The sequence below is a fragment of the Methylophilus sp. 'Pure River' genome, assembly GCF_046765995.1.
GTDB lineage: Bacteria > Pseudomonadota > Gammaproteobacteria > Burkholderiales > Methylophilaceae > Methylophilus.
This window is the reverse complement of record NZ_JBKOUE010000004.1, coordinates 170,987-286,329: the sequence shown is the minus strand read 5'-3', so window position 1 is coordinate 286,329 and position 115,343 is coordinate 170,987. Positions and strand designations below refer to the sequence as shown.

At 51.5% G+C, this 115,343-nt stretch carries 106 protein-coding genes (1 of these 106 cut by a window edge); 28 read left to right on the top strand and 78 right to left on the bottom strand.

Features of this window, described 5'->3' with window-relative positions; translation table 11 throughout:
* Positions 1 to 47 precede the first annotated feature (47 nt).
* The 3 genes from ACIDE9_RS06735 to ACIDE9_RS06725 are packed head-to-tail and all read right to left on the bottom strand — an operon-like array spanning position 48 to position 1,628.
* Positions 48 to 374, bottom strand: coding sequence for a hypothetical protein (locus ACIDE9_RS06735; RefSeq protein ID WP_411993695.1), 327 nt, complete (start codon positions 372 to 374; stop codon positions 48 to 50).
* Positions 375 to 396: 22 nt separating this feature from the next.
* On the bottom strand, positions 397 to 1,260 hold the full coding sequence (locus tag ACIDE9_RS06730; RefSeq protein ID WP_411993694.1) for an SDR family oxidoreductase: 864 nt from the start codon (positions 1,258 to 1,260) through the stop codon (positions 397 to 399).
* A 41-nt stretch (positions 1,261 to 1,301) separates the two neighbouring features.
* On the bottom strand, positions 1,302 to 1,628 hold the full coding sequence (locus tag ACIDE9_RS06725; protein ID WP_411993692.1) for a hypothetical protein: 327 nt from the start codon (positions 1,626 to 1,628) through the stop codon (positions 1,302 to 1,304).
* A gap of 324 nt (positions 1,629 to 1,952) precedes the next feature.
* Between ACIDE9_RS06725 and ACIDE9_RS06720 the strand changes: the two genes are divergently transcribed.
* The 4 genes from ACIDE9_RS06720 (at position 1,953) to ACIDE9_RS06705 (ending at position 6,411) form a co-directional block, all read left to right on the top strand.
* Complete coding sequence (locus ACIDE9_RS06720; RefSeq protein WP_411993690.1) at positions 1,953 to 3,254, top strand: class I SAM-dependent methyltransferase; 1,302 nt, start codon at positions 1,953 to 1,955, stop codon at positions 3,252 to 3,254.
* 23 nt (positions 3,255 to 3,277) lie between these two features.
* Positions 3,278 to 4,678, top strand: a complete 1,401-nt coding sequence (locus ACIDE9_RS06715) for a PQQ-dependent sugar dehydrogenase (RefSeq protein WP_411993688.1) — start codon at positions 3,278 to 3,280, stop codon at positions 4,676 to 4,678.
* A gap of 1 nt (position 4,679) precedes the next feature.
* On the top strand, positions 4,680 to 5,687 hold the full coding sequence (locus tag ACIDE9_RS06710) for a DNA topoisomerase IB (RefSeq protein WP_411993687.1): 1,008 nt from the start codon (positions 4,680 to 4,682) through the stop codon (positions 5,685 to 5,687).
* Positions 5,688 to 5,754: 67 nt separating this feature from the next.
* Positions 5,755 to 6,411 (top strand): LuxR C-terminal-related transcriptional regulator, encoded by a 657-nt coding sequence (locus ACIDE9_RS06705; protein WP_411993685.1) that lies wholly within the window; start codon positions 5,755 to 5,757, stop codon positions 6,409 to 6,411.
* An 11-nt stretch (positions 6,412 to 6,422) separates the two neighbouring features.
* Here the strand turns inward: ACIDE9_RS06705 and ACIDE9_RS06700 are convergent, their stop codons facing one another.
* Positions 6,423 to 7,028 (bottom strand): YIP1 family protein, encoded by a 606-nt coding sequence (locus ACIDE9_RS06700; protein WP_411993684.1) that lies wholly within the window; start codon positions 7,026 to 7,028, stop codon positions 6,423 to 6,425.
* 242 nt (positions 7,029 to 7,270) lie between these two features.
* On the opposite strand from ACIDE9_RS06700, the gene ACIDE9_RS06695 reads away from it, so the two are divergent.
* Positions 7,271 to 7,735: a PA2169 family four-helix-bundle protein gene (locus ACIDE9_RS06695; protein ID WP_411993682.1), complete on the top strand. Its 465-nt coding sequence runs from the start codon at positions 7,271 to 7,273 to the stop codon at positions 7,733 to 7,735.
* 122 nt (positions 7,736 to 7,857) lie between these two features.
* Positions 7,858 to 8,112 (top strand): hypothetical protein, encoded by a 255-nt coding sequence (locus tag ACIDE9_RS06690; RefSeq protein ID WP_411993680.1) that lies wholly within the window; start codon positions 7,858 to 7,860, stop codon positions 8,110 to 8,112.
* A gap of 15 nt (positions 8,113 to 8,127) precedes the next feature.
* On the opposite strand, the gene ACIDE9_RS06685 is transcribed toward ACIDE9_RS06690, so the two are convergent.
* Entirely contained in the window at positions 8,128 to 8,355 is a 228-nt protein-coding gene (locus ACIDE9_RS06685) for a DUF2171 domain-containing protein (RefSeq protein WP_411993678.1), read from the bottom strand.
* A 251-nt stretch (positions 8,356 to 8,606) separates the two neighbouring features.
* Here ACIDE9_RS06685 and ACIDE9_RS06680 point away from each other — a divergent pair, with 251 nt between their 5' ends.
* A complete protein-coding gene (locus ACIDE9_RS06680) occupies positions 8,607 to 8,810 on the top strand; it encodes a hypothetical protein (RefSeq protein WP_411993676.1) in 204 nt (67 codons plus the stop codon).
* Between the two features lie 96 nt (positions 8,811 to 8,906).
* On the opposite strand, the gene pqqA is transcribed toward ACIDE9_RS06680, so the two are convergent.
* The 5 genes from pqqA to ACIDE9_RS06655 form a co-directional block, all read right to left on the bottom strand.
* Complete coding sequence (gene pqqA, locus ACIDE9_RS06675; protein WP_081624291.1) at positions 8,907 to 8,978, bottom strand: pyrroloquinoline quinone precursor peptide PqqA; 72 nt, start codon at positions 8,976 to 8,978, stop codon at positions 8,907 to 8,909.
* A 100-nt stretch (positions 8,979 to 9,078) separates the two neighbouring features.
* Positions 9,079 to 10,254 (bottom strand): Na+/H+ antiporter NhaA, encoded by a 1,176-nt coding sequence (nhaA, locus tag ACIDE9_RS06670; RefSeq protein WP_411993673.1) that lies wholly within the window; start codon positions 10,252 to 10,254, stop codon positions 9,079 to 9,081.
* Between the two features lie 30 nt (positions 10,255 to 10,284).
* On the bottom strand, positions 10,285 to 11,382 hold the full coding sequence (locus ACIDE9_RS06665; protein ID WP_411993671.1) for a phospholipase A: 1,098 nt from the start codon (positions 11,380 to 11,382) through the stop codon (positions 10,285 to 10,287).
* A 31-nt stretch (positions 11,383 to 11,413) separates the two neighbouring features.
* The gene (locus tag ACIDE9_RS06660; RefSeq protein WP_411993669.1) at positions 11,414 to 12,472 is read right to left on the bottom strand and encodes an aldo/keto reductase; all 1,059 of its coding nucleotides are present in this window, start codon (positions 12,470 to 12,472) and stop codon (positions 11,414 to 11,416) included.
* A complete protein-coding gene (locus ACIDE9_RS06655) occupies positions 12,472 to 13,047 on the bottom strand; it encodes a hypothetical protein (RefSeq protein ID WP_411993667.1) in 576 nt (191 codons plus the stop codon). The genes ACIDE9_RS06660 and ACIDE9_RS06655 overlap by 1 nt, the downstream gene beginning before the upstream one ends.
* Before the next feature lie 188 nt (positions 13,048 to 13,235).
* On the opposite strand from ACIDE9_RS06655, the gene ACIDE9_RS06650 reads away from it, so the two are divergent.
* Positions 13,236 to 13,679, top strand: a complete 444-nt coding sequence (locus ACIDE9_RS06650) for a hypothetical protein (protein WP_411993665.1) — start codon at positions 13,236 to 13,238, stop codon at positions 13,677 to 13,679.
* Positions 13,680 to 13,689: 10 nt separating this feature from the next.
* Positions 13,690 to 14,211, top strand: coding sequence for a YMGG-like glycine zipper-containing protein (locus ACIDE9_RS06645; RefSeq protein ID WP_411993663.1), 522 nt, complete (start codon positions 13,690 to 13,692; stop codon positions 14,209 to 14,211).
* Positions 14,212 to 14,264: 53 nt separating this feature from the next.
* On the opposite strand, the gene ACIDE9_RS06640 is transcribed toward ACIDE9_RS06645, so the two are convergent.
* Positions 14,265 to 15,023, bottom strand: a complete 759-nt coding sequence (locus ACIDE9_RS06640) for an SDR family NAD(P)-dependent oxidoreductase (RefSeq protein ID WP_411993662.1) — start codon at positions 15,021 to 15,023, stop codon at positions 14,265 to 14,267.
* Between the two features lie 112 nt (positions 15,024 to 15,135).
* Here ACIDE9_RS06640 and ACIDE9_RS06635 point away from each other — a divergent pair, with 112 nt between their 5' ends.
* The gene (locus ACIDE9_RS06635) at positions 15,136 to 16,044 is read left to right on the top strand and encodes a LysR family transcriptional regulator (protein WP_411993661.1); all 909 of its coding nucleotides are present in this window, start codon (positions 15,136 to 15,138) and stop codon (positions 16,042 to 16,044) included.
* 150 nt (positions 16,045 to 16,194) lie between these two features.
* On the opposite strand, the gene ACIDE9_RS06630 is transcribed toward ACIDE9_RS06635, so the two are convergent.
* The 28 genes from ACIDE9_RS06630 to ACIDE9_RS06495 form a co-directional block, all read right to left on the bottom strand.
* The gene (locus ACIDE9_RS06630; RefSeq protein ID WP_411993659.1) at positions 16,195 to 16,995 is read right to left on the bottom strand and encodes a TonB family protein; all 801 of its coding nucleotides are present in this window, start codon (positions 16,993 to 16,995) and stop codon (positions 16,195 to 16,197) included.
* A 4-nt stretch (positions 16,996 to 16,999) separates the two neighbouring features.
* Entirely contained in the window at positions 17,000 to 17,413 is a 414-nt protein-coding gene (locus ACIDE9_RS06625; RefSeq protein ID WP_194752960.1) for an ExbD/TolR family protein, read from the bottom strand.
* Between the two features lie 4 nt (positions 17,414 to 17,417).
* Positions 17,418 to 18,056: a MotA/TolQ/ExbB proton channel family protein gene (locus ACIDE9_RS06620; protein ID WP_411993656.1), complete on the bottom strand. Its 639-nt coding sequence runs from the start codon at positions 18,054 to 18,056 to the stop codon at positions 17,418 to 17,420.
* Between the two features lie 203 nt (positions 18,057 to 18,259).
* The gene (locus ACIDE9_RS06615; protein WP_411993654.1) at positions 18,260 to 18,754 is read right to left on the bottom strand and encodes a type II secretion system protein; all 495 of its coding nucleotides are present in this window, start codon (positions 18,752 to 18,754) and stop codon (positions 18,260 to 18,262) included.
* The gene (locus tag ACIDE9_RS06610) at positions 18,741 to 19,112 is read right to left on the bottom strand and encodes a type II secretion system protein (protein ID WP_411993652.1); all 372 of its coding nucleotides are present in this window, start codon (positions 19,110 to 19,112) and stop codon (positions 18,741 to 18,743) included. Before ACIDE9_RS06610 ends, ACIDE9_RS06615 begins: the two co-directional genes overlap by 14 nt.
* 4 nt (positions 19,113 to 19,116) lie before the next feature.
* Complete coding sequence (locus tag ACIDE9_RS06605; protein ID WP_411993650.1) at positions 19,117 to 19,599, bottom strand: prepilin-type N-terminal cleavage/methylation domain-containing protein; 483 nt, start codon at positions 19,597 to 19,599, stop codon at positions 19,117 to 19,119.
* A 13-nt stretch (positions 19,600 to 19,612) separates the two neighbouring features.
* Positions 19,613 to 21,562, bottom strand: coding sequence for a type II and III secretion system protein (locus ACIDE9_RS06600; RefSeq protein ID WP_411993648.1), 1,950 nt, complete (start codon positions 21,560 to 21,562; stop codon positions 19,613 to 19,615).
* An 8-nt stretch (positions 21,563 to 21,570) separates the two neighbouring features.
* Positions 21,571 to 22,065, bottom strand: a complete 495-nt coding sequence (locus ACIDE9_RS06595) for a hypothetical protein (RefSeq protein ID WP_411993646.1) — start codon at positions 22,063 to 22,065, stop codon at positions 21,571 to 21,573.
* Positions 22,062 to 22,610, bottom strand: coding sequence for a hypothetical protein (locus tag ACIDE9_RS06590; protein ID WP_411993644.1), 549 nt, complete (start codon positions 22,608 to 22,610; stop codon positions 22,062 to 22,064). Before ACIDE9_RS06590 ends, ACIDE9_RS06595 begins: the two co-directional genes overlap by 4 nt.
* Complete coding sequence (locus tag ACIDE9_RS06585; protein ID WP_411993643.1) at positions 22,598 to 23,110, bottom strand: hypothetical protein; 513 nt, start codon at positions 23,108 to 23,110, stop codon at positions 22,598 to 22,600. Before ACIDE9_RS06585 ends, ACIDE9_RS06590 begins: the two co-directional genes overlap by 13 nt.
* A complete protein-coding gene (locus tag ACIDE9_RS06580; protein ID WP_411993641.1) occupies positions 23,110 to 24,006 on the bottom strand; it encodes a hypothetical protein in 897 nt (298 codons plus the stop codon). Before ACIDE9_RS06580 ends, ACIDE9_RS06585 begins: the two co-directional genes overlap by 1 nt.
* A complete protein-coding gene (locus tag ACIDE9_RS06575; protein ID WP_411993639.1) occupies positions 23,987 to 25,705 on the bottom strand; it encodes a GspE/PulE family protein in 1,719 nt (572 codons plus the stop codon). The genes ACIDE9_RS06580 and ACIDE9_RS06575 overlap by 20 nt, the downstream gene beginning before the upstream one ends.
* 13 nt (positions 25,706 to 25,718) lie before the next feature.
* The gene (locus ACIDE9_RS06570) at positions 25,719 to 26,909 is read right to left on the bottom strand and encodes a type II secretion system F family protein (protein ID WP_411993638.1); all 1,191 of its coding nucleotides are present in this window, start codon (positions 26,907 to 26,909) and stop codon (positions 25,719 to 25,721) included.
* 19 nt (positions 26,910 to 26,928) lie between these two features.
* Positions 26,929 to 27,351: a type II secretion system major pseudopilin GspG gene (gene gspG / locus ACIDE9_RS06565; RefSeq protein ID WP_411993636.1), complete on the bottom strand. Its 423-nt coding sequence runs from the start codon at positions 27,349 to 27,351 to the stop codon at positions 26,929 to 26,931.
* A gap of 9 nt (positions 27,352 to 27,360) precedes the next feature.
* Positions 27,361 to 28,722, bottom strand: a complete 1,362-nt coding sequence (locus ACIDE9_RS06560) for a TolC family outer membrane protein (RefSeq protein ID WP_411993634.1) — start codon at positions 28,720 to 28,722, stop codon at positions 27,361 to 27,363.
* Entirely contained in the window at positions 28,722 to 30,065 is a 1,344-nt protein-coding gene (locus tag ACIDE9_RS06555; RefSeq protein WP_411993632.1) for an HlyD family type I secretion periplasmic adaptor subunit, read from the bottom strand. The genes ACIDE9_RS06560 and ACIDE9_RS06555 overlap by 1 nt, the downstream gene beginning before the upstream one ends.
* A complete protein-coding gene (locus tag ACIDE9_RS06550) occupies positions 30,062 to 31,786 on the bottom strand; it encodes a type I secretion system permease/ATPase (RefSeq protein ID WP_411993630.1) in 1,725 nt (574 codons plus the stop codon). Before ACIDE9_RS06550 ends, ACIDE9_RS06555 begins: the two co-directional genes overlap by 4 nt.
* Positions 31,783 to 33,477 (bottom strand): type I secretion system permease/ATPase, encoded by a 1,695-nt coding sequence (locus ACIDE9_RS06545; RefSeq protein ID WP_411993628.1) that lies wholly within the window; start codon positions 33,475 to 33,477, stop codon positions 31,783 to 31,785. The genes ACIDE9_RS06550 and ACIDE9_RS06545 overlap by 4 nt, the downstream gene beginning before the upstream one ends.
* Positions 33,478 to 33,575: 98 nt before the next feature.
* On the bottom strand, positions 33,576 to 35,798 hold the full coding sequence (locus tag ACIDE9_RS06540; protein ID WP_411993626.1) for a calcium-binding protein: 2,223 nt from the start codon (positions 35,796 to 35,798) through the stop codon (positions 33,576 to 33,578).
* A gap of 77 nt (positions 35,799 to 35,875) precedes the next feature.
* Complete coding sequence (locus ACIDE9_RS06535; RefSeq protein ID WP_411993624.1) at positions 35,876 to 36,793, bottom strand: hypothetical protein; 918 nt, start codon at positions 36,791 to 36,793, stop codon at positions 35,876 to 35,878.
* A gap of 147 nt (positions 36,794 to 36,940) precedes the next feature.
* Entirely contained in the window at positions 36,941 to 37,855 is a 915-nt protein-coding gene (locus ACIDE9_RS06530) for a hypothetical protein (protein ID WP_411993622.1), read from the bottom strand.
* A 200-nt stretch (positions 37,856 to 38,055) separates the two neighbouring features.
* Positions 38,056 to 41,616: a TonB-dependent receptor domain-containing protein gene (locus tag ACIDE9_RS06525; RefSeq protein ID WP_411993727.1), complete on the bottom strand. Its 3,561-nt coding sequence runs from the start codon at positions 41,614 to 41,616 to the stop codon at positions 38,056 to 38,058.
* 604 nt (positions 41,617 to 42,220) lie between these two features.
* A complete protein-coding gene (locus ACIDE9_RS06520) occupies positions 42,221 to 43,225 on the bottom strand; it encodes a hypothetical protein (RefSeq protein WP_411993620.1) in 1,005 nt (334 codons plus the stop codon).
* A gap of 65 nt (positions 43,226 to 43,290) precedes the next feature.
* Positions 43,291 to 46,938 (bottom strand): TonB-dependent receptor domain-containing protein, encoded by a 3,648-nt coding sequence (locus ACIDE9_RS06515; protein ID WP_411993619.1) that lies wholly within the window; start codon positions 46,936 to 46,938, stop codon positions 43,291 to 43,293.
* 71 nt (positions 46,939 to 47,009) lie between these two features.
* The gene (locus tag ACIDE9_RS06510; RefSeq protein WP_411993617.1) at positions 47,010 to 48,017 is read right to left on the bottom strand and encodes a FecR family protein; all 1,008 of its coding nucleotides are present in this window, start codon (positions 48,015 to 48,017) and stop codon (positions 47,010 to 47,012) included.
* Complete coding sequence (locus ACIDE9_RS06505) at positions 48,014 to 48,538, bottom strand: RNA polymerase sigma factor (RefSeq protein ID WP_024929528.1); 525 nt, start codon at positions 48,536 to 48,538, stop codon at positions 48,014 to 48,016. The genes ACIDE9_RS06510 and ACIDE9_RS06505 overlap by 4 nt, the downstream gene beginning before the upstream one ends.
* A gap of 96 nt (positions 48,539 to 48,634) precedes the next feature.
* On the bottom strand, positions 48,635 to 49,675 hold the full coding sequence (locus tag ACIDE9_RS06500) for a FecR family protein (RefSeq protein WP_411993615.1): 1,041 nt from the start codon (positions 49,673 to 49,675) through the stop codon (positions 48,635 to 48,637).
* 11 nt (positions 49,676 to 49,686) lie between these two features.
* On the bottom strand, positions 49,687 to 50,232 hold the full coding sequence (locus ACIDE9_RS06495) for an RNA polymerase sigma factor (protein ID WP_411993614.1): 546 nt from the start codon (positions 50,230 to 50,232) through the stop codon (positions 49,687 to 49,689).
* A 323-nt stretch (positions 50,233 to 50,555) separates the two neighbouring features.
* Between ACIDE9_RS06495 and ACIDE9_RS06490 the strand changes: the two genes are divergently transcribed.
* The gene (locus ACIDE9_RS06490) at positions 50,556 to 52,466 is read left to right on the top strand and encodes a putative bifunctional diguanylate cyclase/phosphodiesterase (RefSeq protein ID WP_411993612.1); all 1,911 of its coding nucleotides are present in this window, start codon (positions 50,556 to 50,558) and stop codon (positions 52,464 to 52,466) included.
* 240 nt (positions 52,467 to 52,706) lie between these two features.
* Positions 52,707 to 53,891 (top strand): EAL domain-containing protein, encoded by a 1,185-nt coding sequence (locus ACIDE9_RS06485; protein ID WP_411993610.1) that lies wholly within the window; start codon positions 52,707 to 52,709, stop codon positions 53,889 to 53,891.
* 10 nt (positions 53,892 to 53,901) lie between these two features.
* Here the strand turns inward: ACIDE9_RS06485 and ada are convergent, their stop codons facing one another.
* From ada to ACIDE9_RS06465, 4 genes are all read right to left on the bottom strand, one after another.
* The gene (gene ada, locus ACIDE9_RS06480) at positions 53,902 to 55,008 is read right to left on the bottom strand and encodes a bifunctional DNA-binding transcriptional regulator/O6-methylguanine-DNA methyltransferase Ada (RefSeq protein WP_411993608.1); all 1,107 of its coding nucleotides are present in this window, start codon (positions 55,006 to 55,008) and stop codon (positions 53,902 to 53,904) included.
* Between the two features lie 101 nt (positions 55,009 to 55,109).
* Complete coding sequence (locus ACIDE9_RS06475) at positions 55,110 to 56,537, bottom strand: PLP-dependent aminotransferase family protein (protein WP_411993606.1); 1,428 nt, start codon at positions 56,535 to 56,537, stop codon at positions 55,110 to 55,112.
* 69 nt (positions 56,538 to 56,606) lie between these two features.
* Positions 56,607 to 56,948: a hypothetical protein gene (locus tag ACIDE9_RS06470; protein ID WP_411993605.1), complete on the bottom strand. Its 342-nt coding sequence runs from the start codon at positions 56,946 to 56,948 to the stop codon at positions 56,607 to 56,609.
* On the bottom strand, positions 56,938 to 59,262 hold the full coding sequence (locus ACIDE9_RS06465) for an FdhF/YdeP family oxidoreductase (RefSeq protein WP_411993603.1): 2,325 nt from the start codon (positions 59,260 to 59,262) through the stop codon (positions 56,938 to 56,940). Before ACIDE9_RS06465 ends, ACIDE9_RS06470 begins: the two co-directional genes overlap by 11 nt.
* A 598-nt stretch (positions 59,263 to 59,860) precedes the next feature.
* Between ACIDE9_RS06465 and ACIDE9_RS06460 the strand changes: the two genes are divergently transcribed.
* From ACIDE9_RS06460 to ACIDE9_RS06435, 6 genes are all read left to right on the top strand, one after another.
* Positions 59,861 to 60,703 carry a substrate-binding domain-containing protein gene (locus ACIDE9_RS06460; protein WP_411993601.1) on the top strand — a complete coding sequence of 281 codons (843 nt, stop codon included), beginning with the start codon at positions 59,861 to 59,863 and terminating at the stop codon, positions 60,701 to 60,703.
* Between the two features lie 164 nt (positions 60,704 to 60,867).
* Positions 60,868 to 62,862 (top strand): TonB-dependent receptor, encoded by a 1,995-nt coding sequence (locus ACIDE9_RS06455; RefSeq protein ID WP_411993600.1) that lies wholly within the window; start codon positions 60,868 to 60,870, stop codon positions 62,860 to 62,862.
* 190 nt (positions 62,863 to 63,052) lie between these two features.
* Positions 63,053 to 63,910, top strand: coding sequence for a PEP-CTERM sorting domain-containing protein (locus tag ACIDE9_RS06450; protein ID WP_411993599.1), 858 nt, complete (start codon positions 63,053 to 63,055; stop codon positions 63,908 to 63,910).
* 393 nt (positions 63,911 to 64,303) lie between these two features.
* Positions 64,304 to 64,591: a co-chaperone GroES gene (locus ACIDE9_RS06445; RefSeq protein ID WP_194740539.1), complete on the top strand. Its 288-nt coding sequence runs from the start codon at positions 64,304 to 64,306 to the stop codon at positions 64,589 to 64,591.
* 45 nt (positions 64,592 to 64,636) lie between these two features.
* Positions 64,637 to 66,274 (top strand): chaperonin GroEL, encoded by a 1,638-nt coding sequence (gene groL / locus ACIDE9_RS06440; protein ID WP_194752934.1) that lies wholly within the window; start codon positions 64,637 to 64,639, stop codon positions 66,272 to 66,274.
* A gap of 238 nt (positions 66,275 to 66,512) precedes the next feature.
* The gene (locus ACIDE9_RS06435; protein WP_411993597.1) at positions 66,513 to 67,127 is read left to right on the top strand and encodes an FKBP-type peptidyl-prolyl cis-trans isomerase; all 615 of its coding nucleotides are present in this window, start codon (positions 66,513 to 66,515) and stop codon (positions 67,125 to 67,127) included.
* Positions 67,128 to 67,177: 50 nt separating this feature from the next.
* On the opposite strand, the gene ACIDE9_RS06430 is transcribed toward ACIDE9_RS06435, so the two are convergent.
* The 5 genes from ACIDE9_RS06430 to ACIDE9_RS06410 all read right to left on the bottom strand — a co-directional run bounded on the left by ACIDE9_RS06430 (position 67,178) and on the right by ACIDE9_RS06410 (position 70,538).
* Positions 67,178 to 68,047, bottom strand: a complete 870-nt coding sequence (locus ACIDE9_RS06430; protein ID WP_411993595.1) for an SdiA-regulated domain-containing protein — start codon at positions 68,045 to 68,047, stop codon at positions 67,178 to 67,180.
* A 162-nt stretch (positions 68,048 to 68,209) separates the two neighbouring features.
* Positions 68,210 to 69,202: an NAD(P)H-dependent glycerol-3-phosphate dehydrogenase gene (locus ACIDE9_RS06425; RefSeq protein ID WP_411993593.1), complete on the bottom strand. Its 993-nt coding sequence runs from the start codon at positions 69,200 to 69,202 to the stop codon at positions 68,210 to 68,212.
* A gap of 58 nt (positions 69,203 to 69,260) precedes the next feature.
* Positions 69,261 to 69,737 carry a protein-export chaperone SecB gene (gene secB, locus ACIDE9_RS06420; RefSeq protein ID WP_194740535.1) on the bottom strand — a complete coding sequence of 159 codons (477 nt, stop codon included), beginning with the start codon at positions 69,735 to 69,737 and terminating at the stop codon, positions 69,261 to 69,263.
* Positions 69,738 to 69,833: 96 nt separating this feature from the next.
* On the bottom strand, positions 69,834 to 70,091 hold the full coding sequence (gene grxC, locus ACIDE9_RS06415; protein ID WP_019881487.1) for a glutaredoxin 3: 258 nt from the start codon (positions 70,089 to 70,091) through the stop codon (positions 69,834 to 69,836).
* A gap of 36 nt (positions 70,092 to 70,127) precedes the next feature.
* Positions 70,128 to 70,538 (bottom strand): rhodanese-like domain-containing protein, encoded by a 411-nt coding sequence (locus ACIDE9_RS06410; protein WP_194753834.1) that lies wholly within the window; start codon positions 70,536 to 70,538, stop codon positions 70,128 to 70,130.
* A 133-nt stretch (positions 70,539 to 70,671) separates the two neighbouring features.
* Between ACIDE9_RS06410 and gpmI the strand changes: the two genes are divergently transcribed.
* Together gpmI and ACIDE9_RS06400 are read left to right on the top strand one after the other, a co-directional pair.
* On the top strand, positions 70,672 to 72,222 hold the full coding sequence (gene gpmI / locus ACIDE9_RS06405) for a 2,3-bisphosphoglycerate-independent phosphoglycerate mutase (protein WP_411993590.1): 1,551 nt from the start codon (positions 70,672 to 70,674) through the stop codon (positions 72,220 to 72,222).
* Positions 72,223 to 72,239: 17 nt separating this feature from the next.
* Positions 72,240 to 73,622 carry a murein hydrolase activator EnvC family protein gene (locus ACIDE9_RS06400; protein ID WP_411993589.1) on the top strand — a complete coding sequence of 461 codons (1,383 nt, stop codon included), beginning with the start codon at positions 72,240 to 72,242 and terminating at the stop codon, positions 73,620 to 73,622.
* A 21-nt stretch (positions 73,623 to 73,643) separates the two neighbouring features.
* Here the strand turns inward: ACIDE9_RS06400 and ACIDE9_RS06395 are convergent, their stop codons facing one another.
* The 5 genes from ACIDE9_RS06395 to ACIDE9_RS06375 all read right to left on the bottom strand — a co-directional run bounded on the left by ACIDE9_RS06395 (position 73,644) and on the right by ACIDE9_RS06375 (position 78,957).
* Positions 73,644 to 73,886, bottom strand: a complete 243-nt coding sequence (locus ACIDE9_RS06395) for a hypothetical protein (RefSeq protein WP_411993588.1) — start codon at positions 73,884 to 73,886, stop codon at positions 73,644 to 73,646.
* An 85-nt stretch (positions 73,887 to 73,971) separates the two neighbouring features.
* A complete protein-coding gene (locus ACIDE9_RS06390; RefSeq protein ID WP_194740530.1) occupies positions 73,972 to 74,391 on the bottom strand; it encodes a secondary thiamine-phosphate synthase enzyme YjbQ in 420 nt (139 codons plus the stop codon).
* A gap of 51 nt (positions 74,392 to 74,442) precedes the next feature.
* A complete protein-coding gene (locus ACIDE9_RS06385; RefSeq protein ID WP_411993586.1) occupies positions 74,443 to 74,964 on the bottom strand; it encodes a hypothetical protein in 522 nt (173 codons plus the stop codon).
* 91 nt (positions 74,965 to 75,055) lie between these two features.
* A complete protein-coding gene (gene clpB, locus ACIDE9_RS06380; protein ID WP_411993585.1) occupies positions 75,056 to 77,638 on the bottom strand; it encodes an ATP-dependent chaperone ClpB in 2,583 nt (860 codons plus the stop codon).
* A gap of 131 nt (positions 77,639 to 77,769) precedes the next feature.
* Entirely contained in the window at positions 77,770 to 78,957 is a 1,188-nt protein-coding gene (locus ACIDE9_RS06375) for a sialidase family protein (RefSeq protein WP_411993583.1), read from the bottom strand.
* Positions 78,958 to 79,102: 145 nt separating this feature from the next.
* On the opposite strand from ACIDE9_RS06375, the gene ACIDE9_RS06370 reads away from it, so the two are divergent.
* Together ACIDE9_RS06370 and ACIDE9_RS06365 are read left to right on the top strand one after the other, a co-directional pair.
* Positions 79,103 to 82,045 carry an EAL domain-containing protein gene (locus tag ACIDE9_RS06370; RefSeq protein WP_411993581.1) on the top strand — a complete coding sequence of 981 codons (2,943 nt, stop codon included), beginning with the start codon at positions 79,103 to 79,105 and terminating at the stop codon, positions 82,043 to 82,045.
* The gene (locus ACIDE9_RS06365; RefSeq protein WP_194752923.1) at positions 82,038 to 83,321 is read left to right on the top strand and encodes an HD-GYP domain-containing protein; all 1,284 of its coding nucleotides are present in this window, start codon (positions 82,038 to 82,040) and stop codon (positions 83,319 to 83,321) included. Before ACIDE9_RS06370 ends, ACIDE9_RS06365 begins: the two co-directional genes overlap by 8 nt.
* A 47-nt stretch (positions 83,322 to 83,368) precedes the next feature.
* On the opposite strand, the gene ACIDE9_RS06360 is transcribed toward ACIDE9_RS06365, so the two are convergent.
* The 5 genes from ACIDE9_RS06360 to ACIDE9_RS06340 form a co-directional block, all read right to left on the bottom strand.
* A complete protein-coding gene (locus ACIDE9_RS06360) occupies positions 83,369 to 84,847 on the bottom strand; it encodes a PepSY domain-containing protein (RefSeq protein ID WP_411993579.1) in 1,479 nt (492 codons plus the stop codon).
* The gene (locus ACIDE9_RS06355; protein ID WP_411993577.1) at positions 84,837 to 85,316 is read right to left on the bottom strand and encodes a copper uptake system-associated protein; all 480 of its coding nucleotides are present in this window, start codon (positions 85,314 to 85,316) and stop codon (positions 84,837 to 84,839) included. The genes ACIDE9_RS06360 and ACIDE9_RS06355 overlap by 11 nt, the downstream gene beginning before the upstream one ends.
* A gap of 65 nt (positions 85,317 to 85,381) precedes the next feature.
* Positions 85,382 to 87,454: a TonB-dependent receptor family protein gene (locus tag ACIDE9_RS06350; protein ID WP_411993574.1), complete on the bottom strand. Its 2,073-nt coding sequence runs from the start codon at positions 87,452 to 87,454 to the stop codon at positions 85,382 to 85,384.
* 73 nt (positions 87,455 to 87,527) lie between these two features.
* Positions 87,528 to 87,776, bottom strand: a complete 249-nt coding sequence (locus ACIDE9_RS06345; RefSeq protein WP_411993572.1) for a helix-turn-helix domain-containing protein — start codon at positions 87,774 to 87,776, stop codon at positions 87,528 to 87,530.
* Between the two features lie 63 nt (positions 87,777 to 87,839).
* A complete protein-coding gene (locus ACIDE9_RS06340; RefSeq protein ID WP_411993570.1) occupies positions 87,840 to 88,274 on the bottom strand; it encodes a DUF2946 domain-containing protein in 435 nt (144 codons plus the stop codon).
* Between the two features lie 62 nt (positions 88,275 to 88,336).
* On the opposite strand from ACIDE9_RS06340, the gene ACIDE9_RS06335 reads away from it, so the two are divergent.
* Both ACIDE9_RS06335 and ACIDE9_RS06330 read left to right on the top strand, forming a co-directional pair.
* Complete coding sequence (locus tag ACIDE9_RS06335; RefSeq protein ID WP_411993568.1) at positions 88,337 to 89,233, top strand: DUF808 domain-containing protein; 897 nt, start codon at positions 88,337 to 88,339, stop codon at positions 89,231 to 89,233.
* Positions 89,234 to 89,280: 47 nt separating this feature from the next.
* Positions 89,281 to 91,614, top strand: a complete 2,334-nt coding sequence (locus ACIDE9_RS06330; protein WP_411993566.1) for a putative bifunctional diguanylate cyclase/phosphodiesterase — start codon at positions 89,281 to 89,283, stop codon at positions 91,612 to 91,614.
* Here ACIDE9_RS06330 and ACIDE9_RS06325 read toward each other — a convergent pair.
* The 5 genes from ACIDE9_RS06325 to murJ are packed head-to-tail and all read right to left on the bottom strand — an operon-like array spanning position 91,586 to position 97,743.
* Positions 91,586 to 91,903, bottom strand: coding sequence for a DUF1905 domain-containing protein (locus tag ACIDE9_RS06325; protein ID WP_411993564.1), 318 nt, complete (start codon positions 91,901 to 91,903; stop codon positions 91,586 to 91,588). The two genes, ACIDE9_RS06330 and ACIDE9_RS06325, sit on opposite strands and share 29 nt — an antisense overlap.
* Positions 91,904 to 91,917: 14 nt before the next feature.
* A complete protein-coding gene (gene lspA, locus ACIDE9_RS06320; RefSeq protein ID WP_411993562.1) occupies positions 91,918 to 92,403 on the bottom strand; it encodes a signal peptidase II in 486 nt (161 codons plus the stop codon).
* Positions 92,396 to 95,254, bottom strand: coding sequence for an isoleucine--tRNA ligase (ileS, locus tag ACIDE9_RS06315; RefSeq protein ID WP_411993560.1), 2,859 nt, complete (start codon positions 95,252 to 95,254; stop codon positions 92,396 to 92,398). Before ileS ends, lspA begins: the two co-directional genes overlap by 8 nt.
* A gap of 51 nt (positions 95,255 to 95,305) precedes the next feature.
* Positions 95,306 to 96,199: a bifunctional riboflavin kinase/FAD synthetase gene (locus ACIDE9_RS06310; RefSeq protein WP_411993558.1), complete on the bottom strand. Its 894-nt coding sequence runs from the start codon at positions 96,197 to 96,199 to the stop codon at positions 95,306 to 95,308.
* Positions 96,199 to 97,743, bottom strand: coding sequence for a murein biosynthesis integral membrane protein MurJ (gene murJ, locus ACIDE9_RS06305; protein ID WP_411993725.1), 1,545 nt, complete (start codon positions 97,741 to 97,743; stop codon positions 96,199 to 96,201). The genes ACIDE9_RS06310 and murJ overlap by 1 nt, the downstream gene beginning before the upstream one ends.
* Before the next feature lie 207 nt (positions 97,744 to 97,950).
* Between murJ and rpsT the strand changes: the two genes are divergently transcribed.
* Positions 97,951 to 98,322 (top strand): 30S ribosomal protein S20, encoded by a 372-nt coding sequence (rpsT, locus tag ACIDE9_RS06300; RefSeq protein ID WP_019881458.1) that lies wholly within the window; start codon positions 97,951 to 97,953, stop codon positions 98,320 to 98,322.
* Positions 98,323 to 98,450: 128 nt separating this feature from the next.
* Here rpsT and ACIDE9_RS06295 read toward each other — a convergent pair whose 3' ends face one another.
* The 7 genes from ACIDE9_RS06295 to ACIDE9_RS06265 all read right to left on the bottom strand — a co-directional run bounded on the left by ACIDE9_RS06295 (position 98,451) and on the right by ACIDE9_RS06265 (position 103,524).
* Positions 98,451 to 99,599, bottom strand: coding sequence for a 5-(carboxyamino)imidazole ribonucleotide synthase (locus ACIDE9_RS06295; protein WP_411993555.1), 1,149 nt, complete (start codon positions 99,597 to 99,599; stop codon positions 98,451 to 98,453).
* A complete protein-coding gene (gene purE / locus ACIDE9_RS06290; protein WP_194752912.1) occupies positions 99,596 to 100,090 on the bottom strand; it encodes a 5-(carboxyamino)imidazole ribonucleotide mutase in 495 nt (164 codons plus the stop codon). Before purE ends, ACIDE9_RS06295 begins: the two co-directional genes overlap by 4 nt.
* A 36-nt stretch (positions 100,091 to 100,126) precedes the next feature.
* Complete coding sequence (gene proB, locus ACIDE9_RS06285; protein WP_194752911.1) at positions 100,127 to 101,248, bottom strand: glutamate 5-kinase; 1,122 nt, start codon at positions 101,246 to 101,248, stop codon at positions 100,127 to 100,129.
* Positions 101,249 to 101,253: 5 nt separating this feature from the next.
* Positions 101,254 to 102,306: an Obg family GTPase CgtA gene (cgtA, locus tag ACIDE9_RS06280; RefSeq protein WP_194752910.1), complete on the bottom strand. Its 1,053-nt coding sequence runs from the start codon at positions 102,304 to 102,306 to the stop codon at positions 101,254 to 101,256.
* Positions 102,307 to 102,424: 118 nt separating this feature from the next.
* The gene (rpmA, locus tag ACIDE9_RS06275; RefSeq protein WP_019881453.1) at positions 102,425 to 102,682 is read right to left on the bottom strand and encodes a 50S ribosomal protein L27; all 258 of its coding nucleotides are present in this window, start codon (positions 102,680 to 102,682) and stop codon (positions 102,425 to 102,427) included.
* Positions 102,683 to 102,729: 47 nt separating this feature from the next.
* The gene (gene rplU, locus ACIDE9_RS06270; RefSeq protein WP_019881452.1) at positions 102,730 to 103,044 is read right to left on the bottom strand and encodes a 50S ribosomal protein L21; all 315 of its coding nucleotides are present in this window, start codon (positions 103,042 to 103,044) and stop codon (positions 102,730 to 102,732) included.
* Positions 103,045 to 103,179: 135 nt separating this feature from the next.
* Complete coding sequence (locus ACIDE9_RS06265; RefSeq protein ID WP_194752909.1) at positions 103,180 to 103,524, bottom strand: hypothetical protein; 345 nt, start codon at positions 103,522 to 103,524, stop codon at positions 103,180 to 103,182.
* Between the two features lie 115 nt (positions 103,525 to 103,639).
* Here ACIDE9_RS06265 and ACIDE9_RS06260 point away from each other — a divergent pair, with 115 nt between their 5' ends.
* Positions 103,640 to 105,049 carry a PLP-dependent aminotransferase family protein gene (locus tag ACIDE9_RS06260; RefSeq protein ID WP_194752908.1) on the top strand — a complete coding sequence of 470 codons (1,410 nt, stop codon included), beginning with the start codon at positions 103,640 to 103,642 and terminating at the stop codon, positions 105,047 to 105,049.
* Positions 105,050 to 105,150: 101 nt separating this feature from the next.
* The gene (gene ccoG, locus ACIDE9_RS06255; RefSeq protein WP_411993551.1) at positions 105,151 to 106,560 is read left to right on the top strand and encodes a cytochrome c oxidase accessory protein CcoG; all 1,410 of its coding nucleotides are present in this window, start codon (positions 105,151 to 105,153) and stop codon (positions 106,558 to 106,560) included.
* 46 nt (positions 106,561 to 106,606) lie between these two features.
* Here ccoG and ACIDE9_RS06250 read toward each other — a convergent pair whose 3' ends face one another.
* The gene (locus ACIDE9_RS06250) at positions 106,607 to 107,998 is read right to left on the bottom strand and encodes an exonuclease domain-containing protein (protein WP_411993549.1); all 1,392 of its coding nucleotides are present in this window, start codon (positions 107,996 to 107,998) and stop codon (positions 106,607 to 106,609) included.
* 280 nt (positions 107,999 to 108,278) lie between these two features.
* On the opposite strand from ACIDE9_RS06250, the gene ACIDE9_RS06245 reads away from it, so the two are divergent.
* Positions 108,279 to 108,716, top strand: coding sequence for a MarR family winged helix-turn-helix transcriptional regulator (locus ACIDE9_RS06245; protein ID WP_411993547.1), 438 nt, complete (start codon positions 108,279 to 108,281; stop codon positions 108,714 to 108,716).
* 245 nt (positions 108,717 to 108,961) lie between these two features.
* On the opposite strand, the gene ACIDE9_RS06240 is transcribed toward ACIDE9_RS06245, so the two are convergent.
* The 7 genes from ACIDE9_RS06240 to ACIDE9_RS06210 all read right to left on the bottom strand — a co-directional run.
* Positions 108,962 to 109,189, bottom strand: coding sequence for a hypothetical protein (locus tag ACIDE9_RS06240; protein WP_228519697.1), 228 nt, complete (start codon positions 109,187 to 109,189; stop codon positions 108,962 to 108,964).
* Positions 109,190 to 109,229: 40 nt separating this feature from the next.
* Positions 109,230 to 109,499: a hypothetical protein gene (locus tag ACIDE9_RS06235; protein ID WP_194740502.1), complete on the bottom strand. Its 270-nt coding sequence runs from the start codon at positions 109,497 to 109,499 to the stop codon at positions 109,230 to 109,232.
* Between the two features lie 13 nt (positions 109,500 to 109,512).
* Positions 109,513 to 109,725 carry a hypothetical protein gene (locus tag ACIDE9_RS06230; RefSeq protein WP_228519696.1) on the bottom strand — a complete coding sequence of 71 codons (213 nt, stop codon included), beginning with the start codon at positions 109,723 to 109,725 and terminating at the stop codon, positions 109,513 to 109,515.
* A gap of 166 nt (positions 109,726 to 109,891) precedes the next feature.
* Entirely contained in the window at positions 109,892 to 111,154 is a 1,263-nt protein-coding gene (locus ACIDE9_RS06225) for a nidogen-like domain-containing protein (protein ID WP_411993544.1), read from the bottom strand.
* A 187-nt stretch (positions 111,155 to 111,341) separates the two neighbouring features.
* The gene (locus ACIDE9_RS06220; RefSeq protein ID WP_411993542.1) at positions 111,342 to 113,972 is read right to left on the bottom strand and encodes a putative bifunctional diguanylate cyclase/phosphodiesterase; all 2,631 of its coding nucleotides are present in this window, start codon (positions 113,970 to 113,972) and stop codon (positions 111,342 to 111,344) included.
* A 145-nt stretch (positions 113,973 to 114,117) separates the two neighbouring features.
* Entirely contained in the window at positions 114,118 to 114,933 is an 816-nt protein-coding gene (locus tag ACIDE9_RS06215; protein WP_411993540.1) for an HD-GYP domain-containing protein, read from the bottom strand.
* Between the two features lie 120 nt (positions 114,934 to 115,053).
* Positions 115,054 to 115,343: the final stretch of a diguanylate cyclase domain-containing protein gene (locus ACIDE9_RS06210; protein ID WP_411993537.1), read on the bottom strand. It continues 856 nt past the right edge of the window; only the last 290 of its 1,146 coding nucleotides appear in the window; the start codon falls outside the window, past its right edge — the gene reads right to left on this strand; it ends in the stop codon at positions 115,054 to 115,056.

The window sequence follows — 115,343 nt, the reverse complement described above, 5'->3', positions numbered from 1 at the left end:
ACAAAAAAGCCTGAGTCACCCCAGGCTGTTTAATACCAACTCGCACATCACATATTGTCTATCAATGTGTCTATCCCCTGCTGTTGCTTGACATGATTGCGTGGCGCGCTACCCGGGGCCTGATGCTGCTGATGGCCCGGAAACTGTGGGTTTTTATGCACCCGGCTGGCTTCATCTGTTGCAGGATGTTGCTCCAGGCTCAGTTGGTCTTTATTTTGCTGTGCCGGACTGGCGTGGGTGGGTGCCAGGCCTGGTACCGCTTGTACCTGGCTATCACGTGGTCTTTCCTGGGGATCAAGTTTGGACACCTCCAGGGGAACCTCTCGCAAATCCCCTTCATCCAGTGGTGCGGGCTTGTTGAGTGTATTCGCCATACATTTCTCCTTAAATGGTGTGCTAGCCATTAATGATTTCCCCACCATTCGGGTGTATCACCTGCCCAGTCATATATGACGATGCCTGGCTGGCCAGAAACACATATGCAGGGGCAATTTCGCTTGGTTGTGCGGGGCGTTTCAGCGGCACCTGGTGACCAAACTCGCTGACTTTTTGCTCATCAAAACTGGCAGGAATCAGCGGCGTCCATACTGGCCCCGGCGCCACTGCATTGACGTAAATATCCTTATGCACCAGCTGTCGCGACAACGAACGTGTAAATGACACGACCGCGCCTTTGGTGGCCGAATAATCCAGCAACTCGGGGCTACCCCGGTAAGCCGTCACCGACGCCGTATTGATAATATGGCTTTTTTTCGGCAAATGCGGCAAGGCTGCCTTCACCATATAAAACATAGAGAAAATATTGGTGCGGAAAGTATGCTCGAGCTGGCGCTGGCTGATTTCCACAATGCTGGTTTGCGGAAATTGCTGGGCAGCATTATTGATGACAATATCCAGCTTGCCAAATTGTTGCAGCGTATCATGCACAGCCTGCTCGCAGACCCCCTCATCTGACACATCGCCCGCAATCAGCAGGCAGTGGCCACCATACAACTCCACCAAGTGCTTGGTCTTTGCCGCATCCTCGTGCTCATCCAGGTAGATAATGGCAATGTCGGCACCTTCAGCAGCAAAATGAACCGCCACGGCACGGCCAATCCCGCTATCCCCGCCAGTAATAATGGCGACCTTGCCCTTGAGCTTATCGCTGCCGGCATACGCCTCTTCAATATATTGGGGCTGTGGATGCATATCCGCTTCCAGGCCTGGTTGCACATATTGATGCTGCGGCGGATTAATTCTGTCTTCAACAACTTCCATTGCGTTCTCCTTGGTCGTAGCCAAATGTGGCACTGGCGACTTTAATTTTTCAAATGATTATCAGGGGCCGGAGCCACAGGTTCCCGTGGATCCTGTCGCGGCTGCTGACTGTTCTGTCGCCGCTTATCCTGGTTGGGCAAGCCTTCGGCAGGCACCTCTGGCGGCACAATCACACCCCGCTCATGCGGCATTTTTGGCGGCACATTCACACTGTCAGAGTCGTTATTGCAGGAAGGCTTATTTGAAATAGCAGCGTCTTCGCAAGGCGGCACCGTATTATCGACGGGAGGCGCAGACCATGCGCTCGTTGACCACAGGCCAACACATAATGAGACAGGCAATAACTTCAGGAATAATGTTTTTTGCATACCGTCTTCTCCTTAGAAATATGAGAGAAATACCACTGCATGATGCATTGTAGGACGGTAAAAACAGGGTTGCCGTCAGCAGAAAACTGATTCGGCTGTAGGACTTGTTGTGCATGGAAAATCAGCGTGGCTAAATGCTCTTCCCATCTGTCAGATGGCTCTGACAGCACTATCAGCCCCTGCCCGATAGTTGATCACGGTCTTCATTTCTACACTTCATGCAAAGAACAGTGAGTTGTCGGATGACGCATGAGTGTCAGGGAAACCTATACACCTGTGCGTCTGCATCCATTAAAAATTGAATGAGTTGAGTAGGAGTACACCATGAGCAGTTATCCCGTAAATGCTTTGTTAATGCCATTATCACTGGACCAGTCCTGGTCATGGGATACCTCTGGTCAACAAACGGAAAGTAGCGATAGCACGCAGGCCCGTTATATTCTGAACCGTTTATTTCAGGACTATCCAACTGCCTTTGCCGTACGATTATGGAATGGCAGCATGCTAACAATAGGTGAAGGTGCACCGGCGTTTACTTTTTGCCTGGAGCAAGCCTCAGTATTGCGCGACATGGTGTGGTTTAGCGACCCCAGGCGCCTGGCCGAAGCCTACTGCGCGGGAGAAGTGCAAATCCAGGGCGACTTTCATGCGGCAATGCAATTACGCGAGCATTTTGAATCGCTATCGCTGCCACTGCATGAAAAACTAGGCCTGCTGTTCCGGGCGCTCACCCTGGCAAATAATCCACATGAGCAGCCTGAACAACGCACTGCAAACTCCCCTCAAGTGTCGACTTCCACCCCAACACTCCCTTCAATTGCACTCAGTTACGACGCGCCTGACGATTTTTATCAGTGCTGGCTGGATGAGCATATGCTGCATTCATGTGCCTACTTTGCGGGCAGCACCGAAGACCTCACGCAAGCACAGCAAAAGCAACTTGACCTGATCTGCCTCAAATTACATTTGCAGCATGGCGATTCGTTATTGGATATTGCCTGCGGCTGGGGTGGGCTCGCATGCTGGGCAGCCAAACATTACGGCGTCTTCGTCCATGGCATCACCCAAAACCCGGCGCAATATGCTTATGCCGTGAAGCAGGTACAAAGACAGGGCCTGGGCCACCTGGTCACCATAGAGTTGCGCGACTACCGCGACCTGCCAGAACTCGGCCAATATGACAAAGCCGCCTGCATAGGCATCGCCGAACATGCAGGCGCACATCAATTACCCCATGATTTGAAAAAAGTGCACGGCTTACTCAAGGCTGGCGGCCTGTTTTTGAGCCATGGCATTACCACGGAGAATCCGGCCTGGCAGCAACAGGCCTCTAACGAAGTCATCAACCGCCACCTTTATCCACAAGGCACATTAGCCACCTTCCCTGAACTGTTGCAGCACATGGATGCCGCCAAATTTGATGTATTTAACGTCGAAGGCTTGCGTCGGCACTACGTCATGACCTTGCAGCGATGGCTGGCACGCCTTGAAGCACAACACGCAGCGGTCTCGGCAATGGTAGGCGAACGTACCTACCGTCTATGGCGACTGTATATGACCGCCAGCGTCATCCAGTTTGAACAAGGCGTGACAGGTATGCATCAGATTCTCGCCACCCGCAGATAAAAAAGACCCATGAGGAGCGACCGATGCAACAGACCCTGCCCCACCCTCCCCAAATGATACTGGCTGCCTCAGTGTGCATGCTGGCGTTGAGTGGTTGCTCACAACCGGCAAAATTACCGGAGTCGGCAGGATTTGGGCCTGATCCTGATTTATCCTCATACCAGGCCGCCTGGTTCCCGACCATCCACGTGGCCAAGGCGGTCGGCTGGCCTGAGGGCAAAAAGCCCAGTTCGCCGCCTGGGACCAATGTGACCGCCTTTGCCAGTGACTTGCATCATCCGCGCTGGCTGTATGAATTACCGAATGGCGACATTCTGGTGGCAGAAACCAACCATCATCAAAAGAATGAAGAGTTCAGCCTCAAAAACTGGATTGCCAGCAAGTTCATGAAAGATGGTGGCGCATCAGCAGAAAGCCTGAACCAGATTACCCTGCTGCGTGACAACGATGGCGACGGCATCGCCGATGAGCGGCATGTGTTTCTTAAGGACCTGCATTCGCCGTTTGGCATGGCACTCATTGGCGATACTTTTTATGTGGCAAATGCAGATGCGCTGGTCAAGTTCCCCTACCAAACCGGACAGACCGTCATTACGGCAACCCCGACCACCGTCACCAGCCTCCCCGCGGAGCGTAACCATCACTGGACCAAGAATATCCTGCCCAAACAAGATGGCAGCAAAATTTATGTCACCGTTGGTTCAAACAGTAATGTCGGTGAAAACGGGATGGAGATTGAAAAAGAACGTGCCGCGATCTGGGAGGTCGACCCTGGCTCTGGCCAGCACAGCATTTATGCCTCCGGGTTGCGTAACCCCAACGGTATGGCCTGGGAGCCTGACAGTGGCGACTTGTGGGTGGTGGTCAATGAGCGAGATGAACTCGGCAGCGACCTGGTACCGGACTATATGACGTCAGTCTCACAAAACGCATTTTATGGCTGGCCTTACAGCTATTTTGGCCAGCACGTGGATGACCGCATCCAGCCACAAAACCCTGAACTGGTTTCCAAGGCCGTGAAGCCAGACTATGCACTGGGTTCGCACACAGCCTCTTTGGGACTGGCACCCGCCCGAGGCAACCAACTGCCAGAACAATTTAAAAACGGTATGTTTGTTGGCCAGCATGGCTCCTGGAACCGGCGTCCCTATAGCGGTTACAAAGTGATTTTTGTGCCGTTTGAGCAAGGTAAACCAGCGGGACAGCCAATTGATGTCTTAACCGAATTCTTGGATGCTGATGGCCAAGCGCAAGGGCGCCCGGTTGGCGTGTTAGTGGATAAACAGGGGCATTTGCTGGTTGCTGATGACGTCGGCAATGTCATCTGGAATGTAAAAGGCAATGGTAAAACTGTGAAGCGCGATATTGATTCACCAGCCAGCAGGCCATCCCAGCGGAGTGAAGTAGAGGTTGCAGAAAACTAAGTTGACGTCTGCAAGCAGCCCGGCAAAGCTGCACTATATCCAGGATGATGTGCCTGGCTTTAGCCGGCAACAGAGGCGTGGAAAGTTCAGGTATCTGGACGAACAAGGGCAATGCCTGCAATGTGAACAGCAGTTGGCACGCATTGCGGCGCTCAGCATTCCGCCCGCCTGGCAGGACGTATGGATATGTCCGCATGCGCAGGGCCATTTGCAGGCCACCGGCCGCGATCATAAAGGCCGCAAGCAATATCTTTATCATGCCGGATGGCGCACATTGCGCGAGACAAGGAAATACGCGCATATGATTGCTTTCGGCCAGCAACTACCCGTGATCCGCCAACAGGTGGATCACGATTTGAACACCGCAAGGCTGGGCAAGCCAAAAGTGCTGGCTATGATGATCTGGTTGCTGGAAAACACACTGATCCGCATTGGCAATGATGAATATGCAAAAAACAACCGGTCGTTCGGGCTCACGACCTTGCGTCATCGACATGTTGCCATTGAGGCGGCTCAGATACAGTTTCACTTTCGTGGCAAAAGCGGCGTGATACATGATGTGAGTTTGCATGATCGCCGACTGGCCCGCATGCTGCGGCACCTGCGTGAGTTACCTGGTCAGTCCTTGTTTCAATATCAAGATGACCAAGGCCAGCGGCATGCAATCGGTTCTGCGGATGTAAACGAATATTTGCGGCAGATCACCGGCGATGATGTGACGGCAAAGGATTTCCGCACATGGTTTGGTAGTTTGCATACTCTGCTGGCATTGAGCGCACTCCCGCCCTTTAGTCATGAAGCAGAGGCGCAAAGAAACATCGTGGCCGCAATCAAGTTTGCGGCTGAAAAATTAGGCAATACGCCTGCGATCTGCCGGCGCAGCTATGTCCACCCCAAGATTATCGACTGCTATTTGTCCGGTCATATACACATCGCAGACACTGGAAATACCGGATCAGGCTTAAGTACAGCCGAACAACATATGCTGGAATTATTGGAACGGAGATGAGCTGAAGGCAAATTTTTTGCCCTGTATATATTCACTGATTTTTTAATTGATTCGAGACAATATCGCCATGAAAAACATATTATTAGTCTACGGTCATGCGCTCAGCCATTGTGCCTTGCGAGAGTTGGTTAAGGCTGACCGGGACCTGCATTTGGCAGATGAAGTAGGCAGCGCCCCTGAGGCCATTGAGAAAATCCGCCAGCGTGTTTTTGACGTAGTGGTTTTAGATGTGTCTGCGCCAGAAACCAACGGCCTGGAAATATTCTGCGACCTCAAGCAAGCCTTCCCGGACCTGCCTATTCTCATTATCAATGGCAGTGAACGGGTTAACCGCCTGGTGCATTTTGTCCGATTGGGTTGTGCGGGCTACCTGTCTTACACCACAGACAGCACGCAAGTAATTCCGGCGATCAAAACCATCGCACGCGGGCAACGTTATGTCTTGCCTCAACACCAGCAAATGGCCGCCAACAGTGAGTCCATGTTACATGAGCGGTTGTCACTGCGTGAACTGCAAGTGTTTTTCAAGTTGATCAAAGGCCAGGCTGTGAATGCGATCGCAGTCGAGCTGGATATTGCACCCGGCTCTGTCAGTGTGTTCCGTGCCAAGATCCTCAAAAAAATGCATGTGCAGAATAATGCAGCGCTGATTTACTACGCCCTGAAATACCACTTGACCCCCGTGGCGGGGGCAACCAGCAAATCAGCCAGGGAAGTAGCCTGATTACAGCAAGCCTATAGCTTCTTCACGGCAAACTGCAATTGCTCGATGGCTTCCCATGAAATCAGCGAACCAATCAGGATCACCGCAAACCCCAACCCGGCGGTACACACAATCGCCATGCTGAGTGTGACCAGCGCCCCGCGTTCGCGGATGCCAAAAATATAACGGACACCCCGATACACCAGTAATACCGACGCCAATACCGCGACGCCATGCACAACGACGTTGAAGCTCAGGCTGGGCACAATGTAAAAAAGAGACGTCAGCCACATCGGTGTTGTCGCAATCGTCATGATGAGCAGGGAGTCACGAAAGCCAGGCTTGATATTGACCATCTCGGCCAGGTTCTGCGTAATCCAGGCCATCACCAGCAACACCCCAAGCTGCAGGAATAACAACTCTGCGCTCACCATCAACAGGCGGTTACCGGGCAAATTATCAAAGAACAACTTAGGATAGTTGTGATACAGCCGCAAATACATCATCACGCAGGGAATCAACGATAAGGGCAAGACATAGAACAGCATGAGTTGAGACACACTGGGCTTAGCAGCGGTCAGCAATTTTGCCTCACTCTGCTTGGGTGACACGTAATTAAACAGATGGATGGGGTTCATCAGAGGCTCCTTGAAATGAATAGAGGGATGCCTGCTATTAAAAAACAGACCATCACCCTACGCCACAAGGCCTACACTGATTTGGCTGTAGGAAGATGTAATGCCATTAGGTCCACTATGGATAAAGTAATTCCTACAGATATTTGCGGATTCATCCGATGCAGCCAGCAGGCAGCCATGGGCATACTAAAGTTTCTGAATGCATTTACCTCTATACATTTACCCGAATTTGGAGACGTATCATGGCAGACAATGACGATGTGATTTCTATATTGAATGATTTGATCGAAGTATCGAAAGATGGCGAAGAAGGGTTTCGTTCTTCAGCAGAGCACGTAGATGAGCCACAACTCAAGACATTCTTTCTTCGCCGCTCACATGAGGTCGCAACCAGCGTACAAGAGTTGCAGGACCTGGTGCGCTCTTTAGGTGGCGAACCCGCTTCATCCACCAGTCTCGGTGGTGCCTTGCACAGACGCTGGATTGCCATTAAAACCGCTTTGACCAGTAACGATACCGTGGCAGTACTCAATGAAACCGAGCGTGGCGAAGATGTTGCCTTGGCCGCTTATCGCAAGGCGGCTGAAAAAGACTTACCAACACATATACGCTTTGTGGTGGTACGGCAGCTTGAAGGTGCCAAACGGAACCATGACCAGGTGAAACAGCTGCGCGATGCCGCACGTGCAGAAGCCGCTGCACATTAGTCACCTCGGCACCACTGAACGGCTTTATTAGCCACCCACGAAGCCTCGTCTGACTAACGGGGCTTCGTTTACGCGTTTTGATCACTCATATCACGTACTTGAATAATTTAGAGGAGATCCAGGTGAGCCATAGTTCTGAAAAATGGGATCAGCTAACCAATGAATGGTCAGCATCCCTCAAAAAAGCAAAAATCCGGCAGGCGATCATTGACGACAAGATGCACTCCTTTTTGAGAGGCAATGGCTGCCTGCCAACCGCAGAGGAACTCAAAGTTGTGGAAGCGTTATGGGATCAGCATGTTGCGGCCAGAAACCGGACAAACCTGTTTATTCAGGCAGTGCTGGAAAACTATATCACCACGGAGGCGACGCGATAGCCGCACCGTCATCGACTAGTCGGCTTCCCAGTCCTCGGTGACCTGTGCCAGCGTACGGTTGATTTTCACAATACCGCCTTCTGTAGAGATGACCCAGCTCACAGGGATGTAGTGGTGCACACCGGCTTCATCTTTTTTAAGTTTAATGACATCGTCACTTTCGAGGTGGTCTACGACGGCAAAGTGTTCTGCCTGCGCGGTGGTAACGGGCATATCCGCTTTAATTTCTTTGGCATCAATCATGGAGGTTCCTTATCCCGCAAGCGCGGCAAACAATAAAATTTCAGTCTGCCGCGTTGTCATACCCCCGGCTAGCGCACGCTGGCTGAGTTTATTGTAGGAATCCTGAGGTCCTCTGCCATTAAGTGTGTCTTAAATGATCTGACAGCAAAGTCAGCGGTAAGCCTACGGCATTTTACGGTGAACTGCTTATGATGGAACTTGCACACAAGATGATAGAACTAGCGTGCAAATGACGCATAGAAAGGTATTCAATGGCAATATTTTACGTGAGCGTATGGCAAGGAATTCCACAGCAAAGCGACCTGATCTGGGAGGCCAATGTGCTGGCGCAAAACATAGAAGAAGGTTACAGGATAGGCAAAACCCGCTTTGCCGTTGAACACCCGGACAAGGATCTGCAGAATTACACGATGGTGGCCACGGGTGACAGTGTTGAAAAATCGATTAGCGTCTAACGGTTGCAAACATCACGCCAAGCACTGAATACAAGCGCCAGAAACAACAAACCCGACCTAGTGTCGGGTTTGTTGATATGCAAGTTAACGCTTGAATTACTTGTTCATGACGTACATTGTCACTTCAAAGCCAAAACGCATTTCAGTAGCAGCTGGTTTAGTCCACATGATAGTCTCCTTGGTTAAGTTGTTGCATCTCGTTAGATACAACTATACGCAGGCAATCAACGAAATGCTTGCGCAGCATCCGTAAAAGCACCTCATGATTTTACTTAGTGGCTGCTTCACTGGCAGTGTCCCGGCTTAGCACTACATTGAGCCACAGCCAGCCCACCAGACCGGAAAGCAGCGACCCGGTGAGTATCGCCATTTTGGAAAGATTGATCGCATCAGCCATCTCACTGAACGCCAGGTTGGTAATAAAAATCGACATGGTAAAGCCGATGCCACCCAGCATGCCGGCGCCAATCACATGTGCCAAGCGCAAAGGCGCATGCAGTTTGCAAATCCCTGTCACCACTGCGGCCAACACGGCCAGCGTGATGCCCAGCGGTTTACCCAGCAGCAAACCGAGAATAATGCCCAGGCTATTATTGTGAGAAAAAACGGTGTCCAGGCTGTTTGCAGCGATGTGCACGCCCGTGTTGGCAAAGGCGAACACGGGCAGAATCACAAATGCCACCGGCAGGTGTAAAGCATGTTCTAATTGATGCGAAGGCGAATGGTCATTCTCCGGCTGGTGGTTGAAGGGGATAGCAAACGCCAAGGCGATGCCCGCCAGCGTGGCATGCACGCCGGACTGTAACGTCAGCCACCACATGCATGCACCGCCCAACAGATAGGGAAGCATGCCGAGCACGCGCCAGCGGTTAAGCGCGAACAGTAGCGCCAGGATAGCCAAAGCCCCAAGCAGATGCGGCCACGAAATAGACGCGGTATAAAACACGGCGATCATGATGGCCGCGCCCAGGTCATCAATGACGGCGAAGGCCACCAGAAACACCTTGAGTGGGGCAGGCACGCGTTTGCCCAATAGCGACAATACCCCCAGGGCAAACGCAATATCCGTCGCCATCGGGATGCCGACGCCTGCCTGGTATGCAGTCCCCTGGTTGAATTGCCAGAAAATCAGGGCGGGTACTATCATGCCACCCATTGCGGCGATGGTCGGCAACAAGGCATTATTCACGCTGGATAATTCGCCCACATACAACTCGCGCTTCAGCTCCAGGCCGATCAGCAAAAAGAAGATCGCCATCAGGCCATCATTGACCCACTCTTCGAGGCTAAGACCAAGCACATGGTGATGCCAGAAATGATGATAGTGCTCAGCCAACACGCTATTGGCAATCACGAGCGCCAGGATAGTCACCAGCAACAGCAGGATGCTACTGGCTTGCTCTGAGGCCAAGAAGCGTTGGAAAGTAACGGTTAAAGGACGCATATGGATAAGGGGTATGAGTTACTCAATTAATTATTCACCAATGGCAAAGCCGATGCCAAACATGGTTTGTGCCTGATTATAATCCAGTAACGAAACACCGTAGCCGCTAGCCAGCATGGCATAAAAACGCACGCTTTCACTTTTGAGTGGTTTGTACTGCACATCGAACTTCACATAGCCCCTGTTATCGCTGCGCATATTATTGCGTACAGTCACGCTGGCGGCGGTGGTATTGGCTTCGTTATCCCAGCGCAAAATCGCATCGCCATAGCCCATATATTTGCTGATATCCGGGTTATCGTTATCCGACTTGCTTTCCGGGATGCGCCACCATGGCCGCACCAGCAGACTATAGCGCTCATTGAGCTGCCAGCCACCTTGCACATAGAGGCGGTTCCAGCTACGAGACAGCGGTTGCGAGCGACCATTAGACTCATGTACCAGGCCGACATTGAGCATATCCGGCATGGCATTGAGCCAGCTGTTTTCTTCTGCAGGCTTGTTTAAGCCTAACGATAAAATCAACTCGGGCGAGTAATTGTGGTCACGCATGGGACGCGATTGCTGTTCGTTATACACTTGCCAGTAAGACTGCTGGGTATAAGCGCCCCACAGCCGCGCACTTTGCACCCACTGGTTTTTAGGCAGCCAGTCTGACAGGTTCATCAACTGCGTTTTCAGGCTGATCTGGAAATGCAGGTCATTGTGGCCCAGGCCCCGGTCTTGCGTATTGGGCCGCGAAGGCGAAGTCGGGATATCGTTAGGATTATTGGAGTAAGCAGTCACCAGGTAATTAAGTTGATGCGTTTCGAGGTCGGTAAAATGCAATTCTTCCTGACGGTTTAAATGCCACTTGCGTGACAAATAGCCTGTCTCAGCCCCAACACTCTTTACCAACGCTTGCTGGCTAGGTGCCAAGATTGGCGGCACTACACGTGTGGGCGTATATTGCTCGGCGACTTTATCAAAACAAACCAGGCGGCGGCTGGCATCTTCGGCAAACTCGGTTTGGCAGGTACGCAAGGCATCTTGCATCTCCTGCATGCCAGCGGCCTGCACATGGCTGCTTAACGGAATGACAAAAAGAATGAAGCTGCGCAACACAATATTGCGCAGTGTGTGAAGCATGCACATACGGATTCCCTTCTGAAGCACCTGATCAAGGCGCTGGATTCATCATGGTCAGATGCTGTTGCTCAATCGCGTTTAATACGTCATCACTCAGGTGCACCTGATAGGCTGCAATATTCTCTTGCAACTGGGCCATGCTGGTCGCACCAATAATAGTCGTGCCTACAAACCAGCGGTGATAAACAAAACCCAGCGCCAGTTGGGTAGGTGTCAGCCCGTGTGCACGCGCCAACTCGGTATAGGCTTTGGCCGCCGCAGGCACACCCGGCTTTTTATAACGTTGGGCATAACCCAAAAACAAGGTCACACGGCCAGGGGTAGCGGGGTCGTCGACATATTTGCCGGTCAAATGCCCAAACGCCAGCGGCGAATACGCTGCCAGGCTAATACGCTCGCGGTACAGCACCTCAGCCATGCCGAACTCCATGCCACGGTTCATCAGGTTATAGCAGTTTTGCAATACAGCAATGCGCGGCAAGCCTTGCTCACGGGCAATGCGCAAAAACTCCATGACACCCCATGGCTGTTCATTACTCACGCCAATGGCGCGTACCTTGCCTTCCTGAATCAACTCATCCAACACTTCGAGCTGGGTTTGAATCGGCACCCAGTTGATGGGCTGGCCGCTGGCATCGCGTTCGGCGCGCGGGTCAAACTGGTATTGGCCAAACATCGGTACATTGCGCTCAGGCCAATGCAGATAGAGCACATCCAGGTAGTCGGTTTGCAAACGCGTCAGGCTGTCGTGCACCGCCTGGCGGATATTCGCCCTGTCCATGCCGCTAGGGCCGCCGCGTATCCACTGCATGCCACGTCTGGGGCCCGCCACTTTGCTGGCCAGCACAAAATGGTCGCGCGCCTGCTTTTTAATCCAGTGGCCAAGCATGGTTTCGGTCTGCGTCACGGTTTCTGCGCGTGGCGGCACCGGATACATCTCAGCCGTATCGATAAAGTTAATGCCTTGCGAGAGGGCAAAGTCCAGCTGGTTGTCGGCGTCTTGCTGGGTGTTCTGGTCACCAAAGGTCATAGTGCCCAGCGTGATTTTGGAGACGCGAATGCCGCTGTCCCCGAGGGTGGTGTAATCCATTAATGTAATACCTGTTTTTCTGTGGGTACCTGCATTACGATGCTGGAAACCGCTTCTGGTTCCTTCTCCTGATGCACGGCCAATGTCCAGCCTGCGTCCTGGCTGGCAACCATCAACATCCGGCTGATAGCCAGTACCAGTTGGTGATTTAAACTCATATTGACGTTCATGCCGTTGGCGCAGACCAACTGCATATGATTCAACTGGTCGTTAATCGACACAAAGCGTGTGTCGATAACTAACAATTCCTGCTCACTCACCGCCGATGAGCGTTGCTGGTAAGCCGTGGCAAAATCCAGGTCGTCCAGCTGATGCACAGCGTCAGCCTCTTCTGCAAACTGGCGCGTAGCCTCGGCGGGTGATTGCGCAGCAGGCAACGGGGCAGCACTCCCCAGTGCCAGTGCTGACACCGGCAAATGTGCTTCACGGTTAAGCACTTTAAACATCTGTCGCGCGACACGGTAAGTCAGCCACACGCGAATCTCCTGCGACTGGCTGACAGCCGCTTTCATCAACAAGCGGTCTTGTTGCTGGTCATAAGCGAGATTGATCTGTTGTATCGATTGTTGTTGCATAAGTGGATGAATAAACAAGCGTTCCTGACTAGCATACCGCAGTTGTCACGCTGCTACCTAACACTATCCTCTGCCTGATATTTAAAGCATGATAAAGATACACTCCGATACAAAACCGCCACCATCCACAAGGATACATTTGCGTATGCTTTTGTCTGAGAAAGTAAGAAGCACGCAATGGAGGCAATATGATCAAATTAAAATCAATCGGGTTAAGCGGCCTGGTGGCAATATTATTACTGGCCAGCAACATCGCTCAAGCCCACCCACCCGGCCACGGTGGCTGGCATGGCAGAGGCGGCGTTGGTTTTTATTTTGGCGCCCCTTACCCCTATTTTCCATATGCATATTCACCTTACGCCTATCCTTACCCCTATGTTTACAGTCCGCCACCCGTGATTGTGACGCAGCCAGCACAACCACAGGTCTATATCGAACAAGGCAGCGGTGCGACGAGCTCAACTGCGCCTGCCAATCCTTCCCCGGCACAAACCACGCCACCATCGGCCAGCGCGGGCAACAATGGCCAGGGCTACTGGTATTACTGCGAGCAATCTGACAGCTATTATCCTTATGTCAAAGAGTGTCCGGCGGGCTGGAAACAGGTTACCCCGACACCACCCAGCAAATAGGCCCAGGCATATGAAAACCACACCTCTGCTGATCATGGTTGCGGCACTGGGCTTGTCCGCCTGCGCCACCAACCCGACTGGCCCCAGCAACATGGCTTTACCGGGCACAGGCAAAGATTTCAATGTATTCCGGGCCGATGACTTATCCTGCCGTGACTTTGCCCTGACACAAATTGGTGGCAAAACGGTGAACCAGCAATATAACGCCAGCCTGGCCACCACCACTGCCGTGGGCACCGTCGTCGGTGCCGCGATAGGTGCAGCGGCTGGCGGTGGTCAAGGTGCGGCCATAGGCGCTGGCATGGGCGCATTGTCAGGCGGCGCGATTGGCAGCAATACGGCCGCCGTGAGCGGCATGAACGCGCAGGACAAATACGACAACGCCTACCTGCAATGCATGTATGCCGCCGGTCACCGTATCCCGGTTCCAGCCAGCATGGCAAGAACCTACTCGCAGGGCACTAACGCTGCCCCGGTGACCACGGGCTCAGGCTATTACCCGCCACCTCCACCACCCAACCGACCACGCTAGGCGAATAAAAACAGGCAGCCACAAGCTGCCTGTTTCGTTTTCATCCTGGCCGATTAAATTAACATGCCGCCGGAAGCCTCTATCCGCTGTGCATTCACCCAGCGATTATTCTCCGACAACAGGCTTGCAATCATGGGGCCAATATCATCCGGCACGCCCACGCGACCAAGCGCAGTTTGCCCGGCAATATAGGCATTCACCTCTTTGTTATCACGCACCAGTCCCTGGCCAAAATCAGTTTCAATCGCCCCCGGCGCCACCGTATTCACCGCAATCTGACGCGCACCCAGCTCTTTGGCCATATAACGCGTCAACACCTCAATGCCGCCCTTCATCGCCGCATAAGCGCTGTAGCCGGGCAATGTAAAGCGTGCCAGCCCACTGGAGATATTGATAATGCGGCCACCATCATTGATCAATGGCAGCAACTTCTGCGTCACGAAGAAAGTGGATTTCAGGTGGATATTCACCATGTCATCAAAGACCTGTTCCGTCGTTTCAGCAAAGGGAGCGGTGAGACCAGTACCCGCATTGTTAATCAGGAAGTCAAACTTTTCCGCCTGAAAAGATGTTTGCAACGCTTGCTTCAAGGCACTGGCAAACGCATCAAACGTTTTTACTTGTGCCACATCCAGTGGCAAAGCCACCGCCTTGCGCCCCAAGGCATGAATCTCATTGACGACTTCCAGTGCAGCCGCCTGCTTGCTTTGATAAGTCAGGACCACATCAATGCCCTGCTTGGCCATCGCCAACGCGGTATTTTTACCCAAACCACGGCTACCACCTGTAATCAATGCAATCTTGCTAACCATGCTCATTCTCCTGTGTTGATGAAAGATGTGCGTAGTTTATTGATCTTAAAATTAAAGATAAATCAGCCATTAACGATTATACTGTTCACAATAAACGAACAATAAAACGCACATGATAGACAGCACCGAAAGCCTGAAACGTTTTATGCGCGTCGCCGAACTCGGTAGCTTTACTAAAGCGGCCGATAGCCTGGGCCTGCCTAAAGCCAGCGTATCGCAAGCCATTCAGCAACTGGAAACCAGGCTACAAACGCAGCTGTTTCACCGCACCACGCGCAAAGTACAACTCACGCCAGACGGTCAGTTGTTTTACGAAAAAAGCAAAGATGTTTTAAGCGAGATAGAAGAACTGGAAACCTTGTTCATGCGCGATGACAGCCAGGTCTCAGGCATCGTCCGGGTGAATATGTCACAGCCCATGGCCCGGCATTTAGTGATCCCCGCCCTACCCGCTTTTTTGCAGCGCCACCCCAACCTCAATATAGAAATCAGCAGCGAAGACCGTAAAGTCGACTTGGTCAGTGAAGGCTACGACTGCGTGGTCAGAACCGGCGAAGTCGAAGAATCTGGCATGATCATGCGCAAGATAGGCGAGATGCAGCAAAGCAACTTCGTCAGCCCGTCTTACCTCGCCCAATACGGCACGCCCAAAAGCATAGACGATTTGCAGCAACATTATTTGATTCACTACCAGACCAGCAGTAACAACCGCTTTGATGCGTTTGAATATCAGTTAGACGGAGAACTCCATCGCGTGAAAATGCCCAGCCGCATCTGCGTCAACAACACCGATGCTTACCGAGCTGCCTGCGCCGCTGGGTTGGGTATCATGCAAGCGCCCAAGCTAGGCGCCATGGCCATGCTAACCAGCGGCCAGTTAGTGGAGATATTGCCCTCATTCACTGCACCAGGCATGACAGTTTCACTGTTGTTTCCGCACCGTCGGAATCTATCTAAAAGGGTGAGAATTTTTATGGACTGGTTGAGCGAACTCGTACAAAACCAGTTAATGCATCACTAAGCATTCACCCATATTAGGCAAAAAAATCCCCTGCACTTGCCGGAGGAAAATTGGCAAATAACAGGGGGCACATAGAGCAGGCGTCACTGTTGAGCGAAAGTGAGGGATTTACTTTCTAGTTACGCCAGCCTTCGGGAAACCGCGAACGGATCACTCCAGTTTAAAATTGACTGGTATCGTTATTTTGAAGCTCTTCTTTCTTAGGCTATCTTTCACACCCAACTGCGCAATGGCCTTTTTCACCATGCGCATGGCTTCTTCATCCAGCGGCACATGCTTGCTACTGCCCGCTAACGACACACTCACCAACTCGCCACGCACAAACTGCGCAACTACTGACGCCTCACCTTCAAGATGGCGGCGGATGGCAATCGCCGGATATTGCTTGCTCTTGCTCACCAGATCGCGTAATTGCTCGCCATAATCACCCCAGGCATCCGTGTCACTGGCGTTTAACTCGTCTGTATCGTTGCTGGCCTGTGCAGTGCTGGCAGCCACACTGGGCTTGGCGTCTTTTGCCGGCGCGTCATTCGTAGCATGTTGTGCACTTTCCGCCGCACTCACACTGGGTGCTGGGTTGACCGGCGCAGGCTCAGCCTTGGCGGGGGCGACCTGCTCTGGCACCTTGTAATCTGACTCGTGGCTGGATGGTGCAGCCAATACCTGCTTTGGTGTTTCTGTCGGCGTTTGTGGTTTCACAACAGGCGTAGGCGTCGCCTTGGGTGGTTCCACCGGCGTAACGGTCTCAGCAGGCGGCGTCACTTGCGTTGTTGGTGGCGCAGCTTTGATAGAGAAAAACTCGATTTCCAGCCTTTCTGGCATTTTGGGTAGCTGAATCTGGCTCAGCGTCGGATACACCGCAACCACCAGCACATGCAAGGCCAGCGAAACGATCACCGCCCGCCAAACGAGCGAATAATCCTGTTGCTCAGGGTAAATCAGGCTGCTCATGTCTTTATTTCCTGGTCTCTGGCGACATGACAAAACTGAACTTGCTGATCCCTGCACTCTGTATAGCGGCTAACACTTTGGCGACCACGCCGTATTGCGCATGCTCATCGGCATAAATCTCCACCGCAGGGTCATGGCGTTGCTTGAGCTGGCCCAACTCCGTCGTCAACCCCTCAATCGCCAGTCGCTGCTGGTCGAGAAACACATCGCCTGCATCAGTGACACTGATGTGGGCCGTTCTAGGCGTAGTGATCGCAACCTCGGCACTGGCTTGTGGCAGTTTGACCTTGACCGCATTCATCAGCAAAGGTGCAGTGACGATAAACACCGTCAGTAATACCAGCATCACATCCACCAGTGGCGTCACATTAATTTCGCTCACCAGGTCTTCATTGTCACTGTCGCCTAAAATCGCCATGATGTTAGCCCTCTGCGCCTGACTGTGTCAGCAATGATTGAAAACGGCTGGCGACTTGCTCCATATCGGCCCGATGCACCTTTTGCTTACGCATGAAATAGTTATAGGCCAGCACCGCAGGCACCGCCGTGGCAATGCCAATCGCGGTGGCAATCAAGGCCTCACCAATGGGCCCGGCCACTACGTCCAGCCCGGCAGAGCCAGTAGCCGTGATGGTTTTAAGCGCATTCATAATGCCCCACACCGTGCCAAACAAACCGATAAACGGCGCCGTAGAGCCTATGCTCGCCAACACCGCCACGCCGCCATCCATGCGTTTTTGCTCAAGATAGGCTTGCTGCTTGAGCGATAATAAAATCACTTCCTGGCGCTCGTTTCTGCGCAACACAGAGTTCGCCATCGCCTCATTCATCGCCCGCATACCGGCATCACACAAACGTGCGAAACTGCTATTGCTGTGCGCAATAATCTTGGGCAACTCATAAATGGTTTTCACCTGCTGCCACTCAGATAAAAAGTGGTTCGCCTCATTGCGCGACTTAAACCAGGCCCAACTTTTAATAATGATGATGGACCACACCAGCACCGACAGCACGCCCAGCAAATACAACACAAGATCAACAATATCAGGCACTAAATCCACAGCGAGCTCCATTATCAAAATACAGAAAAAACAATTGAGATGTGTTGCATGCAAGATTCCGTCTGACCGACCTCAGCATCCTGCACAGGAAAAATGCCCGTCAATACCGGGAATTTCTCACATTTACATCCCTTCATATGTTTAATCGCTGGGAGCGCCGAAATCCTGATGTTGTTAACTAAAATTTACACATAAACAGCTAATCACATACTGCCAGTATTGGCTGCGACAGATTGCGGCAAATAAACAAAGTACCATTCACCGTAATAGCGCTTGTCATTCAAATGCTGTAACTCACCACGGTAACCTTTGGTTTTAAATGGTGCTTTATCAGACAAGCTGTAAACCCCCATAATGCCGCCGCTGGGGGCCATGACGAGGCCCCAGCCTTCGCGTTGCGTGATGGGGTCAAGATAGACTTTGCGCAGATGACGGCGCGCAGTCGGGAAGCGAGTATCTTCTTGCAGTACTTCCAGCGTTGGCGGAAACGTTTTCACCACGCCCGGCGTCTGGTTGTAATAGCGGCCGATGGCATCGCGATAGGCCAGGCCCACCTTAAGCAGCTCTTGTTCTCTCTCGCGCAACACCTGAGTTTGCCAGCGCATGCTGGCTTGCACCATGACCAGGCCACTGAGCATGATCAGCATAAACATGCCAATCAGCACAAAACCGTCGACAGGCGGCCTACCACAGCGCATAAGGCGTACCATCTGCGGCCACCAGCGCAGAGCCGCTATGCACATCAAAGACACTGCCCTGCTCGTCAATATTGGGTGGCAAGGTAATCACCCAGGTATCCATACGTTCGGTGATCGGGTCTGGTGGAATGGCTTTCAGGTATTGGCGTTCTACCAGTTCGTCCAGCGTATCTGGGTAGCGGTTTTTGTCGCTGTAAAACTTATCAATCGCGTCGCGCATGGTGAGCAAATCATGACGCAAACTGGTCTCTTTCGAGCGCTGCAACATATGCATAAATTTGGGCGTCACAATGGTCAGCAACATGGCCAGAATCGCCAGCACCACCAGCATTTCAATCAAGGTAAATCCGCGCTTCATGCTTTTACCACTCGCTGTAAGGTTGCTGGTTAATGCCCATGGCAGGCGAACGCGAAGACACGTCATACACGTCCTGCGCCATCTCATCGAGCGCACCGTCATAGGCACGGATGCGCCACGTGCCCGCGTTGTTTTGTTCGGTATCCGCCGCAAACGGGTCACGCGGGATACGCCTTAAAAAAAACAGTTTTTTCTTTTTGGTGTCTTGCGCATTTTCAACGCCCGTCACCAGGATTGCCAGATTAGGCGGATAGCCGCTACCCTCGGCCGTTTTCTTAATCAGGCCCTGATCGACTGCATCTTTATACGCATCCAGCGCATCGCGGATTTGCCACAAGGCGCGCTTGAGTTCACGTTCTTTTTCGCGCTTGGTATTGAGTTGCAGCACCGGACTGGCCGAAGTCACCAGTAACGCCAGCAAGGCCAGCGTCACCAATAGCTCAACCAGGGTGAATCCATAATGTTTGCGAGAAGAAAGAGATAACATCAATTGGCAGGCCTCAAGGCTGTACGGCGCCGGTGTCACTGCTATTCATCATCTGGCTGGCAAAGCCGCTGTCATTACGCATATTGCTGCTTTGTGTGGATTGCGGGGTCACCACTGGCGCTGATGGTGTCGGTTCCGTCGCCTGCACCGCGCGCGCGCCGCCGGCCCCCACCGGATTGGCCGTCGCGGCAATGCCAGAAGGAATCAGGCTATAGACCGAACTGGCCGGGCTCAGGTTATGCATGATGCGCGGTGTAATCAGCAACACAATTTCGTTTTTGCGTTTATCCTCATTATTGCTGCTAAACAATTTTCCGATCAGTGGCAAATTACCGAGGCCAGGCACTTTGCGCCGCGTTTTCTGCTCATCGTCACGGAACAGCCCAGCCAGAATCTGCGTTTCGTTATTACGTAACTGCAAGGTGGTATTGGCATTACGGCTGCCTATGGTATACGCCAGCACACCAGAGCTGGTGGTGACCTGGTCGGTAATATTGCTCACCTCCATGCCGACCTTGATACTCACCTGATCCTGCATCTGAATCACTGGCTCGACATCGAGCTTGATGCCGACTTCAATATAATTCACATTCTGGCTGACAAAGCCCTGCGCGCTGGCCACGCTGGTCAGCACCGGAATTTTATCGCCAACATGAATCTTGGCGCGGTCACGGTTTTTGACGCGGATTTTCGGGCTGGCCAGTAAATTGGTATCGGTATCCTGGTGCAATAAATTCAGCACAATAGCCGGGTCGCTGATTGAGAACACGCCCAGGTTGCCATTGAAATTACGCAATTCGGTCAGCGTCAGTTTGCCTGCTTGCGGTTGTATACCGCTGCTACTACCGGCCGCGTTGCCCTGCACGCCGACGCCAATCTGGCTGGGGTATTGAATACCCAGATTTTCCAGGTTACGGCGGTTGATTTCCATCACCTCGACTTCCAGCATGACCTCAGGCTCATTGAGGTCCTGTGAGGCAATCAGTTTTTCGGCGACCTTGATACGGTCCATGGTGTCGCGGATCACCAGCGTGTTGAGCTTTTCATCCATATAGACATCGCTGGCACGCAACACGGTTTTCATCATATTAAGCGCGCGTTTGGCATCCATATGTGTCAGGTAAAAGCTGCGCACAAACAGCTCTTCATATTGCGCGGCGCGTGCTTGAGGATAAATCAGCAAGGTATTGCTGTTAAGTACCTTTTTGCCTAATTGATGACTGGTGAGAATCACCTCCAGCGCTTGTTCAATCGGCGTATCGCGCAGCAAGACATTCACGCGTATGCCTTCGTTGAGCTCCTGGTCAAACGAGAAATTCAAGTCTCCCGCTTTGCCTAAATACTCAAATACATTTTTAATCGGCGCATTTTTAAGCTCCAGCGTCACTTTCTTTTTCAACGATGCCTGCAAGGGTCGCACCACACTGGTCCGTTCGTTTTTCTTTTGCTCCAGCTGTTCAAACAACTGCCGCGCTGCGGCATGCGCGGGCTGCTCGGACAGGATACTGCGCAAGCCAAACTCGGCGCCTGCCAAATCCTCGGTTGCAATTGCCGCTTTCACCTGCTCAAGCTGTGCCGCATGTTGGCGTGCCAGTTGTACTTTTTGCATACCATCACTGGCAGCACGGTTATTCGGCGCTGCTTGCAACACCTGCTGGTAACCCTCGGCCGCCGCATCGTATTGCTGGGCAACCAGCATGCTATCGGCTTGCTGCACTTGCTTTTGCAGTTTTTTCTCCTGCAACAACGTCAGCCAGTTTTTGTATTGTGGCTGGCGCGGGTACTGATCGACCAACGGTTGCAACAACTGAATCGCTTCATCATCCTGGCCGCGTGCGGCATATAGCCTGGCCTGCTCCAGCGTGGCATCGCCAGTTTGCTGTGCGGGCAGCAGGTTGCTGCAACTGGCCAATATCAGCGGACAACCCAACAACCAGGCCCAATGACTATACGTTTGATTCACTTGCTTGTTCAAAATACCACCCCGTTATCCAGCCTGATTTCAAAGCGCTCGGCCGCATGCTGCAGCACGATTTTTTGTTGATCCAGCACTGCCACCTGCCAACCTTCGGCAAAGTGGTCACCCTCGTGTAATACATATTGTTGCTGGCCATCGGTTAAAAACACGGTCCAGCGCCCATCCTCTTGCAAACGACCGGCATAGGTATAAGGATTCACGGCTTCAGGCATGGCAGCCTCGGCACTGTCGGCGGACGGCATGTCCAACACTGCAAACAGGTCGATCGCATTATCGTCGGCGACGGCAGTCATGCTTGCTGGTATTGAGACGTTTTGCGGTGCTGAGATACGTTTCGGCACGACCGCTTGAGGCAAGGCCTGCGCCAGGCTCACATGACGCTGAGGCGGCTGTACAGCCGCAACCGGTGCCTGCTCAGCTTGCTCTACCCACCAACATGCCAGTAACGTGCAAGCCAGTGCGGCCCAAAGTAATCCGCGCCGCATCATGTCTGGCCTCGCTTACGTGTATACAAACTGAACTCCACATAGGCCTCAAGCTCAGGCTGTAACGCATCGCTGCGTTGCAATTTGAACTGGCTTAATGCCAGGCTGGGGTAGTGTTGCAACACCTGCTGCAAAAAGTGGCGTACCTGCAAATAATCGCCCTTGAGAGGCAACTTGATACGTTGCACCTGCAAACTAGAATGTTCAACAGCGGCAGACTGAAACTCTGCCCGTTCGAACACCATGCCCATCGCATCTGCCGTTGCCAGGATCTCGGCACTAATACGGTCAGCCTCCTCTTCACTAGGCCAGGTCTGCAACACGCTCACCACTTGCGGCCTGCTCTGCATGGCAGGCAATGGCCGCTTAGTGGGTGCAGGCATTTGCTGCAAGGAATGTTGCAAGGTATGCCCACGCCACCAGGCATGCCCCACCAGCCCGGACAGTAACACAGTGACTAGCAACATCACGGCCAGCCAGCGATGCGTGCTTAAGGTTTGCTGGCACAAGTAGTGAACGCGCTGCATAGCGTGATTTAGAACTGCCATCCAGCCTCCACATGCAAGGTGGTCATACGCAAGCCGTTCACCTCGGTCGCTTCGCTGGCCTTGAGTTTCACGTCCATTAACGCAGACTGTTTTTTCAAACGCTCTACTAACGCCCAGCCTTGCTGGCGCTGCTGTGCCAGCACTGTCATGCGGATCTGTTTACGCTTGGCGTCGGGGGAGAGTTGAAGCCAGTACAACTGGGCTTGCTGGGCACGCTCGAGGTCACCTAATAAAGCGAGCCACGGGGTGTGTATCTGTTGCTGTGCCTCGACGATATCCGCCGCCAGTGCCGGATTAACCACAGGTGCACGCACGGTTTGCTGATTGGTTGCCTGTAACGATAAACGCGTTTGCCATTGTTGCTGCAAAGCCGTGTTTTCCTCAGTCAACTGTTGATACACCACCGCCAGACTAGCCAGACTGCCTAGCAAGATCAGGCCAACCAACGTGGCCGTGGGCCCTGGCAGGCGACCGGGCGCGTGATTGAAGCGAACATGCATTACGCCATCCTCCGTTGCGTTGCTGGCTGGGATGGTTGATCCAGCCTGCTGCACAAATCCACCACCTGAAACGGCAACATGGATTGCGGTGTAGCACCGCCAGGCTCGGCTGGTGACAAAAAGATGGGCAACGCTGCCCGCTCGGGATATATGGCCTGCTCGCGCAACAACCACTGCGTCAAGGTCTGCCGCCAATGCGTATCGACAGGCAGTTGGCGAATCTGCTGCCATTCACCCTGCATCAGGCAAGCCACAGTTAAGTGGCTGGACTCACGACACACAATCCAGCCATTAGCTGAAAAGCCCTGCTGACGCATGGTATGCAAAGCCTGGTTAGCGGCCAGTGTCCACGCGGCAGTGATGATGCCAGCGGGCAAACGATATTCGGCCAGTGAGGCCTGCAACTTTGCCAATAATGAGGCAGGCAGTGCATTCAGCAAGGTAGGCTGGCCATACGCCCCCGGCTGCGCCTCAATCTGCCAATCCTGGCCATCGTTGGCAAACGCCTGCTGCAAGCCGTGTTGGTAATAGGCGGCCTGGTCAGCCTGCGAGCGGATGTCAGCTTGCCACGGCAACACCAGCCAGCGCGCATACTGGTTGGAAAGTACCACCACCACGTGCCAGCGCTGGCCTGCCAATGGCGCCAATACCTCATGCAGGGTTTGCCACAATGCGTCTGGCGGCAAGAGATCGTGCGCATTGCCTGGTAAAGCATAACGTTGATGACTGCGGAGCTGCGGGCGACGGCCCGGCCACCAGGCGCTTTGAAACTGGAACACTTCCAATGCGTCGCAAGTGATGACAAGACGCAACTCCGGCGCAGTCCATGCCTGCCACCAGCGGCGGCTATCGGCCAGACGGCAATCCCAGCCCGGGTCAGGAGAGTGCTGTAACACGGTTAATCTCCTGCAAAGTTGTTTCGCCTGCGGCCACCAGCGCCAGGCCAGAATCACGCATCGCACGCGTCCCCGTGCTGGCTGCCAGTGCCTTAATCTGGCTGATAGGCGCTTTAGCAACGATGAGTTCGCGCATGCGGTCATCAAACAGCAGCAATTCGGCAATACCTTTGCGGCCTTTGTAGCCGCTGCCATGGCACTGGCCGCAGCCCTGGCCTTTTTTAAACTGGTAGTGTTGCGTGCTCTCCATCGTCAGCCCTGACTTGCTTAACAATACGGGTTCCGGCACATCATCTACTTTGCAAAACGGGCAGATCACACGTACGAGCCGTTGGGCCAGGATGACATTGACCGCCGAGACAAAGCTGTAAGCATCCACGCCCATATTGGTGAAGCGGCCGATCACATCAAACACGTTATTGGCATGCACGGTGGTGAGTACCAAATGCCCGGTGAGCGCAGACTGCACGGCAATCTGCGCTGTTTCGCCATCGCGGATTTCACCGACCATGATTTTGTCCGGGTCGTGACGCAAAATAGAGCGCAAACCGCGCGCAAAGGTGAGACCTTTTTTCTCGTTAACCGGGATTTGCAGCACGCCTGGCAGCTGATATTCGACCGGGTCTTCAATGGTGATAATCTTGTCCTGGCCCTGGTTGATTTCGGAAATCATGCCGTAGAGGGTGGTGGTTTTGCCACTGCCGGTGGGCCCGGTCACCAGCAACATGCCATAAGGGGCTTCCGCCTGCGCCCGGATTTGCGCCAGCAAGTCCGGGGCGAAACCCAGCACCTCCAGGCTGATGCCTTGCGCTTCACTGAGGGCTTTACGATCGAGCACACGCAACACGGCATCCTCCCCTACTACGCTGGGCATAATGGAGACACGCAGGTCTATCTCGCGACCCAGGGCGTGCACTTTGCAGCGCCCATCCTGCGGAATGCGACGCTCGGCAATATCGAGCTCAGACATCACCTTGATGCGCGAAATGGCTTGCTCGGCCTGCATCACGCCACTCAGCCCCCCAGCCTCGTTCAGCACACCATCAATACGGTATTTAACGCGCAGGCCATGGATGGTGGATTCCAGGTGGATATCGCTGGCCCCTGCCTTGAGCGCGTCGTACAAAGTCGAGCGTACAAAACGCACCACCGGGCTGCTGTCTTCGCTGATGGATTTAAGCGACAGTTCCTCGACAGGCGCTTCCTCCTCATGGCTCGCGCTGTCGCTGTGTTGCACCTGGTCCATCGCGCGCATTTGTGTTTCATGAAATTGCAGGCAGGCCGCAATATCATTGCGATGCGCCAGGCACCACTGTATCGGCAGGCGTACCATGCTTTGCAAGCGTAATTGCAACGCTTCGTCAAAAGGGTCAGCCAGCACGAGGTATAACGATTGATCTGGGTGCAACGACTGATCGGTTTTTTGCATTAATACCGCATGTAAGGTGCTGGCATCCGCAAAACGCAACAGCTCAAACATGGGCTGCATGGCATGCAAGTCGAGCGCGGTTAACGTCGGGTAATGCATGCATTGCCCGAGTGCTTGCACAAACACATCGGGCGCCAGGCCAGACAACTCCTCCAGCACCTCCATCAGCTGACGGCCGGTTTGTTGCGCCAACTGGCGTGCCTGCGGAAATAATGCGGTCGCCAGTGGCGGCGGCATCTGCCCGGTGAGTGGTAAATCCTGCATATTCATGCGATGGCGTTTCCTATTCTATTGCGCCTGCCAGCTCAAAAATCGGCATATACATCAACACCACCACCAGCCCGACAATCAGGCCGATGAGTACCATCAGCGCGGGTTCCAGCAGCTTGCTCAGCCACTCCACCCGCCGCGCTGTTTCTTCGTCATAAAACACGCCAATACGACCCAGCATGTCATCTAGTTGCCCACTGCGCTCACCGACACGCAGCATGCGGTTGGCGATTGAAGTGGTCAGGCCATGTGACTCCATGGCGCCCGATAAAGTCTTGCCTTCACGCACTTCGGCAATCACGCGCTGCAAAGCCAGTTGCAACTCTTGCGGCAACAGAGATTGCACCATGCCCAGGGCCGTCAGCAAGGGAATTCCTCCCTGTAACAACATGCCTAGCGTGCGGTAAAATCGCGCCAACTGGTAAATGCGCAAGGCTTCGCCCAAACTGGGGATTTGCCACACGCGCTGCATGAGCCAGGCTTTGCTGGCCGGGCGCGAAAACAGCAGCCACAAGGTGGCCGCCATGCCCACAGTGGCCAGCAGCACCCACTCACCATGCCCTTGCAATAGTTGCCCCCAACGCAACAGCATCTGGCTGGCCCAGGGCAGGTTGTCACCGCCGCTTTCATAAATGGTGCTAAAGCGCGGCACCACATAACCGAGCAGAAACAGCACGACCAGGCCGCCTACCACAATCAGTAACAGTGGGTAAATGGAGGCCGCGATAATCTTTTTACGAATCGCCTCCACCTGTGACTGGTAAGCCACATGGCGGCGCAAAGCATGCACCATGTCGCCCGTGCGCTCACTGGCGCGGATCAGCGCGATATACAATTGGCTGAATACGCTTGGCTGTAAGGCCAGCGCCTGCGACAACGGCAAGCCCTCAAACAGAGCGGTGCGCAACTGGGTTAACACCGCACGCGCATGATCCTGCTGCTCTTTTTCAGCCAGACCTTCAATCGCTTCAATCAAACTCAGGCCAGACTCCAATAACGTCAGCAACTCCTGGCTAAACAGGCTGAGGTTAAACGTTTGCGTTTTCAGTGGCCATTGCGGCCAGCCGTGTGCCCGCGCCGATCGCACCTGCAACACACCATAGCCTTGCGCCTGCACCTGTAGCAGCGCGGCCTGGCGGTCCATGGCATCCACAGTCAGCCAACTGACCTGTGCACCCTGTAATACTTTTAATTCAAATTTCATGGCGGTTTAGGTTAAAACGCTACCAGTTACCTACGTCGCTATCAGCATCCTGGCCGCCAGCGGCGCCATCACTGCCCAGGCTCCACACATCGTAATCGCCATGCTCACCGGGATACCGATACAGATACTGCCTGCCCCACGGGTCGGCGGGCACGCCTTTGGCCAAATAGGGACCTTGCCATTTAGCTTCACCATCCGGTCTGCGATTCAGTGCCGCCAAGCCCTGTTCCGTCGCCGGGTAATGACCGGTATCCAGCCGGTAAGTATCCAGCGCACGCGACAAGGCCTCGATTTGTGCCTTGGCAGTTTTGGTTTCCGACTTACCAATCTGGGCAAAATACTTGGGGCCCACGTAACCTGCCAGCAAGCCGATAATCACCATCACCACCAGCAACTCCAGCAAGGTAAACCCAGACTGTTTCATCCCCTTTGCACACCTCATGTCTATTCCTTATTTGTTGAGCGTAAATAATTGGCTCACGCGGTTAAGCGTCTCTAGCGTCAGCAAGCCACTGCTAAACTGCAAATTGACCCAATCGCTGATCAGACTGTAATAAGCCTTGGTCAGCGATAACTGGTTAGTAAACAGTTTTTGCTGCGCATCCAGCACTTCGTGATTGGTTTTAAACCCGGCCATGAAGCCTTTTTGTGTGCCATCCAGCGCCACACTGGCCGATTGCACCGCTTGTTGATAAGCACTAATAGATTGTTGCTGTGCCTGCAGGCTTTGGTAGTATTTGCGCACATTGAACTCAATCTCGCGTGACTTGGCCGTCATGCTTTCTTCACTGGCAGTCAGGCGACTGGCGCTCTGGCGGACATTGGCACTGACATAGCCGCCAGCAAACAACGGCACATTCATTTGCAAGGCAATGGTGGTGGTATCAAAGCGCGAGCCCAGCGTATTGTTACTGTCGTTCTGGCTATATGAACGCACACCGACCAGGTCCAGCGTCGGGTAATGCCCTGCCTGTTTTTTCTCAATCTCTTTTTTGGCGACTTCCACATTCTGGTAGGCTGCAGCCAACTCCGGATGATGTTGCCGCGCCAATGCCAGCCAGTGATCCAAAGACTGCGTCGAGGCATTTAATCCACGCAGGCCATCCACCACCAGGGTGGCTGACAAGCCCTGCGACGCCCCGGTCAAAATCTGCAAGCTCTGCTGGTTAGAGAGCAAATCATTACTTGCCTGTATGTGCTCAACCTTTGCCACATTCAGGTTAGACTGCGCCTCACTCACCTCTACCACCGTGCCGCTGCCATGCACATAACGCTGGTCCGCCTGACGCAGTTGCTGACTCACGGCATCCAGCTTGCGTTGCTGCACATTGACTCGGTCTTGCGCATACAAGGTTTCCAGGTACACCGACACCAGTTTGAGGATGAGTTTGGCATTTTCCTGTTCCAGCAAGGACTCCTGTGCGCTGACATACGATTTGGCCCCGCCATAAATCGCCATGGTCTCACGGTTAAACAAAGGTTGTTTGACCGAAAGATTGTAATTTTCCAGCGAATAATCCAACTCGGTATTCACCGCGCCCAGCGTTGTTTGCGTCATACGGTCGGTATTGCCGCGGCCTTTGGTCAGGCCCAGTTGCACCTTGGGATAAAACAGCGCCCGTGCCTTGGTCAGTTCCTCACGCTCAGCCTCAGTATTCGCCAGTGCCGCACGATAGTCAGCATTATTGGTCACCGCCAATTGATAAAGGCCATTCAGGTCTTCTTGCGCGTGCAACACCGCAAATCCCGAACACAAGCCTGTCACCAGCAGCCACAACTGCAGTCCATATTTCAACTTTACCGCTGCCCGCATCACTCTTCCTTCATCGATGCCGCCAGGCGTTTGCTGAGCGGATGCATCAGGTAATTCCACAGCGTGCGTTCGCCGGTTTTAATCACCACCTGCACCGGCATGCCAGGCTGTAACTGGCGACCCTGCAAGGCGTGCATGCCTTTATCGGTGAGCATCACGCGCGCCAGATAATAGCTTTGGCTGCCTTCTACAGTGGCGGCCGGCTTGCTCAACAAGTCTTTGGACACCGATTTCAACTGCCCTTCTGCCAGCAATTGCGGGCTGTTGGCAAAGGTAGAAAAACGGATATCTGCGGCCTGACCGACGTGTATCTTGTCTATCAGATGCGGCGGGATTTGCGCATCGACAATCAATGCTTCGCCGGATGGCACAATATCCATAAGCTTTTGACCAGGCTGGACCACCGCGCCTACCGTATGCACCTGCAAACCCACCACCTGGCCAGATGCCGGGGAACGGATTTCAGTGCGGCCTAACTCCTGACGCAAGGCCAGCACTTTCTGCGCATCGGCCTCTACCTGTAACTTGACCTGTGCCATGTCGGCATCAATTTCTTTTTGCTCGGTCTGGTTGCGCTGGTTAATCTGCTGCTGTAACTCAAGAATGGCACGTTGGGCACGTGTCATATTGGCCTGGGTATTGGCGCGTTCGCCATACAGCGCAGCCACGCGCTGCTCAAGGTCATTCTGCTGGTTGCGCGGCGCATACCCTTCTGCGGCCAAGGCGCGTACGCCTTGCAATTGATCTTCTAACAAGGTCAGTTGTGATTCATGGCTGGATAACACGCCGCGATAACCTTCAATCAGCGCCTGATATCCGGCGATCGACTCCCTTTTAGCCGCGATATCGGCCGCCAGCGCCGCAGTCCTGGCGGCCAACAACTGGCTCTGGTTACGCATGTGCTGTTGCACAAACGGATCCTGCTGCTGATTGGTCAAATCAGGGTGAAAATCAATCGCTGCACGATGACTTTGCTCAGCACGCAAACGGTCTTCCTGCGCACGCAGACCGGCATAACGCTGCCAGACTTCTTCATAACGCGCCTTGCTGGCTTGTGCATCGAGTTTAAACAGCACATCACCCGCGTGTACCTCCTGCCCTTCATGTACCTGCAAGGCACTAACCATACCGCCAGTTAAATGCTGGACGACCTTGTGATTGGTTTCGACGCTGATCACACCTTCAGTGGGCACGCCTTCATCTAGCGGCGCAAACACCGCCCACAGCACAAAACCAGCCAGGCCCAGTAGCAAAATGGCAGCGCCTTTGCGGGTTTGGCTAACGCTATGCGCATAAGACTCAATGGCATGCACATTGTCAACAATAATAGGATTTGTTGTCATGCAGGCTCCGTCGCTACACTGCTGGAAGCAGCATGTAATTGGTTTAAGTAAACAATTCCCGCATCACGTGGCCCATGGTGTAACACTTCACCACGTTTTAGCACCAATAGGTCGTCAGTAATCTTGAGGATGCCGGAGCGGTGCGAGATCACCACAATGGTGGTATTCAAGGTTTTCAAGGCTTGCAGTAACTGCATCAGCCTGGCTTCGCCAAACTCGTCCAGGCTGGCATTCGGTTCATCCAGCACCAGCAAGGCTGGCTCTTTGTAAATGGTACGCGCCAGGCCCAGCAATTGGCGCTGTCCACCAGACAATGGCAAGCCTTGCTCATCCAGCCGGGTGTCATAACCTTGCGGTAAACGCAAAATCGCTTCGTGCAACCCCACGCGCTGGCAGGCCTGCAAAATATGTTGGCTGTCCAACTCGCCGAACCTGGCCACATTCTCGGCAATGGTGCCTTCAAGCAAAGACACCTGCTGCGGCAAATAACCGACGCTGGTCATCAGCGCACGCGCATTGTCTGCCGTGATGGTAGATTGATTGATTTGATAGTGGCCAGCCGTGGGCGATACGACCCCGACTAGCAAGCGTGCCAAAGTGCTTTTGCCTGCGCCAGAAGGCCCCATCACACACAGCAACCGCCCAGGCTGAATGGCCAGGCTCACCTCGTGCAATAAGCGGCGCGAAGCAGCAGTGACACCGACGGCACTCAACTCCAATTGATAGGGCCGCACCAGGCTTATCGCAGGTGGCACTGCTTGTGCCGACACAGCCGCGCTGTTCAACAAGCCCTGCAAATCTGCCGCAGCCGACTGCGCCTGTAACCACTGGCGCCAGCTGTGCACCATGACATCGAACGGATGCAAAGCACGGGCAATCAGCACATTCGACGCCACCATGGAACCCACACTGATTTCACCACGGATGGTCAACCAGGCCGCCATCGCCAGCATGAGTGACTGCAAGGTGTAGCGCACCCATTTATTGACAAACTGGCTACGGTCACCGGCTTTTAACCAGGCGGCTTCTGCCAGTGATTGTTTTGCCAGCAACGCCTGCCAATGCTGGCGCAGGGTTTGCAACATGCCCAGCACATAACTGGACTGCAAATGCTGGATTTTTTGCTGCAAGAAATGTTCGGTGTCATGCTTTGCCGTCTGTGCGGTTTGCGCCGGCGATGCCGTCATGCGCTGATTCAACAAGGCCACCGCACATTGCACCAGGCAAAACACCATAGCAGTTGCGCCCAGCACCGGGTGCAAGGCAAACAACACCAGAATGTAAATCATGCTCCAGGGGATATCCAGCAAGGCAAACAAGCCTTGCCCGGTCATAAACTGGCGAATGGCGGTGAGTTGCTGCAATGCCTCCGCAGGCGGCGGACGCTGTGTGGCACGCGGGTCAAATACGGCTGAAAATACTTGCTTGCCATAGGTGAGGTCAAACTGCACGCCGGTTTTAATCGCATACAAACTGCGTAACCAGTCCGCACCTGCCATCAGCAATAACAAGCAGGCGGTTAATACTGTGATTGCCACCAGCGTCAACGTATTGCGGCTAAGCATGACCCGGTCGTACAACTGCAACATATACAAGGTAGGCACCAGCATCAGCACATTGGTCAGCAAACTGAGCCAGACCATTTGCAAAAAAGCCCCACGAAACGGCTGCATAAAAGACCACAGCGGCGGGTGCCATGCCTGTGAGCGTATGAGCATCATGACTGTGCCACCTTTCCCGAATCTGTTTGTACAGGCGCTGTTTGAAAGCTTGCCAGCACTTCTGCCGGTTTGCCGTAACGGATCATCTGCCCCTGGCACATCACCAACATCAGGTCGGCGATGCTTAAAATGTGTTGCAAATGGCTGATGATGATAAAAGTTGTGCCTTGCTGCTTCAGGTGTGCAATCGCCTGCTGCAAGGTGCGCTCGGTGGTGGTATCCAGGTTGGCATTAGGCTCATCCAGCACCACAATGCGCGGCCTGCCATAAAAAGCGCGTGCCAGGCCAATCAACTGGCGCTCGCCGCCAGAAAGCGGTATGCCAGACTGGCCGATCACCGTGTTCAGGCCATCAGGCAGTTGATGTACCCATTCGTACATCCCGAGCAAGGTCAGCACCTCCGTGAGGGCTTCGCGGTCAGGTGCCTGGAAACGGCAGATATTGTCGACAATCGGGCCATCAAATAGATCGGCTTCCTGCGCCAGATACCCCAGGTGCGGCCCTAGTTGCGTTTTGTCCCAGCGATGCACATCCACCCCATCAAACCGTACACGGCCGCTGTTAGGTGCCAGCAACCCGACCAGCAATTTTGCCAGGGTCGTTTTGCCCGAGGCGGAAGCCCCCGCCACGATCAGCACTTGCCCGGCGCTTAATTTGAATTGCACCTGGCGGATAAACACCTCGGCCGAAGATTTACCCGCTTGCGGTATGGCATAGCTCAGTTGCTCTACAGTCACCTCACCTGTAGGCGGTGGCAGCACCAGTCCATCTGTAGTCACGCTGGCATTCGCCATCAAGCTGGAGATACGCTGATAAGCTGTCCAGGCTTGCTCGTAGGTTTTCCAGTGCCCCACACATTGCACCAGCGGCGTGAGCACGCGGGCCGCTAAAATTGAAGCAACAATCATCATGGCACCACCGTTAAACAGCTCACCGGCAATAAACAGATAGCAGGCCAGGCCTAAAATCAGGCTGGTTTGCAAGGTTTGCAGCCAACGCGAAGCAGCCGCACTTTTGCCTGCCAGCTCTGACGCTTGTGCCTGTTGCCACAAAAATCCGTGCTGATGCTGCAACCAGCGCTGCTCAATGGAGGCCAGCATGTGCATGGCATGCATCACATCACCATGGCGGCTGATGCTGGCAAAATAGCGCTGGGACTCGATGGCGTGCTGGTTGGCTTCCTTCATCAAGGGTGCCACATGTGACTGGTTGTGCACGGTCAATGCGAGTTGTATCGCCAGCCCGCACAAAGTGAGTACGCCCAGTGCCGGATGAATCCAGAACACGGCGCATAAAAAAATGAGGCAAAAAGGCGCATCTATCAGGCCCAGCAAGGCAGAAGAGTGCAAGGCATTTTTAAGGGTAGAAAAATCGGCAAATACCTGCTGCGCAGGAAACATCGGCATGGACAATTTGGCTGCGAATACGCGCTCAAATACCTGTTGTTGCAATAATTGCTCGAAGCGTTTTGCCCCGGCTTGCAACACATTGCGGCGCTGCCATTCCAGTGCTTCCATCACCAGGTAAGCAAAGGCGGCCAACAGTGTCAGCATGACCAATGTTGAGACATTACGACTGTTGATGACGCGGTCATACACCTCCAGCATGTACCAGGAGGGCACCAGGATCAGCAGATGAGTCACCACCCCAAACAGCCAGACTTTGCGCCATAGCGGCCAGAGTTGAGACATGACTTGCTTGATGGATTCAGCTTGCGACGACATTTTCACGACAAAGAATTCAGTTTACAAATATGGCGAGCGGGGTTAGCCGCTCGCCAATATCGTGATTAGACGATCACAAAGTCAGAAGTGGACAATGTATTCACGCCCGTCAGGATGGCGATGTCTACCTTCGCACCGCTACCATTACCATCAGCGTCATAGCTGAGGGTTTTGGTCGTGGTGTTGTACACCAGGTAATCATTAGCATCTTGTGCAGTGCCTGTGCTGTTTACACGCAGCATGCTGCTGTTAAAGCCAGCCAGTTGGCTGTACTGATCCAGATGCAACTCGATTTTGTCGGTGCCACGGGTGAAATCAGTGATGGTGTCTACCCCGGTCAGGTTAAACGCCGTGTTGGTGTAAGTTTGCACAGTGGTGGAAGAGCCAGTGACGACTTGCTCATACACTTTGCCGAATACAAAGGTATCTGCACCGCCGCCGCCAGTCAGCGTATCGTTACCGCCATTGCCAACAAACACGTCAGCCTTGCTGGTACCAATAAAGGTCTGCTGGTTAGCATTGCCTTCAAAACGCAAGCCATTGGTGGTCAGACCAGATGCATCAACAACGACATTGTTGATCGTACCGCCGTTGTTGCCCAAGGTATTGGACAAATCAGCGACAGTGCCATTGGCTTTGAAATAGTAATGATCATTGAGCAACTGCAATGCAGTGTTTTCAACGTTCAAACGGCCAACCGTGCCGCCCACCTGAACAACTTCCATAGACTTGAAGTTGTCGTTATTGAGCACGATCGTACCGTTGGCCTTGGTGTTAGCACCGATACCAGTCGTAATGCGCAATGTATCCACGCCATCACCACCGATAATCACATCATGCTTGGCACCCGTCGCAATCCACTCTTTATTACCATCGTCAGCTTTGGAAGTCGTGCCTTGCACACCACTGCCAAACCCGCCAATGACAAAAATGTCATTGCCTTCGCCGCCATCCAGGTAGTCAGCACCACCATGACCAATCAGCAGGTCATTGCCGCCACCTGCGTAGACCGTGTCATCGCCCAAACGCATAGTGACATACTCAACACCATCGCCACCATAAACGATTTCGTGGGCATCGCTGCCTTCGTTAGCACCATCGATGCGAGTATAGCTACCTGCTTCGCCTTCTGAGGCATCATAGATCACATCAACGTTGTGGTACAAATTAGCTACTGAGTAATCATCCACCTCAAAAACAGCAGACTCATAAGTCACTGGCGTTGCACCAACAATAGTTGCAGCTGGTTCGAAAGTAGTTTCTTCAAACTCGAGCTCCAGGGTGACAGTTTCAACTGGACCACCAGCGACGCCATAGATATGGGTGCCTGGATTCAGCTCGCCTACGCTTAATGACTCACCATTTTCTTCGATTTGCTCAGCTTCCAAAGTGATACTTACACCACTAGCAAGCTCGATACGCTCAATGCCTGAGAAAAGGATATCCTCAAACTCACCAGATTTTGTGAATTCCAGAGTATCCACCGCATTGTAACCAGCAATCGTTGTAGCAAAAGTGCTAATCGCTGAGGAGCCAGGACGAGTGACAATATTCAAACGAACATCAGTTTCCGCCTGCTCAGACATCTCCTGATCTTCCATTTCAACAATGTTGCCGGTAGTCGTATCAATGGCAACCAAACCAGCATCTTCATCTGTTTCATCGGCTTCAGACAGTTCAATATAACGTGCTTCATTTCCTGCATTATCAAGGCCTGAAACGCCACCCTCAATAATCAGGCCTTCGGCTTCTTCCTCATCACCAATACGGAAGGTATCGTTACCTTCGCCACCAATCATTGCATCGTAAGAAGTTGCCAAGAATAGATTACCAACAACGGTTTCATCTCCGGCAGAACTGTCATCGCCTTGCAAGTAGTCGTTACCTTCCCCACCACTTAAGACATCATCACCATCACCACCATAGATAACATCGTCACCGGCACCGCCAAACAAGGCATCGTCACCGTCACCGCCATAAATACTATCACCGCCATCACCACCATCGGCGTAGTTGTTGCCACTACCTACATCAATGGTGTCATCACCGGCACCGCCAACAATTGCATCATCTCCATCGCCACCTAACAGGATGTCATCGCCATCACCGCCGAAGATAATGTCATCACCATCGCCACCATCAACAAAATCATTACCTGCTTGCGCAATAATGATGTCGTTACCACCATCGCCCGCAATGAAGTTATCCAGCCCATTACCAATGATCAAGTCTGGATTCGGTGTACCGGTATAGTCAGTCTCTGTACCGTTAAAAATCTTAACTGCCATAATAAAACTCCTCAAACTTAGGTCTGGAGTAGCAGCATTTGCTACCCCAGATAATTAATTAAAAAGTGCTCAGATTATTAAGGTACAGTTGATCCTGGAGGCGCATAGCCATCAACGCTAATTTCCTGCATGGTGGTATTCTCCTGCCCTGTTTGACGCAAGCGAATCGCACCTGTTTTCACCCAGCCAGAAACAGCTGTTGAGTCGCATGGCGCTTCTACATATGTCATCGCAGAGACGATATTGGAGCCACCATCATCATCTACATAAGCAACGTCTATGGTGAAATCGATCCAATTGCTATTCACAACAGCATCCTGAGTGGCTGCAGTTGTTGAGGCAATGACTGTTGGGCCAATACCAGTGACTTCACCAGTGTAGGCAGTGTTAACGCTATTCGCCGTTGGCAAATCGAGGTAGTTAGTACCAAGCAGTAATTTATTCGCCGCAGTATCGTACTTATAGGCACGATGTTGTACTGAGGTAAATGTACGGCCAATACGATAGACAGGTGATGCATTAGTGGCTTGTATGTAATAACCAGCATTGACAGATGCACTACCAAACCCACCACGTGCAATATCATTGACTTCAAAATACTGAGTACCAGTCGTACCAGCATCCCAATCAACATTCAGGGCCGTAAATCTTGCACCAAAAATGCAGGAGGTTTGCGCGGTATTGCGCCATACGCGATCTGACACATTGCCAACTGTTACACCACCAATCACTGCATTTCTAGTGGTTGATGCAATTAATGTATAGCCCGAAACCGGTGAGGTTGCTTCGTTTGCTGGAAAGGTAGCGCAAGTGTTATTTGCGCCTGTGGTTGGTTGTGTTGGCGTACTGGAGCCAAAATTACCCGTTGTATTGCATAAGGTATAAGCAGTACCGCTAAAACCTGCGGCGGGAATAGCCACCAGACCGGTTGCCATGGCAGGCATAGACAGGCCAAATGCACCCATTACAGCAAGACTAATCATTACATTTTTCATAATCGCTCCTTAGAGACACTATGCAGACACTTTGGTAGCCCGCATCACCAATTCCCACATCCTTCTAGCCCCTCGTCAGTTCTAAGCAGGCTGTGGAAAATTTCTAGTACAAATACCTTATAAATACTCCCAAGAAAGAAACAGTCATCAGGGCAAAACCGCCCCTGGAGGGGCATAACCATCGACAGAAATTTCTACCAGGCTTTCCCCCTCCTGACCGGTTTGCCTGAGTCTAATCGCCCCCGATTTAACCCAGCCACTCACACTAGACGAATCACACGCAGCCTCTACATACACCATAGACGAAACGATGCTGGAACCCGAACCTTCATTGTCCGAGTACACTGACTCCAACGTAAAATCTACCCAGTTAGCATTCACTGCCGCAGATTGCTTTGCAGCTGTAGTGGAGGCTGGCCAAACACTTGTAGTCTCGCCATTGATTGAAAGTGTTAATGCGCCGCCAATAGTAGGCAAGGCTAAATAATTTGCGCCAGGCAAACTATTTATTGGACTTCCGAGACCATAGGCACGATGCTGAACAGAAGTAAATGTGCGTCCAATACGATATACAGGCAAAGCGCTGCTCGCTTGAACAAAGTAACCGGCATTAACAGATGCACTACCAAATCCACCACGCGCAATATCATTCACTTCAAAATATTGGGTACCTGCTGTGCCAGCATCCGAGTCCGTATTCAACGCAATAAATCTGGCCCCGAAAATGCAGGAAGTCTGCGCAGCATTGCGCCAAACACGGTCTGAGACCGTACCAATGGTTATGCCACCAATCACCGCATTGCGATTAATTGATGCAATTAATGTATAACCAGCGACTGGAGAAATAGCTTCATTTACAGGAAATACCGCGCAGGTATTATTTGCAGTGGTTGTAGGGGTGGCTGAAACACTAGATCCAAAATTGCCTGTGGTATTACATAAGGTATAAGCCGACTCGCTGAAACCTGCAGCTGGAATCGCCACTAGCCCCGTTGCAAAAACAGATGTTGTATTGAGCACATATAAACCCGCAACGGCCATGGCCAAAATCACTCTTTTCATGTTCTACTCCTTGTAAAAAGGTACAATGAGCAGGCATTTGTGGCTGCCCGCATCCCGAATTTCCGTCATTTCTAGTCCCTCGTAAGTTCTAAGCAAATAGCGGAAATTTAATTAAGGCATGTCACAAATGCCCTGTTAATACTTCCCAGAAGTTAAATACATTCACGCAAATTTTCATTAGGATTTTTTCCTGCTATGCATTAATCAGGCTGAAAGTGCCAGTTCAAGCTAAACCATATTCCGCGCGGTGCGCTTGGTGCAATGTAGTTTGTACTCCGCCAATCGGCCGAGTTATGGTTGTAGCCATCAGGCCCAATATTGCCTAGCACACTAGGTGAAAAAGGGTTTCTACCTAACCGACCAGCAGTGAAATACTCCTTATCAAACAAGTTGGTGACCAGCACAGTGGCTGTCCACTCTTTATTGAAGCGATAACTGCTTTGCAAGTTAAAGGTCGCATAACCCGGAGCCTTACCTGGATTGGTAGTCGGTGCTAATGTGCGGGTATAAACTTCAGATTTGGTAGTACCAGTCCCACTGCCATCATCCACTTGTCGAATAGCCGTGAAAGTTCGTGAAACACCCACCTGATGCTCGTTATTCTCATTACCACGCATAAAGCTGTCAGAGTGTGCGACCATGGTCAGCCCGACATTCCAATTACTCGTTAAGTCGTAACTCAAAGTTCCATTCAGGTTATGTAATGAAACACCCGGCATATGATCCCCTGGCTTGACATTAATCACCCCCTCACCTAGCGTACTGATAGTTTTAGAACTACTGTTATCAGCACTAAACATCAGGAAATCATTCTGAAACGTGGCATCGGTGAGGCCATAGTTGAGTCCAAAATGTAATCGATCAACGCTCCCCTTCAAGCCCGCTTCAATCCCGCGACGACGCGTTTTGCCTATGGTGTCGAAAAAGCCACGCCCGTTACCAATGGCCACAAAATAGATATCGTCTTTGAGGTCTGTTTGATACGCATTAAGGTTCCATTGCATGTTTTCACCCCATGACCCTCTCGCCCCGACTTCATAACTGGTTGCTTTAATTTGTGGCAGATATGGGTCACCTGAAAGCGTGGTAGGTAAGGTACATTGGCGATTCTCGGCAATGCTTTTTGGCACTTCATAAGTCCCGCCATTACCATCATTTAAAAATATGCCTGAGGGCCTGTGATCCAATGCACAACCTAACTCGATCACACTAGGCACTCGTGTGCCCTGTGCCCAGTTTGCATAAACATTGAGATCCGGCCTCGCTTGCCAACTGGCGCCCAACTGCGGATTAAACGAGTTAAAGCTAAATTTCTCTGTCTCGGCACTATCCAGTGCATTCACAATTCTCGGAGTGGTGTATTGTGTGGCAACACCGGTACAAGCAGCGTCTGTACAAATGTTGTAACTATCAGGATAACCAATGACATCGCCGATTTCATAGGCACCTATGCCTCGGCGGGCTGCAATCTTGTTTTTTGTTTGCGTATTGTTATAACGGCCTGACATGCTGAGGTGCCAGTCATCAACCGGACTCCAGGTCTCGCTAAAATAAATACTCTTGGTTGTTTGTGTGCCTGAAAAATCATTATTGCTGACCCATTGATCCGCCCCAGCATACATAGGGTGGATATCATCTGGTGCCAGATATGCATTACGACTTGCATCTAGCAATCCAAGACGCTGTTTATTGGCATAGGTGGCATCTGCCGCATCAATAGAGGCACCCACCATGACTTTATGATGATCAAGATGCCAGTTGAACTGTACCGATGCACCATTGGTGATCTGGTCTATCTGGTTATCAGTAAATATCGCAGTCGGCGTGTAATATTTTTTACCTGTATCTGGATCAACCTCATACACAACACCACCTGTGCCACTACCAGCACCATCAACATAAGCAAGCGAGTTGGAGTTGGGAGCCAAATAGGAAAATGCACCATCTTTGGTTGTTGCGTCGCGTAGCTGAGTTGCAACACAATTATCGGAATTTTTGGGGGCTGTCAGAATCAACCAGTTTTTGTAATTAACGCCATTGACTGTAGAGTAGTAATAGTTATCTGTATTAAAATAAACAGTTGCACCGGGTGCTGCTACAGGAAAAGATCCGCCCCCAAGAAAATCTTGGAGTTTATAAGAATCCTCCCCTCCTTCTGTTGTACCATTAAACTCCGGTGAGCTCCCAATAGATGGCACAGATTCTGACTCTCGGTTATAAATCTGCGTCTCCCACAGATTTCTAAAATACCTATATTGATATTTCAAAACATTCGCATAATACTCAGGCACTTCGGCATTAAACACTGCACCTGAGTAGTTAGCTAAGTTGCGGCCGGCTGGATCGCTGGGATCTATTGTTAAATCAGGAAGCCCTCCTAAAGCGTCCAATATGAAAGCGTTACTAAACGAGTCATATAATCCAGGTGTTGTACTGTCCTCTGCGATTGAAACGACGATATAATCTGGTACGCCATATTGGTTATTTGCGCTACTTGCAAACAAACAAGTATATTGCTCTGTAGACGAAGGAATCCGGCGCGCCAAGGCCTCCTCGTCAATCCCCATAAATACATCTGCACCTACCTGATGGCGTCGGCTATTTCTACGATAAACCTGGCCAGTGATACTGAAAGTCTCTGTGGCCTGGAATGCTCCAGAAAGCTGAAATTGAGCAAGGTTGTTCGTGGTTTTATCTGGGCCAGTAAAAATGCTCGTTGGGTCTTGAGCATACATTTCACTCGGCAATAATCCATTACCCGTCAATTTCGTTTGGACCAATAGCGTACTCAGGCTTAAATCTAGCTTATCGCCTCTATAGCTCGCTTTAGCAAAACCCTGATTAACCCTGCTGGGTGAGTTCTGCCGCCAGCCATCCTCCAGAAAAAAATTGCCCGCACCAAATAAAGCAATCTCACCGTTATTCCAGCCGCCTTCAAGCTGTAATTGTTTACGCCCAAACGAGCCTGTCAAAATATCAACATCTGCTCCAGCGTTATTGAAACCGTCTTTGGTTTTAAGCGCAAATGCCCCACCCAGTGTATTCAGGCCAAAGATAGGATTAGAACCAGGAAATACATCGACGCTAGCCAGAGCATTCATTGGCAGCATGTCCCAATTCACCACATCGCCAAATGGTTCATTGACGCGAATACCATCAATAAATACGCTTAACCCCTGAGGTGTACCAATCTGCGGGCCTGCGGTAAAGCCGCGATATTGCACATCCATTTGGAATGGATTGCCTTGGTAGTCATTGACTGTGACTGATTGCAATTTGCGGTTCATCAAGTCAGTGATACTAAGCGCATGCGCTTCTTTAATCTCTTTGGCAGAAATGCTTTGTACGTTGCCGGGAATCTCTTCCTTTGTCAGACCAAGCCCAGGCAAAGGCCCAACTTCATAAAAGCGTTTAGCGCGGACTTCGACTTTGTCGAGTTGCAAGTCTTTTTTGTCTTGTTTCGGCGGCTTTTGAATAAAGATATTATTGCCTTCAACCTTAGGCTCCAGGCCGCTTTCACCCAGCACGCGCTGCAAGGCTTCTTTACGTGACATACGGCCACGCACTTCAGGCGCGGTTTTGCCAGAAACCACATCGTTTGGGAATGAGATATTCATACCTGTGGCCTTGCCCAGGTCGTGCAATGAGTTGGCCAGCGGCTGCGCTGGAATATCGACATTAACGGGCACACTAAAGCTTTCCTCCTGCTGTTTAGGCAACTGAGTATTTAATGCTTCCGCCCACACTGGCTGTGATGCCATCACGCTCAATGCGGCTAGTGCAGTGTGTATTCCTCTTCTATTTATTTTCTTATATGTGTTCACAGACTTCTCCTGTCTATGACTCATCTGTGAGCGAGACAAAAACCTGACGTCACTATCAAAAATTTACATTTGAGTGAGAAAAATGGGATATGAAAAACCGTGACTGGGCGTCACCTGATGACGCCCTTGATGGCAGCGTTAGTGCTGGGAATTGAGCAATGTGTATTGCGGGGTTTCTTGCAGTTTGACTGGGGCAATATTGGGCACCTGCTTGCCTTGAGACTGCACTGGTTTCTGACTGTAGCGCGAAACAGTGCAAGCATCTCACTCGTATCGGCTCAGTCAAAGAGCCTCTCCATTTTCATCGCCCAAAAGTTACAAGCAGCAGACGTACAGACTGTATCACCAATCCACCACAACTTGATTAGTCCCTCGTGAGTTCTAAAAGTGTTGTAGTTGAATTCTGTGTTGCTATTTATGGTTGTCCACAAATGCCCTCACTACCATTTCATAGTTATCAACATTTGCAACTTGCAACTAACTTTACTAAATTTGCGTTTAAGGTCACCGGGACTTTCTCCCGTCGTTTTAAAAACCTTTACTAGTATGTGCTACCAGGAACCGGTAATGGGTTAGCATTCGCTCCAACAGGCACGAAACCATCTACCCGAACCTCAATAAACTCATAGAAAGATCCTTGATCTCGCCAGGTTTGCCTTAACCGAATAGCGTTAGGAGTTGTAATTGGAGGAGTTGAAGAGCATGCAGCACGTACATAAAAAGCTGGCGAGCCAGGACTTGTACTACTTGTTGATGAGTCCGCGCTGTAAAAGTTTGTTGTAAACTCCACCCAATTAGCATTTTGATTTGCACTTTGCTCTGAGGCAGATGGAACTCCCAAGCCGGGTGTATTTTGACCGTTAATTGAAGTTGTCACAGCAGAGATTAGTGGCTGATTATAATAACCAAGAGCAAATACACCTGAGCCCAAACTCGCCGCCCTGTGCTGCACAGAGGTATAGGTTCTTCCAATGCGATAGACAACATCTGCCACACTGAGAACTCTTGCGTAGCCAGCAGAAACCTCACCGGAAGATGCAAAGCCCCCTCTAGCTACTCCGTTGACATGAAAAAACTGAGTGCCAATTCGAGTAATATCATAGTCAATAGTAGCAAGTGAAACTTGAGCTGCATAAATACACTCACCCTTAGTAGGATTTCGAAAGACGGCATCAGCTAAGTTACCAATTGATATCGGACTACCTCCTGTAAGTGCATTACTCATGATAATTGAGCGATTCGCTGATGCGATCAAGAAAAAACCCGACTCAGGAGAGCTCAATATTGATGGAGGCGCTGGAACTAATGCGCAGGTATTATTTGCCGTAGTGGTTGGTAAAGAAGCGCCCACACTCAGTGAACCATAATTCCCCGTAGTATTACAAAGACGATACTGACTTACTCCACCTACAGGCTGGTGTGATCCAGAACCATCAGATGCAACTGAAAAACCTGTGATTGGCAATGTTTCAAAGCCTAAACTCATTATCTGTCCGGAATATCCAAGAATGCCAATTACAACTAGTTTAAAAGTAGTTTTTTCCATCTCGATCCCTTAGCCCTTAATTTAAAAAAACAACGGTAAACATCCGCCTTAAGCCGCTGATAAAGTTAATCCGGCACAAAATGCCAGTTCAAGCTAAACCAAACGCCTCTTGGTGCACCTGGTGCAATAAAATTTGTACTCATCCAGTCAGTCGAGTTGTGGTTATATCCATCTGGCCCGACTGCGCCTAAAATGCTTGGTGAAAATGGATTTCTCCCTAAACGTCCAGCACTGAAATACTCTTTGTCTAACAGGTTTGTGACGAGTAGTGTTGCCGTCCACTCTTTACTTAGCTTGTAACTCGTCTGAAAGTTGAGCGTCGCGTAACCCGGTACTTTTCCGGGGTTAGATGTAGGCTGGCGGGCCACTTGGATAGTTTGGGTACCTCCATTAATTGGATCTGGCACCTCATAAGAAACATATTGAACGACGCCTTTCCGGTGCTCATTATTTTCATTACCACGCACGAAGCTTTCAGAATGGGCAACTGCCGTTAGTCCCAGACTCCATTTATCCGTGATGTCATAAGTCACATTAGCATTCAAGTTATGTAGTGCTACGCCAGGCATTCTGTTGCCGGGTCTGACCGTGATTACACGAGGGGTTGCTTCACCAGCTTCACCAGTACCAAACACTTCATTAGGAACGCCACTGCTGTTGTCATTACTGGCCATTTGAAATGTGTCTTGGAATGTAGCGTCAGTCAGTGCATAGTTCACTTTAAAAGCCAACTTATCTGCTTTGCCACCAAAGCCCATTTCAAGCCCTTGACGACGCGTTTTCCCTACCGTGTCAAAGAAGTTGCGATTACCTGGGAATGTAACCAAATAGATATCATCTTGAAGGTCAGTTCGATAAGCGCCAATATTCCACTCGATATTACTTCCCCATTTACCCCTCAAGCCAATGTCATAAGTTGTCGCTTTAATTTGAGGAAGATGTGGGTCTCCAGACAAAGCACTGGGCAATGAGCAAGATCGATTTTCTGCCAAACTCTTGAAAATCTCCCTTGGGGAGCCATCAGGATTAGTCCCAACATTGATTAGCGTTCTATCCAATGCACAACCAAGTTCAATGACACTAGGCACGCGCGCGCCCTTAGCCCAGTTGCTGTAGAAGTTAAGGCTTTCATTGGCTTGCCAACTCACACCAAGAGATGGATTTAAAGAGTAATAATTAAACTTCTCCGTTTCCCCTGGATTCATTAAGTTAAATATTTCCGGAATGCGGTAACCCGTCGGGCAATCTTGTCCAGGATTACAAATATTGAACTCATCAGGGTTGCCAATAATTTGATGTAGATTGGCAACATTAAAACCATAAGAGCGCGAAGCCAGCACATTTTTTACGCTCGTCATGTTGTATCTGAGTGCTGTTGATACATGCAGGTTATCGACTGGAGACCACGTCTCGCTTGCATAAATACTTTTTGTAGTTGAGGTACCTTGGAAATTATTATTGAAAATCTCCATATCAGCGGCAAGCAAGCCATCTAAAGCTTGATCTGGTGCCAGATAGGCTTTTCTTTGAGCATCAAAGAAACCTAGTTGCTGACCACCCACATAAGTCGTATTTGCAGCATCAATCGAAGCCCCTATCATGAACTTGTGATGGTCAAGATTCCAATTGAATTGCACTGAACCACCATCAACGGCCTGATCAATACGAGTGTTTGTGATGACCGCAGTTGGAACCCCGTCAACGACCCCAGGACTACCATTTTGCGCCCCGTCATATTGCTTTGGAGTTCCATCAAGATTCGTGTCAATAACACCACCACGAGAATCCACCGGATTATTAGCCTGACCATCAACGCACTCATCGGCATTGGTGGCTCTTTCGGTAAGAATGACATTTCTAATAAAACCACCGTTACCATCACTGCTGTAATAGTAATGATTGAGTCCTGAAAGTGCGTCCACAGGACCAGGCAATTGAGGAATTGCAGGTAAGCGTAAGGTTTCTATATATCCATAAGTGGGGAACGTATTACCATCTATAGTGATTTGTTCTGGTGTACTTGGTGGGTTGTATAGATTTTGGGCACCATTTGCCTGGGGCGTATATAAAACAGTTGCTCTATGATTTTTGTAGTAATCAAAGTTATATTTTGCATATTCAACAAAATAATCAGGCAAATCAACGTTACGTGAATTAGCTGGCAGTACGCTCAAATCTGTAGGCTGCCCAAAATATATAGCATCCATATAAAGCTTGACCTGATTATCCGCAAGATAATACTGGTTGTATAACTGCTGATCTTCTGCTGAAGCATTGGCTGGATCAAAAGTCATATTTATCGTGGCTAAAGCAATACGATCAATATTCCCTGGCACTTGAAGTACATAGTAATTAGGCAAACCATATTTTGTTGAACCATATAAGCAAGTATATTGCGCACCAGCAGTTAAATTTCTAATAGCTGATGAGTTTCCATACTCAGTGTAGACGTCCGCACCAATCTGATGCCGTTTACTGTTGCGTCTATAAATTTGTCCCGTGACGGTAAATGTGTCACTTACAAAATAGCTGCCAGAAAGCTGATATTGATCTAGCTTGTTTTTTGTTCGATCAGGCGCTGTAAAAACACCCTCTCTATCTTGTGCATACATTTCTGTTGGTATGACACCATTGCCGACCAAGTTTGTTTGAACAAGAAGTGTACTCAAGTTAAGATCAAGTTTATCGCCACGATAACTGGCCTTACCAAAAAACTGATTTACCCTGCTTGGTGAGTTTTTTCGCCACCCATCCTCCAAAAAGAAGTTGCCAGCACCAAACAACCCTATAGTTCCGTTATTCCAACCACCTTCCACCTGAAGTTGCTTGCGCCCAAAAGACCCAGTTAGAACGTCAATGTCTCCTCCTACATTATTAAAACCATCTTTGGTTTTTAATGAAAAAGCACCACCCAAAGTATTTAAGCCAAAGATCGGATTAGAGCCAGGGAATACATCGACACTAGCCAAAGCATTCATAGGCAGCATGTCCCAGTTCACAACATCACCAAACGGTTCGTTGACCCGGATACCATCAATAAATACGCTCAGACCTTGTGGCGTGCCAATTTGTGGCCCTGCCGTAAAACCGCGGTATTGCACATCCATCTGGAACGGATTGCCCTGATAATCATTCACGGTCACGGATTGCAATTTACGGTTCATCAAATCCGTAATGCTTAACGAATGTGCTTCTTTAATCTCTTTGGCAGAAATGCTTTGTACGTTGCCGGGGATTTCCTCCTTGGTTAAACCCAAGCCCGGCAATGGGCCGACTTCATAAAAGCGTTTGGCTCGGACTTCTACAGCATCTAATTTGAGTGTTTGAGAGTTTTTTTCTGGCTCTGGTTTGATGACAGCGGAATCACCACTAATATTGAGTTGTAATCCACTGCCTTGAAGTACCTTTTTTAAAGCCTCTTGCGGGGATAGAAAACCCTTCACCACCGGAGCAGTTTTATTTTTTGTGAGCTCACTATCGAAAGAGATGCTCAGGCCTGTTTGATTGGCTAATTGCCTGATGGATTGATTTAAGGGTTGTGCAGGTAAATTGATTTGCACCGGGAAACCACCCGTTTCGCTGGTGGTGGGCACATTGGTATTGAGTTCAGCAGCGTACAACTGATGCAAAACTGCTGAGTTACTAGTGAGTGTTGATAGCACAGCCCATGCTAAAAGGCTGTGTTTATGTATGATCCTCTGTACCATTGCCATCCCTGAATTCGTCTTATTACCGCAATGACGTTTTTAGCGGGCAATATTGTGATGTCGATTTTTAAATTTATTTATTTAGCAGGTGTTTTTGCCTTTATCAGGGTGGCCTGTGCGGTTGGCACAATACGCACCGGGACCAGCTCAGGCATTTGATGAATAAAGGTCTCAATCGAGCTTGTCTTCAGCATTGAAGAGATATGTACGCTGTTAGATATCGGTTGTTCTGCGATTAACGGCAACTTGCGGTACCTGGACAGGGTCTCGGCGATTTCATCCAGATCAGCTTCTTCAAATATCACCATGCCGTTTTCGAAAGCGAAGGCATCAGACGCCTGGTGATGCGAGCGTGTTGGTTTTGTATTGTCATGTTTCACTTCGGCCACTTCGCCATCATGCAGTATCAATGCATTCGGCCGGGTCGCACTCTCGACATTCTGTGGCTCAACCTTGACGGTGCCATGATCTACGCTGACACGGACCAGTTTATGCAAGCGGTTGACTGCAAAGCGGGTACCCAGCACAGTGATTTTGGCCTTGCCGCTGTCAATGATGAATGGACGGCTTTCATCGCGTGTGACTTCAAAGATGGCTTCCCCGCGCTTGAGCGTCACTATGCGTCGGTCACGGTAGTAGGTGACTTCAATATCTGTACCGGTATTCATGGTCATCAAGGTGCCGTCTTCCAGACGTTGCGCCTTCACTTGCCCGACCTCAACCTGTGCGGCCATTTGCATGACAGGTTGAGCACGCCAGGTTTGGAAACCCAGTAAACCACCCAAGCCTATCGCCACTGCAGCCACGGCACCCGCAACATAATTTTTAATTTTTTTGGATTGCGCGGCCTGTTGAAAGAAAGCATCCTGGTCGGCAATATCGGCCAGTTTTTCAAGCGCATGCGGTGAGTCAAAAGACGCCCACACGTTTGCAACATCCGCATATGCTTGCTGATGTGCCACACTGGCCATTAACCACTGCTCGAATTTGGATCTTAAAGGGTCATCGGCTTCGGCATCTTTAATGCGGATAAACCAGCTAATCGCGACTTCACGCAATTTGTCCGTATGGTTACGCGACATCATGACAGGACTTGATCTTGCAGTCGGGTTAAATCCAGCATGGCGCGGGTGATATGTCGTGACACCATATTCACACTAATAGATAGCTGATCTGCAATCTCTTTGAGGGAGCGCTGGTCTACCCGATATAACCAGAACGCCTCACGGCACTTGGGTGGGAGGCGATTAATGACGCGTTGCAAGGCTTCAAGCCGTTGTTTGAGCGAAGTGAGCTCCTCAGGCGAGGGCGCGACTTTAGTGGGGTCTTCTAAAAAGGCCGCCAGATCAAACTCTTCAGTGGAAAATGCGACCAGCCTTTTATTGAACTTGCGGTCTTCGTGTGCCAGGTTATGTGCGATGACCCGCAGATAAGCATGAGGTTTTTCCAGATTGATGGTGGAAGGTGAAATTGCAAACTTCAACAAGGCGTCATGCAAGATATCGTAAGCCTTGTGGCGACAACGGATGTCGTTATAGATTGCAGGCAATAACTCGCAATACGCCCATCTTAAGTTGATGCCATGCCATTCAATTGAGGAATTCATCGCTTATGTTTCCGAATGCTTTTAAAGTGCAAGCAAGTGCCATTTCTATCGTATCAGTGCTCTTGACCATACTGAAAACCAACACCAGGTCATGCACTAATGCAAACTATTAAGCAGTGTGTACTGCGGCGTGTCTTGCAGTTTGACTGGGGCAATATTGGGCAGGCCATGCAAAAACTGGTCTATGTCCTGGATGTTGATGTCTGCAGAAATATTACGTACTTGCTTACCTTGCGACTGCACTGGCTTGCGGCGGTAACGCGACACGGTATAGGCAATTTCGCTGGTATCGGCGCGATCGAATACCAGGCGACCTTTGAGAAAGGCGAAGGCATCGGAGGCCGGGCGGTTGACCAGCACCATGGCGCGGTTAGGGTAGACCTCGGCTACCTGGCCGTTGGTGATTTCACGTGAAAGCAATGATGGGCTTTCGGATGATGCTGCGTCTGGCTCCGATTGCGGCTCGACTTTGACGCGGCCATGATCCACACTCACACGCACCAGCTGCTCAAGGCGGTTCACAGCAAAGCGTGTTCCCAGCACGGTGATTCTTGCGGTATCAGTTTCGACGACAAATGGCCGCTCAGGATCTTTGGTCACTTCAAAAATGGCTTCACCTTCTTTGAGCAGCACATGGCGCTGGTGGCGGTAATAAGTAACTTCCATATCGCTCTTGGCACTCAAGGTGACTTTGGTGCCATCATCCAGTGTTTTAGTGACGATTTGCCCCACCGGGTTTTGTGCCGCCAGCTGCATGACCGGCGCAGCTTGCCAGACCTGGTATTGCTGGTGCGAGAAAAAGCCAGCAATACAAATAAAGCAGACCACCATCAACTGCGCCAGGCGCTGTTGCTTGGCTTTGCGGCGGGCTTCATTAGCCATAAACGTTTGCTGCTCGGCTGCATCCGCCAGCGTAGACAGGCTTTCAGCTGAATCCAACTGGCGCATGGCGTGAGCGAAGCTGTCATATTCCGCGGCATGGCTAGGGTCATCTGCCAGCCATTGTTCAAACGCATGATGCTCTGCAGAGCGTTGGTTGTGTGCATGCTCACGCATACGTAAATACCAGCGCGCAGCCATCTCGCTCAGTGTGAGTGACTTGGCTGTGGATGATTTTGACGCGAGCGGTTTAGACATAAGCGGCAGGCTTAATGAATCGCCTGTTGAAATGCCCGGATATCCAGCATGGCCCGGATCAGGTGTTTTTCCACCATATTGGTGCTGATATTCAGTTGTGCGGCAATTTCGCGCTGCTTCATCTCATCCACATGATAGAGCCAGAATACCTGGCGGCATTTTTCTGGCAACAAGTCGACCACGCGTTGCAAGTGATGCAGTTTTTGCCGCGTTTCATACAATTGCTCGGGTGTGCATTCCAGGATCAGCGCAGCTTCGTCAATCTGGTCTTCGTCGACAAACCGCGTTCTATGGCGAAACTCATCTACCAGCAAATGGTTGACGATCCCATTCAAGTAAGCCTGCGGTGACTCTTCGCGAGCCGGATGACTGGAAACTGCAAAAAACACCAGCGCATCGTGCAGGATATCTTTGGCACGTTGCACACACGCCGTGCGACGACCAATACGACGCAAGACGTCGGTGTAAGCCCACTTTAAATCAATGCCGCACCAAGCCAGTGTTTCGCTCATATTCCACCACCCTACTTTGAATAGCTGGATTGTTGCAAAACACATGCCATCACCCTGAGATTCAATAAGAGATTGATTCTCAATTAAAAAATGTGAATGCATTTAAAAACTGGCAAATGATCCCGGTTTATTTCAACCACTTTTTTAAAAAATGGCTGTAATAAACCATTTAAATATATTGAAATAAAAGTAAAATCACAGTCGGATCGGAACTACATAAAAACATGACGCAGAAAATAGCTGCCAGTTTTTGTGGCCAGACCAAATCTACAATTGGAAAGCTTATTGCGCTGTGTTTGCCGGATAGAAACCCACTACGCATGCTTAATATTGCATCACTAAAAGACAATAATTAGTCTAAAAAATCAATGTCATTTTTTAAAACGACCAGCCATGAAGTGTTGCGAGCGCGCTATAACAGCCTGCTTGAAGATGTGCCCGTCGCCATTTTCACGGCGATCAGCGCACTCAGCATTCAAATGATCGTTTTGAATAGCCAGGTGCATTGGTCGCTCTCGATTGCGACCCCGCTGCTCCGGATGCTGATTGGTTGCAGCCTGCTGTTATACTGGTTTTGGCACCGCGACGAACGCCCGTCCATCGATAAAATACGCAAACGACTGGAGATCGCCTCCATCGTCTTTATTCTTGCCGGATTTTTCACGTTCTGGCGCAGCGTTTATCTCTACCCCCTCACCGACACCTTCGGCCACTACTTCCTGATCTTCCACAATACGCTCTACGGATTCTGTTTTGCATTTATCTTATGCAAGCTGGGCCCGGCCGCTTATGCCTATAACCTGCTGATGATTTCATCTGCCATCGCCTGCATTTACCGCGGTGGCTTTGAACACCCGCATTTAATGACCTTGCTCATTATGGTGTTTGAGGTGGGTATGCTCATTACCATGCGTGGCAGTACTACCATGTTCGATAAATGGGTCAATGCCACGCATGAAACGCAGGCACTGCTGAAAGACAACCAGCGCCTGGCCAATCAGGATGTGCTGACGCAATTGCCCAACCGCCGCCAGTTTTTTGAGCAGGTGGAACAACAGCTGGCCCTGGCCAGACGAACGCAAGACTGTTTTGCGGTAGGGATTTTAGATCTGGACAACTTTAAACCGGTCAATGATGTGCATGGCCATCACATCGGCGACCTGGTCCTGATTGAAGTGGGCAAACGGCTGGCCCACGTCAGGCCCAGCCAGGTGCAATTTTACCGACTGGGCGGCGATGAGTTTGCATTTCACCTGGTCACAGACGATGAACACGCGTCACTCAAGCAAGTGGCGCATGATATCAACCAGGCCATTTCACAACCCATCAGCATTGATGGCCTGCTGATTACCGTTAAAGCCTCTATCGGCGCCTGCATTATCTGCGAGGACAATATCTCGGCGCAAAGCCTGTACGAACATGCGGATTTTGCCCTGTACCACGTCAAGCGCACCGGCCGCGGCAATCTGGAGATTTACTCCAAAACGCTGGAACAGGAGCGCATGCACCTGAACCGCATAGACCAGGCCTTGCGTACGGCAGATATACACGCCGAGCTGTGCCCGGTATTTCAACCGATTATTGATATGGATGCCAACGAAGTGTGTGCTTTTGAAAGCCTGGCACGCTGGCAGAGCCCGACCATAGGCGCGGTGTCACCAGCCATGTTTATCCCGGTGGCCGAAAGCCTGGGCATGATTGCCGATATTACCAAGCTGATGTTTAGCCGCTCTATGATTGAAATGGCCACCTGGCCAGACAACATGCGGCTCTCCTTTAATTTATCAGCCTACGATGTCACTAACCAGGCTGTGATTAAAGCGCTGATCGGCATGATGCACACTAGCCAGCTAGCCCCTGACCGCTTTGTGTTCGAGATCACCGAAACCGCCTTATTGCAGGACTTTGAAACAGCCAGGGACAATATCGGCCTGCTACGCAAGGCTGGCGCCAAGGTTGCGCTGGATGATTTTGGCACGGGTTACTCCAGCCTGAGCCACGTACAAAACCTGCCACTGGACAAACTGAAAATCGACCGCAGTTTTGTCAAGGATATTGAAACCAATACCACCAGCCAAACCATCGTCAGGTCCATTCTGGCACTGTGCCACGGCATGCATATGGAGTGTGTGGCTGAGGGCGCCGAAACTGAAAGCCAGGTACGTTTTCTGCAGGCCATGGGTTGCCAGCTCATTCAGGGCTATTACTTTGCCAAGCCGATGCCTAAAGAGCAGGTACAAGCCTATCTGGCAGACACGAAATTAATACCGACCACCTAAGCCGCCACACGCAGGGCGGCAGTTAAAACCTTGCCTTAAAAGTTGATAAGAATTACCACTGTCACAAAAACTATATTAATATCAATTCTTTAACTTTCATGCTCACCCATCGCCCATGCGGTTACGATGCCATGCATGACATGAAGAAAGCGCTGTGTATTAAGCGCCAGCAAGACTCAATCGAACCAAACCGGGATCTATCCATCAGTATTTAAATAGATCAAAAAGGAGGGTTGCGCAATGCGTACAAGCACGCTGTTAATCCTGGATGATGATATTCAGGAGGCCAATCTGATTGCCAGCGAAGCCAAGAGCCTGGGATTTGAAGTCAGGATAGTGGCAGACGCCACCTTGTTTATCGACGCGTTTCTGGCCTGGAAACCGACGCACCTGGCCATTGATATTGTCATGCCCGGCATAAATAGCATAGAGGTGCTAAAAACACTGGCGCAGCTCGACTGCCAGTCGTCGATTATATTAAGCAGTGGCATAGGCACAGACACCCTGCCCGCCGTTCAACTTGCCGCCATTGAGCACAACCTGAATATCCGTGGCATCCTCTACCAGCCGTTTCACCAGCACATATTAAGAAACCTGCTCAACGACCAGGTCTCGGTCGACCTGCATGCACACACCAGTAGCGATGCCAGTACACAGTCATTCATCGTCGATAGTGACACGATCGCGGATGCTATCCACAACCATCAATTCACCGTATTTTATCAACCGCAAATCGAGCTATTCAGCGGCAAAGTCATTGGTTTTGAAGGCCTGTTGCGCTGGAAGCACCCGGTACTTGGCATCAAGCTGCCCGAGCTGTTTATTCCCGTCGCCGAGAAAACCGGGCAAATTGACCAGCTCACGCAGATTGTTATCGAAACCGGCTTTAGCTTTATCCGCTCACTCGGTACGGCACTGTCGTTTTCGCTGAACATTTCGGCAAAAAGTATTAAAAACCAGATGCTGGCAGACAGCCTGGTCAATGCCTGCAAAAGATTCAAGCTGGCCCCGGAAAAAGTCATTCTTGAGTTGACGGAAACCGCCACCATGCACGACCCCGATGAAGCACAGCATATTCTGTCGCAACTGCGGGCAGAAGGCTTTAAGCTCAGCATTGATGACTTTGGTACCGGCTACTCCTCTATGGCGCAACTGGCCAAACTGCCATTTACCGAACTAAAAATAGACAAATCATTTGTCACCACCATGGAAACCTCGTCCAAGTCGAGAAAGGTAGTCGCCTCCACCCTCAAACTGGCAGAAAGCCTGGGCCTGGAAACCATTGCCGAAGGCGTTGAAAACACCTTGGCCGCCATTGGTTTACGTGAGCTTGGCTGCCGCTATGCGCAAGGCTATTATTTTGCCCGGCCCATGGATCAGGCCGCCACTAAAACCTGGCTGGCACAGTGGAATAACCAGTTTTAAACATAGACGGCTACGGCAAAAGTGGTTGGTCTGTAGACTCGTTGTTAAGCAGGGCCTGTTTACGCGCCACACCCCATCGATAGCCAGACAGGGAGCCGTCCTGGCGAATCACTCGATGGCAAGGAATCGCCACCGCCAGCGTATTGGCCGCACAGGCACTGGCCACCGCCCTTACTGCCTTGGGTAAGCCGATACGGCTGGCAAGCTCGCTATAAGTCACGGTCGTCCCGCAGGGAATCTCCCGCAACGCTTGCCAGACCCGTTGTTGAAACACCGTCCCCTGTACGTCTAACGGCAAATTCAAGCCGAGTTTAGGCGCTTCTATAAAAGCGATCACCGTCGCCACCAATGACTCAAAATCAGCGTCCCCGCCTATCAGTTCAGCAGACGGGAACCTGTCCTGTAAATCATGCAGCAATGGTTCCGGGTCATCGCCAATCGCAATCGCGCAGACGCCTTTGGCACTACTGGCAACCAGCACCGCGCCCAGTGAACACTGCGCCAGGGCGAAACGTATCTGTGCCTGCTTACCGCCTTTCACATACTGCGCAGGCTGCATGCCCAGTGTTTGAGTGGCGGTCTCATAAAAACGGCTACTCGACCCATACCCCGCCTCATAAATAGCATCGCTAATCTTCATGCGGGCGCCAAGTTGCTGGCGCATGCGCTGTGCCCGGTGTGCAGAGGCGTAGGCTTTAGGCGTCAAACCGGTCACAGATTTAAACAGGCGGTGAAAGTGAAAACGGCTGACGCCGACATGGTCAGCCAACTGCGCCAAACTGGGGCTGGTCTCGGCGGTTTCAATCAAACGGCAGGCCATGGCCACTTTTGCGGCGGTGTCAGCCAAAGGTAATTGGTCAGGTTTGCACCGCTTACATGGCCGGAAACCAGCGGCCTCAGCAGCGGCACAGCTAGTGTGAAATGCCACGTTTTCCGGGCGAGCCTGCCTGGCCCCACACGATGGCCGACAATACACGCCGGTGGTTTTCACCGAGTAAAAGAACGTCCCATCGGCCTGCGCATCGCGGGCCAGCACTTGTTGCCAACGCGGATCATGCATCGTCGGGTGCTGCATGTGTGTTTGTTGCAGTGTTTGCATAGGATTGCGCGTCGTCATGGCCTGCCCTGTGATCTCTCCTTGATAAGCCTAACGATACAAGATCATACACACACAAACACTCCGACTCTTGCGATTGAATTCCATCCGCGCAACGTCAGCTACGCCTGCCCTGCGGCCAGCATCTCGCAGGCCAGGGCGCCCACATCGCGAACAGCCTGTTCAATGGCCAGCGTCCATAAGTGGCTAAAATTGAGGCGGATATAATGGGTCAGGTCTTTTTTACGCGAAAAAATGGTTCCCGGAGCCACCGTAATTCCGTTTCCAATCGCGGCACGATAGAGTTCCAGCGCATCAATGGCGGGCGGCAACTTGACCCAGATCACATACCCGCCCTTGGGCTCCGAGAGCTGCGTCCCGGCCGGGAAGCTTTGTTCAATCACATTGCGCATCAACACATAGTTTGAGCGCAATGTATGGCGTAACTGCTTGAGATGCTGTTCGAAACTGTCGCGTTGCATAAACTTGGCAATCGCAATTTGCGGTGCCGACGTCAATGACAGGCTATTGAGAAACATCAGGCGCTCCACCTCCTGGCGGTAACGGCCTGCGCTGGTCCAGCCCACGCGGTAACCCGGCGCCAGCGATTTGGAAAAGGACGAGCAATGCAGCACCATGCCCGCGCGGTCAAACGCCTTGGCTGGCAAAGGCGCTGCATCGCTGAAATACAGCTCGCTGTAGACATCATCTTCAATCAGCGGGATATTCTGCTCGGCGAGAAACGCCACCAACGCCTGCTTTTTCGCAGCAGGCATCACAAAGCCCAGCGGGTTCTGGCAGTTAGTCGTAATCAGTACGGCCGCAATACGCACGTTATCAGTCACCGCGCGCAAGGCATCCAGGTCTATGCCAGAGACGGGGTCGGTGCGGATTTCTGCGACCTTCATGCCCAGGCGCTCTACCGTGTGCGCGAGGGCGTAATAGCCGGGCGACTCCAGGGCAATGGTATCCCCGGCCTTGGCCACCGCCTGCAGGCAGAGGGTGATGGCTTCCGTGGCGCCATGCGTAATCACAATATCATCCGGCGAAGCATCCATGCCATGCGCGAGATAGCGGCGTGCAATCTGCTGCCGTAGGCTTTCGTTGCCAGGCGGCAAATCACTCAGCACGCCCCACTCCCCCTCGTCATCGGTCAGGGCTTTTTCATATTGATGGATTTTCTTCAGCGGGAACAGTTGCGGATCTGGAAAGGGCGATCCCAGCGGCACGGTGCCAAACTCGCGGATCGACTTAAGCGTGGTCAGCACCAGTTTGCTGGCATCGATTTCAGACAAGTTGATATCTTTAGCCAGCGGGGAAGCATGCCGCTGTTGTAAACGTTTGCGTGGGGTGACGTAATAACCGGATTGCGGATGGCTGCTGATGACGCCTTCTTGTTCCAGTAACAGGTAAGCACGCAAGACGGTGCTGATACTGAGTTCGTATTTCTGGCTGGCCTGCCGCACCGAAAAAATCCTGTCTCCGGGGCGCAACACACCTTCATCAATCATTGCGCGTATGCGGGCGGCAAACGAGACATAAAGCTTCATGGTGACCAGGCTATGCAGGGGTTGTGATGCCTGTATTATACGTCAGGCGGCTATGCGCCCGTGCAAGATTTAGGTCGTCTGCAACGCCAGCGAAACTTCTTCGCCACTTTGCGTCAAGGCCGCGACCAGGCGTTCTTTTTGCGTAGACAGCTCCACCAGCGCCTGTTCACTCAACGCCGTCATCAACCGTTGCAAGGTACTCATGCGAATCCCCAGGCGCTTGCAAATTACCGCCAGCGACACACATGACCGGCCCTGCTCATGCTCGGCATGCAGCAACTCCAAAATCCCCAGCATCAACACTGTACTGTTATCCAGCGGCACATAGTCGGCGATAAAGCCCGTTTCCACCACAGTTTCATCAACCGTAGCGTCATCATGCAAGACAGTCAGGTCATTCTCAAGCAGCATGGGCTACCTCTGGCGCAGTGGTTTTTTCCAAAATCACCGGAATAGACTTGGAAGTTGGCGTGCGTGAGTCATCAGCCACACTTTCCAGCGGCACCAGATTATTGGTTTCAGGGTAATAGCCACTCAGACAACCTTGCGGAATGTCGTAAGACACCACTAGAAACTTATCCGCACGACGGGTAATTCCATCTTGCCACACACTGACCAGGTTGACCCAGTCACCGGCCACCAGCCCCATGCGCGCAATATCCAGCGGGTTCATAAATACCACGCGGCGCTGACCAAACACACCGCGGTAGCGGTCATCCATGCCATAAATGGTAGTGTTGTACTGGTCGTGCGAACGGGTGGTCATCAATACGAACAACTGGTCACCATATTGCTCACGCGCCTGGTGGATAGGCGAGTTTTGCGGAATCGCCTGCACGGTGAACTCAGCCTTGCCAGAAGGAGTTTTCCACACGCGCTCGCTAGAAGGCACCGGCATGCGGAAGCCACCTGGCGTCTTGATACGCTCGTTGTAATCCTTGAATGCTACCGGCATGGTTTGCTCGATCGCATCACGGATTTTGCTGTAATCTTTAATAAACGCCAGCCATGGCGTTTTGCTGCGTTTGAGCGTGGCATGTGCCAGGCGCGCCACAATGGCTGGCTCGGAGAGCAGATGCGGTGAGGCAGGCTTGTTCATGCCATAAGAGATATGCACCATGCTCATCGAGTCTTCCACCGTCACGCCCTGTGGGCCGGTTTCCTGCGTATCGATTTCGGTGCGGCCCAGGCATGGCAGAATCAGGGCGTCTTTGCCATGCACCAGGTGACTGCGGTTCAGTTTAGTCGTCACATGCGCCGTCAAATCACAATTGCGCATGCCTTCCCAGGTACGGTCAGTATCCGGCGTGGCAATCGAAAAATTACCGCCCAGCCCAAAGAATACTTTACCTTTACCGTCTATCATGGCCTGGATAGCGCCTACGGCATCGTAGCCTGGCGTTTTCGGCACTTTGATATCAAACACGCGCTCCAGGCTATCGAGAAACTCGGCTGGCATCTTTTCATAAATGCCGACGGTGCGGTTACCCTGCACATTGCTATGGCCGCGCACCGGGCACAGGCCTGCGCCCTCTTTACCAATATTGCCGCGTAACAACATCAGGTTCACCAGCGTTTTAATGGTGGCGACGCCATGCTTGTGCTGGGTAATGCCCATGCCCCAGGTAGCAATCACGCGGTCGCCGGTGGCATAAATGCGGGCAATTTCTTCAATCTGCGCTAACGGTACGCCGGACTCTTCTTCAATCACCGCCCAGCTTTCCTGGCGTGCATCTTCGGCAATCGCTGCAAAATTATTAGTGTGTTGTTCGATAAACGCCAGGTCCACCACACGCTCGGCGCCATGCTTGATCGCTTCGTCATCCCATTGGATCACGAACTTAATCATGCCTTTAATCAGTGCCAAGTCACCACCCAGTTTGGGTTGGATAAAGAAATCACTGATTTTGCTACCCTTGAAAGACAGCATGTCAAACGGGCTTTGCGGGTCAGCAAACCGTTCCAGGCCACGCTCTTTTAACGGGTTAATGGCGACGATGCGCGCGCCTCGTTTGGCCGCCTCGCGCAACTCGCCCAACATGCGCGGATGGTTGGTGGCCGGGTTCTGGCCAAAAATCAGGATGGTGTCAGTATGCTCAAAATCATGCAAAGTCACCGAGCCCTTGCCGATGCCCACAGTTGGCGGTAAAGCCATGCTGGTTGACTCATGGCAAAGGTTGGAGCAATCGGGGAAGTTATTGGTGCCGAATTCGCGCACAAACAATTGGTACAAAAAAGCGGCCTCATTGGCGGCACGGCCAGAAGTATAAAAAATCGCTTCATTCGGGTCGGCCAACGCATTCAAATGTGAGGCAATCAATTCAAAGGCATCATCCCAGGAGACTTCTTCATACTTATCTGTGGCAGCGTTGTAACGCATCGGGTGCGTCAAACGGCCTTCGTTTTCCAACTCAAAATCACCCCAGCCCATCAGCTCGGTTACCGTGTGTTTGGCAAAAAACGCTGGTGGCGTACGCTTATTGGTCGCCTCTGCCGCAACGGCCTTCACGCCGTTTTCACAAAATTCAAAGGTAGACGTGTGCTCTTTGTCTGGCCAGGCACAACCTGGGCAGTCAAACCCATCCGGCTGATTTTGGGCCAGCAAAGTCATGATGCCTTTCACAGGAATCTTTTGCAGCGCCAGTTGCGCAGCGACTTGCTTCAACGCCCCCCAACCGGCGGCTGGGTGGTGGTATGGCTTAATGGAGGCTTTAGGTTGCGACATAAGTCCTACTGACGGTGAGTTGGCATATGTGAAAGCATGCCAACATATAAATACGGAATAACGATGTGTGTCATCGTAAGGCAACGCACGACAGCAAACCAGACACAGAAGTGCTGAATTTTTAGAGTACAGTTGTGAGCTAAAAACGTAGAGATGCCAGTATTGACACGGACTATCCCACAACATGAATACACTGGCTGCTTGCTTTCGAAACCTTAGACTTAATTTCGTCAACAGCACCGATTACTTTAGGCAGATGTCGTCAGCTATTTCACTTAATATCCAACATCAATAAAAATCAAAGACTTAGAAAAAGTCTTGCCAAGGGCTATTTCAAGCCATTTGTAATGCAAGTTGAGATATCACCCAGCATAAGTTGAAGGTTTGATCCTTCAGCCGCTATTTAGTGTAGTCATATGCATGCCTAATACATCACTTCATCTATACATCACTTCTCTAAGGCACTGAAAAATAGGCAATTGACCATCTGGGGCTGGATTTGCATATGCCTCAATAGTATTATGCGACGTTCGCTATATACTGACGTATATTACGGTCCACCATTTGGGCGAACACCACTTTCAAAAAAGGATAGACCATGAAATCTTGCCGCTGGTATCTTGCCATCCTGCTGGCGCTTTGCTTGGCAACAGGTGAAGCAGCACAGGATACGTCTGCCGAGGCCCGGGTCAAGGTGGCCGTGGTAGGCGGGCTGGTGCTTTCGGGCGTCTGGCCCGCCCTTGCCAAGCGTGCAGGCAAGGCAACCGGCCTTGTGATCGAGACTGTAGCTGCTGCTCCCAAAGAAGGCGTGGTACCCATCTTTCGCGATGGTGAGGCCGATTTATTGCTGATTCATGGCAGCGATGAGACCTACGGCCTGTTAGCTGCCGGAGTGGCTGCGCCGTTACGTGCCTGGGCCATGAATGAGCATGTGATCGTCGGGCCCAATGATGATCCAGCCAAGGTGGTCGAGGCAGCGGATGCTGCTGAGGCCATGCGCCGTATCGTAGCCGCCGACGCGCCCCTGATCGGTTTCCGTGATCCCGGTAGCTTTGGCATCGTGCATGGCCTGTTCCGTTCTCTTGGCCTGCGACCCGGACCACGCCAGCAGTTATACGACGATGCCGAGTCGCCCCAGCAGGTGCTGCGCTCAGCTGCCGACAAGCATGGTTACGCGGTGGTTGGCCACATTCCTGTGGCCTTCGGCAAGATGCCGAGCAAAGGCATGGCGGTGTTGCTCAAGGGTGATCCGGCCATGCGCCGGGTATATGTGGTGGTTGAGCCGGGGCCTCGTCACCCAGCAAATACACGCCAACGTGAGCTAGCCCGGCAACTTGCAGATTACCTCGTCAGCCCCGCTGGCCAAGCCGATCTGGTGGCTGCCGACAAAGAAGCTGGAGGCCCTTGGGTGTTCCCGCTACCGGCGGCTGACACGCATTGATTTCGTTAACCATACTCGTATAAGTATTCACTACGCGTAGGGAGCGATTTCGTGAAACGTATCAAACTTTTTTTCTTACAGCCCTGCTGGCTTTCGCCTTTGCCGTGCCCGCCGCGGAGGAAGGTAACACGGGTGCTGACCATATAGAGCTGAGTGATGTCGTAGTGACTGGTAAAAAGCTTAATCCACTCGCAATCCCCGTGAAAACAACGGTTGTGACGGCGGAAGAGATCAAGGCCAAAGGGGCGCAAACGGTAGATGAGGCCGTGAAGGATGTCGCAGGTCTGTACGTGACCGGCAGCAATGTGAAGGGGCGAAAGGTATCGCAGATACGCGGTAGCGATGCCAATAGCACCAAGGTCATTATCGATGGAGTGATGATCAACGGCGGCGGGGACGCAAGAATCGATTTGTCTATCATCCCCACTGACAACATTGAGAAAATCGAAATATTCAAGGGGCCCGTTCCCGTCATTTACGGCAGCAATGCGCCCGGTGGCGTGATATTCATCACAACGAAAAATGCCAGCGGAAAACTTTCCGGCTCGCTGGGGCTAGCTAAGGGAAGCTGGGGTTCAGAAATATATTCGGCCTCGCTGGCTGGAGGCACCGAAAGTGTCAGCTATTACCTTGGCGCGAAGCTGAGCAGCACAGACGGCTATGACGACAATCCGAACAACATCGGGGGCTTTAAAAGCCATACGGCCGAAGACTCGCAATACCTCAACGGAAAACTGAAGTGGGATATCAATCCCAAGGCTTCTCTTACTGTGTTCGGATCACATTCGGAAACGACGAGGCAATTGCCGAACCGATATAACGCAACAGCGCGTGTGGGGTATCCCGGTGGGGGCATGCAAAACAATTATTTCGGTGGGGGCGCCACCGGTGGTGGTCCCACTTATGACTGGGGATATGACCCTATCAAGGAATCATATTTGGGCACCGTATATAACCAGAAGCTGAACGAAAATAACGATATCAGTTTGAAAGTTTTTCGGTCCGAATTAAGTAGTTTGCTCACAACATCCGGTTTCCAGCAAATAGACTGGAGTGGCAATACGACTGGCTATGAATTGCAACACACGATCAGGATCGGCAAAGCCAATACAGCCACTTGGGGATATACGGAAGAAAGACGGCGCTTTGAGGAGCAAACCCCTCTGCCACCAGGCACTCCTCCGGTGACTTATGCCAGTGGCGACTACAATTACACAGCCAAGAGTTATTATCTGCAAGACGTGTGGAATGTCACCCGCCAACTCAGTATGAGCTTAGGCTTTCGGCACAATGAAGTCGAAGATCATGTCGCTGTCAAGAACGTCACATGGACGAGACCTGCCAATAAAGAGCAGAAAGGTGTTTATTCATCCGACGATCCAGTGTTGGCTTTGAATTTCAGGCCAATCGAAAGTATTGCGCTACGTGCTTCCATCGGGAAGAGTTTCAGAGCCCCCACCGCGATGGAAAGATCTGCACCCGCACTGGCTCCCTTGAATAGCGGAGGGACGATTATTCCTTACTTTGGTGCGCCTGTTTTGCCAGAAATAGGTCTCAATCGTGAAGTGGGGATAGAGGCTTCAACAGACTTTGGACTTCGGTTTGGCCTGACGGGATTCAACCGACGCATTACGAACATGATCAAAGGTGCAGGCGGGGGTGGCGGGCATACCCAGTACTTCAACATACCCGAAGTTGAAATGGTGGGCTACGAGGCGGAATTTAGCCAAATGATTGGTGAAAGCATTAGGGCATTTGCAAATTACTCTTATACAAATGCTTATGACACGGAGATGAAATTGCAAGTGGCCGATATTCCATTGCGTAAATTCTCATATGGTGTCAATTACACCGGGGGCGGCTTCACCGCACATGCGAACGTAAACTATGTTGGGCCGGTGAGAAGCATGTATAGCCAGGGTAGCGGCAACGCCAGTAGTGATGGAAATTACACTAACGTGGTGAATGGGGTCGCTACTTTTTTCGGCACCCAAAATTTGCCGAGCTACCACGTAGTTGATTTGAAGGTGAATAAGACCGTGGGAAATAACGACTACTACGTCAAAGTTCTAAACCTGTTCAATCAACAATATTACACAGCGGCATTCCTTGTTGCACCAGGTCGGTATGCGGAGGTTGGCGTCACCTTCAAGTTTTAGATGAGCCTCTATTCATTGAAGATCAATATCCGCTTCGTTACATTGCCACAATCCTAGGGCACGAACCAATCCAAGCAAATAATGCTGGCGACATCGCTATATAAACTTGAATATAACGATATGTATAATGGGTATAGGGGAACACTATAAGTGCCCATTCATTTTCTCAACAACGAGTAGGAGTCTTAAAGTGAACAAACATCTACCAACCATCCTTCTAGGGTTGCTTGCCGCAACCTTTATCGGAAATGTGAGTGCAGCGACGCTGACACATGAAAGCATTTCGATTGTGGGTAGCGGAGGGCTTGGCGGCGCGGGATCAACGGCCAGCGACATGATATTTTCAAGTTACAGCGCCGTCGATGGCTGGGGATGGGCCGGTGGTGCAGGTGGCGTTCAGGGCAACCTCTCCAAGACCAATACCGGGGGCAATGCGTTGGCAGCTAACGAAGCCTTCAGCTTTAATATCGGCTCGATTGTCGAGTCTCTAAACACCACCTATGGTGCTGGCAACTGGAATGTCGCTAACGCCAGCCTCTCCTTTACATCCTCATACTCTGTTCAGAACAACTCACGCTTTGGCATTGGCTCTGGAACATTCGATATTTACTGGATGGGCAATGACGACTGGGCACAATCCAAAGGCACACCGACTGATCGCCAACTCAACCCAGTCTACGCCAGCAACGCTACAGCGCTACAAAGCTGGGCAGGTAGCACCGCACTGCTGGGGTCGGAAACCTTTGCAGTGCCTGTCGGTGGCAGCGGATACGTCAGCTTGAGCTATAGCCTTGCATCAGACTCGTCGTTCTTCGCTGACATCCTCTCAGCATCAGCAACCGGCACCAACAAAGAGACTTCATTTTATCTGATGAGTACCGCCGACACTTTGGGCATGATTATTTTCACTGGTGGACAAGGGCAAGCATTACCCACCTTAAGTTTTGACGTGGTTTCGGTGACGCCAGTGCCAGAATCAGAGAGCATATCCCTGCTCTTGGCTGGCCTGGGTGTCATCGGCGCAACAGTTCGCCGCCGTAGAGTCTGATTTAATTTTCCGCACCTGCATTCGTTTTGTAGGTGCGGATGATGCTTAATTGCCCACTTCATCACCGTCAATCCATTTATTCATCTACATCTCAAACTCGATCTCAAACTCGCCAAAAACGCCTTTCGTTGCAAGGTTTAGCTAAAGCCATTCGTTAACTCAATGACTTTATTGCAATGACGCTCTCGACTTGCATTGCAAAAATCCCAAGTTAAATTACAAACGACCCATACCCATAAAAATTTTGCGTGTTTGCTCTTGAAATCAAAAAAGCCTATCCCCAATTAGCAATCAAGGTGCGCGAGTGCTAAAATGCGTACCGCTTTTATTGAATTTGTTGTACCCCCCACATTTAACCTAATAACACTTTAAGAAAACTCCAAGGAGACATTCATGAGTATTCGTCCATTGCACGATCGAGTGATCGTTAAACGCGCTGCTGAAGAGCGCACAACCGCTTCTGGCATTGTGATTCCAGACAGCGCTACCGAGAAACCAGACCAAGGTGTGGTGCAGGCAGTAGGCAATGGTAAAAAAGACGACAACGGTAAAGCAATTCCTTTGGACGTCAAAGTCGGCGACAAAGTGTTGTTCGGCAAATACTCTGGCCAGACTGTAAAGGTTAACGGCGAAGAGCTGTTGGTCATGCGTGAAGAAGACATCATGGCGATTGTTGAGTAATCACTCACAACTAATCCCAAACATTTGAAATTTAGGAGAATTTAAATGGCAGCTAAAGACGTAAGATTTGGTGATGACGTTCGCCAAAAGATGGTAAATGGTGTCAACGTATTGGCTAACGCAGTGCGTGTGACTCTGGGCCCTAAAGGCCGCAACGTGGTATTGGAGCGTTCTTTCGGCGCGCCGACCATTACTAAAGATGGTGTATCTGTTGCCAAAGAAATCGAATTGAAAGACAAATTCGAAAACATGGGCGCACAGATGGTGAAAGAAGTGGCTTCTAAAACCAATGATATCGCTGGTGACGGCACAACCACTGCAACGGTATTGGCACAAGCGATCATCCGCGAAGGCATGAAATCTGTTGCTGCTGGCATGAACCCAATGGATCTGAAACGCGGTATCGACAAAGCGGTTGAAGCAGCTGTTGCTGACCTGAAAGCACAATCCAAACCATGTACTACCAGCAAAGAAATCGCCCAAGTGGGTGCTATTTCTGCTAACTCCGACACCTCTGTTGGCCAAATCATTGCTGATGCGATGGACAAAGTAGGTAAAGAAGGTGTGATCACCGTTGAAGACGGTTCAGGCCTGACTAACGAGCTGGACGTGGTTGAAGGTATGCAGTTTGACCGTGGCTACCTGTCCCCTTACTTCATCAACAATCCAGAGCGCCAAATCGCATTGCTGGACAATCCTTTTGTGTTGTTGCACGACAAAAAAATCTCCAACATCCGTGACCTGCTGCCAACCTTGGAGCAAGTAGCGAAAGCTGGCCGTCCATTATTGATCATTGCTGAAGATGTAGACGGCGAAGCATTGGCAACCCTGGTTGTGAACAACATCCGTGGCATCCTGAAAACAACGGCTGTGAAAGCGCCTGGTTTCGGTGACCGTCGTAAAGCCATGTTGGAAGATATCGCTATTTTGACTGGTGGCACAGTGATTTCTGAAGAAGTTGGCTTGAAACTGGAAGCCGTACAACTGCATGACCTGGGCCAGGCAAAACGCATCGAAGTGGGTAAAGAAAATACCATCATCATCGACGGCGCTGGCAACGAAGAAGCGATCAAAGCCCGTATCGGCCAGATCAAAACTCAAATCGAAGAAGCAACCAGCGACTACGACCGTGAAAAACTGCAAGAGCGCGTGGCCAAACTGGCTGGCGGTGTTGCGGTGATCAAGGTTGGCGCAACGACTGAAATCGAAATGAAAGAGAAAAAAGCCCGTGTTGAAGATGCATTGCACGCAACCCGCGCTGCCGTTGAAGAAGGCATCGTTGCTGGCGGCGGCGTAGCCCTGATTCGTGCTCGCGAGGCGATTGCCAAAGTGAAAGGTGACAACCTGGATCAAGATGCTGGTATCAAAATCGTACTGCGCGCCGTTGAAGAGCCATTGCGCCAAATCACTCAAAACGCTGGTGTTGAGCCATCTGTTGTGGTGAACAACGTGGCTGCTGGCAAAGGCAACTACGGCTACAACGCTGCCAACGAAACCTATGGCGACATGGTTGAAATGGGCGTACTGGATCCAACCAAAGTAACACGTTCTGCGCTGCAAAATGCGGCTTCAGTGGCTGGCTTGATGCTGACCACTGACTGCATGGTTGCTGAACTGCCTAAAGAAGATGCACCTGCAGCACCGGATATGGGTGGGATGGGCGGCATGGGCGGTATGATGTAATTTTGCATTTAAGCAGTTCAGTGATACTGCGTTGCGCAAGTCTTGCCATACTAATTGTATTGTCTTCGACTTGCGCGCCTTGCCTCACTTTCCTGCTTAACGCAAAATGCCCTAAGCAGCATTTAAACAAAACCCGCTTTTGCGGGTTTTGTTTTATCAACCACTCTCCGTCATAATGATGGATTAAATTTCCACTCACGCCCCCAGGCGTCCTATTTAAATAACGAAAGAACACACCATGGCAAATCAATTAGATACCCTCACTCAGCGCCTGAGCTACATCGTTGGCGAAAACCTGGCGCATCAACTTAAAAATGATGGCCTCGAACTGGACGCAGAAGTGGTCGCACTCGCTGTGAAAGATGTCATGTCTGACCAGCCATCTCGCTTAACGGATGATGAAAAAAGAAGCACCGTCGAGCAGGTGCAACAAGAGAGCCAGGACAGACGGACGGCTGCGCTTGCTAAAAACAAAGCTGAAGGCGAAGCCTATCTGGCAGACAATGCTAAAAAAGAAGGCGTGACAACGACGGCAAGCGGCCTGCAATACAAGCAGTTGGAAGCAGGTAACGGCGCCAAGCCAACCACTAGCGATCGCGTGAAAGTACATTACCACGGCACGCTGACTGACGGCACGGTGTTTGACAGCTCTTATGAGCGTGGCGAACCGATTGTATTCCCGGTCACCGGCGTGATTGCAGGCTGGGTAGAAGGCTTGCAACTGATGAATGTAGGCAGCAAGTTTGAGCTGACGATTCCATCACATTTAGCCTACGGTGCAAATGGCAGCGGCCCGGTGATTGGCCCGGATGCTACCTTGGTGTTTCAAGTAGAATTACTGGGCATTGAGTAAGCCGAACCAGTGAATAAAAAAACCCGCTGAAGCGGGTTTTTTTATTGGCCTCACCTTGCAAGGGGCTGCGGCTTGAATACGTAGAACAAATTAGGCTCACTGACGATATAAACACTTCCCTCATCATCAATCGCAACACCTTCCGCTTGCGGCACACTTTGATGCAGGCCATGAAAGCCTTTCCAGAGCGCAAGTGAGCCCATAGTTTGTCCGGATTCGTTAAATTGTTTCAGCAACTTGGACTCATCACTGAGCAAGAACAGATGCCCGGATTTTTCATGATAGGTCACAGAAGACAAATCCCGTAGTGCCCACTTCAACGCACCATCAAATTGCTTCAGCCGCTCAACTTCAATCGTATTTTGTTTTTTGTGCTCGGGATCATACAAGCCACTCACTGAGATGACATATTTGGGATCACGTTCCTTCACCACAATCAGCCGATGGTGGACGCTGTCCCAGGAAACCCCTTCAAAATTCTTGTTGCCTCGCTCATGCATACCAAATCGCAGTAGACTAGCATCATCAATTGAAATTTCACGCGTTTCCGGCTTAATCTGTAGTAACCACAACTTATTTTCCCGTTCGTCAGCAACGACATAATAATCCTGCTCAACGTGGGTAATGCCTTCCAGGTCATCGGCACCATGCACTTTAATCTCGCGCAGTGGGACGCCATCACGACTCAATTCGACAATCATGCTCATATCATTGAGCACGGTAAACAATGTGCCAGTTTCGTGATTAAAGGTCAATCCGGAAGTGTTTTGATAATGGGCCAGTGGTTTGGCCTCAATGGCGACCTGGTAGTTGGCCAAATCCAGTCCATGATGATCCGGGCTATGCAATTGATGCCATAGATGCCAGGCAAGGGCTTCTGCTTTCAGTACATACAGCATGGATAGCAACCCTGCCAACACACTGAATATTACTCCGGCTCTGACTAACCACTTCTTTTGATACTGCACGCTTTTTCAACCTGATGATTTAACACCTTAAGGCTGACTCGATTACTTGCACCAAGTTCCAGCGTTTGTGTAATGAAGGGTTAAGGCAGCCAGAAAATGGCTACCAGATAGCAATTAAACGGACTCTTGACGCTGACCGCGGCCCAGTAATGCACTCACCGCCTCTTGCGCGGTTTTCTGGTTAGTCAGCAATTGATTCACTTCAAACGTAATCGGCATTTCCACGCCTATGGTTTCAGCACGACGCATCACTTCGCGCGCGGTGTTCACGCCTTCAGCCACATGCCCTAAACCCGCCAGGATGCTTTCAAGGGATTTGCCAGAAGCGAGCTGCAAGCCAACTTCGCGGTTACGTGAATATTGACCGGTACAGGTCAATATCAGATCGCCCGCACCAGCCAGGCCCATAAATGTTTCTGACTTAGCGCCCAAGGCCATACCAAAACGCGTAATTTCGGCCAGACCACGCGTAATCATGGCAGCGCGTGCATTGTTACCAAAGCCCATACCATCCGAAATACCCGCGGCAATCGCCATCACGTTCTTCACGGCGCCTCCCACAGAAGCACCCACGACATCGACGCTATCGTAGACACGCAAGCAACCGCCATGAATCAGCTGTGCTGCCTGTTGCGCCAGTTCGCGGTGGTTCGCCGCCAGTGTAATGGCGGTAGGCAAGCCACGCACCAACTCAGCGGCAAAGCTGGGGCCGCTTAATACGCCCCATGGGTAGTCTGCGCCTAACTCTTCTTGTGCTACTTCAAAAGGTAATTTTGCCGTTTGCGGTTCCAGGCCTTTATTGGCCCAGATCAAAGGTTGTGTGATATCCAAGGCTTTGAGTTGTTGCAAAATAGGCCGAAAACCAGCCGTAGGCACGACCGACAGAATTAAATCTGCGCCATGCACGGCGGCAGCCAGGTCATCGTCTACCGTGAGTTTTTCAGGAAAGGGAAAATCGCCCAGATAGAGCGGGTTGGCACGCGCCTTACGCATGCCGGAAACGTGCCCGCTATTACGCGCCCACAGCACCACATCGTGCTGCAGGGCGATATGCATGGCGAGCGCAGTACCCCAGGCACCGGCTCCTAAAACTGCGACCTTACTCATTTGACTTTACCCAGAAGCATCACCGAACGCATCAGTGATGTACTTTTAATTGAATCAATTAGTTAGGCGCGCCAGCAGCTTGCGCGGCTTGTTGCTGTTGTTGCAGGTACAACGCTTCGAAGTTGATCGGGTTCAACAACACTGGCATAAAGCCTGCACGTGTCACCATGTCAGAAATCGCTTCACGCGCATATGGGAACAAGATGTTCGGGCAAGCCACAGCCAGGATAGGCTCCATGTTTTCTTGTGGCACGTTGCGGATAGCGAAAATACCGGATTGTGTCACCTCTACCAAAAAGGCGGTTTTGTCTTCGATTTTGGCAGTCACGGTCACTTTGATAGACACATTGAAAATACCGTCTTCGATTTGCTGTGCGCTGTTGCCCAGCTCTACGTTAATTTGTGGAGTTGCACGCTCAGTGAAAATGGCAGGCGCATTTGGCACTTCAATTGAAGCATCGTGTACATACAATTTTTCAATGCTGAAAATCGGTGCTGCGTTTTGTTCTGTTTGGTTCTGTGAGTCCTGAGCCATGAATTATCCTTAATAATTATCAATACACAAAGCCGCTATTCTAACCGGACATCCCCGGCCTGACCATGTGTTTTTTGTGACAAAAAACAATGTGGTTTAAGCCGCCAGCAATGGGTCCAGGCCGCCTTGTACATCCAGTGCGTGCAAGTCGTCAAAGCCACCCACATGCTGCTCGCCGATAAAAATCTGCGGCACAGTACGACGGCCAGTTTTTTCCATCATTTCAGCGCGCAACTCCGGCTGCAAATCGACACGAATTTTTTCAATCTCGGTCACGCCTTTATTTTTCAGCAAGCGTTCCGCATTGATGCAATAAGGACATACTGCGGAGGTATACATCACGACTTTAGCCATACAATTCCTTTTAAAAACATTACTACTTGAACCGCGCTATTTGCTGCTCGGCATTTTGGCCTCTATCCAGGCCTGCATGCCGCCTTTGAGTACATTCAAGGCGGTAAAATTTTGCGCCTTGAGCAATTTGGCCGCCGCATTGGCGCGTCTGCCACGTTCGCAGACAACCAGCACCGGTTTATCGCGAAATTTTTCCAGTTCCTTGAGGCGCGCAGATAATTGCGATAACGGTACATTACGCGCACCCTGCAAATGCCCCTGGGCAAACTCGTCAGGCTCACGCACATCCAGCACCAGCGCAGATTTTCTGCTCATCAGCATCACTGCTTCAGTGACTGAAAGCACAGAAATCCCTGCCGCTGAGCGACTCAGCATAGGCAGCAACAAGGCCAGACCAGAGCCAATGGCCAGGCCAATTAATAATACATTCTGTCTAAAAAACTCCACTTGTACACTCACCTGTTCTCGTCATGTTTACACCAGGCGGCGCCCTTGCTGGGTAGGCGTCGCCTGCGGTTGCGATTATAATAGACGAATTCATCAATCCGACGTTCCGTCACCACTTTAAAGATTGTTAGCCATGTCTATCAAACCTGTCATTTTGCTCATCCTCGATGGTTTTGGTCACAGCGAGACCACTGAATTCAACGCCGTGCTGCAAGCCAACACCCCGAATCTGGACCGCTTGAAAGCCACGCATCCACACGGATTGATCAATGCCTCTGAACATTACGTTGGTTTGCCAGATGGGCAGATGGGCAACTCTGAAGTAGGCCACTTGAATATTGGGGCGGGACGTATTGTCTTTCAAGACTTTGAACGCATTAATAACAGCATCAGCAGCGGTGAGTTCTTTAAACTGCCTGCCCTGATGAATGCCATGCAGGCACTCAAGGCCAGCAACAAAGCGCTGCACATCCTGGGCTTGCTGTCTGACGGCGGCGTACATAGCTACCAGCCGCATATTCACGCCATCCTGGAGATGGCCAAGCAACAAGGCCTGAGCAAGGTCTATGTACACGCCTTCCTTGATGGCCGTGACACGCCACCAAAAAGTGCACAGCCTTACCTGCAAGCACTGGAAGACCACCTGAAAACACTGGGCGTAGGCAAAGTCGCTTCTGTGGGTGGCCGTTTTTACGGCATGGATCGGGACAAGCGCTGGGAGCGTGTCTCGGTTGCTTATGAACTGCTGGTCAACGGCACGTCTGACTATATTGCGCCTGACAGCCTGACCGCTTTGCAACAAGCTTACGCACGTGATGAAAGTGATGAATTCGTCAAATGCACGGCGATTCGTGCCGTCGATGCAGCACCGGTACGCATGGAAGATGGCGACTGCCTGGTGTTTATGAACTTCAGGAGTGACCGCGCGCGCCAGTTGACCAATGCCCTACTCAATCCGCAATTCAGCGGTTTTGAACGCAGCCGCGTGCCGAGCTTCAGCCATTACTTTACGCTGACGCAATACGACAAAAACCAGGCCCTGGCCGAACCAGTATTTGCGCCATTTACAGTACCCAACACCTTTGGCGAATATGTGTCCAATCTGGGGCTGAAACAACTACGCATCGCCGAAACTGAAAAATACCCGCACGTCACCTTCTTCTTTAATGGCGGCGAAGAAACCGTGTTTGCAGGCGAAGACCGTATCCTGGTGCCGTCGCCCAAAGTAACCACTTACGACTTACAGCCAGAAATGAGCGCGCCAGAAGTCACAGACAAACTGGTAGCTGCGATTGAGTCGCAACAATACCAGGCGGTGATCTGCAATTATGCTAACGGCGATATGGTCGGCCATACCGGCAACCTGCAAGCGGCCATTAAAGCGGTAGAAACACTGGACACCTGCGTGGGACGCGTGGTTGCTGCGGCGCAAAAAATGGGGGCAGAAGTGATTATTACCGCCGACCACGGCAACGCCGAAAGCATGTTTGACCATGCCAGCGACCAGGCACATACCCAGCACACCACGAATCTGGTGCCGTTTATCTATATCGGCCGCGCAGGCACCATTACATCAGGCGGCGCACTCTCTGACATCGCACCGACCTTGTTGTCGCTCATGGGTGTGCCGCAACCCGCCGAAATGACAGGTAAAAACCTGATCACTCTCCATGCAGCGGCCTAAACTGAGCCGCGTGATGCATGCCTGAGTTCGGAACGCATATTAGCTCTCGGCCAACACGGCTATGGGGCTATTGCCTGGCCGCATGGTTCGCCCTGTGCCTGGGCAGTTTTGCCCTGCCTGCCTACGCCGCAGCCAATGATAAAGCCGAGACGACTAAAGGCGATCTGGAGCAGGTCAAGGAAAAAATCCAGCAACTGGCCAACGCCCTTAAAGCCTCACGTGTCGCCAAGCAAGATGCGCATGAGGCGCTAAAGGCCTCGGAAACGGCCATCAGCAGTTCTCGTAAAAAACTGCGCGAAATCCAGGATGCGCAACAGGAAAACCGTGGCAAATTGCAAGACCTGCAAAAGCAGTTATCCCTGTTGCAGCGCCAGGTGAACCAGCAACGCAATGCCCTGAGTCAGCAGCTCAACCAGCAATACCGCCATGGCAACAACAGCCCATTGCAAATGCTGTTGCAACAGCAAGACCCGGCCAATACCACACGCAACCTGAAATACCTGGGTTACCTCACGGCAGCGCATCAGCAGCAGATTCAGTCATTGCAAGACAATCAGGAGGCGATAGACCGCGTGCGTTCGGCCACTACCGAGCAACTGCATGAAACCGAGCGTCTGGCCAGCCAATACAGCGAAACCACGCAAAAACTGGAAGGTGAAAAGTCACGTCGCACGGAGGCCTTGAACGAGCTTTCCAAGCAGATTGAAACGCAAGAACAACAGATGGTGCGTCTGAAAAAAGACGAAGAAGCCTTGTCTCAGTTGTTCCAACGCCTGCTGGCGGAAGCCAAGAAACGTGAACAGGAAGCGCTGGCCAGAGCCAAGCGCGAAAAAGAAGCGGCGGCGAAAAAAGCGGCCGAACTGGCACGTAAGAAAAAGTCCGGCGGACGGACGTTTGAGCGGTCACCGCAAACGAATGTAGAGGACAGTGAGAGCAATACACAAAGTAATACGGTCATCGCCAAAAACGAAACACTGCCAGAGTACAACGCCAATAAAGAAAACTTTTCCCAGTTGCGCGGTCGCCTGCGCCTGCCAGTGCGTGGTGATGTGATCAATCGCTTTGGCACCGCACGCGCCGATACCGGCGTCAGTTGGAAAGGTATTTTCATCCGCGCCAAAGAAGGCAGTGAAGTCAAATCGGTGGCAGGCGGACAAGTGGTGTTTGCTGACTGGATGCGCGGTTTTGGCAACCTGATCGTGGTCGACCATGGCAATGGTTACATGAGCCTATACGGCAACAACGAGGCGCTTTACAAGGCTTCCGGGCAAAGCGTCAAATCCGGCGATACCATCGCCGCCGTCGGCAATAGCGGCGGTAATGCCGAAAATGGTGTGTATTACGAGCTGCGTCGCAACAGTATTCCTTTTGATCCACTGCAATGGAGCAGCGTGCGTTAGCTCTGTGGGCGTTGCAACACTCTATTTCGCGTCTTGCGGAATGACAGGTAGCGGCATATTACGCCTGGCTTCAGCATAAATCTTGTCCAACTCCTCCTGTGACATGGTGATCCCTGGCACGCGCTCATCCGCACTAGGTTCATACCCGCCAGCCGAGGGCGTTTCGGCAGTATTGGCCGGGCTTGCCGACTGGATTACTGCTCCCTCCGGCGTTGAGGCCTCGCGCTCACAGCCGCCCAAGCAAACTGCACAGATAACAGACAAGATAACGCTAGAACAAGATTTAATGACGCAATATTTCATGGCACTACACTTCCGACACAATACTTTTACTACAATAAAAAACGTACTACTCACCCATCACGTGCATCAACACGCGGCGACGGGCAGGTAGATGGCGGTGTTCAAACAGGAAAATACCTTGCCATTGGCCTAAGGCAACCCGGCCCTGCAACACCGGAATAGACAGGCTGGTTTGGGTTAACGCGGTACGCACATGCGCAGGCATGTCGTCCGGGCCTTCTACGGTATGGATAAACAAATCATCGCCGTCCGGCACCAGGCGATTAAAAAATGCTTCCAGGTCCACCAGCACATCGCGGTCATAGTTTTCATTGATGAGTAAACTGGCGGAGGTGTGCTGAATATATAAGGTGAGCAAACCACTTTGAATACCGGATTGCTGCACCCATTGCAGGACTTGCGGCGTGATATCGTATAAACGCCGCCCCTGGGCATTGATGGAAAGGGTTTCGTGCTGTTGTCGCATAGCGAAGTCCAGAAGCAAAATCCTGATTATACAAGGGATGCCAAATGACTTTTACCAATAACGCCAGCCGCCACCCCAATAAGGTCGGTAACCCCAGGGGCCGCCGTAAAAACCAGGCCCACCATAAAACCAGGGGTCCATACTACGCAATCTGGCCATATCGCGCTCGCGTTTTAGCCTGGCATCAGACTCTACGCGGGCTTTTTCACGTTTGTTAATTTCATCCGCAATAGCATTCTGCTCGGCCAATGCGTTGGCTTGCTGCATGTAATCAAGCACGCCTTTGGAAATCCCTTTTTCGTGCCAGCTCAACACATCTGAAGGCGTGAGCGAATAGCGTGATTGTGACTGTTTAATTGCTTCAATAATCTCAGCATCACTCTTGCCTTGTTTGCTTAAGGCCACAACCTGCTCCAGCGTCAGGGTAGATTGTGCAGGCGGCACCAGCGCAGCGAGCTGCTCAGGCGAAATGCGGTCAATTTGCAAAGGTTGTGGTGGTTGCGAGGCGCAACCAGCCAGTCCAGTTAACAAAAACGTGATAAAAATTAAACGCAAAGAGTGTGAGTAACGCATAGTGTTCCCATTCTACACCCGATAAAAAGTAAAGGGTCATATCGCTATGACCCTTTTATCTGCGACCTGGTTCAGTCTACCACTGAATCCATCATGCCTTGCGGAACTGCATTTTCCCGGCCTGAAAATCGACGCGGATAGTGTCTTTAGCCGCAAACTGCCCAGCCAGGATTTCACGTGCCAACGGGTTCTCAATCTCACTCTGGATCGCCCGTTTGAGTGGCCGCGCACCATATACCGGGTCAAACCCGGCATTGGCTATCTCGGCCAGTGCCGCATCGCTGATCTCCAACTGCATATCCATCGCAGCCAGGCGTTTGGCCAGCAATTGCAACTGGATATTAGCAATAGACTTCACATGTGCCTCGCCCAGTGAGTGGAATACGACGACCTCATCAATACGGTTAATAAACTCCGGACGGAAGTGGGTTTTCACCTCACCCATCACGGCCAGTTTCACCACCTGGTAATCCTGGTCGGCCATACTTTGTATCATCTGGCTACCCAGGTTAGAGGTCATAATAATCACCGTGTTTTTAAAGTCCACCGTGCGGCCCTGGCCATCGGTCAGGCGCCCATCATCCAGCACTTGCAGCAACACGTTAAACACATCCGGGTGCGCTTTTTCCACTTCGTCCAGCAACACAACGGAATACGGTTTGCGGCGTACTGCTTCGGTCAGCGTACCGCCTTCTTCGTAACCGACGTAGCCAGGCGGCGCGCCAATCAGGCGGGAGACAGAATGCTTCTCCATAAACTCGCTCATGTCTATGCGCACCAAGTGCTCCGGGCTATCGAACAGGAAATTAGCCAGCGCTTTGCACAACTCGGTTTTACCGACGCCAGTCGGCCCTAAAAACAAGAAGCTACCATACGGACGGTTAGGGTCACTGAGGCCGCTACGCGAACGCCGAATCGCGTCTGACACCAGGCGCACCGCTTCATCCTGTCCAACCACGCGTTCGTGCAAGCGGCTTTCCATACTCAGCAGTTTCTCGCGCTCACCAGTCATCATTTTGCTGACAGGGATCCCCGTCGCCCGGCTGACTACTTCGGCGATCTCATCCGCACCGACTTCGGTGCGCAGCATCTTGTGTTTCACTGCACCATTGGCTTCGGCCGTTGAAGCATGCTTTAACTGTGCTTCCAGCTGTGGCAGTTTGCCATATTGCAACTCAGAGACTTTTTGCCAATCGCCCTTGCGCTTGGCCGCTTCCATATCCAGCTTGATCTTTTCGATCGCCTCTTTAACGCCAGCCGAGCCTTGCACCGCTGCTTTTTCTGCTTTCCATACTTCTTCCAGGTCAGCGTACTCTTTTTCCAGCTTGCTGATTTCGTCTTCAATCAGGCCAAAGCGTTTCTGGCTGGCTTCGTCCTTTTCACGACGCACCGCTTCACGCTCAATTTTGAGCTGAATCAGGCGGCGGTCCAGTTTATCCATCACTTCAGGCTTGGAGTCGATTTCCATCTTGATGCGTGAAGCTGCCTCGTCAATCAGGTCGATGGCTTTATCCGGCAAGAAACGGTCTGTGATATAACGGTTAGACAATTCAGCCGCCGCCACAATCGCCGGGTCAGTGATTTCTACGCCATGGTGCAGCTCGTATTTCTCCTGCAAGCCACGCAAAATCGCAATCGTCGCCTCAACACTAGGCTCATCGACCAATACTTTCTGGAAACGGCGCTCCAGTGCAGCATCTTTTTCGATGTATTTGCGGTATTCATCCAGCGTGGTCGCGCCCACACAGTGCAACTCACCGCGCGCCAGCGCTGGTTTCAGCATATTGCCCGCATCCATCGCGCCTTCAGACTTGCCGGCGCCGACCATGGTATGAATTTCGTCAATAAAAACGATGGTCTGGCCTTCGTCCTGCGCCAGCTCCTTGAGCACGGCTTTTAAGCGTTCTTCAAATTCGCCACGGTATTTGGCCCCCGCCAGCAACGCAGCCATATCCAGACTCAGTACTTTTTTGTTTTTGAGTGAGTCTGGCACTTCGCCATTCACAATCCGTTGTGCCAGGCCTTCGACAATAGCCGTTTTACCGACACCAGGCTCGCCGATCAGCACCGGATTGTTTTTGGTACGGCGTTGCAATACCTGGATCGCGCGGCGAATTTCGTCGTCACGGCCAATCACCGGGTCCAACTTGCCAGCACGTGCACGCTCGGTCAAGTCCAGGGTGTATTTTTTCAAGGCTTCACGCTGGCCCTCCGCTTCCTGGCTGTTGACGGCATCATTTCCGCGCACGGCCTTAATCGCCTGCTCCAGCGCGGCCTTATTCACGCCGTGCTGTTTGAGCAATTTGCCGGTGTTGCCTTTGTCATCGGCCAGGGCCAGCAAAAACATCTCGCTGGCAATATAGCTATCGCCACTCTTCTGCGCGAGCTTGTCGGTGACATTTAACAGATTGTTAAGGTCACGCGAAACTGCCACATCACCACTGTTTTCGCTGACTTTTGGCAGCGCATCTATGGCTTGTTGCAAACTGGTTTTTAATGCACTGACTTGCGCGCCTGCACGCGACAGCAGCGCAGCCACACCGCTATCGTCCTGATTTAACATCGCCAGCAACAAATGTGGCGCTTCTATGGTCGGATGATCGGCACCCACGGCCATGCTCTGTGCATCGGCTAGTGCCTGTTGGAATTTGGTGGTGAGTTTATCAAAACGCATGCAAACCCTTTCATTGTTCAAAGTCATGCCGCAGCGTGCGGCTGGATAACCCTATAATGCGGTGGGTTTTTGCATTTTCAATAGATGCAGATCAAATAGGCGCGACTTTGAAACGTTTTTATGAGTTGGGTCTAATTCGTGAAAGGCAACAGTTGCAAGCCTTGATCGGCAGTGTTTACCGCCAGGGTTGCCTGGCCTTGCAAAGTCAGCCATTGCGGATAATCGAGCTTGCTAGTGCTGTGCAAAATGACCACCTGCGCACCCCAGGTTCTGCCACCATCTGACGACGCCATCGCCACAATGTCGGCGCCATGCTGATCATGCTCCTGCCAGGCCAGCCACACCTGGTCGCCGACGCTCAACAATGCCGGATGCCCTGCATTTCTCTTGGCATCGCCAAAGCGCCTCGGCGGCGAAGTTACCCAGGCCTGCCCGTCCATGCGCGCGATACGCAAGCCCGGCTTATCGCCCGCGCCATCAAAATAAGCCAGGTGATAGCCAAAGCCTTCGCCCACCGCCAGCGCAGCCCCATGATGTGGGCACCCTTCTATTTTCCAGTGCCCATAACTGGCGCGTACCAACACTGGCTTGCCCACAGGGCCAATTTCCGCCATGGCGTGATCGCGCTCGTTGCCCTCGAACACATGCCGCCACAACACGGCCACGGTGCCATCCGGCTTGCTGGTCATGGCAATGCGGCAACATTCGCAACTGTGATCAGCCAATTTCTGTTCAAGACTAAAGCTTTTGCCTTGATCGCGCGACACCGCATAGTAAATCGCCGCGCCGTCATAGGGTTTACCTGCGGCTTTAGCTGCCAGCATATCGCGCTTATCCAGCCAGGCGACGGTAATCGAGCCATCTGCCGCAACCTGCAAAGCATCATTACGATGGGTGATTTCTTCGCGATGCTGATGCACGATATAAGGCGCCTCAAACTTTTTGCCGCCATCCAGCGAACGTGCAAACCAGATATTGCCCGCGTGGTTCTTTTTCAGCGCCTCCGTCCAGGTGACATAGACCGCGCCATTAGCGCCTGCTGCAATATTTGGCCGCGCTTCTGCGTCGGCGGCAATCGTCATCGGCACAGGATTAACAGCGACTTCGGTGCTAAAATGCTTGCCCGCATCGTCGCTGACTGACACCCAGACTTGGCCCTGTTTGACCTGTGCCAGCCACACACGCCCGCCATGATCGGCCGTGACGCTGACGGTCAATGCACTGGCTGAGTGTTCGGGATGGGTTTCATGCGCATGCACCGCCTGCAATGACAGCAAACAAGCCAGCCAAAACACAGGTTTTATCCACGATTGGACCATCACGCCTCAACCCGAAGATTAATTAAAAACATCTTTAAATTTACCTTAATTATCAAGAGTTAATGTCGCTAAAGTTTGCTTGCATTCGCGCCGATAACCCACTTATCCGCACTACAACGCACACCGGACCGAAACAGATTTAACTATGTCATTACCAACCGTTTTTGATCATCATAGCACAGCATGGTTGCAGCCCCTGGCCGTCACCATGCCGGATATGCCTATGCTGGCCATCAATCGCCGGGCACAGTGTCTCGCTCTCAGCACCACCGCGAAAAACCTGCTGGGAGAGCTCGCAGACGGCTTGCCCAAAGAGATTCGCCAAGCGCTGGTCGAAGCCATGCGCGAGGGCAAAACTGAATTAAACATCAGCACCCCTATTCATGGCTTAAAACGTGACTTCAAATGCCGCTTGTTCTATCCACAATCAGGCCGCCGTGCCATTGGCCTGATGCTGGAGGAAGAAGAACGCACGCTGGTCGATCAATTGCTGCACATGCAATCAATTGTGCACTCACTGATTGAGATGAGTCCGGACCTGATTTGCATTAAAGACAATGACAACCGCTGGATGATGGCCAACCAGCACATGCTGAACACCTTCCAGATTGATAGTTTTGACTACCAGTTCTTAAACAATTTGCAAATTGCGGATACCTTGCATCCGGTGTTCCGCAATAGCTTCGAACATCACGAAAAGTCTGACCAGCAGGTATGGAAATCCCGCCAGGCTTACCACAATGAAGAACTGGTACATTTACCCCAAGGTGGCTACAAAACACTGGAAGTGAATAAAGTCGCCTATCACGACCAGAAAGACCAGCCCAGCCACCTGATTACCGTCGCGCGCGATGTCAGCGAACAGAAATTCATTCAAACGCAGTTGCTTAACCGCAGTGCGGTGTTGGACACGCTGATTTCTTGCGACTGGATGCTGCACTCAGCCGAGCGCTGGCAGAGTGTGGCGGAAAATGTCTTGCAGCAATGCTGCCTGTCGTTCCGCTTTAGCCGTGCGATTTTGCTGCAACACGAAACCATCACCAGCCGCAAAAAAACCGATATCCGCTCCAAAGCCCTGTTCCACTGGGCAATGAACGGCTTTCATACTACCTACGAGCATTGGGAAAAAATTTCTTTCCTGTCGCCTGAGCTGCAACGCTGGTATAGCCTGCTGTCCAAAGGTCAGCCGGTGATGTGTGACGCCCTGACATTGCCAGCCTCAGAGCGCGCTTTGCTTAAATCGCATGACACCGTCAACCTGGTGATTGTGCCGCTCATGATTGATGATGAGTGGTGGGGATCCATGGTGATTGAGCGCTGCTTCGATGCCGAAAATACCAGTTCACAAGAGCTGGGCTCGTTAATGGCCATTGGCCGTACATTGAGTGTGGCAATTGACCGCGAACAAACCGGCAAACACCTCAAACTGGCCAAAATTGCCTTTGACAGCACCACTGAAGGCATCATGATTGTGAACCCGGCTGGCGAGTTGGTCGGGATTAACCAGGGCTACACCCTGATTACCGGCTATGAAGAATCTGAAGTGCTGGGCCACAAGCCGCAAATCTTCAGGCAACGCCCACGCGGCCTGTTTGGGGCGCTCAAGCGCCATGGCAAATGGTCGGGCGAAATTGAGAACATACGCAAAAACGGCGACACTTATACCGAGTGGATGACCATTACAGCGGTGCGCAACCATGCCAACGTGATCACCAACTATGTGGGTGTGTTTGCCGATATTAGTGAAATGAAGCGCTCACAAACGCAGCTCAACTCACTGGTGAACCATGACCCGCTGACCGGCCTGCCTAACCGCAGACTGATCAACCATTTGTTTACACATGCCATTCAGCGCGCCAACCGCAATGAGCAGCAAGCCGCCGTCCTGTTTATTGACCTGGACCGGTTTAAAAACATTAATGACAGCCTGGGCCATTACTCCGGCGACCAGTTACTGCTGGGCGTCACTGAGCGTCTGCGCGCGGCTTTGCGTGAGTCTGATATTGTCGGCCGCCTGGGTGGCGATGAATTTATCATCCTGCTGGAAAACCTGCATGGCAAAGCCGATGCTGCGCAAAAAGCACACGATATCCTGGACGCGCTCAGACGTGAGTTCATAATTGACCATCATGAGATTTTTGTCGGTGCCAGCATTGGTATCTCTATGTACCCACAGGATGGCAACGATGTAGAAAGCCTGATTAAAGCGGCTGACCTCGCCATGTACCAGGTGAAAAACAACGGTAAAAACCATGTCGCATTTTATGATGTGGCGTTGAGCCGTGATGCTGTAGAACACTTCCAGCTGGAAACCGAGTTGCGCCAGGCGCTGACCAAAAATCAGCTCAAGATGTTCTACCAGGCGCAGATCGACCTGAACACCGGCATGATCATTGGTGCTGAGGCGCTGATACGCTGGATACACCCGGTACAGGGCATTATTTCACCGGCGAAATTTATCCCGCTGGCAGAAGAAACCGGTTTGATTTTAAGCATAGGCGAATGGGCCTTGGCACAAGCGGTGCGCCAAGCGCACGCCTGGCACAAAGCGCATCCGGAATTTAAGAAGATTGCCATCAACGTTTCCGGTGTGCAAATCATGAAGAGCAAGTTTGCCGATACCGTGTATGGCATCCTCATGGAAAGCGAGTGCGACCCGTCTATCATTGAGCTGGAAATCACCGAAAGCACGCTGATGCAGCATACCCAGCATGTGGTCGACACCTTTAACCAGTTAAAACTGTTAGGGGTCAGCATCGCGATTGACGACTTTGGCACCGGCTACTCTTCGCTATCGCATCTGAAACGCTTACCGTTGGATCAGATCAAGATCGACCGCAGTTTTGTCAAAGACCTGCCAGATGATAAAGACGATGCCGCCATCACCAGCGCGATCTACGCGATGGCGACACAATTAGGATTCACCGTTGTTGCCGAAGGGGTCGAAACCGAAGAACAGGAAAAGTTTTTACAACGACTGGGCTGCCAGACCGCACAGGGCTACCTGTATGCTTATCCAGTGAACTCGGACGACTTTTTACAGTTACTAGTGTTAAATAATCAAAGAAAAATAAAACGCCATGCCTAATCACGCCTCAGACACCTACTATATCGACATAGACCAGCTTCAGATCGGTCTCTACATCCACCTCGACCTGGGCTGGATGGATCATCCATTTTCGGTGAGTAACTTCAAGATCACGGATGAATCACAGATTGAGACCATCAAGTCTTTAGGATTGAAGCAGCTACGTTATGACCCCAGACGCAGCTCCAGCATGCCGCTGAGAATTACACCTCAGCAGAATGTGGTCGAGTTCCCACTGAAAAAAGCGGCCTCACCTAAAGTGGAAATCATTGATGCAGCCCCTGAATTAAGTGCAGCCCAGAAAAAACAACTGGCGCTCAGGCAAGCGGTGGCCGAAAGCGAACAGAAGTTCATGAAAACCAGCACAGAGGTGAGGAATATTCAGAAGCTGTCGACTGAACATCCGGATCAGGCCTATGGCATGGCCACCAGGCTGGTGGAAGACCTGGTTACCAGCACCCTGACCGAGAGCGACATCGCGATTCATGCCATGAATGGCCACCGTGTCAGTGACCAGCACTTCCAGCATGAATTGAACACGCTGGTCGTGGCCATGTTGCTGGCTAAAAACCTGGACATTACCGATGAAGATTTGGTGATTTTAGGCATGTCAGCCATTCTGCACGACATTGGCAAACGCCAGATCAGTGACAAAATCCTGCTCAAAAAAGACCCGCTGAGTGTACGCGAAACGGCTATTTACCAAACCCATGTCTTGCTTGGCATGAATATGCTGCGAGATGTCGCCGTGCCCAGAAAAATATTGACGCTGATTTCCCAGCATCATGAATTTGCCGATGGTAGCGGCTATCCCAAAGGCCTGCATTGTGACCAGATTGACCCGTTATCGCATATCCTGATTATTGCCAATATGTACGATAACCTGTGCAACCCGTCTAATCCGGCACACACAAAAACGCCTTACGAAGCCTTGAGTGTCATGTTTGCACAGCAGCGCCACCAGTTTGACCAAACCATTCTGAGACGCTTTATCAAATGCCTGGGCATTTACCCGCCTGGTAGCGTGATTCGCCTGTCAGACCAGAAACTGGCCACCGTGCTGTCGACCAATCCGCAACAACCTTTGCGCCCATTTATTCAAATGCTGAGTGACGACCGCGAAGAAGAAGGCGATATTATCGACCTCAGGGAAGCGCTGGACATCAACATTATCCAGTGCCTGAAACCAGAACAGTTGCCTAACCTGCTGCAAAACAGGTTGCGTTTAAAACAACGTACCAGCTACTTTTTGGACAAGATTTACGCGACGTCTTAAAGCATGCGGCCCTGGAACAATCACCGGCTTCCAGGGCGCCGCACCGCTCAACTACGCTTCCTGGCAAACAGATAAGCGCCTAGCACCCCCGTCAGGCTCACAGCCAGCGCCGCGAATATCGCCAACACATCGCGCACATCCTTACTCACAGACTGAAAACTCCATTTGTGCAGATAGGCAAAAATAAAGCCTTCCAGACCATCGTTGTCATCGACGCGGGCGGCCAGCGCACCGGTGGCAGGTTCCAGGTAAAAACATGCGTGTTGCGCTTGTGTCGTTTGCACTTTTAACACCGGCAAGCGTTTGAAAATAAACCCGTATTCATTGGCAAATGCCGTGACCCACTGCACGGATTCAATGCCAGGCTGCGCTGTTTCGGCAATGTTTGCGAGCCATGCTGTTGCATAGGCTTGTGGCGTGAGCGCAGTCACGGCGTGTGGCCCGGTTAGCCATAATACCGGTGCGGCAGGCGCAGGCGACATAGCAGCATGATGCTGATGCATGGCCGCTACCTGTGCAGAAGGCAAGCCTTGCGTGCCAGCCGTGACGGGGATTATTTGCCAGAACAACGTAGCGCCGCGGCCATAAATATCCAGCTTCAGCACTTGGCCGGTGGCCAGTTGTGACCAGACATCTGCACTCAACGCGGCACTATCGCTGGCAAATGCCGTGTGTAATAAAGGCCTGCGCTGCTGCATATCCGACATCCACAAGTGGAACAAGCCGGTACTGGCGAGTAACAGGATCACCAGAGACACCCATAAACCGAACTCACGATGCCACCACTGCAGCCCCCAACGCTTTAAGCGGTAAGGCGCGGTTCTGCGCTGCTTAATGTAAAGAGTGATCCCGGTGATGGCCGAGGCTAAAATCAGCACCAGCACCACGGTTGCGACGGCCAGTTGCAATATGCTGCAAGCCTGCAAAAACGACCAGTTATGGCCGAACTGGAATACCTTGGTCAAAAAGGCCCGACGATCATCAACCAAGGTCGCCAACCTGGACTGCTCGGTATCGACATAGGCACGCAAGCCCTCATCACCTGTATAGGCGACACGCCAAACCGGCAACAAACGGTTGACTGGGTGGTAATCCGGCGCAAAATCGGTCACGGCTTCTACCGTGCGTACCGATGGTGCATCACGCCCGGTGTAATAATTGGCCAGGCTGATCGCTGCAGCCTTCTCGGCCCCTGCACGCTCTTCACCATTCATCACCGAAAAATATCTGGCGGCACCAGCGAGTGCGATCCGGTAATAAACCTGGCCATCCAGCTGCACCAGGCTGATATGCTGAAACTGCGTGATCGCCTGTTGCTGTAACAATGCAGGCAGTGAAACCGCCTGGCTTAAATCGACGGGTGCCAGTGGCGGCATAAACTGTTTTGGGGCCGGTTGCAAACGGCTAATGATGGGATGCGACGCCCCGGACAACCCCCACAGCACCATGCCGATACAAGCGATCACGCCTATCCATTGGTGCCAAAATAGCCAGCCGCGTTGAACTGACAGGTGCTTAATGGCCATGCGTATCTCCATGCATATCATGGGCGGTCGATGACACTGGCTGACCCTTGCTAAACTTCACGACGCCTTTAAAACTGTCTATCCGTTGACGCTGATCGTCCGTCAGGTCCTGCTCGTGGTTTTGCAGCAAGACCGCGAGTGCCTGGGCATCGGCAGAGGACATCCCGGCCGCTTCCAAATGCCTGGATGAAGTCAATTCCGAGCCACCGCATAGTAGCGTATGCCAATGCTGATGGGCAGGATGATATTTCAATAAAGCGCGCCCGCCTTTATCGTCCTGAATCCAGTCAGCAATCGCCATGCCCTGGCGGATAACAATGACTGGCAGCGTCAATGGCTGATTGGGCTTATCCCAAGTTTCATGCATTTCCGCAGCCACAGACTGCACATTTTCTGCCGCCGATTCGGCTGGTGTAGCATGCGCATGTAATACCGTCGCTGGCCACCACAGCGCCAACGAACACACCATTAACTTGATCCAATGATTCACAACACACTCCAGAAAACCGGGAGCACTGCCCCCGGTAATAACGGTTAATAAGTCCAGGTCACACCCAGGTAAGCCGTGCGGCCATCGCCAGGATAAAACAATGCATCTGTTCCATTCCACCGACCTGAAATACCGGTCGTTGCTGCGTATTTTTGGTTAGAAAGATTGCGCCCCTCAAGAAACCATGACCAGTGCTGGTTAATTTTTTGCCCAGCTTTCATGCCCCACAGAAAGTAACTATCTGCATAAAGCGTTTCTGCAAAGTCTACGTTGTATCTCTGCGGAGACCACTCTATGGTCGGGCCGATATAAAAGTTTTCAAGAAAGTCACTGCCACGATAAACCAACTCCGCTCTCAATAATGAGCGTTGAATGCCTGGCAACCGATTATTACCGAATAACGCGTCACCATCGAGTTTGAAGTTGTTAATCAGCAAGCTGGAGCGCCATTGCAAATCATACGGTAAACGCCCGGTCAGCCCGAACTCAAGACCCTTGTGTATGGTTCTATCTGCATTAATCGTAGATGGACTTGCTACAGTGCCTAATGCAAGCAACTCGTCCTGCAAGCGCGCATAATAGAGTGCAACATCCCAATCGACATATTCACCATTCCCTCTGGAACCAATTTCGTAAGTGGTCCCTCGCTGTGCTTTCAGGGTGCCTGCCACCGCCACATTCAGCTCACCAAAGCTTGGTGGCTCAAAACTACGGGAAGCATTCGCAAATAACTGCACATGCGGTTGCAACTGATATAACACGCCCAGCTTTGGGCTAGTCTGGTGGTAGTCTGCTTTAAAGCTCTGGTCACCAGTAGAGGTAATCATCTGGTCTTTGGAGTCACGCTTTGAGCGCGTATATTGCAATCCGGCAATCACCGTCCACTGTGCATCCAGGCTCAACCTGTCTTCTGCGTACACCTCAAAATTGCTCGCTTTTTGGTCATAATCATTTATTTTTGCACCGCGGTGCGCATTCACATTACGGAAGTTCTTTGCATCAGTGTGCCCATAAGTCGGCGTCATGCCTGCCACAAACTCGTTTTTGAGGCCAAACAGCTCTCCTTCCTTGATCCAGCGTGCTGATAAACCATAATCATCAGACTGCTGATCAATCACGCCCAGGGTATCGTTACCAAAGACGAATAGGTCGATAATTGGATGAAACAAACTCTTTCTGGAATAAAAGGCGCCTAACTCCAGCTTGCTCTGATCAAACAAAATCGTGGTTTTGTTTGCTACGCGGGTGACGTTAATGTCGCGCTCATTGATCCCTTGTCCCGCCAACGGCCCGCCAGTGACCGTGGATAGCTTGGAATCTGTTTTCAATTGTGACTTTGTTAATGCGCTAGGTAATTGCGAGTCGTTATTGGTGTAGCCAAAATAAAAACGGGTTTCAACCTTTTCACTGATCTTGATGCCTACATTCCCGGTTAAACGATCCGCACTTTGTTGTGCATTATCACGGAAACTGCTAGTGCCATACTTGCTGGCGGTGACAAAATAATCAACATCATCTTTGACGCCGCCGGTACTCACACCAAGCCGATAGTATCCATAACTACCCCCCTCTGAGCGCACTTCTAATGCAGGTGCGTTGTAACCAGTTCTGGAAATAAAGTTGATACTGCCGCCTAAGTTGCTTGAACCATACTGCAAGGCATTGGCACCACGATAGACTTCAATATAATCCGCCGCCATCGGGTCAATGGCGGGGAAATCAAAACCACCATCAGCCAGGTTGGTCGGCATGCCATCTTGCATCAGTTTTAAGCCTCGACCATGAAAAGTGCGCTGTACGCCAGAGCCACGAATCGACAAGCGGGTTTCTTCTGCTCCAAAGCGTGATTGTGCCAATACGCCAGTCGCCATACCCAGCGTATCCTGCATATTGCTGGTACGGCCTTCGCGCACGTTTTCCATATCCACCACGGTCGTGCCACCTGCCGTTTTAGATAAGCTTTCTTTTGCTGTCTCAATATCCGGCTGTGTCAGTGACGCTTTGTTTTTGGTTGCTACCACATTGACTTCATCGAGATGCACTGTGCCCTCATGCTCGGCTTGTGCCAGGTAAGGCATCGCCGCCAAAATAGCCAGGCAGATTTTTGTTTTATTCATGTTGTATTCCCTTATTCTTTCTACGCAATATGCACTGCCTGCCATCAGACAAGCAGTACAAATACCTTAAACATCAAGCCGCAAATACTTGCCGGACAGCACCTTCTGGCTGCCAACGGATCAGCGCACTAATGTCGCACGCGAAATAAGTGCACAACTTGCCCAAATGCTCGGTGCATGCGTTGTAGGTAGGATCTTTGACCATGCGGTGCAAGGTCATGCGGCTGATGCCTGTAGATTCGGCAACTTCTTTGAGGGTGATGTGGCGTGCCCACTCCACCTGCTTGGCAAATATCATTGCCTGTAGATTGATAATAATCATGAGATGACTCCATTCGTGCCTGGATCACAGGCAGACGCTAAACCCGTCAAATAATTGACGGAACTAGATTGCGCTTGGAGTCAGAGGGGGCGCGCGGGTGGTATGCGCAGTCGGGTAAAAACTGGAAACAACAGGCGCTTGATATTCGCTTAAAGCGACATCAGCCTGTGCTTGCTGAAACAGGATATAGGCCGGATTGTAAGATGGCATCACGATATCATCCATGGCCATATGGCAGAACGGGCAATGATTGAGGTGATGGCTGAGTGACACCGGCTTTTGTGACGGCTTGTAGTCAATCAAGGTGGATAATTGCTTGCCTTGCGTGGTGACCACCTGAATCAGCAGCTTGCTGCCTTGGGTAGAACAGACTTCTTGCACAAAGCCTTTACCGCTTTGCATGGGGAAAGCCAGGCTCAGGGTCGGCACGAGCGCGGCCAGCATGATCGCCATCAAGGCCATGCGCGCCATCCACCGTTGAAATCTGAGCGTTACCATGCCGCTATTCTAACGGGAATCCTTTAGAATAAACAACTATTCCCATTGATACAGGACAAACCATGGCCGGATCCAGCCTGCTGGCATTACTCGATGACATCACTACTATGCTCGATGACGTGTCGGTCATGAGTCAGTTAGCCGCCAAGAAAACAGCGGGGGTCCTGGGCGATGACCTGGCGCTGAATGCGCAGCAAGTGACTGGTATTGCGGCAAACCGTGAATTACCCGTGGTGTGGGCGGTGGCCCGCGGCTCTTTTATTAACAAGCTCATTCTGGTCCCTGCGGCTTTATTGATCAGCGCGTTTTTACCCTGGCTGATTACGCCCCTGCTTATGCTAGGCGGCGCATTTTTGTGTTTTGAAGGCTTTGAAAAAGTCTGGCACAAACTGCATCACAACGCCAAGGAAGACACCCATACACAAGCCATACATACAGCCATGCAGCAATCGCAGGCAGACCTGGTGGTGCTGGAGCAAGAAAAAATCAAAGGCGCCGTGCGCACCGACTTTATCCTGTCGGCAGAAATTATCGTCATTGCTTTAGGCGTGGTGGCCGATGCTGCGCTGACGCAGCGTATCCTGGTGCTGTCTCTGATTGCCGTGGTCATGACCATAGGTGTGTATGGCCTGGTGGCCCTCATCGTCAAAATGGATGATATTGGTTTATGGCTGATGCAACGCCCAGGGACACACCTGCCGTCACAAGCGACGCGTAAACTCGGCTGGGGCATGGTGCAAATCGTGCCGCATTTAATGCGCTTACTGAGTGTGCTGGGCACGGCTGCCATGTTCCTAGTCGGCGGCGGTATTATTACGCATGGTATACACCCGCTACACGCGCTGGTTGAGCAGTTTTCACAATGGTCATTGCTGATAAACGCCGCTGTTGGCGTACTGGCTGGCGCACTGTGTGTTGGATTAATACATATCGTGAAATTAATTATCGGCAGGGACTAGTTTTTTTCTAACCCCTTGTTAGAATTGACAAAAAACAAGGGGGCTGCATGACACTTTCGCGTAAAGTTATTGTTGTTGCTGTATCTGTGTTACTGCTATGCCTAGTGGCCTCCTTCAACGCGACGCCTAAAACAGCGCTATGGCTGGATAACCTCCACTGGATGTCCACCATCAGCGCCTGCCTGATACTTGCCACCCTGGGTTATTTCCGCGCTAACCCTGCGCATCGTGCCTGTAAACTCTGGTTTGTCATTGGCACCTTCGCCTACTTTACCGGCGGGGTATTATGGATATTCCAGGTCCTGACGCATCAAACGGCCTTCCCGGCGCAATCGGATATTTTTTACCCGTTATTAGGCCCCTGCCTCATTATTGGCTTCATCACCGCCTTGCGCAGTCAGCTCTCGCGCTCAAAAACCTGGGCATTTACCATTGATGCCGTCTCCTTCAGCATCGCCATCCTCGGCTATGTGCTGATCTCTTATTTACCAAAATCGGCAGACGTCAGCCTGTTGCAACTGGCCGTGCTCACTGCCTATCCGGCCAGCATGCTGAGCGCCGCCCTGGTGTCGCTGCTACTCATCCCCTATTTAAGGCCAGCCTGGATGCTGCCCTGGCTGCTACTCAGCGCCGGGCTCGCGCTGCTAGGCATCTGCTGGATGCAATGGAACCTGAATGCACTCAACCACAGCCCGCAAACCAGCCTCTGGATTAACTATGGTTTCTCCGTCGCCGACCTGCTGATCGGCAGCGGCCTCTATGGCTGGCAAGTGCGCATCGCCAAAAAAACAGCCTTCCATCGCCAGTGCCGCCGCTTGCGTAGCTGGATTCCGGTGATCGCTTTTATATTCAGCATCAGCACCTTGCTGCTGATCTGGTGGCAAAGCGGCCCGCACCCGTATGCCTACCATATTGCGATCGGCTCGGTGACATCCATCCTGATTTTCTCCGCCGTCAGGCAAAGCATTTTATTGCGCGAGAGCGAGCGCCTGTTACGCGCCGAAAAACGCCTAGCCGAAAAAGAGATGGAGTACCTACAACTGTCGCGCAGTGACCCGCTCACCCGCTTGCCCAACCGACTCGCCATGCTCAATCTGCTGGAACATGCCATCATCAATGCTGCCAACGACAGCGGCATGGTCGCCTTGCTGATGATTGATTTAAAGCACTTTCAAAGTATTAATGACAGTTTTGGCCACCGCACTGGCGACCTGTTCCTGCTTGAAGTCGCCCAGCGCCTACAATACATTACCAATGACTGCGGCGAACTGGGCCGTGTACATGGCGATAAATTCGCGCTGATCGTCAGCCGCCACAAAACCGATGCCGAGCTCGTGCACCTGGCACACAACTTATGCAAAATCGTGCATAAACCGGTATTGGCAGAAGGCCATGAATTAATCCTCGACGCCTGCATAGGCATCAGTCTCTACCCGCGCGATGCCAGCAATGCAGATCAACTGGCGCGCAACGCCAATACCGCGCTGGCCCACGCCAAACGCTCGACCCAGCACCTGTTTTTATTCTATTGCAAAGAGCAAACCAAGCTGGCGCAAAACCGTTTCCGGCTCGATGTGCAACTACGCAAAGCGATTAAAAAACAGGAATTCTTTTTACATTTTCAGCCGATATTCAAGGTCAGCCAACAGGCGCAGCCACGCATCGCCAATATTGAAGCCCTGATCCGCTGGCGCAATAGCAAAGGCGATATTACCTCCCCGGCCGAATTTATCCCCTATGCCGAGCAATCCGGGCTGATTCTGCCGATTGGTGAATGGGTCATCAGCGAAGCCTTTCGCCACTTATCGGGGTTGATACACACAAACGGTCAAACCGTCGGCTTATCCATCAACATTTCACCACGCCAGTTCCGCGACCACGGCCTGCCTTTGCGTATTAGCCAACTCCTGCAACAATACGCGATCCCACCTGCGCTCATTACCCTGGAAATCACCGAGAGTGCCGTTTTTGAGCACGAGGAACAGGCACTGGAAATTCTCAAGCAACTCAAGGAGCTTGGCGTACGCGTATCGCTGGATGATTTTGGTGTCGGTAACTCATCGCTGTTCAAGCTTAAACATTTGCCGATTGATGAACTGAAGATAGACCGTGCGTTTATGGTCGATGTGCCGGACAGCACCGCTGACAGTGAAATTGTCAGCACGATTGTAAAAACCGCAGGTATTCTGGGGATTTCGGTGGTGGTTGAAGGCATAGAAACCCAGGCCCAACTCGACTTTTTACGCGATACCGGCTGCGACTGCATACAGGGATTTTTGCTCGGCAGGCCGATGCCGATAGAGGATATACACAAACTATTAACCGCTACCCAACCAGGCGGCGGGTTAACGTCTAAAACCGAACTGTTAATGACACGGTAACCTCACTGCCTACCGTCACCGCCAACTGCTTACGCACATCTGCCTTTAAAAACAGCGCATAGCGCTTACCTTCAAACGCCGGAAATATGGAGGTTTGCCATTGCTGGTTTCCCATACTCACCTCCACTTTCACCGCACCCCAACCACGACGCTTGGTCTGGTGATACTGGCTCAGTGTATGAATCTCATCTGACATGGCCACCGGTAAGCTGACATAGTGCCAGGTGCTTTTACTGCCTACCCACTGTTTGATGACATCACTAAAGGTATATTGCAGCCCATCCATCATGGCCCCGCTTCTAGCTACAACGATGTGTTTGGCTGTTTAAAACTATCCAGCATCAACAAGCCCACCCCGATACAGATAGCACTATCGGCCACATTAAATGCAGGCCAGGCCCATTGCTGCTGGTAATAAAACAGCAAAAAATCGACCACATAGCCCAGCGTTAACCGGTCATACAAATTACCCAAGGCGCCGCCCAATACCAGTGCCAAGCCAAAACAGAACAGCTTTTTTTGTGGATGCTTGACCAGCAGATAGACCATCACGGCCGAAGCCAGCGTAGAAACTGCCGTAAAGAAACCATGCTGCCAGCCACCAGCATCAGCTAAAAAGCTGAAGGCCGCGCCTGTGTTGTGGTAACGCACCAGGTCAAAAAAGCCAGTGACCGGCAAGTGCTCGCCATAGACGAACGCCTGCTGCACCAAATGCTTGCTGTAGAGATCGAGCGCGATCACGATGGCACTCAATATCAACCAAGGCAAAGCCGAACGCAGTTTAAGCATATTTGCGCACTTCACCATTGCCAAACAGGTTGCTTACGCAACGGCCACAAATGGTCGGGTGCGCAGCATCACTGCCAACATCGGCACGGTAATGCCAGCAGCGGTCACATTTCTGATGCACGCTTGGTTTAACCAGGATTTTCTGTGCCGCGGCATCGGCCACTTTGTAAGTCGTCGCGCTGGAGGTAATCATGACAAAGCGCAAATCATCTTCTAGGCTGTTTAATGCCTCAAACGTTTCCGGTGCGACATAAAATTCCAATTCGGCTTGCAATGAAGAGCCAACTTTGCCCTCACCGCGTAACACCTCGATTTCCTTGGCAGCTTGCGCACGCAAGGCAATCACGGTTTGCCAATGTTGCAGTTGGCTGTCACTCAAACCACACTCCGGCAAGCCATACCAGTCCTCTTCAAACACGGTGGCCACGCTATCCAGGCCCAGTGTCTGCCAGATTTCATCGGCAGTGAAACTCAAAATCGGCGCCATCAGACGCATCATGGCATGCGTGATGTGATGCAAGGCACTTTGTGCCGCACGACGCGCATGTGAAGTTTCACCGCTGGTATACAGGCGATCCTTAAGGATATCCAGGTAGAAACCACCTAAATCTTCAGAGCAGAAGCCGACAAACTTTTGCACGGCCAGGTGGAATTCGTATTTATCGTAATCCGCCAGAATGCCTGTTTGCAATTGCTGTGTCAGGTGTAGCGCATAGCGGTCGATTTCCAGCCACTGGTCAACAGGCAGCAGGTCTTTGCTGGCATCAAAATCAGCCAGGTTCGAGAGCAGGAAACGCAAGGTATTACGGATACGGCGATAGCCATCGGCGACACGCTTGAGAATCTCATCACTGATGGTCAGCTCACCAGAATAATCGGTCGACGCCACCCATAAACGCAGAATATCGGCGCCATAAGTATCCATGACTTTTTGTGGCGCGACGACGTTACCTTTGGATTTACTCATTTTATGGCCAGCGCCATCAACCACAAAACCATGCGTCAGCAAGGCCTTGTAAGGCGCAGTGCCGTCAATCGCACAACCGGTCAGCAAGCTGGACTGGAACCAGCCACGGTGCTGGTCTGAGCCCTCGAGGTACAGGTCGGCCACTGGCTGGTGTTCGGCCTCACGCACGTTTGCAGCGGCCGACAAGGTTGGATGTTGCGCAGAACGCACCACGGCATAATGCGTGGCGCCTGAGTCAAACCAGACGTCCAAGGTATCCGTCACTTTTTTATACTGCTCGGCATTCGCTGGCGCATGCTGGGCGAGGAAAGCGGCGCCATCCAGGCTGAACCAGGCCTCTATACCCTGCTGTTCTACCTGCTTGCATACGGTTTCCAGCAAGTGCATGGTTTCTGGATGTGGTTCGCCTGTTTCCTTGTGGACAAAGAAAGGCATAGGTACACCCCAGTTACGCTGGCGTGACACGCACCAGTCTGGGCGATTCTTGATCATGGCTTCCAGGCGCGCACGGCCCCAGCTCGGGAAGAACTGTGTCGCGTCGACTGCTGTATTTGCATGCTCACGCAAGGCTTTGCCATCTGGGCCGACAGAGTTCATGCCGATAAACCACTGGTGCGTCGCCAATTGCATCAGTGGCGTTTTATGACGCCAGCAATGCGGGAAGCTGTGGTTTAAACGCGCAGAGGCCAACAACACGCCATTTTCCTGCAACTTGGCCAGGATGATCTTGTTAGCATCTTGGCGACTCAGGCCGCGGATTTCTACAAATTCAACCAACTCGCTGCTAAAGAATTTGCCATCACCACCAATGAGTACGCGCGGTTTTTCATTAGGGAAATTGGCGCGCATCACCAACCAGTCATCGTTACCATGGGCGGCAGCCGTATGCACCAACCCGGTACCGGCATCGGTCGTCACGTGGTCACCCGTGATCACTGGCACCTGGCGGTTGTCGAACGGATGCTGTAACAGCAAACCACGCAAAGCTTCGCCCTTGCAACTGGCGATGACAGAAGTATTTTCCTCTGCATATCTGGCCAAGGTTTTTTCTGCCAGATCACGCACCAGGATCAGCAAGCCTTTGCTGGTTTGAATCAGGTCATAATCCAGCTCGGCATTCACACTTACCGCCTGGTTGGCAGGTAGCGTCCATGGCGTTGTGGTCCAGATCACGGCATAGGCATCACCATTCACGGCAGAACCAAATGCTTTGCTCAATGCAGCGTTATCTACCACCTTGAAACCGACATCAATCGCAGGTGAATTGACGTCTTCGTATTCCACCTCGGCTTCAGCCAGGGCAGAGCCGCAGTCCACACACCAGTGCACCGGCTTGGAGCCTTGATACAGATAACCATTCTGGTAGATATCACCCAGGGCACGCATGATATCGGCCTCGGTGTTAAATGCCATGGTCAGGTAAGGATGATCCCAGTCACCCAATACGCCCAGGCGGATAAAGTCTTTTTTCTGCTTTTCGACCTGCTCGGCGGCATAGGCACGGCACAATTCACGGAACTTGGCCGGATCAATATTCTTGCCGTGGTTTTTCTCCACCACCAGCTCAATCGGCAGGCCGTGGCAATCCCAGCCCGGCACATAAGGCGCGTCAAAACCACTCATGGTTTTGGCCTTGATAATGATGTCCTTGAGGATTTTATTGACGGCGTGACCAATGTGAATATCACCGTTGGCGTACGGTGGGCCGTCGTGCAGAATAAATGTTGGCGCGCCTTTGCGCTTGGCGCGGATGCGTTCGTACACCTTGCGCTCTTGCCAGCTTTTTAACCAGGCCGGTTCGCGCTTGGACAAGTCACCGCGCATGGGGAAACTGGTTTCAGGTAAATTCAGTTTATATTTTGAATCTTTGGTTTGGTCAGTCATTTAAATATCCAAAAAATCAGCCACAGATTGAGGCTGATCGATGTTCAGCGCTTATCCGTGGCTAAAATATTGTTTTGCCTGCAAGGCATCCAGCGCAATTTGCGCCTTCAATGCATCCAGCCCGGCAAATTTTTGTTCGTCACGCAGTTTATGAAAAAACTGCACATGCACATGCTGATCGTAAAGATCACCATTAAAATCAAACACATGCACTTCAAGCTTGAGTTTGGGGATGCCTTCCAGGGTCGGCCGATTACCCAAATTGGCAACCGCCGGTAAATTGTTCAATTTTACCGCATAAACCCCGGTCAGTGCAGGCCGTTCATGGCGCATATGTACATTGGCTGTCGGGTAACCCAACTGGCGCCCGAGCTTGGCACCATGCACCACCTTGCCACTAATGCTGTACGGGCGATCAAGCAAGGTATGCGCCTTGACCAGTTCGCCTGCCGCCAGCGCATTACGCACCAGCGTGCTGGAGACACGCTCGCCATGTAACTGCACTTCGGGCAGCGGAATCACATTGAAGCCATGTTCGATCAATGTTTGCACGGCGCCTGCACGCTTGGCACCAAAGCAGAAATCCTCACCAACCATGACCACATTGGCATTGAGTTGCTGTCGCAACACCTGCATAAACGTGGCTGGGCTCTGTGCGGCAAACGCCCGATTAAAGCGCTGCACATAGACATGCTGCACACCACACTCGGCAAAATATTCCAATTTTTCGCGCATCGATGCCAAACGAGCAGGCGCGTTTTGCGGCATGAAAAACTCGCGCGGATGTGGCTCAAAGGTCATCACGGCGGGCGTGATTTTGTAGGTTTGCGCATAGGCAACCAGTTGACGCAGCAAGGCCTGGTGCCCCAAATGCATGCCATCAAAATTGCCGATCGCGATCGCTTGCGGCGAAGATGCTGCTGGAATATGGCGAAATATCTGCATTATTTAGCCACCCGTTTCATAAAGTCCCTTGGCCGAAAACCAAGCAGGCCGAGTGCAGCAAAATACACACTCATGCCCAGCACGACGATGCCTGCCAGATGCGCCATGCGGGTCAATGTCGCCATGGCCAACCAATCACCGGACCAGGTCGCCGCCGCATGCAACACCAGTGCCATGACGGTCACCGCCACCAGCAGTTTGAGCAAGAACAACACCCAACCAGCCTGTGGCTGATAGGCGCCGGATTTCTGTAACGTCACCCAAAGCAAGGTCGCGTTCAGACAAGCCCCGAGGCCAACGGCCAGCGCCAATCCAGCATGTTGCAACGAGGTAAACCACAAGAAAGCCACATTCATGATTTGTGTCATGACCAGGGTAAAGATGGCAATTTTAACCGGTGTTTTGACGTTCTGGCGGGCATAAAACCCCGGTGCCAGCACCTTCACCATAATCAGGCCAAGCAGGCTCAGGCTATACGCAATCAATGCGCGCTCGGTTTGCAACACATCCATAGAGGTGAACTTGCCGTAATAAAACAGGCTGGCGACCAGCGGTTTGGAAAGCACAGCCATCGCCACCGCCGCTGGAATGGCGAGCATAAAGGTCAGGCGCAAGCCCCAGTCCAGCAATAATGAAAACTCGACGCTGGATTTATCTACATGCGCCTTGGATAAACTGGGCAACAAAATCGTGCCTAATGCCACGCCCAGTACACCGGTCGGGAACTCCATCAGGCGATCGGCATAATACAGCCAGGACACACTGCCGGTGGGCATAAATGAAGCAAAAATATTATTCAGCACGATGGAAATCTGCGCCACAGACACGCCGAAAATAGCGGGGCCCATCAACTTAAGGATGCGGCGCACGCCCTCATCCTCAAAGTTAAGTGCATAGCGCGGCAACATGCCGATTTCCTGCAGGTAAGGCAACTGATAGAGCAACTGGATAATGCCGCCCACAAACACCGCCCAAGCAAGCACGTAGACGGAATTGTGGAAATGCGGCGCAATAAAAATCGCCGCCGTAATAAAGCTCAAATTAAGCCAGACTGGCGTAAAGGCAGGCACCTGGAATTTGCTGAATGCATTGAGCACCCCACCTGCCATGGATACCAGCGAAATAAACAGGATATAAGGAAAGGTGATACGTAATAATTCAGTGGTCAATGCAAACTTGGCCGGGTCATGCACAAAGCCCGGCGAAGTCAGGCGCACAATCAGCGGCGCCGCCAGCATACCAACAATAGTAATCGCCACCAAAAACAGGCCCAGCAAACTGGCCACATGATTAATCAATGCCTTGGTCGCCTCAGGCGTACGCTGCTTGCGGTACTCGGAAAGGATAGGCACAAAGGCCTGGCTAAATGCGCCCTCGCCAGAAATACGGCGTAACAGGTTGGGGATTTTAAACGCAACAAAAAAGGCATCAGTCGCCATGCCCGCGCCAAAAATACGGGCAATCAGTGTGTCACGGACAAAGCCGAGCAGGCGCGAGATAAACGTCATACCACCTACGGTGGCCAGTGCTTTGAGCAAATTCATAAATGGTGGAAAATACGCGCCTTCATCTATTTTTGGCAGCTTATTGCTCACAGCGAACTGTCAGCAGATTGAAAAGTTGGCCGATTTTACCATGCAGCAACAATCAATCGACTAAATGCGTTTTTAATCTTGCAAAAACAAAGTAAAAACAGTATGATGCACGGTTTCGTATCACACCCCTTTTGAAAGTTACAGGATAAAACGAATATGGCAAATACCGCACAAGCCCGCAAACGCGCGCGCCAATCCGTCAAAGTAAATGCGCACAATGCTGCGTTGCGTTCTACTTTGCGTACTGCGATCAAAAAAGTAATCAAAGCGATTCAAACTGGTGACAAAGCTGCTGCTGTGGCTTCTTACCAAGAAAACGTTAGCGTGATCGACCGTATCGCTGACAAGAAAATCATTCACAAAAACAAAGCTGCTCGTCATAAGAGCCGTTTGACTGCTGCGATCAAAGCATTGTCCGGTGACACACCTGCGACTTTGGCTTCTGTGAAAAAAGCAGCTGCACCTAAAGCCGAAGCGGCACCAGCTAAAAAAGCTGCCAAGCCTCGCGCGAAAAAAGCTGCTGAATAATTTCAGTAGGGGTGCATACTAAAAGAGCCGGACGCATGTCCGGCTTTTTTATTGACTAACATCCGCCACGCTGCAAAAACCAGACACAAAAAAAGCCCGGACATGCCGGGCTTTTTTAACAGTGTCAGTTACTCACCAATATGCAATTCACTGCGCGCCACTTTAGCAGCATTGAGCACAGCTTGCGCGTCCTCACCAATCACTGTGAAATGCCCCATTTTGCGCGCTTTGCGCGGCTCATGCTTGCCGTACAGGTGCATTTTGAGGTTGCCATGCGCAAAGGCTTTGTCCCACGCAGGCTCAACCTGCTTGCCGCTATACAGCCAGCTATCGCCCAAAATATTCACCATGACTGCATTGCTATGCAAATACGGACTGCCTAATGCCTGGCCAGTAATCACACGCACTTGCTGCTCAAACTGGTTAGTCACGCAGGCATCCAGCGTGTAATGTCCAGAGTTATGCGGACGCGGCGCAATTTCATTCACCAGCAACTGGTTGCCGACCACAAAAAACTCCACCCCCAATACACCGACATAATTCAGGCTATTGGCCAGTTTTTTCGCCAGCTCTTGCGCATTGGCTTTAATCACTTCAGAGCAACGTGCAGGCGCGATACTGATATCAAGAATACCGTTCAAGTGGCTATTTTCAGCAGTGGGGAACGCAGCAATATTGCCATGCACATCGCGCGCCAGCACCACGGAGACTTCCAGGTCCAGCGGTAACATTTTTTCCAGCACGCAGGTTTCCTGCTTAAAGCCCTGAAAGGCGGCCACCGCTTGTTCGCGGTTGGCGACACGCGCCTGACCTTTGCCATCGTAACCAAAGCGCGCCACTTTCAGCACCGCCGGGTACATATCACCATCTTCTGGCAAATCGCTTTCAGCCGTCACTGGCACAAACGGCCCAACAGGCAAGCCAGACTCCTTGAAGAACGTTTTTTCCTTGATGCGATGCTGGGCGATCGCCACTGCATCCGCACTCGGATGCACAATGGTCGATTTCGCCAAGGTAGCCAGCGTTTCAGCAGGCACATTTTCAAATTCGGTTGAAATCGCCTGGCAGGTATCAGCCATCACCTTCAAAGCCGCCGCATCGTCGTATGCCGCACATAAATGTATATCGGCAATCATGCCCGCCGGGCTATTCTTGTCAGGATCCAGCACCGTCACCTTGTAGCCCATTTCATGCGCTGCAATGACGAAAAAACGGCCAAGCTGGCCGCCGCCCAGCATACCCAACATAGCAGAAGGTTGAATTACGGATGATGTCATGGTTTTTCGCTCAACTCCATTGCATGAACTTTTTCAGCTTGTTTTTTGCGGAAAGTCGCCAGCTTCTCAGCCAAGGCCGCATCCTGGTTAGCCAACATCGCAACCGCAAACAAACCTGCATTCGCTGCGCCCGCATCACCAATGGCAAACGTGGCCACCGGGATACCCTTAGGCATCTGCACGATAGACAGTAGCGAGTCTTGCCCTTGCAGGTGCTTGGAAGGCACAGGCACGCCCAATACCGGCAAAGTCGTTTTCGCAGCGACCATGCCGGGCAAGTGCGCAGCACCACCGGCACCGGCAATAATCACCTGGAAACCATTGCTTGCAGCAGATTCCGCAAACTGGAACATCAGGTCTGGCGTGCGATGTGCAGACACCACGCGCGCTTCGTAAGCGACACCAAAATCAGCCAGCATTTGCGCGGCGTTTTTCATGACCGGCCAATCGCTGTCCGACCCCATAATAATGGCTACCAAAGGTTTACTCATCACGTTGCCTTGTCACTCTCTTTGTCTTGTTGGCAATTAAACCAATACCAGATTATCTCTGTGTATCAACTCTTTTTCTTCTACATAGCCCAGTACACTTTCAATCTCGTTGCTGGGTTTACGCTTAATTCTGCGCACTTCATTAGCATTGTAATTGACTATGCCTCGCGCCCACTCTTTCCCTTGTGCATCCACACAGGCGACCACATCACCGCGCTCAAACTGGCCCAATACGTCGACCACGCCAATCGGCAGCAAACTCTTGCCATCTTTGCTCAGCACACTGACAGCACCATCATCCAGCACCAGTTTGCCACCCACACGCAAATGATCAGCCAGCCACTGCTTCTTCGCCAGCGTTTTCATTTTGCCTGCTTTTAGATGTGTGCCTATGGCCTCACCCAGGCTTAAACGCATCAACACCTCTGGCTCACGGCCAGAAGCAATCACGGTATGCGCGCCGCTATTGGCCGCACGCTTGGCCGCCAGGATCTTGGTCAACATGCCACCGGTGCCCACGGCACTGCCGGCGCCACCCGCCATGCTTTCCAGCTCGGGATTACCAGCGGTTTCAAAATTGATAAACACCGCATTGGGGTCTTTGCGCGGATCAGCAGAATACAGGCCTTGCTGGTCGGTGAGGATAATCAGCGCATCGGCTTCAATCAGGTTGGCGACGAGCGCGCCAAGGGTATCATTATCACCAAAGCGAATTTCTTCGGTGACCACCGTATCATTTTCATTGATGATGGGAATGACGTTTAAATCGAGCAAGGTACGCAAGGTTGTGCGCGCATTCAGGTAACGCTTACGGTCGGCCAGGTCCTCATGCGTCAGCAACAATTGCGCCGTGTGCAAACCATGTTGCGCAAAACATTGCTCATACATCTGCACCAGGCCCATTTGCCCCACAGCGGCCGCAGCTTGCAGCTCATTCACTTCTACCGGACGTTTTTTCCAACCCAGTCGCTGCATGCCCTCAGCGACCGCACCGCTAGATACCAGCACCACTTGCTTGCCTTGTTTGACCAGCGCACTGATTTGTTGTGCCCAGGCCGCAATCGCAGTCTTATCCAGGCCCTGGCCATTATTGGTCACCAGACTGGAGCCGACCTTCACAATCAGGGTTTTGCTGTCTTGTATGAGTGAAACGCCCATAAAACTTATTCTGTCGCTGGCTGCGGTTGTGCTGCTTCTAGTTCGCGCTGCGCACGCACTTGTTCAATATGGTCCATGATGGCGTACGTCAGCGTCTGGCAGCCGATGCCACTGATTGCCGAAATCGGGAACACTGGACCATCCCAGCCATAGGCTTTGACAAAGTCAGCCACTTTCTGCGCACTGTCTTCCAGCATGTCAATTTTATTCAGCACCAGCCAGCGCGGTTTATCGTAAAGTTCCTGGTCGTATTTTTTCAGTTCATTCACGATGGCTTTGGCTTCCTGCACCGGATCAACCGCATCATCAAACGGCGCCAGATCAACCAAATGCAATAGCAAAGAAGTACGCTGCAAATGACGCAAGAACTGATGGCCCAGGCCAGCCCCTTCAGCCGCACCTTCAATCAGGCCAGGCACATCGGCAATGACGAAGCTGCGGTTGCTGTCGACACGCACCACGCCCAGGTTCGGATGCAGCGTGGTAAATGGATAATCGGCCACCTTTGGTTTAGCCGCAGAGACTGAGCGGATAAAGGTAGATTTACCGGCGTTAGGCATGCCAAGCAAGCCGACGTCCGCCAAGACTTTCAACTCCAGATACAGCTCGAATGCCTCACCTGGGTCACCTTTAGTACACTGACGCGGGGAACGGTTGGTACTGGTTTTAAAGTGGATATTACCCAGGCCGCCATTGCCGCCTTTGGCCATCATCACTTTTTGGCCATCCGCACTCAAGTCCACCATCATCTGCCCGGTGGCTTTATCGCTGATAGTCGTGCCGACGGGCACGCGCAGGATCATGTCATCGCCACCTTTGCCGTAGCAATCGGAACCGCTGCCATTCTCACCGCGTTGTGCTTTAAAAGTACGCGTATAGCGGTAATCCACCAGCGTATTGATATTACGGTCAGCCACGACGAAGATAGAACCGCCGCGACCACCGTCACCACCGTTGGGGCCACCCATAGGCTCGTACTTTTCACGGCGGAACGTGGCAACGCCGTTGCCACCGTCACCGGCGTAAACTTTGATAGTAGCTTCGTCAATAAACTTCATGATTCAATTTGCCTTTTAAGCGCATGGCTGCGTTATGGTGAACAAGGCTGCATGCAATCTGCGAACTATAAAGTAAAAAGCCCCGTCAAGCGACAGGGCTTTTTACATAAAACTTTGATTAAACCGCTTCGATGCTCACGGTATGACGCTTCAACGCGCCTTTGATTGCAAATTTAACTTTGCCTTCTACCAATGCATACAGTGTGTGGTCTTTGCCCATGCCGACGTTTTCGCCAGCGTGCATTCTAGTACCACGTTGGCGAACGATGATGCTGCCAGCGTTAACTACTGTTTCACCGAAAGCTTTAACGCCCAGGCGTTTGGCTTGTGAGTCGCGACCGTTACGTGAACTACCGCCTGCTTTTTTGTGTGCCATGTTTGATTCCTTATTCTAGCAATCTGCTCTACTCAAGCAGAACGTGCTTATTTTGCTGAAATAGTGTCGATTTGAATTTCTGTGTAGCTCTGACGATGACCTTGAGTCTTGCGGTAGTGCTTACGACGACGCATTTTGAAAATCATCACCTTGTCACCACGGCCGTGTGATACCACGGTAGCACTCACTTTAGCACCAGCAACCAAAGGTGCACCAATCGTGGTTGACTCGCCGTTAGCAATCAACAACACTTTGTCGATTACAACAGTAGAACCAACGTCACCAACCAATTTTTCTACTTTTAATTTGTCACCAGCGGCTACTTTGTACTGTTTGCCACCTGTTTTAATCACTGCGTACATAATGATGCCTTAAACGTCGCCTTTTAAAGAACCCGCAATTATACGCAATTTATTGCAGAATGCAAATATATTTGCGCATGTTTTTCATGTCCAGCCAGACCGCCGGTTTGACTGCCTTTTTTGCCGCCAAAAGCGCTATTTTACAGCGTATCGCCAGGGACGGATACTGCCATTGGTGTAATACCGATAGACCGCAAATACACACTCCAGCAATTCGGCAGACAGCTGCGTATCCTCGCCCGCCGCCGTGCGTAGCGAAACCACGCGGTACATCGGCTGCATTTCAATATTATTCAAGGAGCTTAACGGTTGAAAGTGTACGCAGGCAAGTGGATGGTCCTGCTGCAACAAGTGTACGTTAAACATGTCCGTGACCCGCAGTTGCAAGGCCTGGCCGTCATGCAGGGTCAATGCATAGTGTTTTTTATTCTGTTGCGTCACGCTTTTTACTGCTGACGCCAGCAATTCTGAGACTTGCATCACTCGCCTTTTTAACAAAAGTCGCAGCTTATCGCTGCCAGGCATTGCCGAACAGCCACAGTTTCGATTAAATTAACCATATCAGATTAGAGACTTAACGGCGGCAGGACCAGTTGTGAAAAAATACGAAATCATCGCCGAAGAAATCGCCAGCGCGATTCAGCAAGGCCTGCTCAAACGCGGCGATAAACTGCCTTCCATCCGCCAGATACAGACCAGCAAGCAGGTCAACGCGTCTACCGTATTTCAGGCTTATTATCTATTAGAAGCACGCGGCCTGATTGTGACGCGCCCGCGCTCCGGCTATTACGTCGCCGGGCCGCTGCGTAGCGAACGCCTGTTACCGCACACTGCCAGTGACGAAGGCACACCGACCACGCTGCAAGTCAGCGACTTGGTATTCAACCTGCTCGAGCGCATCAAAGACCCGCAGCAGATTCCGTTCGGCTCAGCCTTTCCCAGCCCACTGTTATTTCCGCTGTCAAAACTTGCAGATCATATGGCCAGCACCGTGCGCCGCATGCAACCACAGGATACGGTGAGCGACATTGGCCAGGGCGATATTGCGCTGCGGCGCCAGATTGCCTTACGCTACCAACTGGATGGCAAGCCTACTGACCTCAGCGATATTGTGATTACCAATGGCGCACTGGAGGCGCTTAACCTGTGCCTGGCCGCCGTGACCCAGCCTGGCGATAGCGTCATTATCGAATCGCCCAGTTTTTATGCGGCTTTACAGGCCATTGAGCGCATGGGTTTGCGCGCGATTGAGGTGCCCAGCCACCCCGAGCAAGGCATAGACCTGGCGGCATTGGAGCGCGCTATTATTCAGCACCAACCCAAAGCTTGCTGGCTGATGACCAACTTCCAGAACCCGACCGGCAGCCTGATGCCAGAGCAAAAAAAGCAGGCCTTGGTCGAGTTGATCACGCGCTATCAATTACCCATGATAGAAGACGATGTGTACCGCGAATTATATTTTGGCAAACAGCGTCCGCTACCTGCCAACACCTGGGATAAAGAAGGCTGGGTGATGCATTGCAGCTCTTTTTCCAAAGCGCTGGCACCGGGATACCGCGTCGGCTGGGTATCCGCCGGGCGCTTTGCCGAAAAAATCACCCGCTTAAAAATATCCACCACCCTGGCCACCTCAATACCAGCACAACTGGCATTAGCGAGCTACCTGGCCAAAGGCGGCTATGACAAACACTTGCGGCAGCTGCGACACCAACTCATGTTGCAGCAATTACAATTCTCGCAAGCCATCCACCAGCACCTGCCGCCACAAGTACGTTTTACCTTGCCGCAAGGCGGCTATTTCTTATGGCTACAGTTGCCAGATCAACGCGATAGCTTGCAGCTGTTTCAACAAGCGATTGCCGAAAATATCAGTCTCGCTCCCGGCCATATGTTTTCGTCACAACAGCAATACGCCAGCTATATCCGGCTCAATTACGGGCATACCGTCAATCACGTGCATTTGCAGGCCATTGAACGCCTGGGACGATTGATCAAGCAGGCATGAATATCGCACATCTGATATGGTTTTTTAAAAAAAAACTGAATCTGTTTTAAATCCACCTTCTCTTTTACACTGCATTCGTCTTATTAATACCGAGTGCTTGTATGACATCTTCACGCAGTAAACCTGTGATCCCGATTGTGGCAGCCCCTGTCGCCGGGCAGACTATTTCGCTTTACCAGAAAACACCCAAGGTGTATCCACGCTCAGTCAGCGGTTATTTCAAAAACTGGCGCTGGCTGATGATATGGCTGACACAATTAGTGTTTTACGGCATGCCCTGGCTGCAATACGGTGGCCGTCAGGCACTGTTGCTGGATATTGATACCCATCGCTTTTACCTGTTTGGCTTGGTGATTTTTCCGCAGGATTTGTTTTATCTGGCACTGCTACTGATCATCAGCGCCCTGGGCCTGTTTCTATTTACGGCGGTGGCGGGCCGCCTCTGGTGCGGCTTCTCCTGCCCACAGTCGGTATATACCGAGATCTTTTTGTGGATGGAGCGCACGATAGAAGGTGACCGCATGGCCAGGCAAAAACTGGATAGCCAACCCTGGGGGATACGCAAAACCGGCATTAAAGTGAGCAAGCACTCCGCCTGGCTGGCTTTCTCCCTGGTCACTGGCTTTACCTTTGTCGGCTACTTCACACCGATACGCGAATTATTCAGCGACATGGTGCAATGGCAAATGGGCGGCTGGTCTTGTTTCTGGCTAGGGTTTTACGGACTGGCTACCTATGGCAATGCCGGTTTTTTGCGCGAACAAGTGTGCAAACACATGTGCCCCTATGCGCGTTTTCAAAGCGCGATGTTTGATAATCACACCTTGATTGTGGCCTATGACAGTGCGCGCGGCGAACCACGTGGTGGCCGCAGTAAAAACCAGGACTACCAGGCTGATGGATTAGGGTCGTGTATAGACTGCAATATCTGCGTGCAGGTCTGCCCGGTCGGCATCGATATCCGCAATGGTTTGCAATATGAATGCATCAGTTGCGGCCTGTGTATCGACGCTTGCAATGACGTCATGGACAAAATGCAGTACCCACGCGACCTGATCCGTTTTTCGGCGGCGGGCCTGAGCGGGCAACACAAACTGCGGCAGCATTTATTACGCCCACGCGTGTTGATTTATAGCGGATTGTTTGTATTGATGACTGCCTGGTTAGGCTACGGGCTGTTGCATAAACCGGATTTCAAAGTCGATATCATGCGTGACCGCAATATCATGTACCGCGAAACCGGCCATGGCATTGAAAACCCTTACCAGTTGCACCTGACCAATGCGACCGAACACAATCAGCGTTATCAGGTACGTGCCAGCGGCATAGACGGCTTGCGTGTGGAAAGTGAGCAGACACTCACAGCAGCCCCGACTGAGGAAATATTAGTGCCATTGAGTTTGTCAGTGCCTGCGAGCGATCTGCAAGGCAGCCATCGCATCCAGATTGAGGTAACAGCGCTCTCGAATGGCGAGCAAGTATCTACCAATAGCACCTTCTACCTGCCCTGATACTTACCCTACCCCTTGCCCGTGTACCTGGCTGGTAAACGCTTTCCTAACCAGCCAGATCCAGTACACGGGTCTTTTTCTGTGACAGCATTTTCAACAGTAATTTGTAGCCATCAAGGTCAAACTTGAGCGCTGTGTTTTGCTCGCGCAATGCCTGCAAACTGTCGTCGTCCACCGCCACGCCCACATACACCCAGTGCTCAAACACATGAATCTGGCGCAGGTCATTCTCTAGGTTATATTCTTCAATGCCGATCTTGCCGCGATACGGCCAGGCTTTGAGCTTATGCGCCATCAGTGCCTGCTGCACACGCAAGGCGTGCATCTCGGCCGTCTCCTGCCCGCAACACACGCCTTTACAGCGTTTGAGCTGATAAGCAACACACGGCCCGTCACGCCCGGTTTCCAGGCCCAGGGTTTTGGCACATAAATGGCTGAGGTCGGCAATTTTACGCAACGTCTCAACGGCTTGCCGCTTGCTTCTAAACGTGCCAAACAAATGATCCATCTGGCTGGGGTCAATCTCATCTTCATTGACCAGCCTGAGCATAGGTTGTGCACCCGCCACTAACTGCCAGCTGCACAACTGGCGCTCGCGACGCAATTGCCGGTTATAAATAGGCATACGCTCTTTCACCAGGCGCGACTCCAGTAACAGGGCACTCAATTCGCCCGCGGCTGGGATCCACTCAAAGCGCTTCATTTCCTGTGTCATACGCATCTCTTTGCTGGAGGCGTGGTCACTACTGAAATGCGATAGCACGCGGGCGCGCACATTCACGCTTTTACCTATATATAAAGGTAAGTCGTTCTCGCCATAAAACAGGTAAACGCCTGGCGCCTCGGGCAACTCGCCAACCAGGCTGGCATCAATATGCGGCGGCAAGGTGGGTGCCGCCATGAGTTTGAGCGCCGCGGCTTGCACGACCTCTGCGCCCAGGTCTCGCCTGGCATCATTGAGCATGATCAGTATCGCTTCAACGTCCCCCATGGCGCGATGACGTGCCAGGCCGGTGATCTGGTGACGCGCGACAATCGCATCTATGCCATGACTGTAATGCTGCGGGTATAACAGGCGCGAGAGCTTGACTGTACACAGCACCGGTTGCCGCAACGTGATGCCCAGCCGCTTGAATTCAGTTTTTAAAAAGCCATGATCAAAACGCACATTATGCGCAGCCAGCACCGAGCCCTCCAAAAACGCTAACAGCTTATCTGCCACCTCAGCAAACAGGGGTGCATCGGCCACCATGCTATCGTTAATACCGGTCAATGATTGAATAAATGGCGGGATGGGCTGTTGCGGGTTGACCAAGGTTTGCCAGCGCAGGGTTTCCACGCCATGATCAAAGCGTACCAGCGCAATTTCGGTGATACGGTCACGTAAAGGGGTAGCCCCGGTGGTTTCGAGGTCAAGAAAAGTAACGGATGGCAACATGACGCAAAAGGCTTTCTACTGCACAGCTATCAGGCGGGAAAACCTGCTCATTTTAGCGCATTTTCATCTATTCTCTGCCATGCCAACAAATGGCTATTCCCCGCCTCCCAGCAGGGTCTTTCACCTTGCGATTGGCTATAAACAACCACTTTTATCACTGAATGTCTCATATCTTATATAAAACCAGTGTTTCTCCTACAAAACAGCTATAGACACTCACCCCGATTGATGCTGTAATGATTAATGATTCCTATTAATGACAATATAATTTTTTAAGCTCATGCCTAACCTCTATCTGGAAAACCAATTGTGCTTTTCGCTCTACTCGGCAACCCATGCCTTGTTGCGCTCTTACAAGCCCGATCTGGACAAACTGAACCTGACTTATCCGCAATATCTGGTATTGGTTGCACTATGGCAATACAAACAGCTGTCCATTAAACAAATCGCCGAAAAACTGATGCTGGAACCAGCTACCATTACACCGGTAGTCAAACGCCTGGAAGTGAAAAAACTGACCAAACGCACACGCCAGAAAGATGATGAGCGCGTGGTGATTGTCAGCCTGACCGAAGAAGGCCAGGCCTTGCGCAACAAACTGTCAGATGTTCAAAAACGTGTGGCCTGTGACACCGGGCTCAACAACACTGCGTTTGACACGCTGAATCAAACGCTGAACACCCTGACCAAGAATGTAACGTCTAAAATCCCGGACTAGCCGTAGGTCGCCCGTACCACTCGCGCAGCAGCCAGGCTCTGCCAGATAAAAGAAATGTAGTGCTTAATGTTTGTACATTTCTTTTGTCGCCGGCAGCAATCTTCAAACACCTTCATAGCATCCATTGCACGATAACAATATTTGCCATTGGCAAAGCAATACCCAGGCTATCAGCAGACAAATAAACACGGGCTGTGATGCTGATATCACAGCCCGTGTTTATTTAAAGCTTTGTGACAAACAACTTAATCCGGCATATTCAATTGCCGCATAAATGCCTGAAAAGACCCTTTGGTCGCATGCAAAGCCTGCAACTTGCTGACAGACTCATCCAAAGCATCACTCATCACTTCCAGCGCGTCTTCATCCAGCCGCAAACTCATGGCACCAATCTCAAGCTCTATCGTGCGGTGTGTTTCACAATAATGCACACGAAAACCGGCCTGGCCGGACAACAGAATTTTCTTACACATACTTTCCTCACTCATACTCAACCCCTAAATATGGTTGTGTTTATATTGCCACTGACGTTGCGGCCTGCTCATGTTCGTTCACCAGCAAAGTCCATTGCACACACATGCGGCGCGATACACTACAAATCAGGTCTGAATCTGCATACTCCGGCGCAGTCAGTGTTTCGGCCAGGCGCAAGGCCTGCTTCGCCAGGTCATAGGTTGGCTTTTTGATATACAAGGTCGCCACATACAACAGTGACGCCATCACTGATTCAGCATCAGGCAAACTGGGGTCGTAACGCATCGCGTGGATATTCATCGCATTCATGGCCATCTCTCTTTCAAATACTCATTTCGATTTCAGTCTGCATCACAATCCGGGCCGCTGCCTTGCGTAGCATTTCGTTGATGACGATAAAGCTGTCGGCCTCAAATTTAAGTGTGGTACCGCCGACCTCAAGCTCCACCGTGTCTGAAGACTGGTGATAAAGCACTTTGCAGGCGGTTTTTCCAGCCAGCATGGTTTTTCCAACCACCGTATGACGTTTCATCATGACTCTCCTTGGCTAAACTTTTTTCAAATGATAATAATTATCATTTACATAGTCAAGTGAAATTACATCACAAGCTATAGAGGTTTGAAAGAAGCCCCTTTTTTCAGCCATCTATCAATAAAAAAACCCTGCAAAAGCAGGGTTTCAGAAGCCAGGCAAACAAACGTTAAGCGCGCATTTTTCTGCGCATGGCCAGCAGGCCCGCCAGGCCGCATAACAACATGGCATAAGAAGATGGCTCAGGCACTTGTGCTACCAATGTCGTGATCGGTGTTTGCGACATCTGCACCACACCTGCATTCAAAAAGGTCAGGCCAGTGACAAAAGCTGTCGTGTTAGCCGGATCCAGCATCGCCGCAGTATCAATACCGGCCACCGTAAAGCCTGACAAAGGCGTCGCAAAATGAAACACTGTGCCGCCAGCCACGGTCCCCAACAAACCACCAGGGGTCATGTCGCCTAAGGCATAAATGGCATAGCCATCCGTATCAGCGGCCAACAACGGCAACAATACAGACGTAAACTGATTGCCGCCCGACACTTCGTAGTCATAGCCAACCGCCACCAGCGGGTCAACAAACACGCGCTGATTCAACTGTACGTTAAACTCAAACTGATAAGAGCCATCCACAACCACAGGGAGAAACGCATTTTCAGCGGTTTGCCCTGGCAAGGCGCCGTTATTAAACGAGAAGCGCCATAAACCAGGGGTCGCGGTAGACACATTGCTCAAATTGACCAGGTTCAGCACCTCATTCGAGAAAGAGCCAGGTAATACTTCGTAGTTCACATTATTGCCTGCATCATAGCCAGCTTGTGCAGGCGTGCCGCCCAAGCCATTGACGCCACCACTGGCGCTACCTGTCGTCCATTGCAAACGGTCATAACGAAACTCGGCACTAAAACTACCATTCGTCGTTCCTGGCGTTTTCTGCAGCACTAATTGAAAATTGTTCTGTTTGTCATTCTGGGCAGGAAAATAGCCAACGTTATGCCAGGTCACCACTACCGAATCGGCAGTTGGCGAAGCCACATAGACACGATTACTGCCTACGGGATCAGGCGCCTGACCAGCACGCGTATCCACATCTGCCCAATAGGGTGCAATCATTGGCTGGCTGGCAACCGGGAATGCGATCGGCGTATAACTCTCCAAGGGGCTTAAGAAGCTGATGTTGCCATTGTTATTAATAAAAAACCGGCTGAAATCCTGGCCAAAAAAGTTAATCCCAAATGGCAGGTTCAAGGCATTGCTTGAGTCATCATCATTCGGCAACATGGCCAATTCACCGAAACCAGCCTCTCCACCAAACCCGCTTAACAGCTCAATCGCCTGTAACTGCGTGGACAAACCCACCAGCAAAATAGCCAGGCTGACTTTCTTCATCTGGGATACAACAATACGGCGACTACCCTTCTTATTACTCATGATGGTACTCATGGCGCAACTCCTCACTTTAATGATTTATCAAGATCTTTTCGTGAGTTATTTTAACAATATTTATATTTAATTAATATATAAACACAACATTAAATATTAAAAACGGGGAGATGACCGCCACGCAAACTGCGTACAGCCTCGATCAAACATATGGACGGGGGATATGGCTCAGGTATTAATAAGACAGCAGGAAAGTCGTGGCGTCGTTACTGCTCAAGGGTTTACTCAGCAAATAGCCTTGCATCTCGTCACAGCCTTGCGTCTGCAAGAAGGCTTTCTGCTCAGGCGTCTCCACGCCTTCGGCAATGGTTTTCATGCCCAGGCTGCGCGCTAGCTGGATAATCGCAATGACAATGGCCTTGTCTTCATCATCGGTGGTGATATCACGGACAAAACTCTGGTCGACCTTGAGTTTGTAGACTTTAAATTTTTTCAGGTAGCTGAGTGAAGAATAGCCGGTACCAAAGTCGTCTATCGACAAGCGCACGCCCAAGCCGCTCAGCGCATCCATCATGGCCACCGCCCCTTCCGGGTTTTCCAGTGCCACGCCTTCGGTCAGCTCCAGCTCCAGGCATTGCGGTGACACCTGATAACGTTCAAGCACACTCTTCACCAGCGCAGGCAGTTTTGGATCGCGGAACTGAATACTGGACAAGTTGACCGAGACAGAAATGTCTCTAATGCCCGCCAATTGCCAGGCGTGGATTTGCTGCGTGGCCTGCTCCAGTACCCAACTGCCGATAGAAATAATTAAGCCACTAGACTCGGCCAGCGGGATAAACTCAGCTGGTGAAATAAAACCCAGTTGCGGATGTTTCCAGCGCAGCAGGGCTTCTACACCGATCAGGCGGCCTGAATCGAGCGCGACTTGCGGCTGGTAATATACCGCCAATTGTCCCAGCGCAATGGCCTGACGCAAGGCGTTGACCAATTGCAGGTTACGCGCAGTTTGCACTTGCATGTGGTTGCTAAAAAAACGATAGCTATTCCGGCTTTCTTTTTTAGTACGATACATGGCGACATCGGCATTGCGTTGCAGGCTTTCCATATCGAGACCGTCATCCGGATAGATGGCAACCCCAACCGACGCGGTAATGGTCAACTCGTACTGGTCGATCACAAACGGCTGCTCCACCGCTTTCAGCAAGCGCTCGACAACCTCTTTGGCAATGACATGATCAGCCTCGGCCAGCAGAAATACAAACTCATCGCCACCCAGGCGGCAAATAGTGTCTTGCGGCCGCACCAGGCTTTGGAAGCGATGCGTTAATGCGACCAGCAGGTTATCGCCGTAGCGGTGCCCCAAACTATCATTCACATCCTTAAAGTGATCCAGATCCAGAAACATCAGTGCGAATTGCCCGTCCTGATCCCAGGCTTTTTCAATCTCCACAATCACACGCTCAGTCAGCAGGTTGCGGTTGGGCAAGCCAGTCAGAGCATCATAATTGGCCAGGAAGCGTATGCGCTCCTCAGCTTCTTTGCGCGCGGTAATATCGCGAATAAACGCGCTGTAATAATGTTCATGGTCGCGCTTGATTTCAACGATGGTCAACTCGACCGGAAACTCGCTGCCATCGCGGCGCAAGGCCGTAATTTCAATCAGCTTGCCCAGTAATCGTGAGTGGCCAGATTGCTGCAAACGCTGCATGCCCTGATGATGCGCCTCACGATAGGCAGGCGGCACAATGACATCTTCCAGCATGCGCCCAACCACTTCAGCTCGCGTATACCCAAACATCTGTGCGGCAGCCCGGTTCCACTCCACAATCAAGCCCTGTAAATCAATGTTCACAATGGCATCCAGCGCGTTCTCCAGCACCAGTTGTGCGCGTTGTTCGCTCTTGAGCAAATTGGTCTGGAACAGGCTGTTCTGCGCCTGCACCTCAAAACGGTCGAGGGCGAAATCAATATTCGCCACCATGCCTTGCAGCAAGCGCTGGATATCCGGTTCAAATGCCTGCTCGTGCTCGGCATACAATGACAGGCAGCCGATGACTTTGCCTTCAGCATGCAATGGCAAAAATGCCGCAGCTTTCCAGGCAAACTCGGTGGCCTTGTCATGCCATACGGCGCTGATCGGATTGGTCTGGAAATCATGCACCCAGTATGGGTGATCGGACAGCATGCTTAAACCACAAGGCCCTCTGCCACTCGCGGCAGCAGGGTCCGCCGAGATCAACACTTCATCCAGATAATTAATACCCGAGCCAAAGGCACTGGACACCACGATCTGCTTGCTACCTCTATCCAGCTCCCCAATCCAGGCCATATTGGCATGGCCCAAATTCACAATAATCTGGCAAATCTGTTCAAACAGGCGGTGTTTATCCTGGCTCTGCACAATCGCCTGGTTACATTGACTCAAGGCGAGATAGAGCTGATTTAACTGTTGATGATGTTGTTTAACCGAGGCGCCATCGCTATCCAGTTGCGTGAGCTGTGTACGTAATTGCTGCCAGCCTTCTTCCACACTGGCAGATTCGGTCGGTGCAAACATGACTGGGCTAAACGTATCACTGGCATAAGCATCGGCCAGCACGCGGTTAAAGGTTTGCAGGTCTGCGGCTTGCATCGCCAGAGCAGTGCGTTGTTGCTGCCAGATGAGGATGGTTAATACGCCCCATAAGGCCACGCCTAAAGAAAGTAACAATACAACCAGTTTATGGGTGGCTGACGGAAGGGTGAGCGCAGTAAGGCTGGCCTGCGTAAGCGCGAGGCAAATTAACAGCGAAAACAAGACCATCAGCCACAAACGTCTGATTAGCTTGCCCCGCCCTGCAGATGTGAATTGTTGTGCAGACATGGATGTTTAGCCTAAGCCCCCGTCCACTACTGTAAGGGATGTGACTCAAATCAAATCCCCAAATACCTGTATAAATGCCCGGCAAATTTCCCGATGTGGTCATTTAGCAGGTAACCTCCCCCTCACTCAAGCGACTGCGCCCCAGCTATTCCTCACTATAAGACGCTCTGGCGGCGCCCTTGATGACCTCATAATGGGTAAAAAACGCATCGACTGCGGCCGGATCAAAACGGATACTGGATTCGCTGCGAATATAATCCAGCACTTTACCTTCTGGCCAGGCCTGCTTGTACACCCTGGGATGCATCAAAGCATCCCACACATCCACAATCGAGAAAATACGCGCAGCAAACGGAATCTCCTCGCCTTTCAAGCCTAAAGGGTAACCATGCCCATCCCAGCGCTCATGATGACCATAGGGAATATCCATACAATTACGCAGAAAATCAATGTTGACCAACAAGTCGCGCGCAATCTGCGGATGCGTGCGCATCAGCCGCATTTCGTCTTCATCCAGCTGGCCAGGCTTGATTAACACCGCATCAGGAATACCAATCTTGCCGATATCGTGCAGAATCGCACTGCGCTCAATCAGCTTGAGCGATGCTTCGTCGGTCACGCCCATCTTGCTGGCCAGCGCCACGGTCATGGCCGCCACACGATAAGTGTGATCCTTGGTTTCTTTGTGCCGCAAATCGAGCACCTGTACCCAGCCACGGATGGTCTGGTCATAACTGTGTATCAGGTTTTGCTGGTCACGTGCAGCATCTTCGAGCGCACGCTTGACCAGGAAAAACAATAACATGGCGGTGACCATGATAAACAGCCAGCCTTTGATATCCTGCATCATCGTCAGGTCACGCGGATCAGTAAACAGTTGCGCAACGACCTTATCAGAAAAAAAGATCCAGGCAGCGCCTACCAACACATATACCATTACAATCTTATACTGCGGCCGCATGGTCAACTCTCATGACAATCATCAAAGTGTGAATTCTTATCGCAAAAGCTAATTTACGCAATTGAAAATCTGCACTCGCATCCCTTCAGCAGGCCAATCACGCTACTTAATTGGCGGTTGCTAAACCGCCCAGGACATTTGCCCGCAACCCAGTAACTTTGCCTGGTACATGGCCTTATCAGCCGCAGACAGCAGTTGTTCTATGGCTTCGCCGTCCTTGCACACGGTTAAACCAATCGATGTCCCCAGGCGGCAAACGGCGCCCTGGATCTGGAAATCGCGTTCAAACACCATCAGGCATTTCTGGCCAACCATTTCCACCGAAGACTTGCCCTGCTCAGGTAAATCAGATAGCACGATCACAAATTCGTCACCGCCCACGCGCGCCAATGTATCACTGCCACGAATCA

Bases quoted from the DNA above. Each gene is read 5' to 3' on its own strand.
- murJ (WP_411993725.1), bottom strand. From the start codon at position 97,743: ATGAATTTGCTCAAAGCACTGGCCACCGTAGGTGGTATGACGTTTATC.
- ACIDE9_RS06680 (WP_411993676.1), top strand. From the start codon at position 8,607: ATGGCAATATTTTACGTGAGCGTATGGCAAGGAATTCCACAGCAAAGC.
- ACIDE9_RS06510 (WP_411993617.1), bottom strand. From the start codon at position 48,017: ATGATGTCGCGTAACCATACGGACAAATTGCGTGAAGTCGCGATTAGC.
- ACIDE9_RS06475 (WP_411993606.1), bottom strand. From the start codon at position 56,537: ATGAAGCTTTATGTCTCGTTTGCCGCCCGCATACGCGCAATGATTGAT.
- ACIDE9_RS06350 (WP_411993574.1), bottom strand. From the start codon at position 87,454: ATGAATAAAACAAAAATCTGCCTGGCTATTTTGGCGGCGATGCCTTAC.
- ACIDE9_RS06460 (WP_411993601.1), top strand. From the start codon at position 59,861: ATGAAATCTTGCCGCTGGTATCTTGCCATCCTGCTGGCGCTTTGCTTG.
- gpmI (WP_411993590.1), top strand. From the start codon at position 70,672: ATGTCTATCAAACCTGTCATTTTGCTCATCCTCGATGGTTTTGGTCAC.
- ACIDE9_RS06530 (WP_411993622.1), bottom strand. From the start codon at position 37,855: ATGAAAAGAGTGATTTTGGCCATGGCCGTTGCGGGTTTATATGTGCTC.
- rpmA (WP_019881453.1), bottom strand. From the start codon at position 102,682: ATGGCACACAAAAAAGCAGGCGGTAGTTCACGTAACGGTCGCGACTCA.
- ACIDE9_RS06295 (WP_411993555.1), bottom strand. From the start codon at position 99,599: ATGACATCATCCGTAATTCAACCTTCTGCTATGTTGGGTATGCTGGGC.
- ACIDE9_RS06535 (WP_411993624.1), bottom strand. From the start codon at position 36,793: ATGAAAAATGTAATGATTAGTCTTGCTGTAATGGGTGCATTTGGCCTG.
- ACIDE9_RS06585 (WP_411993643.1), bottom strand. From the start codon at position 23,110: ATGCATGTTCGCTTCAATCACGCGCCCGGTCGCCTGCCAGGGCCCACG.
- ACIDE9_RS06425 (WP_411993593.1), bottom strand. From the start codon at position 69,202: ATGAGTAAGGTCGCAGTTTTAGGAGCCGGTGCCTGGGGTACTGCGCTC.
- ACIDE9_RS06365 (WP_194752923.1), top strand. From the start codon at position 82,038: ATGCCTAATCACGCCTCAGACACCTACTATATCGACATAGACCAGCTT.
- ACIDE9_RS06325 (WP_411993564.1), bottom strand. From the start codon at position 91,903: ATGATGGATGGGCTGCAATATACCTTTAGTGATGTCATCAAACAGTGG.
- ACIDE9_RS06720 (WP_411993690.1), top strand. From the start codon at position 1,953: ATGAGCAGTTATCCCGTAAATGCTTTGTTAATGCCATTATCACTGGAC.
- ACIDE9_RS06655 (WP_411993667.1), bottom strand. From the start codon at position 13,047: ATGCAACAACAATCGATACAACAGATCAATCTCGCTTATGACCAGCAA.
- ACIDE9_RS06330 (WP_411993566.1), top strand. From the start codon at position 89,281: ATGACACTTTCGCGTAAAGTTATTGTTGTTGCTGTATCTGTGTTACTG.
- ACIDE9_RS06245 (WP_411993547.1), top strand. From the start codon at position 108,279: ATGCCTAACCTCTATCTGGAAAACCAATTGTGCTTTTCGCTCTACTCG.
- ACIDE9_RS06490 (WP_411993612.1), top strand. From the start codon at position 50,556: ATGTCATTTTTTAAAACGACCAGCCATGAAGTGTTGCGAGCGCGCTAT.
- secB (WP_194740535.1), bottom strand. From the start codon at position 69,737: ATGGCTCAGGACTCACAGAACCAAACAGAACAAAACGCAGCACCGATT.
- ACIDE9_RS06660 (WP_411993669.1), bottom strand. From the start codon at position 12,472: ATGGATTACACCACCCTCGGGGACAGCGGCATTCGCGTCTCCAAAATC.
- ACIDE9_RS06230 (WP_228519696.1), bottom strand. From the start codon at position 109,725: ATGATGAAACGTCATACGGTGGTTGGAAAAACCATGCTGGCTGGAAAA.
- ACIDE9_RS06400 (WP_411993589.1), top strand. From the start codon at position 72,240: ATGCCTGAGTTCGGAACGCATATTAGCTCTCGGCCAACACGGCTATGG.
- ACIDE9_RS06225 (WP_411993544.1), bottom strand. From the start codon at position 111,154: ATGAGTAATAAGAAGGGTAGTCGCCGTATTGTTGTATCCCAGATGAAG.
- ACIDE9_RS06385 (WP_411993586.1), bottom strand. From the start codon at position 74,964: ATGCGTTACTCACACTCTTTGCGTTTAATTTTTATCACGTTTTTGTTA.
- ACIDE9_RS06540 (WP_411993626.1), bottom strand. From the start codon at position 35,798: ATGGCAGTTAAGATTTTTAACGGTACAGAGACTGACTATACCGGTACA.
- ACIDE9_RS06545 (WP_411993628.1), bottom strand. From the start codon at position 33,477: ATGTCTCAACTCTGGCCGCTATGGCGCAAAGTCTGGCTGTTTGGGGTG.
- grxC (WP_019881487.1), bottom strand. From the start codon at position 70,091: ATGGCTAAAGTCGTGATGTATACCTCCGCAGTATGTCCTTATTGCATC.
- gspG (WP_411993636.1), bottom strand. From the start codon at position 27,351: ATGAGGTGTGCAAAGGGGATGAAACAGTCTGGGTTTACCTTGCTGGAG.
- ACIDE9_RS06345 (WP_411993572.1), bottom strand. From the start codon at position 87,776: ATGATTATTATCAATCTACAGGCAATGATATTTGCCAAGCAGGTGGAG.
- ada (WP_411993608.1), bottom strand. From the start codon at position 55,008: ATGACGACGCGCAATCCTATGCAAACACTGCAACAAACACACATGCAG.
- ACIDE9_RS06630 (WP_411993659.1), bottom strand. From the start codon at position 16,995: ATGAGCAGCCTGATTTACCCTGAGCAACAGGATTATTCGCTCGTTTGG.
- groL (WP_194752934.1), top strand. From the start codon at position 64,637: ATGGCAGCTAAAGACGTAAGATTTGGTGATGACGTTCGCCAAAAGATG.
- nhaA (WP_411993673.1), bottom strand. From the start codon at position 10,254: ATGCGTCCTTTAACCGTTACTTTCCAACGCTTCTTGGCCTCAGAGCAA.
- ACIDE9_RS06595 (WP_411993646.1), bottom strand. From the start codon at position 22,065: ATGATGCGGCGCGGATTACTTTGGGCCGCACTGGCTTGCACGTTACTG.
- ACIDE9_RS06570 (WP_411993638.1), bottom strand. From the start codon at position 26,909: ATGAAATTTGAATTAAAAGTATTACAGGGTGCACAGGTCAGTTGGCTG.
- ACIDE9_RS06725 (WP_411993692.1), bottom strand. From the start codon at position 1,628: ATGCAAAAAACATTATTCCTGAAGTTATTGCCTGTCTCATTATGTGTT.
- ACIDE9_RS06390 (WP_194740530.1), bottom strand. From the start codon at position 74,391: ATGCGACAACAGCACGAAACCCTTTCCATCAATGCCCAGGGGCGGCGT.
- ACIDE9_RS06310 (WP_411993558.1), bottom strand. From the start codon at position 96,199: ATGCAGATATTTCGCCATATTCCAGCAGCATCTTCGCCGCAAGCGATC.
- ACIDE9_RS06220 (WP_411993542.1), bottom strand. From the start codon at position 113,972: ATGTCTGCACAACAATTCACATCTGCAGGGCGGGGCAAGCTAATCAGA.
- ACIDE9_RS06375 (WP_411993583.1), bottom strand. From the start codon at position 78,957: ATGGTCCAATCGTGGATAAAACCTGTGTTTTGGCTGGCTTGTTTGCTG.
- ACIDE9_RS06645 (WP_411993663.1), top strand. From the start codon at position 13,690: ATGAAAACCACACCTCTGCTGATCATGGTTGCGGCACTGGGCTTGTCC.
- ACIDE9_RS06250 (WP_411993549.1), bottom strand. From the start codon at position 107,998: ATGTTGCCATCCGTTACTTTTCTTGACCTCGAAACCACCGGGGCTACC.
- ACIDE9_RS06555 (WP_411993632.1), bottom strand. From the start codon at position 30,065: ATGACAACAAATCCTATTATTGTTGACAATGTGCATGCCATTGAGTCT.
- ACIDE9_RS06520 (WP_411993620.1), bottom strand. From the start codon at position 43,225: ATGGAAAAAACTACTTTTAAACTAGTTGTAATTGGCATTCTTGGATAT.
- ACIDE9_RS06650 (WP_411993665.1), top strand. From the start codon at position 13,236: ATGATCAAATTAAAATCAATCGGGTTAAGCGGCCTGGTGGCAATATTA.
- ACIDE9_RS06605 (WP_411993650.1), bottom strand. From the start codon at position 19,599: ATGTTATCTCTTTCTTCTCGCAAACATTATGGATTCACCCTGGTTGAG.
- ACIDE9_RS06575 (WP_411993639.1), bottom strand. From the start codon at position 25,705: ATGAATATGCAGGATTTACCACTCACCGGGCAGATGCCGCCGCCACTG.
- ACIDE9_RS06730 (WP_411993694.1), bottom strand. From the start codon at position 1,260: ATGGAAGTTGTTGAAGACAGAATTAATCCGCCGCAGCATCAATATGTG.
- ACIDE9_RS06435 (WP_411993597.1), top strand. From the start codon at position 66,513: ATGGCAAATCAATTAGATACCCTCACTCAGCGCCTGAGCTACATCGTT.
- ACIDE9_RS06495 (WP_411993614.1), bottom strand. From the start codon at position 50,232: ATGTGTTTTGCAACAATCCAGCTATTCAAAGTAGGGTGGTGGAATATG.
- lspA (WP_411993562.1), bottom strand. From the start codon at position 92,403: ATGCTTAAACTGCGTTCGGCTTTGCCTTGGTTGATATTGAGTGCCATC.
- purE (WP_194752912.1), bottom strand. From the start codon at position 100,090: ATGAGTAAACCTTTGGTAGCCATTATTATGGGGTCGGACAGCGATTGG.
- ACIDE9_RS06335 (WP_411993568.1), top strand. From the start codon at position 88,337: ATGGCCGGATCCAGCCTGCTGGCATTACTCGATGACATCACTACTATG.
- ACIDE9_RS06700 (WP_411993684.1), bottom strand. From the start codon at position 7,028: ATGAACCCCATCCATCTGTTTAATTACGTGTCACCCAAGCAGAGTGAG.
- ACIDE9_RS06615 (WP_411993654.1), bottom strand. From the start codon at position 18,754: ATGCGCTGTGGTAGGCCGCCTGTCGACGGTTTTGTGCTGATTGGCATG.
- ACIDE9_RS06640 (WP_411993662.1), bottom strand. From the start codon at position 15,023: ATGGTTAGCAAGATTGCATTGATTACAGGTGGTAGCCGTGGTTTGGGT.
- ileS (WP_411993560.1), bottom strand. From the start codon at position 95,254: ATGACTGACCAAACCAAAGATTCAAAATATAAACTGAATTTACCTGAA.
- ACIDE9_RS06240 (WP_228519697.1), bottom strand. From the start codon at position 109,189: ATGTGTAAGAAAATTCTGTTGTCCGGCCAGGCCGGTTTTCGTGTGCAT.
- ACIDE9_RS06500 (WP_411993615.1), bottom strand. From the start codon at position 49,675: ATGTCTAAACCGCTCGCGTCAAAATCATCCACAGCCAAGTCACTCACA.
- ACIDE9_RS06590 (WP_411993644.1), bottom strand. From the start codon at position 22,610: ATGGCAGTTCTAAATCACGCTATGCAGCGCGTTCACTACTTGTGCCAG.
- ACIDE9_RS06705 (WP_411993685.1), top strand. From the start codon at position 5,755: ATGAAAAACATATTATTAGTCTACGGTCATGCGCTCAGCCATTGTGCC.
- ccoG (WP_411993551.1), top strand. From the start codon at position 105,151: ATGACATCTTCACGCAGTAAACCTGTGATCCCGATTGTGGCAGCCCCT.
- ACIDE9_RS06370 (WP_411993581.1), top strand. From the start codon at position 79,103: ATGTCATTACCAACCGTTTTTGATCATCATAGCACAGCATGGTTGCAG.
- ACIDE9_RS06635 (WP_411993661.1), top strand. From the start codon at position 15,136: ATGATAGACAGCACCGAAAGCCTGAAACGTTTTATGCGCGTCGCCGAA.
- ACIDE9_RS06470 (WP_411993605.1), bottom strand. From the start codon at position 56,948: ATGCTGCTTGAGAATGACCTGACTGTCTTGCATGATGACGCTACGGTT.
- ACIDE9_RS06625 (WP_194752960.1), bottom strand. From the start codon at position 17,413: ATGGCGATTTTAGGCGACAGTGACAATGAAGACCTGGTGAGCGAAATT.
- ACIDE9_RS06610 (WP_411993652.1), bottom strand. From the start codon at position 19,112: ATGAAGCGCGGATTTACCTTGATTGAAATGCTGGTGGTGCTGGCGATT.
- ACIDE9_RS06340 (WP_411993570.1), bottom strand. From the start codon at position 88,274: ATGGTAACGCTCAGATTTCAACGGTGGATGGCGCGCATGGCCTTGATG.
- ACIDE9_RS06215 (WP_411993540.1), bottom strand. From the start codon at position 114,933: ATGCGGCCGCAGTATAAGATTGTAATGGTATATGTGTTGGTAGGCGCT.
- ACIDE9_RS06505 (WP_024929528.1), bottom strand. From the start codon at position 48,538: ATGAATTCCTCAATTGAATGGCATGGCATCAACTTAAGATGGGCGTAT.
- clpB (WP_411993585.1), bottom strand. From the start codon at position 77,638: ATGCGTTTTGATAAACTCACCACCAAATTCCAACAGGCACTAGCCGAT.
- ACIDE9_RS06715 (WP_411993688.1), top strand. From the start codon at position 3,278: ATGCAACAGACCCTGCCCCACCCTCCCCAAATGATACTGGCTGCCTCA.
- rpsT (WP_019881458.1), top strand. From the start codon at position 97,951: ATGGCAAATACCGCACAAGCCCGCAAACGCGCGCGCCAATCCGTCAAA.
- ACIDE9_RS06360 (WP_411993579.1), bottom strand. From the start codon at position 84,847: ATGGCCATTAAGCACCTGTCAGTTCAACGCGGCTGGCTATTTTGGCAC.
- ACIDE9_RS06465 (WP_411993603.1), bottom strand. From the start codon at position 59,262: ATGTCGCAACCTAAAGCCTCCATTAAGCCATACCACCACCCAGCCGCC.
- ACIDE9_RS06485 (WP_411993610.1), top strand. From the start codon at position 52,707: ATGCGTACAAGCACGCTGTTAATCCTGGATGATGATATTCAGGAGGCC.
- ACIDE9_RS06445 (WP_194740539.1), top strand. From the start codon at position 64,304: ATGAGTATTCGTCCATTGCACGATCGAGTGATCGTTAAACGCGCTGCT.
- ACIDE9_RS06685 (WP_411993678.1), bottom strand. From the start codon at position 8,355: ATGATTGATGCCAAAGAAATTAAAGCGGATATGCCCGTTACCACCGCG.
- ACIDE9_RS06235 (WP_194740502.1), bottom strand. From the start codon at position 109,499: ATGAATGCGATGAATATCCACGCGATGCGTTACGACCCCAGTTTGCCT.
- proB (WP_194752911.1), bottom strand. From the start codon at position 101,248: ATGGGCGTTTCACTCATACAAGACAGCAAAACCCTGATTGTGAAGGTC.
- ACIDE9_RS06265 (WP_194752909.1), bottom strand. From the start codon at position 103,524: ATGCAAGTCTCAGAATTGCTGGCGTCAGCAGTAAAAAGCGTGACGCAA.
- ACIDE9_RS06515 (WP_411993619.1), bottom strand. From the start codon at position 46,938: ATGGCAATGGTACAGAGGATCATACATAAACACAGCCTTTTAGCATGG.
- ACIDE9_RS06550 (WP_411993630.1), bottom strand. From the start codon at position 31,786: ATGATGCTCATACGCTCACAGGCATGGCACCCGCCGCTGTGGTCTTTT.
- ACIDE9_RS06665 (WP_411993671.1), bottom strand. From the start codon at position 11,382: ATGCTTCACACACTGCGCAATATTGTGTTGCGCAGCTTCATTCTTTTT.
- ACIDE9_RS06525 (WP_411993727.1), bottom strand. From the start codon at position 41,616: ATGGCATCACAGCCAGTGTGGGCGGAAGCATTAAATACTCAGTTGCCT.
- rplU (WP_019881452.1), bottom strand. From the start codon at position 103,044: ATGTACGCAGTGATTAAAACAGGTGGCAAACAGTACAAAGTAGCCGCT.
- ACIDE9_RS06695 (WP_411993682.1), top strand. From the start codon at position 7,271: ATGGCAGACAATGACGATGTGATTTCTATATTGAATGATTTGATCGAA.
- ACIDE9_RS06355 (WP_411993577.1), bottom strand. From the start codon at position 85,316: ATGGTGTGTTCGTTGGCGCTGTGGTGGCCAGCGACGGTATTACATGCG.
- ACIDE9_RS06735 (WP_411993695.1), bottom strand. From the start codon at position 374: ATGGCGAATACACTCAACAAGCCCGCACCACTGGATGAAGGGGATTTG.
- ACIDE9_RS06560 (WP_411993634.1), bottom strand. From the start codon at position 28,722: ATGCGGGCAGCGGTAAAGTTGAAATATGGACTGCAGTTGTGGCTGCTG.
- cgtA (WP_194752910.1), bottom strand. From the start codon at position 102,306: ATGAAGTTTATTGACGAAGCTACTATCAAAGTTTACGCCGGTGACGGT.